Origin of the sequence: Acinetobacter pittii ATCC 19004 = CIP 70.29 (assembly GCF_000369045.1) — a bacterium.
Taxonomy (GTDB): Bacteria; Pseudomonadota; Gammaproteobacteria; order Pseudomonadales; family Moraxellaceae; genus Acinetobacter; species Acinetobacter pittii.
This window is the reverse complement of sequence record NZ_KB849797.1, coordinates 1-80,748: the sequence shown is the minus strand read 5'-3', so window position 1 is coordinate 80,748 and position 80,748 is coordinate 1. Positions and strand designations below refer to the sequence as shown.

Annotated in this window: 75 protein-coding genes and 2 pseudogenes; 46 read left to right on the top strand and 31 right to left on the bottom strand. The window is 38.8% G+C overall.

Features of this window, described 5'->3' with window-relative positions:
* The 7 genes from F928_RS22230 to F928_RS19025 all read left to right on the top strand — a co-directional run.
* Positions 1-618: multicopper oxidase domain-containing protein (locus tag F928_RS22230; RefSeq protein WP_005079051.1), on the top strand; the 618-nt coding region annotated here is incomplete at its 5' end.
* Positions 605-1,534, top strand: coding sequence for a copper resistance protein B (locus F928_RS19050; protein WP_005079045.1), 930 nt, complete (start codon positions 605-607; stop codon positions 1,532-1,534). The genes F928_RS22230 and F928_RS19050, both read left to right, overlap by 14 nt.
* Before the next feature lie 45 nt (positions 1,535-1,579).
* Complete coding sequence (locus F928_RS19045) at positions 1,580-2,041, top strand: hypothetical protein (RefSeq protein ID WP_000771473.1); 462 nt, start codon at positions 1,580-1,582, stop codon at positions 2,039-2,041.
* A 77-nt stretch (positions 2,042-2,118) separates the two neighbouring features.
* On the top strand, positions 2,119-3,423 hold the full coding sequence (locus F928_RS19040) for a TolC family protein (protein ID WP_005079043.1): 1,305 nt from the start codon (positions 2,119-2,121) through the stop codon (positions 3,421-3,423).
* Complete coding sequence (locus F928_RS19035) at positions 3,423-4,922, top strand: efflux RND transporter periplasmic adaptor subunit (protein ID WP_005079041.1); 1,500 nt, start codon at positions 3,423-3,425, stop codon at positions 4,920-4,922. The genes F928_RS19040 and F928_RS19035 overlap by 1 nt, the downstream gene beginning before the upstream one ends.
* A 14-nt stretch (positions 4,923-4,936) precedes the next feature.
* Positions 4,937-8,083, top strand: coding sequence for an efflux RND transporter permease subunit (locus F928_RS19030; protein ID WP_005079039.1), 3,147 nt, complete (start codon positions 4,937-4,939; stop codon positions 8,081-8,083).
* A 33-nt stretch (positions 8,084-8,116) separates the two neighbouring features.
* Positions 8,117-8,479: a copper-binding protein gene (locus tag F928_RS19025; protein WP_004738155.1), complete on the top strand. Its 363-nt coding sequence runs from the start codon at positions 8,117-8,119 to the stop codon at positions 8,477-8,479.
* A gap of 71 nt (positions 8,480-8,550) precedes the next feature.
* Here F928_RS19025 and feoB read toward each other — a convergent pair whose 3' ends face one another.
* The 3 genes from feoB to F928_RS19010 are packed head-to-tail and all read right to left on the bottom strand — an operon-like array spanning position 8,551 to position 11,949.
* Positions 8,551-10,380, bottom strand: coding sequence for a ferrous iron transporter B (gene feoB / locus F928_RS19020; protein WP_005079036.1), 1,830 nt, complete (start codon positions 10,378-10,380; stop codon positions 8,551-8,553).
* Complete coding sequence (locus tag F928_RS19015) at positions 10,370-10,630, bottom strand: FeoA family protein (RefSeq protein ID WP_001048216.1); 261 nt, start codon at positions 10,628-10,630, stop codon at positions 10,370-10,372. The genes feoB and F928_RS19015 overlap by 11 nt, the downstream gene beginning before the upstream one ends.
* An 11-nt stretch (positions 10,631-10,641) precedes the next feature.
* Positions 10,642-11,949 carry a cation efflux transmembrane domain-containing protein gene (locus F928_RS19010; protein WP_016805982.1) on the bottom strand — a complete coding sequence of 436 codons (1,308 nt, stop codon included), beginning with the start codon at positions 11,947-11,949 and terminating at the stop codon, positions 10,642-10,644.
* A 75-nt stretch (positions 11,950-12,024) separates the two neighbouring features.
* Between F928_RS19010 and cadR the strand changes: the two genes are divergently transcribed.
* Together cadR and F928_RS22225 are read left to right on the top strand one after the other, a co-directional pair.
* Positions 12,025-12,417, top strand: coding sequence for a Cd(II)/Pb(II)-responsive transcriptional regulator (cadR, locus tag F928_RS19005; RefSeq protein WP_000480875.1), 393 nt, complete (start codon positions 12,025-12,027; stop codon positions 12,415-12,417).
* A gap of 144 nt (positions 12,418-12,561) precedes the next feature.
* Positions 12,562-12,687: pseudogene (locus F928_RS22225) on the top strand (FAD-dependent pyridine nucleotide-disulfide oxidoreductase); the annotation flags it as partial.
* Between the two features lie 144 nt (positions 12,688-12,831).
* On the opposite strand, the gene F928_RS19000 reads toward F928_RS22225, so the two are convergent.
* The gene (locus tag F928_RS19000; protein ID WP_001019256.1) at positions 12,832-15,519 is read right to left on the bottom strand and encodes a restriction endonuclease; all 2,688 of its coding nucleotides are present in this window, start codon (positions 15,517-15,519) and stop codon (positions 12,832-12,834) included.
* Positions 15,520-16,241: 722 nt separating this feature from the next.
* Between F928_RS19000 and F928_RS18995 the strand changes: the two genes are divergently transcribed.
* Both F928_RS18995 and F928_RS18990 read left to right on the top strand, forming a co-directional pair.
* Positions 16,242-17,126, top strand: a complete 885-nt coding sequence (locus tag F928_RS18995; RefSeq protein WP_002117297.1) for a hypothetical protein — start codon at positions 16,242-16,244, stop codon at positions 17,124-17,126.
* On the top strand, positions 17,123-17,977 hold the full coding sequence (locus tag F928_RS18990; protein WP_002117160.1) for a DUF3037 domain-containing protein: 855 nt from the start codon (positions 17,123-17,125) through the stop codon (positions 17,975-17,977). The genes F928_RS18995 and F928_RS18990 overlap by 4 nt, the downstream gene beginning before the upstream one ends.
* 346 nt (positions 17,978-18,323) lie before the next feature.
* Here F928_RS18990 and F928_RS18985 read toward each other — a convergent pair whose 3' ends face one another.
* The 3 genes from F928_RS18985 to F928_RS18975 form a co-directional block, all read right to left on the bottom strand.
* The gene (locus F928_RS18985; RefSeq protein WP_002117295.1) at positions 18,324-19,499 is read right to left on the bottom strand and encodes an MFS transporter; all 1,176 of its coding nucleotides are present in this window, start codon (positions 19,497-19,499) and stop codon (positions 18,324-18,326) included.
* A gap of 15 nt (positions 19,500-19,514) precedes the next feature.
* Complete coding sequence (locus F928_RS18980) at positions 19,515-19,925, bottom strand: RidA family protein (protein WP_002117279.1); 411 nt, start codon at positions 19,923-19,925, stop codon at positions 19,515-19,517.
* A gap of 68 nt (positions 19,926-19,993) precedes the next feature.
* Positions 19,994-20,920, bottom strand: a complete 927-nt coding sequence (locus F928_RS18975) for a DMT family transporter (protein ID WP_005079031.1) — start codon at positions 20,918-20,920, stop codon at positions 19,994-19,996.
* A gap of 238 nt (positions 20,921-21,158) precedes the next feature.
* Here F928_RS18975 and F928_RS18970 point away from each other — a divergent pair, with 238 nt between their 5' ends.
* Genes F928_RS18970 through pntB form a run of 3 tightly spaced genes read left to right on the top strand, consistent with a single transcriptional unit; the run spans position 21,159 to position 24,079 of the window.
* The gene (locus tag F928_RS18970; protein WP_002117245.1) at positions 21,159-22,286 is read left to right on the top strand and encodes a Re/Si-specific NAD(P)(+) transhydrogenase subunit alpha; all 1,128 of its coding nucleotides are present in this window, start codon (positions 21,159-21,161) and stop codon (positions 22,284-22,286) included.
* A gap of 11 nt (positions 22,287-22,297) precedes the next feature.
* Complete coding sequence (locus tag F928_RS18965) at positions 22,298-22,612, top strand: proton-translocating transhydrogenase family protein (protein ID WP_000230434.1); 315 nt, start codon at positions 22,298-22,300, stop codon at positions 22,610-22,612.
* 12 nt (positions 22,613-22,624) lie between these two features.
* Complete coding sequence (gene pntB / locus F928_RS18960) at positions 22,625-24,079, top strand: NAD(P)(+) transhydrogenase (Re/Si-specific) subunit beta (protein WP_005079030.1); 1,455 nt, start codon at positions 22,625-22,627, stop codon at positions 24,077-24,079.
* Positions 24,080-24,134: 55 nt separating this feature from the next.
* Here pntB and F928_RS18955 read toward each other — a convergent pair whose 3' ends face one another.
* Positions 24,135-24,956 (bottom strand): SDR family NAD(P)-dependent oxidoreductase, encoded by an 822-nt coding sequence (locus tag F928_RS18955; protein WP_002117247.1) that lies wholly within the window; start codon positions 24,954-24,956, stop codon positions 24,135-24,137.
* 266 nt (positions 24,957-25,222) lie between these two features.
* On the opposite strand from F928_RS18955, the gene F928_RS0104015 reads away from it, so the two are divergent.
* On the top strand, positions 25,223-25,480 hold the full coding sequence (locus F928_RS0104015; RefSeq protein WP_005079015.1) for a hypothetical protein: 258 nt from the start codon (positions 25,223-25,225) through the stop codon (positions 25,478-25,480).
* 203 nt (positions 25,481-25,683) lie between these two features.
* On the opposite strand, the gene rsfS is transcribed toward F928_RS0104015, so the two are convergent.
* The 5 genes from rsfS to barA all read right to left on the bottom strand — a co-directional run bounded on the left by rsfS (position 25,684) and on the right by barA (position 31,546).
* Positions 25,684-26,085: a ribosome silencing factor gene (gene rsfS, locus F928_RS18950; protein ID WP_001047580.1), complete on the bottom strand. Its 402-nt coding sequence runs from the start codon at positions 26,083-26,085 to the stop codon at positions 25,684-25,686.
* 81 nt (positions 26,086-26,166) lie between these two features.
* The gene (gene hyi, locus F928_RS18945) at positions 26,167-26,961 is read right to left on the bottom strand and encodes a hydroxypyruvate isomerase family protein (RefSeq protein ID WP_002117284.1); all 795 of its coding nucleotides are present in this window, start codon (positions 26,959-26,961) and stop codon (positions 26,167-26,169) included.
* 13 nt (positions 26,962-26,974) lie between these two features.
* The gene (gene glxR / locus F928_RS18940) at positions 26,975-27,844 is read right to left on the bottom strand and encodes an NAD(P)-dependent oxidoreductase (protein ID WP_002117186.1); all 870 of its coding nucleotides are present in this window, start codon (positions 27,842-27,844) and stop codon (positions 26,975-26,977) included.
* A gap of 12 nt (positions 27,845-27,856) precedes the next feature.
* Positions 27,857-28,645: a crotonase/enoyl-CoA hydratase family protein gene (locus tag F928_RS18935; protein ID WP_002117154.1), complete on the bottom strand. Its 789-nt coding sequence runs from the start codon at positions 28,643-28,645 to the stop codon at positions 27,857-27,859.
* 93 nt (positions 28,646-28,738) lie between these two features.
* Positions 28,739-31,546, bottom strand: coding sequence for a GacS-like sensor histidine kinase (barA, locus tag F928_RS18930; protein ID WP_005079010.1), 2,808 nt, complete (start codon positions 31,544-31,546; stop codon positions 28,739-28,741).
* 172 nt (positions 31,547-31,718) lie between these two features.
* On the opposite strand from barA, the gene cysM reads away from it, so the two are divergent.
* The 4 genes from cysM to relA are packed head-to-tail and all read left to right on the top strand — an operon-like array spanning position 31,719 to position 37,220.
* On the top strand, positions 31,719-32,651 hold the full coding sequence (gene cysM, locus F928_RS18925) for a cysteine synthase CysM (protein ID WP_002117176.1): 933 nt from the start codon (positions 31,719-31,721) through the stop codon (positions 32,649-32,651).
* 12 nt (positions 32,652-32,663) lie between these two features.
* Positions 32,664-33,482 carry a 3'-5' exonuclease gene (locus F928_RS18920; protein ID WP_002117219.1) on the top strand — a complete coding sequence of 273 codons (819 nt, stop codon included), beginning with the start codon at positions 32,664-32,666 and terminating at the stop codon, positions 33,480-33,482.
* A 9-nt stretch (positions 33,483-33,491) separates the two neighbouring features.
* Positions 33,492-34,883, top strand: a complete 1,392-nt coding sequence (gene rlmD, locus F928_RS18915) for a 23S rRNA (uracil(1939)-C(5))-methyltransferase RlmD (RefSeq protein WP_005079006.1) — start codon at positions 33,492-33,494, stop codon at positions 34,881-34,883.
* 30 nt (positions 34,884-34,913) lie between these two features.
* Positions 34,914-37,220, top strand: coding sequence for a RelA/SpoT family protein (gene relA, locus F928_RS18910; protein WP_002117181.1), 2,307 nt, complete (start codon positions 34,914-34,916; stop codon positions 37,218-37,220).
* A 46-nt stretch (positions 37,221-37,266) separates the two neighbouring features.
* Here the strand turns inward: relA and F928_RS18905 are convergent, their stop codons facing one another.
* Positions 37,267-38,040, bottom strand: coding sequence for an SDR family oxidoreductase (locus tag F928_RS18905; protein ID WP_005079004.1), 774 nt, complete (start codon positions 38,038-38,040; stop codon positions 37,267-37,269).
* 112 nt (positions 38,041-38,152) lie between these two features.
* Between F928_RS18905 and mazG the strand changes: the two genes are divergently transcribed.
* The 9 genes from mazG (at position 38,153) to yjgA (ending at position 44,787) form a co-directional block, all read left to right on the top strand.
* A complete protein-coding gene (gene mazG / locus F928_RS18900) occupies positions 38,153-38,959 on the top strand; it encodes a nucleoside triphosphate pyrophosphohydrolase (protein WP_005079002.1) in 807 nt (268 codons plus the stop codon).
* The gene (locus F928_RS18895) at positions 38,928-39,332 is read left to right on the top strand and encodes a ComEA family DNA-binding protein (protein WP_005079001.1); all 405 of its coding nucleotides are present in this window, start codon (positions 38,928-38,930) and stop codon (positions 39,330-39,332) included. Before mazG ends, F928_RS18895 begins: the two co-directional genes overlap by 32 nt.
* 125 nt (positions 39,333-39,457) lie before the next feature.
* Positions 39,458-40,921 carry a polynucleotide adenylyltransferase PcnB gene (gene pcnB, locus F928_RS18890; protein WP_005079000.1) on the top strand — a complete coding sequence of 488 codons (1,464 nt, stop codon included), beginning with the start codon at positions 39,458-39,460 and terminating at the stop codon, positions 40,919-40,921.
* Positions 40,918-41,400 carry a 2-amino-4-hydroxy-6-hydroxymethyldihydropteridine diphosphokinase gene (folK, locus tag F928_RS18885; RefSeq protein ID WP_005078999.1) on the top strand — a complete coding sequence of 161 codons (483 nt, stop codon included), beginning with the start codon at positions 40,918-40,920 and terminating at the stop codon, positions 41,398-41,400. The genes pcnB and folK overlap by 4 nt, the downstream gene beginning before the upstream one ends.
* A gap of 45 nt (positions 41,401-41,445) precedes the next feature.
* A complete protein-coding gene (panB, locus tag F928_RS18880; protein WP_002117298.1) occupies positions 41,446-42,255 on the top strand; it encodes a 3-methyl-2-oxobutanoate hydroxymethyltransferase in 810 nt (269 codons plus the stop codon).
* Positions 42,256-42,258: 3 nt separating this feature from the next.
* The gene (gene panC, locus F928_RS18875; protein WP_002117191.1) at positions 42,259-43,107 is read left to right on the top strand and encodes a pantoate--beta-alanine ligase; all 849 of its coding nucleotides are present in this window, start codon (positions 42,259-42,261) and stop codon (positions 43,105-43,107) included.
* 23 nt (positions 43,108-43,130) lie between these two features.
* The gene (rapZ, locus tag F928_RS18870; RefSeq protein WP_002117179.1) at positions 43,131-43,982 is read left to right on the top strand and encodes an RNase adapter RapZ; all 852 of its coding nucleotides are present in this window, start codon (positions 43,131-43,133) and stop codon (positions 43,980-43,982) included.
* Positions 43,979-44,248, top strand: coding sequence for an HPr family phosphocarrier protein (locus tag F928_RS18865; RefSeq protein ID WP_000567533.1), 270 nt, complete (start codon positions 43,979-43,981; stop codon positions 44,246-44,248). The genes rapZ and F928_RS18865 overlap by 4 nt, the downstream gene beginning before the upstream one ends.
* Before the next feature lie 2 nt (positions 44,249-44,250).
* Positions 44,251-44,787, top strand: coding sequence for a ribosome biogenesis factor YjgA (gene yjgA, locus F928_RS18860; protein ID WP_002117241.1), 537 nt, complete (start codon positions 44,251-44,253; stop codon positions 44,785-44,787).
* A 46-nt stretch (positions 44,788-44,833) separates the two neighbouring features.
* Here yjgA and alkK read toward each other — a convergent pair whose 3' ends face one another.
* Complete coding sequence (alkK, locus tag F928_RS18855; protein WP_002117216.1) at positions 44,834-46,471, bottom strand: acyl-CoA synthetase; 1,638 nt, start codon at positions 46,469-46,471, stop codon at positions 44,834-44,836.
* Between the two features lie 391 nt (positions 46,472-46,862).
* On the opposite strand from alkK, the gene thrS reads away from it, so the two are divergent.
* The 4 genes from thrS to F928_RS18840 all read left to right on the top strand — a co-directional run bounded on the left by thrS (position 46,863) and on the right by F928_RS18840 (position 50,673).
* Complete coding sequence (gene thrS, locus F928_RS18850; RefSeq protein ID WP_002117224.1) at positions 46,863-48,785, top strand: threonine--tRNA ligase; 1,923 nt, start codon at positions 46,863-46,865, stop codon at positions 48,783-48,785.
* 5 nt (positions 48,786-48,790) lie between these two features.
* Positions 48,791-49,342 carry a translation initiation factor IF-3 gene (infC, locus tag F928_RS0104010; protein WP_075383312.1) on the top strand — a complete coding sequence of 184 codons (552 nt, stop codon included), beginning with the start codon at positions 48,791-48,793 and terminating at the stop codon, positions 49,340-49,342.
* A 228-nt stretch (positions 49,343-49,570) separates the two neighbouring features.
* Complete coding sequence (gene yfcG, locus F928_RS18845; protein WP_002117212.1) at positions 49,571-50,191, top strand: glutathione S-transferase N-terminal domain-containing protein; 621 nt, start codon at positions 49,571-49,573, stop codon at positions 50,189-50,191.
* Positions 50,192-50,244: 53 nt separating this feature from the next.
* The gene (locus tag F928_RS18840) at positions 50,245-50,673 is read left to right on the top strand and encodes a YqaA family protein (RefSeq protein WP_005078995.1); all 429 of its coding nucleotides are present in this window, start codon (positions 50,245-50,247) and stop codon (positions 50,671-50,673) included.
* A gap of 40 nt (positions 50,674-50,713) precedes the next feature.
* Here the strand turns inward: F928_RS18840 and nreB are convergent.
* Positions 50,714-51,964, bottom strand: a pseudogene (gene nreB, locus F928_RS0104000) (nickel resistance MFS transporter NreB).
* Between the two features lie 38 nt (positions 51,965-52,002).
* Between nreB and F928_RS18835 the strand changes: the two are divergent.
* From F928_RS18835 to rplT, 3 genes are read left to right on the top strand one after another with little or no spacing between them, the layout of a single operon-like run.
* A complete protein-coding gene (locus F928_RS18835; protein WP_002117227.1) occupies positions 52,003-52,191 on the top strand; it encodes a hypothetical protein in 189 nt (62 codons plus the stop codon).
* A gap of 11 nt (positions 52,192-52,202) precedes the next feature.
* Complete coding sequence (gene rpmI, locus F928_RS18830) at positions 52,203-52,397, top strand: 50S ribosomal protein L35 (protein ID WP_002054552.1); 195 nt, start codon at positions 52,203-52,205, stop codon at positions 52,395-52,397.
* 11 nt (positions 52,398-52,408) lie between these two features.
* On the top strand, positions 52,409-52,768 hold the full coding sequence (rplT, locus tag F928_RS18825) for a 50S ribosomal protein L20 (RefSeq protein ID WP_000124858.1): 360 nt from the start codon (positions 52,409-52,411) through the stop codon (positions 52,766-52,768).
* A gap of 28 nt (positions 52,769-52,796) precedes the next feature.
* Here rplT and F928_RS18820 read toward each other — a convergent pair whose 3' ends face one another.
* Together F928_RS18820 and F928_RS18815 are read right to left on the bottom strand one after the other, a co-directional pair.
* Positions 52,797-53,360: a hypothetical protein gene (locus tag F928_RS18820; protein WP_228131890.1), complete on the bottom strand. Its 564-nt coding sequence runs from the start codon at positions 53,358-53,360 to the stop codon at positions 52,797-52,799.
* A gap of 63 nt (positions 53,361-53,423) precedes the next feature.
* Complete coding sequence (locus F928_RS18815; protein ID WP_005078987.1) at positions 53,424-54,416, bottom strand: hypothetical protein; 993 nt, start codon at positions 54,414-54,416, stop codon at positions 53,424-53,426.
* Between the two features lie 158 nt (positions 54,417-54,574).
* On the opposite strand from F928_RS18815, the gene pheS reads away from it, so the two are divergent.
* Genes pheS through himA form a run of 3 tightly spaced genes read left to right on the top strand, consistent with a single transcriptional unit; the run spans position 54,575 to position 58,262 of the window.
* A complete protein-coding gene (pheS, locus tag F928_RS18810; protein ID WP_002117277.1) occupies positions 54,575-55,555 on the top strand; it encodes a phenylalanine--tRNA ligase subunit alpha in 981 nt (326 codons plus the stop codon).
* Positions 55,556-55,587: 32 nt separating this feature from the next.
* Positions 55,588-57,969 carry a phenylalanine--tRNA ligase subunit beta gene (pheT, locus tag F928_RS18805; protein ID WP_005078985.1) on the top strand — a complete coding sequence of 794 codons (2,382 nt, stop codon included), beginning with the start codon at positions 55,588-55,590 and terminating at the stop codon, positions 57,967-57,969.
* Positions 57,966-58,262, top strand: a complete 297-nt coding sequence (gene himA, locus F928_RS18800; RefSeq protein WP_000126166.1) for an integration host factor subunit alpha — start codon at positions 57,966-57,968, stop codon at positions 58,260-58,262. Before pheT ends, himA begins: the two co-directional genes overlap by 4 nt.
* Positions 58,263-58,401: 139 nt before the next feature.
* On the opposite strand, the gene F928_RS18795 is transcribed toward himA, so the two are convergent.
* The gene (locus F928_RS18795) at positions 58,402-58,644 is read right to left on the bottom strand and encodes a hypothetical protein (protein ID WP_002117215.1); all 243 of its coding nucleotides are present in this window, start codon (positions 58,642-58,644) and stop codon (positions 58,402-58,404) included.
* A gap of 94 nt (positions 58,645-58,738) precedes the next feature.
* Between F928_RS18795 and F928_RS22220 the strand changes: the two genes are divergently transcribed.
* On the top strand, positions 58,739-58,864 hold the full coding sequence (locus F928_RS22220; RefSeq protein ID WP_002117184.1) for a hypothetical protein: 126 nt from the start codon (positions 58,739-58,741) through the stop codon (positions 58,862-58,864).
* Between the two features lie 191 nt (positions 58,865-59,055).
* Here F928_RS22220 and rho read toward each other — a convergent pair whose 3' ends face one another.
* Complete coding sequence (rho, locus tag F928_RS18790) at positions 59,056-60,324, bottom strand: transcription termination factor Rho (protein ID WP_002117304.1); 1,269 nt, start codon at positions 60,322-60,324, stop codon at positions 59,056-59,058.
* Positions 60,325-60,645: 321 nt separating this feature from the next.
* Entirely contained in the window at positions 60,646-60,972 is a 327-nt protein-coding gene (gene trxA, locus F928_RS18785) for a thioredoxin (RefSeq protein WP_002054512.1), read from the bottom strand.
* A gap of 275 nt (positions 60,973-61,247) precedes the next feature.
* Between trxA and ppx the strand changes: the two genes are divergently transcribed.
* From ppx to F928_RS18760, 5 genes are read left to right on the top strand one after another with little or no spacing between them, the layout of a single operon-like run.
* Positions 61,248-62,768, top strand: a complete 1,521-nt coding sequence (gene ppx / locus F928_RS18780) for an exopolyphosphatase (protein WP_002117171.1) — start codon at positions 61,248-61,250, stop codon at positions 62,766-62,768.
* A gap of 18 nt (positions 62,769-62,786) precedes the next feature.
* The gene (gene accA / locus F928_RS18775) at positions 62,787-63,608 is read left to right on the top strand and encodes an acetyl-CoA carboxylase carboxyltransferase subunit alpha (protein WP_005066304.1); all 822 of its coding nucleotides are present in this window, start codon (positions 62,787-62,789) and stop codon (positions 63,606-63,608) included.
* Positions 63,545-64,945 (top strand): tRNA lysidine(34) synthetase TilS, encoded by a 1,401-nt coding sequence (gene tilS / locus F928_RS18770; protein WP_005804293.1) that lies wholly within the window; start codon positions 63,545-63,547, stop codon positions 64,943-64,945. Before accA ends, tilS begins: the two co-directional genes overlap by 64 nt.
* Entirely contained in the window at positions 64,920-65,756 is an 837-nt protein-coding gene (gene proC, locus F928_RS18765; RefSeq protein WP_005804294.1) for a pyrroline-5-carboxylate reductase, read from the top strand. The genes tilS and proC overlap by 26 nt, the downstream gene beginning before the upstream one ends.
* A 21-nt stretch (positions 65,757-65,777) precedes the next feature.
* The gene (locus tag F928_RS18760; RefSeq protein WP_000501183.1) at positions 65,778-66,347 is read left to right on the top strand and encodes a YggT family protein; all 570 of its coding nucleotides are present in this window, start codon (positions 65,778-65,780) and stop codon (positions 66,345-66,347) included.
* Positions 66,348-66,401: 54 nt separating this feature from the next.
* Here the strand turns inward: F928_RS18760 and polA are convergent, their stop codons facing one another.
* Positions 66,402-69,173: a DNA polymerase I gene (gene polA, locus F928_RS18755; protein ID WP_005078979.1), complete on the bottom strand. Its 2,772-nt coding sequence runs from the start codon at positions 69,171-69,173 to the stop codon at positions 66,402-66,404.
* A 154-nt stretch (positions 69,174-69,327) separates the two neighbouring features.
* On the opposite strand from polA, the gene F928_RS18750 reads away from it, so the two are divergent.
* Positions 69,328-72,132: a DUF2339 domain-containing protein gene (locus tag F928_RS18750; protein WP_005078977.1), complete on the top strand. Its 2,805-nt coding sequence runs from the start codon at positions 69,328-69,330 to the stop codon at positions 72,130-72,132.
* On the opposite strand, the gene F928_RS18745 is transcribed toward F928_RS18750, so the two are convergent.
* Both F928_RS18745 and F928_RS18740 read right to left on the bottom strand, forming a co-directional pair.
* Positions 72,122-73,039: a mechanosensitive ion channel family protein gene (locus F928_RS18745; RefSeq protein WP_002117188.1), complete on the bottom strand. Its 918-nt coding sequence runs from the start codon at positions 73,037-73,039 to the stop codon at positions 72,122-72,124. The genes F928_RS18750 and F928_RS18745 overlap by 11 nt on opposite strands.
* A 9-nt stretch (positions 73,040-73,048) precedes the next feature.
* On the bottom strand, positions 73,049-73,870 hold the full coding sequence (locus F928_RS18740) for a hypothetical protein (protein ID WP_002117309.1): 822 nt from the start codon (positions 73,868-73,870) through the stop codon (positions 73,049-73,051).
* Between the two features lie 96 nt (positions 73,871-73,966).
* On the opposite strand from F928_RS18740, the gene gspE reads away from it, so the two are divergent.
* On the top strand, positions 73,967-75,457 hold the full coding sequence (gene gspE, locus F928_RS18735; RefSeq protein ID WP_002117200.1) for a type II secretion system ATPase GspE: 1,491 nt from the start codon (positions 73,967-73,969) through the stop codon (positions 75,455-75,457).
* 56 nt (positions 75,458-75,513) lie between these two features.
* Here the strand turns inward: gspE and ohr are convergent, their stop codons facing one another.
* The 7 genes from ohr to F928_RS18700 form a co-directional block, all read right to left on the bottom strand.
* Positions 75,514-75,945: an organic hydroperoxide resistance protein gene (gene ohr, locus F928_RS18730; RefSeq protein ID WP_002117290.1), complete on the bottom strand. Its 432-nt coding sequence runs from the start codon at positions 75,943-75,945 to the stop codon at positions 75,514-75,516.
* Positions 75,946-76,033: 88 nt separating this feature from the next.
* Positions 76,034-76,471, bottom strand: a complete 438-nt coding sequence (ohrR, locus tag F928_RS18725; protein ID WP_002117261.1) for a MarR family winged helix-turn-helix transcriptional regulator — start codon at positions 76,469-76,471, stop codon at positions 76,034-76,036.
* Between the two features lie 166 nt (positions 76,472-76,637).
* Positions 76,638-77,012 carry a DUF4951 domain-containing protein gene (locus F928_RS18720; protein WP_002117255.1) on the bottom strand — a complete coding sequence of 125 codons (375 nt, stop codon included), beginning with the start codon at positions 77,010-77,012 and terminating at the stop codon, positions 76,638-76,640.
* 14 nt (positions 77,013-77,026) lie between these two features.
* Positions 77,027-77,851 (bottom strand): carbon-nitrogen hydrolase family protein, encoded by an 825-nt coding sequence (locus F928_RS18715; protein ID WP_002117300.1) that lies wholly within the window; start codon positions 77,849-77,851, stop codon positions 77,027-77,029.
* 29 nt (positions 77,852-77,880) lie between these two features.
* A complete protein-coding gene (gigB, locus tag F928_RS18710; protein ID WP_002117273.1) occupies positions 77,881-78,402 on the bottom strand; it encodes an anti-anti-sigma factor GigB in 522 nt (173 codons plus the stop codon).
* A 102-nt stretch (positions 78,403-78,504) separates the two neighbouring features.
* Positions 78,505-79,473: an RsbU family protein phosphatase GigA gene (gigA, locus tag F928_RS18705; RefSeq protein ID WP_002117221.1), complete on the bottom strand. Its 969-nt coding sequence runs from the start codon at positions 79,471-79,473 to the stop codon at positions 78,505-78,507.
* A gap of 111 nt (positions 79,474-79,584) precedes the next feature.
* The gene (locus F928_RS18700) at positions 79,585-80,463 is read right to left on the bottom strand and encodes an MlaA family lipoprotein (RefSeq protein WP_002117157.1); all 879 of its coding nucleotides are present in this window, start codon (positions 80,461-80,463) and stop codon (positions 79,585-79,587) included.
* Between the last annotated feature and the right edge of the window lie 285 nt (positions 80,464-80,748).

Below are 80,748 nucleotides of genomic sequence, written 5' to 3'. Positions count from 1 at the left end.
CATGATATGTCTTCAATGAAAGGTATGGACCATGATATGCCTTCAAAAACAGTAAGCTCTTCTGGATCTGATCAAGTGGTTTACGGATGGGCGAATGCATCAACACCAGCTGGTCTAAAAGCACTTCAATATAGTGATTTACAATCTTTAACCCCCCAAAAAGATACCCGTGCTCCAGAACGTGAAATTGAAATTCGTTTAGGTGGAAATATGGAGCGCTATATTTGGACAATTAATGGTAAGAAGTTTAATGAAACTGAACCATTTAAAGTGAAATATGGTGAGCGTATACGCTTGAAATTTGTTAACGATAGTATGATGGCTCATCCAATGCATTTACATGGCATGTTTATGCAACTGGAAAATGGCCAAGATCCTAGCAATATGCCGAATAAACATACAGTAATTGTTCCACCAGGTAAAACAGTTACAACTTTATTAACGGCTGATGAGTTAGGTGAATGGGCTATCCATTGCCATTTGCTCTATCACATGTCTGCTGGAATGATGAATAAACTTATTGTGGCAAATGTCGATAGTAATAGTACTGATTCGAAAGATGTTGTTGCTCAACCTAATACTAATGATAAGGTGGTAAATCAACATGCGCACCACTAAAAAAATATATTCTAAGACATTTTTATCTATAGCTTTAATTGGATTATCAGGTGTAGCTTTTGCAAATGATACTGCTGTTCAAAGCATGGATAGTAGTACTAAATCCTCTCAGTCCGAGAGTATGAAAATGCTGTTAAAAGAGCCTGGTGGATTAGGTTATGTTGATCGTAATACTTACCAAAATTCAACTTCTGGTAATGATGGAGATAATGGTATAGGCCTGGAAGCCGAAACTTCTAATAACCGAAATCATGATAAACATCTGAAAGAACATGGTGGACAAGTTTTCCAAATGACTAAGTTTGAGAATGAGTGGACTGTGGATGAAGATGGCAAAGGTGCTTTAGGATCGAAAATTGAAACATTGATAGGTACAGATGAAAATCGCCTATTTATTGAAGCAAATTTGGATAAAGCAGAAAGTCATGATCCAAAATATGATGTATCTGCGCTTTATAGCCGTAATGTAGCACCCTTTTGGGATGTACAGGCTGGGGTGAGATACAGTGAAGATAAAAATAACAGCAACAGCGATCGGGTTGATGGTGTTGTTGGCGTGTTGGGATTAGCTCCATATTTCTTTGAAACCCAAGCTTATTTGTACGGTGGTGAGAATAATTTTTGGGGGGCAAGCTTTGAAGTCGAGCGTGATTTCCTGTTAACCCAGAAATTGATCACACAACCTTATCTTGAAGTAGATGCTGTATTTAGCGATGATTCTAACTATGCTGCAAAATCAGGTTTGTCTGAACTAAAAACCGGTATTAAAACCCGATATGAAGTCACTAAAAGAGTCAGACCTTTTGTGGATGTTGCTTACCAATATGAAAAAGGACAAAAAGCAACTAACGTGCAAGAAGCAACTGAGTCCGAAAAAGGATGGAAATATGGTGCAGGCATCGAATTGGTATTTTAAAATACTATAACTTGAAATCATGAATAGTAGTTTCGGCTACTATTCATGAAATTGTTGCTATTACGATTCAATTCTGTAAAACTAAAAAAGCTTAAAATTTGGTCTATGTCTATGCAGTGGTTAAAAACATGCCTATCGCTGTTTTTATCGTTTGCTATCCTGTTAGTAGGATCGGCTGCTGTTGCCTCGTCTGTACATAAACGATGTTTAATGCCATCTGAACAGATGCAATCCATGCAAATGGAAGAGTCGAAAAATCAGAATATGATGCATACTGATTGTATGAAAGGAGAAGCAAAGTCCAAAAAAACTCTGCATGATCCATCCTGTCTGTCTGAACAAGATTGCATTATGTCTTTTACCAAGCTTGTATATGCTAATGACGTTCAGGGTATTTTGCACTCAATGGTTTCCTTTCCTATAGAGCGCTCAGCTTTTTACTCTTTAGATCAAAATCTTCCTTCTCCATACCCTTCGGGTTTATGGAAGCCTCCACGCTCTAACTAATTTGATAGTCCTCTATCATTCATAGAATTTTCTATGAATGTTCTGCGCGTGCGCGTAAACATTTTAGAGCAAAAAATATGAATATTTATAAAGAAAAGCAATCTCATCGTAAGAGATGGCCAATAGCTACTATCTGTTTCTGTCTGGTCTATGGTCAGGCTTATGCTGAGCCATTAACTTTGAATACAGCTATGAAGCTTGCTGAGCAATATGCACCTACCCTAAGAGCAAATAGTGCTCGAATTGAAGGGGCTGAGAATGTAGTTTCAGCTTCTGGCATTTTACCCAACCCTAAATTATTTTTCGGTTTGGAGAATTATCCTATATCTGGTGATGCGTCATGGTCAGTCACACAAGATGGCATGACCATGCAGAAAATTGGTGTTATGCAAGATTTTCCAAACCGCGCCAAAAGACAAGCCGAGGTCGAGTTAGCAAAAGCTGAATTGGGTTCAGCTACTGCTCAAACTGAGATTCTACGTATTGAGTTACGTCAGAAAGTCGCATCTGCTTGGCTTAAACGCTTTTATCTTGAGCGTAAATTGGCGCTATATGATGAACTGTTTTCAGAAAATCGATTACTTTCTCAAATCACACAGACACAGGTCACATCCGGTCGGACAATTGTTGCTGATGCACTTGATCCAAAACAAGAAGCCACTGTATTACTTGACCGGAAGGATGATTTACTTCGTGATTTAAATAAAGCCAAACTAGAATTACATCGGTTGGTAAGTGTAGAGCAAACTGGAAATCCCTCTCAAATTGAAACCTTACCTGACCAAGCTCCATCCATCCATCTTGATACATCAAAGCTGTATCATCACTTGCATCAGCATCCTGAATTAAAAGCTTTTCAGGCTGAAAAGCTAACTGCTGAAGCAAAACTGAAGCAAGCTCAGGCTTTACAGAAACCAGATTGGGGTATTGAACTTGCTTATCAGCATCGAGCACCCGAATTTGGCGATATGATCGGGGTGCAACTAACAACAGAGCTTCCTGTCTTTTCAAAAAGACGTAGTAGTCCACTCATTCAGGCAGCTTTAGCCGAACAAAACAGGATTACCGCCGATCAAGAAGTCCAATACCGTGACCATCTCACTATGCTAGATGATGGGTTATCCGATCTTGATGCACTTGATCAGCAAATTAGACGTGCGATGCAAACAAGTATTCCACTCGCTAAACAAAAAGTGGGTTTACAGTTAGCAAGTTACCAAGCAGGCAAAAGCAATTTGTCCAATGTCATTACCGCCCGGCAAGCTCTTTTAGAACAACAGCTGCGACTTATTGATCTTCAACAACAACAAGCAATTACAACAGCACAACTTTATTTTGCCTTTGAAGAGCCGACCTTAAACCATGCTGAGGAGCAGCCATAATGTTAAGAAATAAATTGGCAATGACTGTCATGGGAGTTGCCACAATTAGTCTTGTCGTAGGTGGCGGTGCCGGATATTGGTTTGCTCATCAGGAAGAGGGTTCTCAATCGGCATCGGTAAGCCAGAAGCAAGATGCTAAAGTACTTTATTGGTACGATCCAATGAAACCAGAACAGCATTTTGATAAGCCAGGCAAGTCTCCATTTATGGACATGCAACTGGTACCTAAATATGCAGACGAAAATACTACGATGACGGATGAAAGTCGTCCTACAGTCAAAATAGATCCAACTCTTCAACAAAATTTAGCCATCCGTTACGGCACAGTTGAACAGGCTGTAATTGGAAATGCCATGTTTACTAATGGCATATTACAAGCAAATGAACGGCAAACAGCTATTTTACAAACTAGAGCAAGTGGCTTTGTCCAGCGAGTGTACGGGCATGCTGTTGGAGATATGGTGACGCAAGGAAGCCCTATAGCTGATATTTCAATACCGGAATGGACTGGAGAGCAAACTGAATTTTTAGCTGTGCTCCGTACGGGAGATCGTTCCCTTATTCAAGCAAGCCGTCAACGTTTACAGCTTTTAGGAATACCACAAAATGTGATTCATCAAGTTGAGCGAACTCGTCGAGTGCAATCTAATATAACTTTGCAAGCTCCAACTAGTGGATTTATTGATTCACTAGAAGTCCGCAATGGTATGGCTTTGGCTATGGGGCAAACCTTGGCCACAATTAAAGGTATCAACCCGATTTGGCTAGAGGCAGCCGTTCCTGAAAAACAAATTGCTGGAATCAAACGAGGTATGAGTGTAGAAGCCAATTTTGCTGCTTTTTCTCAAAAAGTAGCTGGCAAAGTTATCGACATTTTGCCTACCTTAGATACAACATCAAGAACTATTAAAGTTCGGATTGAATTACCAAATCCTAGTGGTCAACTTAAGCCAGGGATGTTTGCTTCTGTCAATATAATAAATAATCCCCAAAGCAGTTTGGTTATACCAGAGCAAGCTGTTATACGGACAGGTACTCGGAATGTTGTCATTGTAGGGCATGAGCAAGGACGTTTTGAACCTGTTGTTGTACAGTTAGGTCAAAGTGATGGCAATAAAATTGCAGTCCTGCAAGGGTTGAAAGCTGGTCAGAAAGTAGTGATTTCAGGACAATTTCTGATTGATTCTGAAGCAAATTTGCAAGGCGTATTGGATAAGCTCAACACTGGGCAACCAATTGCATCATCTCAAACGATTAAGAGGTCAACATATCAAGGTCTTGGTAAAGTTGAAAAAGTCACAAATCAAGATATTACCATTTCACACCAAGCTATTCCTGAGTTGGGTTGGGGTGCTATGACTATGAGCTTTAAACAACCAGTTCAACCATTTACCCAAATTCAGCAAGGCGATCAGGTCCGTTTTGGGTTTACACATACTGGAGATGCTTACGTTATTTCTGACATTTCCAAGATGTCCATGACATCTATGAAGAACTAAACGGGAGAACCATTATGATTGCCCGTATTATTCGTTTTTCAATTGCGAATCGTGTATTTGTCCTGTTGGCAGCTTTAGTTTTGGCTGCTTGGGGAACTTGGGCTGTAAAGAATACACCGGTTGATGCTTTGCCAGATTTATCTGACGTACAAGTGATTGTCAGAACTAATTACCCAGGTCAGGCACCACAAATTGTTGAAAATCAGGTGACGTACCCTTTAACAACAACGATGTTATCAGTACCAGGTGTTAAAACTGTTCGAGGTTATTCTTTTTTTGGTGATTCTTATGTCTATGTCATTTTTGATGAGCATACCGATCTTTATTGGGCCCGTTCTCGTGTATTGGAATATCTAAATCAGATCCAGGGAAAAATGCCTGCGAATGCAAAATCGTCGTTAGGACCCGATGCTACTGGAGTTGGCTGGGTTTATGAATATGCATTAGTTGATCCAACAGGACAACATGACCTTGCACAACTGAGAAGCATACAAGACTGGTTTTTAAAGTATGAACTAAAGACATTACCTAATGTGGCTGAAGTTGCCACGATTGGGGGGATGGTTAAGCAATATCAAGTTGTCTTAGACCCAAGCAAAATGGCGGCTTTAGGTGTTACACAAAACAATGTCATTGAGGCGATTCAAAAGGCTAATCAGGAAACTGGTGGTTCAGTCCTTGAAATGGCTGAAACGGAATATATGGTACGAGCTTCTGGTTATTTAAAAACTTTAGATGATTTTCGCCAGATTCCACTACGAACAAATAGTTTGGGTGTTCCTGTTTCTTTAGGTGATGTTGCAACAATTCAACTCGGACCGGAAATGCGTCGTGGTATCACTGAGCTGAATGGACAAGGTGAAACTGTTGGTGGTGTTGTGATTTTACGGGCTGGTAAGAATGCACGTGAAACGATTACTGCTGTGAAAGCGAAACTGGCTGAATTGCAACAAAGTTTACCGAAAGGAGTGCAGGTTGTTCCTGTATATGATCGCAGTAAACTGATTGATCGGGCAGTCGAGAATCTCAGTCATAAATTAATTGAAGAATTTATTGTCGTGGCTTTAGTCTGTGGACTTTTCCTCTGGCATTTACGATCAGCAATGGTAGCTATTGTTTCTTTACCACTTGGGATTTTGTCGGCTTTCTTAGTCATGTACTATCAGGGCCTAAATGCCAATATCATGTCACTGGGGGGGATTGCCATTGCTATTGGCGCTATGGTTGATGCAGCGGTTGTGATGGTTGAAAATGCACATAAGCATATAGAGACTTGGCAGCATGAACATCCCAATCAAGTATTAGAAACTCAAGCACGCTGGAATATTATTGCCCGTTCCGCCAGTGAAGTTGGTCCTGCTTTATTTTTCTGCTTACTTATCATTACCTTATCTTTTATTCCTATTTTTACTTTACAGGCGCAAGAAGGACGTTTGTTCTCGCCTCTGGCGTTTACCAAAACCTATGCCATGGCAGCGGCAGCTGGTTTATCCATTACTCTGATTCCTGTTTTGATGGGTTATTGGATCCGCGGGAAATTACCCTCAGAACAGCGTAATCCATTGAACCGTTTCCTCATCAAAATATACCGACCTATGTTGGATCAGGTTTTAGCTCATCCAAAGACCACTTTATTTGGTGCATTGCTAATTTTCCTTATTAGTCTTTTTCCTTTAACGCGATTAGGTGGAGAATTTCTGCCGAATATGGATGAAGGTGATTTACTGTATATGCCTTCAGCTTTACCAGGATTGTCCGCAGCTAAGGCCTCAGAACTGTTACAGCAAACAGATCGAATGATTAAAACGGTTCCAGAAGTTGCGACAGTATTTGGTAAAGCAGGGAGAGCTGAGTCAGCAACAGATCCTGCGCCTTTAGAAATGTTTGAAACCACGATTCAGTTCAAACCACGGTCTGAATGGCGCTCAGGTATGACACCTGACAAATTAGTAAAAGAACTAGATAAGGCAGTCCAAGTACCGGGTTTAACGAATATATGGGTACCACCTATCCGTAACCGGATTGATATGTTGGCAACTGGGGTGAAAAGTCCAATCGGGATTAAGATTTCAGCAAATGATCTGCAAGATATTGATCGGGTAGCACAGCAAATTGAACAAGTTGCTAAACAGGTACCCGGTGTTAGCTCGGCTTTAGCTGAACGACTCACAGGTGGTCGATATGTTGATGTCGATATTAACCGTATGCAGGCTGCACGATATGGTCTCAATATCAACGATGTGCAGAAAATTGTATCATCCGCGATTGGTGGAGAAAATATTGGTGAAACTGTTGAGGGATTAGCAAGATATCCCATTAATGTACGTTATCCACGAGAGATTCGAGATTCACTGGAAGCTTTGAGAAATTTACCGATTGTAACTGAATCTGGACAACAAATTGTATTAAGTAGTGTTGCCAATATTCAAATTACAGATGGCCCTCCAATGCTAAAAAGTGAGAATGCCCGTCCAAGTGGTTGGGTTTATGTAGACGTACAAGGACGTGACTTAGCTTCAGTTGTGCAAGAGTTGAAGCAGTCTATTGACCAAAAAGTAAAACGCTCCTCTGCCATGAGCATTAGCTATTCAGGACAGTTTGAGTTCATGGAGCGTGCGAATGCTCGCTTAAAAGTCGTCATTCCAATTACATTGATGATTATTTTTCTACTGCTCTATTTGATTTTTAGACAAGTACAAGATGCAGTTCTGATTATGGCAACGCTACCTTTTGCTTTAATTGGTGGTATATGGGCCATGTATTTGAGCGGTTTTCACTTTTCAGTTGCGATTGCAGTTGGTTTTATCGCCCTTGCAGGTGTTGCTGCTGAGTTTGGTGTAGTCATGTTGTTCTACTTGAAGCAAGCAGTTGAACATGCACAGCAAAACCTATCTTCTTCAACGGCATCCTTAACAGAGCAACAACTCAATGATGCAATCCGAACAGGAGCTGTACTACGCGTTCGTCCTAAAGCCATGACGGTTGCCGTCATTTTGGCAGGCTTAATTCCTATACTTTTAGGGACTGGGACAGGTTCTGAATTGATGAGCCGTATTGCTTTACCTATGGTTGGGGGCATGATTTCAGCTCCTCTACTGTCAATGTTTGTTATCCCGGCTGCATATCAGCTTTTAATCAAAAGAAAACTATCAACACATTGATCGTTTTGTTATTTCGTCAAAAGAGGTTTTATTATGTTGAAATTTATGAAAATTGTGGCTCTTGTTGCAACTGTTGCTGCGTTAACTGCATGTAGCAAAAATGAGGCATCAGAGCAAAAGAAAGCGGAAGCACCGATGGAGCAGATGAGTAAAGAGTCATCTACAGTTGCAACAGCTCAAGCTGTTGGTGTGATTACTGCTATTGATACGAAAGAAAATATTCTAACACTCGACCATGAAGCAATTCCTGCAATTAAATGGCCTGCAATGACTATGGGCTTTAAAGTTGCAGATCCAGCATTATTAAATGGTTTAACTGTAGGGGAGAAGGTTGACTTCGAATTAAAAATAGAGGGTGAGAGTCAGATTATTATTGCTGTGAAAAAAAGCTCATAATCAGTTTAATACTTAAAAGAAAAATGGATGCAAAGGCATCCATTTTTCTTTATGAAACATTCTTATTTTGATTAAAGTCTACTAATAAGCTGATATGTAATGAAGGCAAAGAAATACGCAAGCCCAAATAAGTAAGTCGCCATAATAACAGGCTGTTTCCAGCTACCAGTTTCACGACGAATGGTCGCTAATGTTGCAAGACAATGTGGTGCGAAAATGTACCAAACTAATAATGACATCCCTGTAGCTAGCCCCCAGCCATCAGGACCAGAGATTTGACTCAACAATGTTTGAGTTACAGTATCTTCATCTCCAGACATAGCATAAATTACACCTAAAGCAGCAATGACAACTTCCCTTGCAGCCATAGCAGGAATTAATGCAATACAGATTTCCCAAGTAAAGCCGATAGGTGCAAATATAGGCTGAATAATGTGTCCAAGTTGTCCAGCTAAACTATAGTTGATAGCAGGCATTGTGGCATGCTCAGGTGGTTGAGGGAACGTAACCAACACCCAAAGCAATATAGATAATGCTACGATAATGCCACCAACCCTTTTTAAAAAGATCGTAGCTCGATCATAAAGTCCTAATGCAACGTTTCGAATATCTGGTAATCGGTAAGTAGGCAACTCAAAGATAAAAATACTTTCTGTCTTATCTTTTCTAACTAGTTTCAAAAATAAAGAAACACATAATGCTGAAACAATGCCAGCCATATATAGTCCAAAAAGAACTAAACCTTGTAGACTTAACCAACCATAAACTAATTTGTTTGGAATGAATGCCGCAATCAGCAAAGCATAAACAGGTAATCTTGCAGAACAAGTCATTAATGGTGCAATCATAATGGTTGCTAGGCGATCTCTTTCCGAACTAATGCTTCGTGTTGCCATGACACCAGGGATAGCACAGGCAAAACTAGACAATAGTGGAATAAAGGAACGTCCACTTAAACCAGCTTTGGACATTAATTTATCCAAAAGGAATGCTGCTCGTGGCAAATAACCTGATTCTTCTAGAATTAAAATAAAGAAGAATAAGATAAGGATCTGCGGCATATAAGCCAAAACACTACCCGATCCAGCGATTACCCCATCAACAATAAGACTTCTAAGTAATGGATGAGTAATAAGCGGGCCAATTGTATTACCTAACCAAGCAATTGCATTTTCAATTAATGAGATAAAAGGTTGTGCCCAGATAAAAACGGCTTGGAACATGACAAACATGGTAAGCGTTAGGATGACTAAACCAAGTACAGGATGTAAGAAAATTTTATCCAAGAAAGCTGTTCTTGCATCACCATTATCATTTTTTAAAATTACCTGTTTAGTAATATTTTTAATCTGATCAAAATGATTCAGATCAGAATGATAAGGAGTGACAAATAGATTTTTTTGATCTAATTGATTTAGTAGTTCTTGCACGCCTTTAGTTTTAACGGCAACAGCCTCAATAACAGGGATACCCAACAATTCTGATAGCTTATTAATATCTATCGAAATACCACGCTTTTTGACCTCATCCATCATATTTAAAACAAGAAGCATTGGTCGATTCAATGCCCTTATTTCAAGCACAAGACTTAAATGTAAATGTAAATTAGTGGCATCAACCACACATACATATATATTAGGTAGGACCTCACCCTCAAGCTCACCTAAGCATACAGCCCTTGTTACCTCTTCATCTAGACTCGTAGGCTTTAAGCTGTATGTGCCGGGCAAATCTAAAACCCGAACTGATTCACCAGAAGGTAGTTTAAAGAAACCTTCTTTCCGCTCAACAGTAACACCAGCATAATTAGCTACTTTTTGACGAGTACCTGTTAAAGTATTAAAGAGAGATGTTTTCCCACAATTTGGGTTACCAATAAGTGCAATATTTTTACTGTTCATTTGAAACAATCTCTACAAAAATTCGTTCAGCTTCATTCTTTCTTAACGCAAATCGAGAAGTTTCAATTTGAACCAATACTGGATCACCACCGAAAAGTCCCTTAGCTAGAACTTGTAAAGTTTCACCAATTCTGAAACCTAACAATTCAAGTCGTTCGAGAACTGGATCATTTTTATCTAAATATTGGTTACCTTTTTTTAGGTCAACAATTTTGACAAAGTCGTTTGGTTTAACTTGGAATAAATTCATTTTTAATACTCTTATTTCAATGCCAAAATTTTTCGAGCACCGTTAAGTACGAAAAGCGAAACAATTATTCCTATAACAAGATCTGGATATGCGGAACCTGTCAAAGCCACAAGGAAGCCAGCAATAATTACACCTAGATTCACAATCACATCATTAGCTGAGAAAATCCAACTTGCTTTCATATGTGCTCCACCATCTTTATGTCCAGAGATTAGATAAAGACAGGCAACATTCGCAATTAGTGCAAAAAAGCCGATTACAATCATTAATAAAGATTCAGGCTCACTACCTAATACAAAACGTCTAATTACATCGACAATTACAGTTATTGCGAGAAATAATTGAATCCAACCCGCAAAATGCGCGGCTTTAACTTGATACTTTGCAGCTTTACCTACAGCATAAAGTGCAATCCCATAAACAGCAGCATCTGCAAACATATCAAGAGAGTCTGCGATTAACCCTGTAGATGCAGCAATTAGTCCACTAATAAATTCAATAACGAAAAGTGCAGCATTAATAGCTAAAAGAATTTTTAAAACTTTTGCTTGTTCAGACGTATCTGCTTTTTCAGGCATTTCACCCACAGAGGTGGCGGTACTTTCAAGTTTGGCTCCAAAACCAAGTGCTTCAAGTTTGCTAGTAATTTCATTAAGACCATCATTATGAAAAACTTTCAATTTCCGATTAGGTAAATCAAATGTTAGTCCTTTGATCTCATTTACTGGAGACAATGCCATACGAACCATTTGCTCCTCAGCAGAGCAATCCATTTTCGGAATCAGAAACGTACTGATTTCTTTTGCATGCTCTTTATTTACATAGGCTTCAGTTTTATTTAATTTTGCTCCAAACCCAAGAGCTTCAAGTTTTGCAGTGATTTCATTACTTTTACCATTATGCATAACTTTTAGGTTTCGATTCGGCAAATCAAAAACTAGCCTCTTAACATTTACCAAAGAAGATAAAGTCATCCGAACCATTTGTTCCTCTGCGGAACAATCCATTTTAGGGATTTTATAGTCACTGATGAAAGTCGCTACATCCTCATTATCATTAACTGTCTCAGGTGAACTTATCGAATCTGGGGTACAACATGAGTTTGACTGCGTAGAACATGGCTGAGTACTAGCACAAGGATCTTTTTCATCTGGCTTAGATTGTTGTGGTAATTCATTACCACAACAAGAACTTTTACTTTCTTCAGCAGTTAAATCTTTACTGTTACCAGAATTTTTTTCTGATTCATTTTGATTTTGCTTAGTGTCTTCACAAGAATTTTCTTTATTACAACCGCAACCACTCATTGATGTGCCCATAGTCATATCTTTACTTATTGCATATTAAAATCTCTATAGCTACTATAGAGTCAAGTTGGATTTTGAGTATTTCTAATGTTTATGAAGATAGGAGAGCTCTCTGAAAAAACGTCGTGCTCAGTACTGACAATACGGTTTTATGAAAAAGAAGGTCTAATCCCGCAACCTGATCGAACTCAAGGTAACTATAGACTATATACTGAAGATTACATTGATCGGTTGAAATTCATTGTGAATTGTCGTTCTTTGAATATGAACTTAATTGAAATCAAAAAATTACTAAATTATAAGGATCTACCTAATCTAAATTGTTCTGATGTGAATGAGCTTATCGATTCACATATTAACGATGTAGAGGAAAATATTCGGAATCAGCAGAAACTCATACAGCAGCTATTAGAAATAAGAAAGACTTGTGATGGGTTATGTACAGTGGAAAAATGTGGTGTACTGAAGAAGTTAGCCTGAATAAAAAGTTAGTGATCACATTTGTCTCTCAAACTTACTGATACGTATATTGGCTTATTTAATATTATTGCTAAATTCTTAATCTAAAATGAACTGTTTACAGCAGTTTTTCAAATTTAACTAGCTTATTTAATGGATTGTATTTTGCAGACCATCTGGCTAGTTGGTTATGGTGAATGGACAGGCATGACATCGGCAACATTAATTGGGGTTTCTAGAACTGCCAGAGCAGTAGTCGATGAAATAGTTGTCTATTTAGCCATAGATTAAATAGTTGAAGGGGGAGATAAATTACTTACTCCCCAGAAAACATCTCATTTACTCATTGTTAAATACCTAATCGATGAAAACTAGATTATCAAAGGTTTGAGTTCTGTTAGGTGGGAGGGCTTGAAGGTAATTGGTATCCAAAATTTATAAATCGAAATTTTCATACCAGCTAGCCCAACTGTTTAGCTTTTTACCTGCATACTCCACAGTACCTTCAGCCCACTTAATATCATGCTTATCCCTCAGGAGCTGCCCAACGAATGATGCAGTTAATTTTTTAGTTCCTGAATACAGTTTCTTTATTAATATGGTTTCTTGGATACTTAACTCATTTGAAATCGCATCGTAAAGATAAGATTCGATATCTTCAACATCTCTAATTTTATTATCATCATCAACTAAATTATATCTCTTGAAAATTTCCACAGCTTTGGCATTACTACTACCATTTTTGTATTCAGAAATTTTCTTACCCTTAAGTTCATTATAAATATTTATAGTTAATTGAGGACTATTTCTTGGTATGAAAAAAGAAGATTGCTGGCGTCTAACGTTACTGACAGATGTTTTTACAGAACCTATATCTTTATAAAACCATGTGTATGTTTCAATTGACCGAGATAAAAAGCCCGTAATTTCTAGCCATTTACACATTCTGATAGCATAGTATCTCCATGTTTTATCTGCATAATCATTGTTAGAGTAAATACTTTTCATTAAGTCTATAAAGAAAGCCAAAGTAATATTTGTACCGTTAGGTAAGTCCTTTAAACTTAAAGTAATAATATGTTTTTTAAATTTTTCTCTCATTAATGAGAGAATACTTTCCATGGAATTCCCTGTAGCTAATATTTCCTCTGACAATGAATATTGGCTATTCTCCCTTACTGCAATGCCAAATGTCAGTAAGTCTGTACCAATATTTTGAATAGTACCATCAGATAAATTCGTTTTAATTTCCAATTCGGGAATGGAAATTGGAGTGCCTGTTAAATGTTGCGCTACATTCCAGATAGCAAGAAAATCATTTGATGGTAAATAGCGAAGAGAAATAATAGGAATACTCTCTGTTAATATATATTCTCTAAAAATATCCCAATAAATATTTAATCTAATACCACTTTTAATGATTAGTCGTTTATGAAGCAGGTTTGTGACTACATCTTCTCCACATGTATCGATTGTATCAACAAGATCAACAGGTGCTCTTTGAGCAATAAATTTTAAAGCTCTAACTTCATTAGGATTTAACTCTTCTAAATCACTAGCGAAAAGACTTGAGATATCTAATTTATTCTCTAAAAGCTCCTCTTGTTTTTGGCCTGACAATATTTTTTCATGTAAATGAATGCATAGTTTCTTTAACAACCATGGATAACCCTGACTACTTACAATTAAGTTATGTCTTAAGTCGCTATGAACTTTTTCTCCAATTGCTTCCTCAAACTTATTTATGACCGCATTAGATTCTCTAACAGAAAATGGATTTAATTTTCTTACAATTCGATAATCTGACAAACGATGCCAGAAGAAATAAGCAGGATGTTCCGAGTGGGTTGTACTATCAGTCTTCCATGCAAAACCTATGCATAAATTTGTTTTTAAACTAGCCGCATCTAATAGAATGTTCGTTGCATTATTAAATAGTTCGAATAACTCTGGTTTACTAAACAACTCTTCAAATTGGTCAAAAACTAATACTACTAATTGCTTTGACCTTTCAAGGCTATTCAAGTATTTAGCTATAGATTCAGACTCTAAAGGATGGTTTACGTTAGTTATTTGTAATTTAATAGTTGGATCACCAAAACCTTTTATTTGGGCCTCTTGTAAAGTTTTTAACAATGCGGAGTAAATATATTCTGGTGATTTAGCCGCACGAACATCAATAGCGTAAAGAAATAATTTTTGTTTTTGATGACGATTTTTAGCTTTTTCAGAAAGAGTAATAATCAAAGAACTCTTGCCTAATCCAGAATTACCAGTAATAGCAAAAATCCTAGTATTTATTTCATTTGTTCTAATCTTCTTAAAAAAATCAAAAATCTCTTGAATATCCTTAGTTCTTCCTACGAAATCCTGTGGACGTGCAGGTCGATAGTCATTCCAATCTTCGCCTCTTTGAACTTCTACAACTTCAATTTGAGAGTCAAATAAAGGTTTCATCTCTTTTTTTGTATTTATAATTTTAGAAAAATCTAACTTAGAAAGACTACTATCTGTAGAGGCAATGTTATCTAGTAGTTCTTGATCTTCAACTAAGACACCTGTTTTTGCATAATAACATACAGCATTTGTTGGAATGCCTGCACTTAATATTGTACTTACCCAAAAATTTCCAAAAGTTGTAATTAATAAAAACCATTCACCAATGCTGTTTATATCAAGGTGTTGTTCTAGATGTTCACGAGGTATTGAGCTAATAATTTTAGATGCTTGTAGTGATTCAACAATATCTGTTGATGAATAGACTACTATACGATCACCAAGTGGTCGACTAGGTAGCTCCTCACAAAATCCTTTCGCATCTTTACTAAATTCTGAAGTACCTATTAACCAGCCTTCACTATAGTTCTCAAATACAACTGTACCAAATAATTGTCTTATGATTGGCGCATCAATTTTTTTATCTCTATATGCTTTACACTCAACATAAATTTTTTTCCCAGAAACTTTGTGTTCACATAATAAATCTAATTCACTGCCAGTCTTTCGCACTTCCTCTGTCACTAGATAATTTTGTGCTTCAAGCATTTTTTTACACAGTTTTTCTAGTAAATCACCCTTATCTTTAGTTGTAGCGGAGTTAGGAGTACAAATTTCAATATTCATTAGAAATACTCAAGATTTAATTATTTTCTGCTGTCATAACCTTATCAAAACTTTTACTACTCTTAAATACTTTAAAATTAATAAATTTCTTTGTAGGTTATGGTTAGATTATGAGATATATAAAAAGTTTATTATCTAAGTAATTTTAATTAAATTTTTAAAAAAACAAAAGGTTGCATATATTTTTTTGCTTTTTTCACTGTGGCTACTTCGAGGTGTGTTGGTATCTAATATATTGTAGTAGGATTGCTTGGTCCTTAAATCTAATATTAGTCTTAAAGATTTATTCTTATATAGATATGCAATCACATAGGTTTAGCGAGTATTCGTAGGAATCTTCACTCATTTCTGAGATAGATAGTTATAATTGAATCAAATATTTTTTTAGTTAAGTTGAAATTTACACCTAATTTACACCATGGAATCCTAAAAATTATTTAAGATAATGATAATTTTAAAAATATTTTAATTGTGTGTCCAATCCATCATAGGTGCGACAGAAATTCTTTTAACCATTTGATTTAATTTATTTTTTTTATTTAAGGGCGAATTTTCTGTTACACTCATGACAAATTTACCTTAGAATTTCGGAATATTTCAGCATCTATTCGTATATTCTCGCATTTATTGCACCGTATTTGTACCGCGAGTTTCGAATAAAAAAGGGTGCAAATTTATATGAATATTATGGTTAAAGCAATTTGAAGTTTAGGGAGATAGGGGTGATTGAGGTAATAGAAGAAGATGGATTTTTAACTGAATTAAAAGTTATGAGTTCCACTAGTGGGGGATGTTCGGCAACAACTATTTTGGCGCAAGTTGAATGGTCTGATGGTGTAGTGCGTGATACATATATTAAAATTTTTGACCATCAAGATCGTGTAAAAGAAATATTGAATGAAAGCTTTGGTCATTTATGTGCTAACACAGTAGGGTTAGAACAACCTGAAAAAGTAGCACTTATAAAAATTTCAGTGGATGATTATGCTCCATCTGCATCCGATCAGTATGCATCAGATAATGGATTCTATTATGCTTGGGCGTCAACTACTATTGGCTCGGAAAATCTAAAGAAAATTTATTTTAAGAATCCTGATAATGGTGGACTTCCGGATGAGTGGAAGAACTATGCTGATTTCCTACAGAGTTGGGAAAAATTCCCATGCTTAATTTCACTTGATGATTGGATAGGAAATTCAGATAGAAATCCAGGAAATATAATATTTATTAATAAAAACAGACTTGGAATTATTGATCATGGGAGATTGTTTGGTGTCCATGATTGGAGATACGAACCTGTTGATCCAAATAATGATCTTTGGATGAATCAAGCTTTAGAATGTTTTAAAATATTTTATAAGCCGAGTTTCCCAAATCATATTGCTTGTCAACCAATCTTCAACGAAGCTATTGAGCATTCCAGTGTATTTCAAATACATAAAGATATGATTGAAAGCCAAATTGTAGATATTGTAAAAATCTTAGAGCCTCACCATACTAGTGCAGAAACTTTAGTATCTGCTTTCATCAACTATTGTTTAGAGCGTTTAAAAACAATAAATATAAGGTTAAGAACGCAACTAGGTCATTTAGGAGCAACAGTATGAATAATCTAACTAGTGCTACTGAAAAGAAAAAAAATATAAAAGGTAATTGGTCTATAGTTCAGTGGGTACCTGATATAGCGACAGAAGAAACTCATAATATTGGTATTGTTTTGGATGTTGAAAATGACTCATCTTTTCGGTTCTTAGATACATTTGACAGAGTGAAATGTCTTTACGATGAAAACACTGTTATGCATTTACAGGATGTAATCGAATTGACACACGATGCTCTTGGTGTTGGAAAGCATAATTTTTCAGACCAAATAAAGCTTATCAACAAGGGGATTACGAAGGGTAGAAGCCTTGATGAAATATTGGATAGATTATATTTGAGAGCTATTTCTTTGGCTAAACCTCATGTTCAAAGAGAAGTGAGAAGAGATAGTTTTTCAATAGTGCGAAATGATGATTTTGTAAAAAGGGTTCCTAAAAAAATCAGGGAACAATTTATTAAATCAAATGATCGTGATTTAGCAAATCTATTTCCTGTAGATCAATATATTGATGTTCTTAATAACCGTTTAAAAGTTCCAATTCGCTCAAATAGCCATTATGGAAGTATTACCTCTGTAGTAACGACTAGTACTAATACGATCAATACGAATTATTTAATGGCTGCAACAGATCTTTTAGCTGCTGCAAAAGGTGATGGGAAAATTCCTACTTTCTTCGTTTTAACTCCGGCTGAGGATGAACTTGCTAAATTAGATAAAAGTAAAGTTGATCAAATTGATCTAACTATAGATCGGCTTAATTTCAAAATGGAGCAGCAAGACGTTAAATTGATCTGTGAATCTAGCGAAGATTTGTTGGTTGATAAAATGAAATTTTGGGCGAAAGAAGTAGCTTAACTCTATTGTAGTAAATTAAATAAAAAACCTCATTTTTGAGGTTTTTTATTTAATTTTTTGTACCTTATTTGTGCCTTGTTATATTTGTAATTAAATAAGATGTTGAAAGTTATAGTTTAATTTTAAATACCATCCAATCTATCATGGGTGCGACAGAAATACGAGGTTGTAACGATTGAGGTGATTGCATAACCAATAGCCCAAAAGTCGCTAAATTAATGAAAGGGCAGCATTATACGAGGTTTATGCTTGAATCGACAGGAGCATTTAACCGAGTAATTTATAACCACCCTTGTATTGAATATAGAAAGATGATTTTTAACAAATTACTTTATAGCTAAGCCATTTACTTTTTTTGTAAGAAAGCATCAATCACGCTAAATAAAATACAAAACACAACGAGCCCCACACCTGCAAAGCAAGTCATAGTCCATCCACCACGATTCCATGCAAAAATCCCTAATGCCGAACCACCAGCACCACCAATAAAGTAAGTAGTCATATAGATGGCATTAATACGAGATTTAGCATCTGGACGTAAACGGAAGATAATACTTTGGTTGCTGGTGTGAACAAGGGCAAGTGCCAATTGAATTAGAGCAAAACCAATAACATAAGCTGAAAGTAGAGTTTGTCCGAAATAGAAGCAAATCCAACTTACCAAAAACAGCCCACAGCCCATCCAAGTGAGGAGGCGTGTATACCCTTGGTCGGCATATTTACCAATATAGCGTGTTGATAATGCCCCAAAGATACCGACTAGTGGGACTAGTCCGATAAATAGATCGGGCAAATGGTGTGCCGAAGTCAAAAGTAAGGCGATGGTGGAATACAAAATACTTACTGCGGCAAAGGCGAAAGCACCTGTAAGCGCTCTTAATAATAGTCGCTTTTCCTCTTTTAAGAGTTGAGCCATGGAAACAAATATTTGTCCATAGTTCATTTTCATGCGTAAGACATAAGGCAGACGGCTTTTTAAAGTAAATGCCAACAGAAGCATTAATACGCCGCTGACGACATAGACTACTTTCCAGTGGAAAAGGTTGGAAAATAAGCCAGCTAAACTGGTAGAGAGTAAAATTCCGACCAATAAGCCACTCATTAAAAAACCAATGATCTCGCCAGTTTTTTCGGGCTTTACGGTCATTGTGGCAAGTGGGATGAGGACTTGGGCAGCAACAGAAAACAATCCCGCTAAAATTGTACCAATCCACAACATGGGTAAGTTCACCGCAAAAGCAGATGTAAATAGACCAACAGCGCAAAGCACCATCAAAAACGGAATAGCTTTGGCTTTATTGACAATATCACCCAATGGGACAATAAAGAGTAAACCGAGGGCATAAGACACCTGTGCAAATGTCACTGTTAAAGCGGCTTGTGCTTGAGTTACAGCAAACTCTTGCTGGATAGAGTGAATTAGAGGCTGACAATAATAATTCACACCTGCACATAAACCGCATGCTGCTGCCATCAACCAAAGCAAAGGTTTATTTTGACTGATATCTTCAGGGGTAGACATGACGTTCTCTCAGTTTTATTGGGTGTATGCCGTTGCTTCAACTTCAATAAGCATGTGTTCTAGTGCAAGGCGCGGCACAGGAATAAGTGTACAGGCAGGAAAAGAATGATTTTTCCATAAATTTTGCATAATTTTAATCAGAATTTGATGTTTTTCGACCGAGTGGTCAACAACTAAAACTCTCAATACAGCAATATTGCTAAGCTCTGCATTGGCCGCTTTTAAAGCATGTTGAATATTATCAAAAACTTGGTTCGCTTGTTCTTCAAAACTTGGGCTTAATTCACCTTGGGAATTTTCGCCTCCTTGACCTGCTAAATGAATAATATTCTTAAAGCTCTCCACTACAGCAACATGACTATAAGCGTTTGGCGTTGGGTTATATAAAGTTGATGGATTTATGATTTTAAAAGTTTCTTGACTCATTGGAGCTCAACCATTCATTAAAATTTAGATGAGTATCCAACCTCAACTTAAGTTGAGGTCAAGAGAATTTAATGTTTTAGTCTTTTCTTTCTGAGTGTAATCATCATGACACCGACAATATTAAGAAGGCAGCCGATCCATTGCCACATATTGAGATGTTCATTTAAAAAAGCAACGGCAAGCAAAATCGTTAAAACTGGTCCAATTGAAGCAATCATTGCAGATTGAGAGGCACCTAATCTTTCAATGCTTTGCATGAGCATAACGGTGGGTAAAACGGTAACTAAAAAGCCTAAGCCAATGCCATACCAAATTACACTAGAGGGGAGTTGTAATAGAAGTTGAATAGGTTGAGGTGTGCTTAGTGCGTAATGAGTTAATGTACCGATACAAGCCACAGTTAAGGCTAACCCTCTGAAATTCCAAGAGCCAAATTTCTTAATGAGAGGTGGCGTCAGCAACAAATAGCCAGCGAAAGCCACGGCACTTGCAAATACGAAACTTGTCCCTAACCAGAAGTTGCCCTGAATTGGTGCGTTGTTGTGCTCCTGAAGCATAACCAGCACGGTTCCACCATAACTAAGAAAAATGGCAAAGAAACTTTTTACATCTAATTTTTGTTTGTAGAGTAAGCTTGATACGATGACTGTAAGCGTGGGATATAAAAATAGAATAATTCGTTCTAAAGAGGCACTAATAAACATAAGGCCCATGAAATCGAGCCAACTTGCAAAGTAGTAGCCTAATAGACCAGCAAAAATTAAAATTAGCCAATCCTTCTTTTTTATGCCCTGATTATGATGCCTGTTAAACCAGCAAATTAATAGAAAGAACGGTAAAGCGCTTAACATACGTAAAGCCATCAGGACCGTACCGTCTACTAATGGAGAAAGGGCATAAGTCTGTTTAATAAAGATTGCTTTTGTACTGAATAGAAACGCAGAGCAAAGAGCAAAAAAAGACCCGATTTGAAACGAAGATAAAGAAATTTTCATATACAGGACTGTATAAGAGAGACTATTGTCTGCAAAAAAAGAAAAACCTTCCCATATTACACCTCTAAACAAATATCGTGAATCATCAGTTCAAAATATGGGTATTTATTAAATAAATAGTGGGTGGTATTTTAAAAAAGTTCAATTAGAATCCAAATTCTGTACAAAGAATACACATGGGGGAAACATTGCAGCTTGCAATGTTTTTGACAATGAGAAATTAGCTTGAGGAACGCTCATGCAGATCGGAATCCCAACCGAAACTGTCGTCGGTGAAAATCGTGTAGCTGCTACGCCAGAGACAGTAAAGAAGTTGATTAGCGCTGGTCATAGCGTTGTGATTGAACGTGGTGCTGGTGTAAAGGCTGCGTACATTGACAGTGCTTATGAACAGGTCGGTGCAACCATTACGGATGATGCCTATACGGGTAGTCAAATTATTTTGAAAGTTCGCGCACCACAGGGCGGGGAAATTCAGAAACTTGCAGCAAATACCGCTGTTGTAGCAATGTTTGATCCTTATCGTAATACCGAGCTAGATCAGTTTGCGAATCAACAAGTGTCTGCTTTTGCTTTAGAACTGCTTCCTCGTACGCTTTCTCGTGCACAAAACATGGATGTGTTGTCTTCTCAAGCAAACTTAGCTGGTTATAAGTCAGTTTTACTTGCTGCTGCTGAATATCAACGCATGTTCCCAATGCTTATGACTGCTGCGGGTACTGTAAAGCCTGCGCGTGTTGTGATCATGGGTGTTGGGGTTGCTGGTCTTCAAGCGATTGCAACTGCAAAACGTTTAGGTGCAATTGTTGAAGCGACAGACTTACGTCCTACAGCTAAAGATCAAGTTGAGTCTTTAGGTGGCAAGTGGTTAGACGTCCCAATGTCTGAAGAAGAGCAACAACGTGCAGCAGATGCCGCTAAAAATGGTTATGGATGGATGCCGGGTGAGCAATACATCAAAGACCAAGCTGCGATTGTAGATAAAGCTGTTTCTAATGCTGACATCGTGATTACTACTGCATTGTTACCAGGTCGTGATGCACCACGTTTAATTAAAGCTGAAACTGTTGCCAAGATGAAACCGGGTTCTGTCATTTTAGATATGGCTGTTGAAACTGGTGGTAACGTTGAAGGCTCTAAAGTTGGTGAGACTGTGTTTACAGAAAATGGCGTGAAAATTTTGGGTGTCCCAAATATTCCGGCAACTGTAGCAACAGAAGCTTCTGCATTGTATGCGCGTAACGTTTTTAATTTCGTAGAAACCTTATTCGACAAAGAGAAAAACTTTGCGATTAATCAGGAAGACGAAATCCAAAAAGCCCTATTGGTCACTCATGGCGGTCAAGTACTGCTTAAGCGTGGTTAAGGAGATTTCTCATGGTTGAAACTATTACAATTTTCGTCCTTGCCATCTTCGTAGGTTATTACGTGGTTTGGGGTGTTACGCCAGCTTTGCATACACCACTTATGGCAGTAACTAATGCGTTGTCATCTATTATTGTGGTAGGTGCGATGTTGCAAACTGTAGGTCTGCCAGTTTTAGGTGTAGATGCTAACGTTGCATTTCAAAGTGTGAATGTGGTGAGCGTACTCGGTGCGATTGCAGTATTTTTGGCAAGCATTAATATTTTCGGTGGCTTTGCAGTAACTGCACGCATGCTGGAAATGTTCAAGCCTAAGCAAAAGAAATAAGAGGGCTTTGACATGGAATTTATTCAAGCAAATGCAAACTGGTTGTACCTTGTTGGCGCAATCCTCTTTATCTTGACGCTTCGTGGCTTATCTGGTCCTAAAACAGCAATTCAAGGTAACCGTTACGGTATGATCGCAATGGCGATAGCAGTTGTAACAACCTTCTTTGTTGCGAATAACCCAGTTATTTGGATGATCGTTGGGGCAATGGTGTTAGGTGCAATCGTGGGTATTGCGCGTGCACGTACAGTGCCAATGACTCAAATGCCGGAAACTGTTGCGCTTATGCACTCATTGGTGGGTTTGGCTGCGGTATTAATTGCGATTGCTGCAATTTTACATAACAACCAACTTACTGAACTATTCGCTCAAAATGAGGCGGCTTTAACAGCAGCTGGCGTGCAGCATGCACACATGAGTAAGGTTCATTTATTTGAATTGTTTGTTGGTTGTTTCGTTGGTGCGATTACCTTTACTGCATCTGTGTTTGCGTATGGTAAATTGGCTGCGAAAAAATGGGCTAAAACAATTTCTGGTGCATGGGTTAAACCTGTTCAAGCACTTATCTTTGTTGCGATGTTGGCTTGTGGTTTCTACTTCTTTACAACTGGCAACATGACTGCTTTCTGGGCAATGACAGCACTTGCACTTGCATTTGGTTGGGTTTGGATTGCACCGGTCGGTGGTGGTGATATGCCTGTAGTGGTATCGCTTCTTAACTCATTCTCTGGTTGGGCAGCGGCAGGTATTGGTTTTACTCTTGAAAACAACATGTTGATCGTTGCAGGTTCGCTTGTAGGTTCATCTGGTGCGATTCTGTCGTACATCATGTGTAAAGCAATGAACCGTTCGATCATCAATGTATTGTTTGGTGGAGCAATGGGTGGTGCAGCAGTTGCATCTGCAGATAAAGGTGAACAAGTTCAACGTAACTACCGTTCAGGTTCTGCTGATGATGCTGGCTTCTTGATGTCAAATGCGGACAGCGTTGTGATTGTACCGGGTTATGGTATGGCGCAAGGTCGTGCTCAAAATGCGGTAAAAGAGTTGTGTGAACTTTTGAAAGAACAGGGTGTAACGGTTCGCTTTGCAATCCATCCGGTTGCAGGTCGTATGCCTGGTCATATGAACGTACTACTTGCTGAAGCGGACGTAGCATATGAAGACATTTTGGAAATGGATGAGATCAACTCAGACTTCCCTGCAACTGACGTAGTACTTGTAATTGGTGCAAACGACGTTGTAAACCCAGCTGCAAAAGATGATCCAAGCTCACCAATTTATGGTATGCCGATTCTTGAAGCTCATAAAGCGCGTACAATCATGGTGATTAAGCGTTCTATGGCAACTGGTTATGCTGGTCTAGACAACGATTTGTTCTATAACGAAAAAACAATGATGATCTTTGGTGATGCCAAGAAAGTTGTTGAAGATATGACAAAAGCAATTAACGGTACAGGCCACTAATTTGCTTTGAAATAAAAAAACCACCTTCGGGTGGTTTTTTATTTGAGCTGGTTTTTTAAAGAAATTTTTCTACAAGATCCATAGATTGTTGATACAGGTCACGTGCCAGTTGCTGATTTTTAGCGTGTGATGATTTCCAGTCTGGCATATGTGCACTCACATATTCACCATTACGGTTCTGCCATGCATCTCCAGTTGCCATTTCTGTAATGAGTTTTGCTGGAACTGAGGTTGGGACTAAGCCTAATTTCATCGCCGCATAGACAGGTTTGGGTAAGTCGCGATAAATATCAGAAGCGACACCGCCCGGATGTAATGCATTATTGGTAATTGAACTTCCGGCTAACTGTTCTGCTAATGCATTGCTGAATAGCAAATTCGCAAGCTTTGATTGACCATAATAGAACAGGGGATTGTAAAAGCCTTCTGCGCGAAATTTATTGGGTTTAATTGAACCAACCCAGTGAGCAATAGATGCAAGATGGATAATGCGCGCTTTAGGAGATTGTTGTAAAACTGGGAGTAGTTTTTGAGTTAATAAAAAATGACCTAAATAATTAACCCCAAATTGTTGCTCAAAGCCTTCACTGGTCAACTGTTTGGTTTTGGCAAATAAGCCTGCATTATTAATGAGTACGTCAAGGTTGCCATAGCGATCAGCAATTTCATAGGCAGCTTTTCTGGTTAATTCAAGACTATTTAAGTCGAGAGAAACGATATCGACTTGTCCTTGGTTGAGTGAGCGTAGTTTGTTTTGTGCCTCTTGTGCTTTTTGAGGATTTCGACACGCCAAAATCACATGTTGCCCTTGTTTTACAAGTTGTTCTGCTGTGGCGAAACCTATGCCCGTATTAGCGCCTGTAATTAATATCTTCACTTTCTGTACTCCAGTTATGCTATTTATTGGTGGGGACTTCAAGAATTTGTATAGTGCTGCAAATTTGACAATTTGTCATGTCAAATTTAAAAATGGGTGATGACTGACAGCTTTTGGACTTTCACTTAATCTCTATAATCAAAAATGGAGGTATTTATTTTTATTTAATGTGATGGGGGGGGCTATATTGGCTATTTTTTTACTTTAACTGGATGCTAAGAATGATAATATTTGATTGATGTATAGTAATTATTTAAGGAATTTAAGTGGTTAAAAAAATAATATTCTTTTTAATCTCATTTATCAGTTTTTCCTTTTCATCGGTAACTTTGGCGGAGCCTCTTGAGGAGGTAAGTGAAAAATATGCAAATTGTTTGATGGGGCAAGTTGGGCCTCAAATAAAAATGAATAAAGATGAAAATGATATTGTTGAAGCTGCTTTCTATAAATGTAGACAAGAGGAAAAGGAATGGATGGGGGTAACTGATATAAAAAATTGGCGGGTGATGATTATAAAAATATAAGTGAGGAGCAATTCAAACTATTTTCTGAGCTACAAAGTGATATGGTAAAGAAAATGAAGATAAATATGACTGAGGAAATGCTTAAAGTTATTCGAGAAGAAAGAAAAGTTAGTACACAATAAACTGTAGGTGGTAATGAAAAATATCCCCTTTAACAACTAAAAAAGCGGCTCAAAAGAGCCGCTTTTTTTAAAAGCAAAATTTTAAGCAACCGACTCTGGAGCGGTACGCCATAAGCTTTCTAAATCATAGAATTTACGAGCTGTTGGTAGCATTACGTGTACTACAACAAAGCCGAGATCAATTAAGATCCATTCTGCATCTCGTTCACCTTCAACGCCAATCGGGCGGAAACCGGCTTTTCGAGCTTCTTCTGCAACATTGTCAGCAAGTGCTTTGACGTGGCGAGTAGAAGTACCACTTGCAATTACAATAGCATCAGCGACATTGCTAATTGAGCTAACATCTAACTGGAGAATATCTTTTGCTTTTACATCAACTAAAGCGTCGTGGACGACTTTGAGACAAGCTTGTACGTCTTTATTTGAGGTGTTCATTGCGAAATCGTGAGAATTAGACACGCTGGGCGATGGTTCTAAATTCATATAGGGTATATTTTCCTGACAATTACTCACTATCTAATATAGTGGTTTTTGCGCTAAATTTCAAACAGAAGTCGTAACAGTTTATATATTTACATCATCAGAAAAGTATTTTTTCTTCCATGTAAACGACTGATTTGAACCATTTTCAGGTTTATATTCCGCTGCAATATAGTTCTGATATGAACTTTGCTTTAACCAAGAAAAAATTTGTTCATAAGGAATTTGAGCTGTATCAGGCTCATGGCGGCCCGGACAGTCTGCAAATTGAATATGTCCAATTAAGTTAATATTCTCTTGCAAACCCTCAAGTACATCTTCACCCATCATGGCCATGTGATAGCAGTCATATTGCATTTTGAGGGCAGGGTGATTGACTGCTTCTAGCATTTCTTGGCCCTGCGCAATGTTCTGCACCAAAAAGCGAGGCATATCCGTGCCATTAATCATTTCAAAAACGGGTTCTATATCATGTTCACTGAGTAAGTTGCAGGCAAGTTTTAAATTGGCTGCTAGTGTTTTTAAACAAGGAAGTAAGTCAGCATCTAGTGGTTGCTTACCCGCCAAAATATTAACACGAGGAACGTTTAAAGCCGTGGCATAGCTAATAGCCAATTCTAATGCCTCATGGAAAGCTGTTTCTTGGCCGGGAATGCCTGCTAAACCGTTTCCGCCTTGCATAAGATCACCTGCAGGCACATTAATTAAACAAAGGCTGAGGTTGTAGCGTTCGAGTTGAGTTTGAATATCTGCAATAGACAATTCATAAGGGAATTGAATTTCGACATATTCAAAACCCTGTGCATGGGCTAGAGCAAAACGTTCGATTAAAGGAACTTCGGTAAAAATCATGGATAAATTGACTGCAAGACGACCCATACTCAAACTCCGTTTATTTTTGCTCTATTAATTGAATCATAGTAGCTAAATCTTTCTCGGCAAAGCCATTTTTTTGGTGAGTTTGTAGCTGTAATAGAGCTTTTTGTGCAACTGGGATATCTAAATTAACATTGTTAGCCAATGTTACTGCGTTGTTAAGATCCTTTGATAATGTTTGAACTTTCCACTGAACAGGTTCAAAGGTATGAGTTGCCATACGTGGGGTGAGAATTTGAAAAGGTTTTGAATCTGCAAATCCACCCGCTAAAGCTGGAGCGAGCAAAGTCGTATCTACACCTGCTCGATCTGCAAGAGCAACAGCTTCTGCAATAAGCGCACTGTTGGCTGCAACAATGAGTTGATTGCAGATTTTGGTGGCTTGGCCAGTTCCTGTATCTCCCATCCGTGTTACACGTTGAGATAAAACATTATAAACAGGCGTTAATTCTGTAATGGTTTGAGCATCACCACCTGCAAAAATAACAAGCGTGCCTTGTTCTGCTCCAGCTGTTCCACCTGATACAGGTGAATCAATCCAAATAACGTCATGTGTGGCAGCAGTTTGAGCAAGCGTTTTTGTTGCAGCAACAGATAAGCTCGAGAAATCAACAATTACCTGTTTAGCTTTTAAGTTCGGCTGAATTTGTTCAAATACTGCCTCTACGGCTTTGTCATCTGCTAGACAGATTAAAATAACAGGATATTCGCCAATATTTATAAGATCTAGAGGCTGTGCGCCGATATCAATCAGTTCTTCACATGCAGAAGGGGTTCGATTCCAAACCGCAACTTGAAAGCCAGCTTGAATAAGGCGGGTTGCCATGCGGCTCCCCATAAGCCCTATACCTAAAAAAGCAATAGGGGTGTTGCGATCAAAATTCATAATCTAAGCTCTTTATTTATATTGGCGTGGTAAAAAATTAACTTCCGGATGTTTGTCTTTTTTACGAGCAAGTTTGCTATTTTTACCAAGTAATAATTTAAGTTGCCAGATTTTTTCTAGACGTAATGATTTTTCTGGTTGGTGTTCCATTGCATCAAGTACACGTTTTGCAGCAGTGAGAGCATCGGGTGAGCGTTGTAACATTTCAGTGGCAATTTCATTTGCTTTTTCTAGCGGAGAGTCGCTTAAATGAGTTACAAGACCAATTTCTTTTGCATAATCTCCATCAAAAACGCGGGCCGTTAAGGTGAGTTCTTTTGCAAGATCAACGCCAATTAAGCCTTTTAATGAACGAGTAAGTCCCATATCTGGAACTAAGCCCCAACGGCTTTCCATAATCGACATTTTTGTGTCTGGATGAGAAATTCGAATATCAGCTGCTAAGGCAAGTTGCATTCCGGCACCAAAACAATATCCTTCAAGTGCCGCAATTACAGGTACAGGTAAATTTTGCCAAATAAGAAATGCTTTCTGGAAGAGACTTTGGCCAGGTTTCACAAGCTCCCAAATGGCAAAGGCAGAATTTTTCGGATTATTCAGATCAGATAAATCAATTCCGGCACTAAAAACTTGTGCTTCACCTGTCAAAATCACACAGCGGATCTCTCGATCTTTTTTAATGGCTTTTGCTGTTGAAACGAGTTCTTTGAGGAGGGCAAAACTCATGGCGTTACGTTTATCAGGACGGTTTAGATAAACTGTTGCAATGCCATTATTCTTTTCAATACGTAAAAGTGCCATGAAATTCCCGCTTATTTTTTTATCGACAAGCGGAGCATAACATGGCTGTAATTTGGAAACATGACAGCTCAGTCATACCATTTGATAGATACGCTAGTCAGGGATCACCAAGATTTGATGAGCAGCACTTTCTACTTCTTTCACTACAAGGCCTAGCTCATCAAAGCGTCTCATAACTTCTTCAATAAAACCTTCATCTGCTATACGGCGTTCTTTGCGTAGTGTTGAAATAAATTGCTCAAAGTCACCTGTCACTTGTTGTAGTTTTGGAGTCCCTACATAGCGAGTAGCGCCATAAAGACGATGTAAAACATGCTCAAGTTGAGGGAAGTCTTCAAGCTCAATGAGCTGCTGCATTTCGTCTAGCTCAGTTGGGAAACTATCAACTAACATTTTAAGTAAATCTTGAGCTAAGTCTTCTTTATTGGCTGCAAGCTGCAAGCTTTGTTGCCAGTTTAGAATTTCTGGATCTAATGCTTCTGCAACGACATGATGGTCTTTATCTGGAGCTTTTGCTGTAAAGTTGTTTTTAGTCCATTGCGTTAGAATCTGGATAATTTGTTCCATTTGAATTGGCTTGGTGACATAGTCATTCATGCCGACTTTGAGAAGTTTTTGTTTTTCATCGGCAAGGGCATGGGCGGTTAATGCAATAATTGGAAGCTGCATTTCTCCATCTAAAGTCGACTCTAATGAACGAATAGCACGCGTGGTATCAATACCTGACATGACAGGCATTTGAATATCCATGAATACTAGATCAAATGGTTTGAGTTTCTGATCGATTCGCTCTTGAATCAGATTAAGCGCTTCTTGACCACTGATTGCTTTAGTTGTTCTAACGTTGAGTTCACCCAGTAGGGCTTCTAAAACAATTAAGTTAGGTAAATGGTCATCCACTGCCAGAATGTGTAAACCCTGACCATTAAAGTCTTGTTGTTCTTCTTCAAATACAGGTTGATCGCTCAACAGTTGAATAAGACCACTTCGGCTGAGTGGTTGATAGAGAGGACGAGCACGATATTCAGTGAGCATATTTGGCTCAAGCGTCATTTGATAGCCATAAACTGCCAAATTACCTTGATAACGACTACGAATTTCTTTTAATAACGCTTCAGTATCACCACTATGGTCAACAATGAGCCAGGTATTATCTTTCTGATCAAGATGTTTTAAACGACTAAATAAGTCCAGAATCGATTGTGTCTCGATGTGCGGAACATGATAGTTTTCAAGGTAATAACGTAAAACACTTGCTGTAGCAGGGTGGGCAAGATAAGACACCACTTGTAAATGTTCAAAGTGCGGGTGTTCAATCTCGTAATCTTCATCTACCACAAATTGTGCAGTAAACCAGAAGGTCGAGCCTTTTTCTGTTGGAGCACGTTCTTGGTTATCCTCAAAACCAATTTGGCCATGCATGAGATGGACAAGCTGTTTAGAAATAGCTAGACCTAAACCTGTACCGCCAAATTGGCGTGTAACGGATGCATCACCTTGCGAGAAAGATTCAAATAATTTTTTACGATCTGTGCCGCTTAAACCAATACCACTGTCTTGTACACTAAAATGAAGCAAGCATTGCCCAATATCATCATGTTCCATACGAACACGAACAATAATTTCACCGTCTGGAGTGAACTTAATCGCATTTGAAATCAAGTTGGTCAGAATTTGTTTGAAGCGTAAAGCATCACCAATCACTTGCTGTGGGATGTTATCTGCATAATAAAACGCCATTGCGATATGCTTTTGAGCAGCCAGTGGAGACAGCATATCCATGACATCAAAAACAGCTTCTTCTAAATCAAACGGTGCTGTTTCGAGCTCTAACTTACCCGCATCAATTTTTGAGAAATCTAATACATCATTAATTAATGCCAATAAATGGGCAGATGATTTGCGAATGGTTTGTAGGTAAAGATTTTGTTCGTTATTTAGATTTTGTTGGCGGAGTAATAAATGAATAAAGCCATCAATACTGTTTAAAGGCGTTCGAAGCTCATGACTAATATTGGCAAGGAAAACTGATTTGGCTTGGTTCGATGAAATTGCTTGGTCACGTGCTTGACGATAGGTAATGTTTTGAACTTCTAAGGTATCTAGCGTTCTGCGTAAGTCTTCTTCGGTTTGTTCGGTGTGTTCTTTTAACTCTAAAAAGCTAAAGTGCAATCGTTTAACAACGTTTGCAATATCACGCTGTAATAAGCGCAATTCACCCGTACTGTTAATGACCATATGCTGGTCCAACGTGTCTGCATTTAAACGTTGCAACTGCATGCGAATTTCGTACATCGGCGCAATCCAGCGACGCGAATAAAAATTCAAGCAAAGTAAAAGTAACAGTAAGGTCATTAAGCCAGTAATGACGAGGGCGATTAGAATACGGTAACGAGCCAATTCTAGTGGCTGATTATCCATTTCAATCACAAGCCAGACAGGTGCTTTTCCGGGTGTGTCGCTAATCCGCTGTCCATAAATATTGTTGTGGTTATAAGAGATTGGACCAAAAAAATTATTTTTTTCAGTAAAGTTTGGCCAGTAACGATTGTCTCGATAACCGATACTTAAATAAGTCTGACCATTACTATCAATTAAAGCAGCACGCTTTAGATTTTTTTCATTAAACATGCTTTGCATGATGTGCTGAGCATGGTCATATTCATCGGGCTGTAGTTCAACTAGGTGGTATAAATCTAGTGCGATTTGATTATAGCGAGCTAAAATTGCTGAGGCATGATGTAGCTGTTGTTGTTTTACTGAATGCGAGGTTTCAGTTAAAACCAGAAAAGCACCAACACACGTTAAAATCATAATGGGCACAAAAATAAGAGCAATCAATTGCCCATATGCATGATTCAGACGTAAGCGTTTCGATAAGGTTTTATTGAAATTAGACATGGCTACATCAGATTTATCTCTCTGTACGGCATCTTATCACGCTTTATTTTAAAACAGACGGCATTTTATAAATGACCGAGCTTTAATCGCTTTCATGAAAAAGCATATTGAAATGGGTGCAGTACCGAGCATTTTTTCATACAATAGGCCCACCTCGATATAGGTGTTGATCATGAGTAATACACAACCTGATTTTTTAGCTGACGAATTTTTGTTAGATCACTATGTAGGTAAGACACCTCTAGTTCGTTTGCAGCGATTAGCTTCTCATACGCAAGCGATAGTTTTAGCAAAATTGGAAGGTAATAATCCGGCAGGTTCTGTAAAAGACCGTCCTGCATATAACATGATTATGCAGGCAGAAAAACGTGGTCAAATTAAACCGGGTGATACATTAATTGAAGCAACCAGCGGTAATACAGGTATTGCGTTGGCTATGGTTGCGGCAATGCGCGGCTATAAAATGAAACTTATTATGCCGAACAATATGAGCCAAGAGCGTAAAGACGCAATGTTGGCTTATGGCGCAGAGCTGATTGAAGTAACGCCACAGCAAGGTATGGAAGGTGCACGTGATTTAGCCTTGCAAATGGAAAAAGAAGGCAAAGGTCACGTTTTAAATCAGTTTGGTAATCCTGATAATGTTGAAGCTCATTATCTAACGACTGGTCCTGAAATCTGGAAGCAAACAGGTGGGAAAATTACCCATTTTGTAAGCTCAATGGGCACAACCGGTACTATTATGGGTGTTTCTAAATATTTAAAAGAACAAAACCCAGATATTCAAATTGTTGGTTTACAACCTGCTGATGGCTCAAGTATCGCTGGTATTCGCCGTTGGCCAAAAGAATATTTGCCTACTATTTTTGATAGTAGCCGTGTGGATCGTATTATTGATATTCCACAAATTGAAGCTGAAAAAACTATGCGTAAATTAGCACGTATGGAAGGTGTTAGTGCTGGTACATCTTCAGGCGGTGCAGTTTGGGCATCAATCAAAATTGCAGAAGAAAATCCAGATGCTGTTATTGTTTGCATTATCTGTGACCGTGGCGATCGCTACTTGTCTACAGGTCTGTTTTCAGTACAGGACGATAACTCATAATTGAGAGAAATAATGCGTTTCCCTACCTTAGTTTTTGATATTGAAACTTTAACTGATTTAAAAGCGGGTGCGCATTTATATCATCTTGATTTACCTGAGGCCGATGTAGAGCAAGCATTGACGAAAATCCGTCGCCAAGAATCTGGTATGGATTTTCAGCGTTTGCCTTTACATGAAATTGTTTGTATTTCTGGCTTATGGGTGGATGAGTCTGGTTTTAGATTATTTTCTTTTAGTCGAGAACAATATTCTGAAGCCGAAATTTTACAGAAATTTCTATCTATTTTTGATAAGCGCCATCCGACTCTAGTAAGTTGGAATGGTTCGCAATTTGATTTACCAGTTATCCTATTTCGCGCTATGTATCATGGGCTCTCTGCACCTGGTCTGTTTGATCAAGGTGAGATTGATAGCCAAAAGCGTTTTAATAATTACCAAAACCGTTATCACCATCGCCATATAGATTTAATGGATGTGATGGCAATGTTTAATGGTCGTAATTTTCAAAAGCTTGATGATATTGCCTGTATTTTAGGTTTGCCGGGTAAGCGTGGCGAATCGGGTTATCATGTGCCTGAATATGTTCGTAATCAACAGTGGTTAAAATTGACGAGCTATTGTGAAGGGGATGTGCTCAATACATGGTTTATTTATTTGCGTTGGTTAGTACTAAAAGGCCAATTAAATGCAGATGAGCATAACCATTGGATCAGTTCGAGTATTGAATATTTACAGACTATACCACAGCAAGCCGATTTCCTTGAAGTATGGGAACGTACTTCGAAACATACTGAATTTACTTCTCACTATTTTAATTCTTCAGATTTTTAGGTTCATTCTTTGAAACAACAAGCCAAATCTCGCAACCTTCAACAACCTGAATATATTTTTCAGGTTGAAACACTTTCTCATGAGGGGCGTGGAATTGCGCATTATGGTTCTCATCCTGAGCACCCTGCAGATAAGCATGGCAAAAAAGTTTTTATTCGTTATGCATTGCCAGGAGAAACTGTAAAAGCTCGGATTACCCATCAAGCGAAGCGTCTTGAAGAAGCTGAAATGTTGCAGTTGTTAGGAGAACCTTCAGCACATCGTATAGAGGCAATTTGTCCTCATTATGGTATCTGTGGGGGTTGTAGCATGCAGCATATTCACCCTAATGAACAAATCCGTTTAAAACAAAATGTACTCCAGTCACATTTACAGCATTTTGCAGGTATTCAACCTGAACAGTGGCTAGAACCGATTCGATCTTTACAAAGTGATTATCGTCGTCGTGCTCGAATAGGCGTGCGCTATTTGCCAAAACCAGATCGCTTAATCATGGGTTTTCGCGAACATCATAGTAATCGTTTAACTTCGATCCATAGCTGTAGTGTTTTGGATAAAAACTTATCAAATAGTCTGCCTGAGTTACGCACTTTACTCCAAAGTCTAAAAGGCAAAGCGCACATTGGTCATGTAGAATTAGCAAAAGGTGATAATGAAATTTCTTTATTGGTTCGTCATGTAGAAAAATTAAACAATTCTGATGTCAACCAATTAAAGCAATTTGCGTTACACAAAGGGTGGCATTTGTATTTGCAACCTAAAGGTCCTGAAAGCATTCATCGTATTGATGATGAACAAGGTGCTTTACGTTTACATTATGCCTTAGAAAGGTTTAATGTAAATTTTGCTTTTTCGCCATTGGATTTTACTCAGGTCAATGCCACAGTAAATGAACAGATGGTTCAATTGGCATGTGAATTGCTTCAATTGCAACCAGGTGAAAAGGTACTTGATCTATTTTGCGGTTTGGGCAATTTCTCACTCCCGTTAGCACGATGTGTTGGTGAGAGTGGTCAGGTTGTCGGTGTTGAAGGGAGTGAAGAAATGGTGCAGCGAGCAACAGCTAATGCGGAATGCAATAGTTTGGTGCAAGCAACCTTCTTTTCACAAGATTTAACAAAAGATTTTTCGCATCATTCTTGGGCAAATCAAGAATTTGATGCATTATTGATTGATCCTCCTCGTGCTGGTGCATATGAAATTATGCAGTATGTATCAAATTTTGGAGCAAAAAGAATCGTTTATGTATCATGTAATCCAGCTACACTGGCAAGGGATGCGGGTGTTTTGGTCCAATATGGTTACCAGTTAAAAAAAGCAGCAGTGATGGACATGTTTACGCATACCGAACATGTTGAATCCATTGCACTATTTGAAAAAATTCAAGAGATAAACGATTAAAAACATGAGTTACATATTGAGGAGAATGGTATGGTCACAGTACGTGAACAGTTACCTGAACAACTAACCGAGTTGTCAGAGGAAACGACTGTAGAGCATGCCGCCGAAACGCAAATCGGTTTAGCCTCATGGTTGGATCGGGTGCGTGAAATATTAGATGGGGCGGAGCTTGAACAACTTGAAAAAGTCGCTCATTTAACCCTGCAAAAAGAGTTAGATTCAACGGTTAATCATCGTTCCAATACTTTTGCTACAGGCGTTGGAATGGCCGACATTCTGGCACATCTCCATGTAGATGAAGATACTTTATCAGCAGCAATGCTTTATCGTAGTGTACGTGAAGGCATTACCGATATAGAAGAAGTAAAACAGAAATTCGGGGAGCAAGTTTACAACCTTGTCAAAGGTACTTTGGCAATGGGTAAACTCTCAGAACTTATTGAGAAAAATAAACGGTTAGAAGATCACTTTAATAATAATCAACGAGAACATCTAAGCGGCATTTATAAAATGCTGATTTCGGTGACAGAAGATGTTCGTGTTGTTTTAATTAAACTTGCTGAACGTACTTATTCTTTGCGAGAGCTTGCAAATTCCTCTCGTGAACGCCAAGAACGTGTAGCGCGTGAAATTCTTACTATTTATTCGCCGTTGGCACATCGACTTGGTATTGCTCAGCTTAAATGGGAGCTCGAAGATCTAGCATTTCGCTATTTGGCTCCAGATCGCTATAAAGAGATTGCTTCATTACTCAACGAAAAGCGTTTAGAGCGTGAGCATTATATTCAGTTCGTCATTGACCGTTTGAAAAATGAGTTAGCGTCTTACGGTATTGAAGCTGAAATTACAGGTCGTGCAAAACACATTTATTCGATTTATCGAAAAATGAAGAGCAAAAACCTGAGCTTCGACCAACTTTATGACATTCGTGCTTTGCGTGTGTTGGTCAATAGTGTGCCAGAATGCTATCACTCTTTAGGTATCGTACATCAAATCTGGCGTCATATTCCGCATCAGTTTGATGACTATATTACAAACCCGAAAGCCAATGGTTATCGTTCTTTGCATACGGCTGTAATTGCTGAAAACAAATCTCTTGAAGTGCAAATTCGTACTCACGAGATGCATGATGAAGCAGAGTTAGGCGTATGTTCACACTTTAACTATAAAGAAGGTTCAAAGAATACCGACCATTCTTTTAACCATCGTTTGCATTCATTACGTGCCGTTTTAGAACATTATCAAGAGCGTAATGAAACGACGGTACATCAAAACGAAGATGAAACAGAAGGCTTTGAACAGTTACAAGACTTTGAAGGCTTTGAGAAGATTTATGTTTTCAGTCGTGATGGTGATATTAAGGAATTGCCGCGTGGCTCAACAGTTTTAGATTTTGCCTATCATGTGCATACAGAAGTAGGGAATAAGTGTTATGCAGCGCGGGTCAACCAGCGTTATGTGCCACTGACCTATACTTTAAAAACGGGTGAGCAGGTTGAAATTTTAACTAAAAAAGATCGTGAACCAAACCGTGACTGGTTGGTGAACTCTCTGGGTTATATCAAAACCTCTCGTGCACGTGACAAGTTGCGTCATTGGTTTAGACAACAAGACCGTAGTAAGAATCTTGAAGTAGGCCGAGAACTGCTTAATAAAGAGTTGGCTCGTCTTGCGATTCACCCAAAAAGTATCGACCTAAACGATTATTCATCACATTTTAATGTGAAGACCGGCGACGACATTTTGGTGAATTTGGTCAGTGGCGATATTAGCTTACATGCCCTGATTAATCAGGTGAACCGCCAAATGCATCTAGATCAGGATGAGCCTGAACTAGTACTTAAACCAACGTTAAATCCGCGTGCTAGCCATACGCTATCAGCACATGGCATTTTAATTGATGGTTTAGATAATGTAGAGCTGCACATCGCTCAGTGCTGTCAGCCGGTACATGGTGAATCAATCGCTGGATATATTACTTTGAACCGTGGTGTCAGCATCCATAAAGTCATTTGTTCTGACTATCAGCGGATGATTAAGCAAGAGCCAGAGCGTGCTGTTGAAGCTGATTGGGAAATGCAGCCAACACGGGGTCAAAGCGTTCAGATTGTGGTGGAAGCTTATGATCGTCGTGGTCTTCTTAAAGACTTAACTCAAGTGATTTTCTCTGACCAAATCAATATTCGTCAGGTTAATACAATTTCTGAGGCAGATGGTATTGCTAATATGAAGTTGCTCATTGAGGTTAAAGGTTTAGCGCAGCTTTCTCGTTTATTGGCTCGCCTAGAGCAGCAACCTGGAATCATTAGTGCGCGACGCATGATTCAAGGCGTTTAATAAATTAAGTAAAAAGGCTGTCAAATGACAGCCTTTTTATTGCAAATTACTTTCTAGATAAATAAATATTGGTGAGTCGATTTAGAAACTGAGGGCTCAACGTTGATAGTTGATAAAGTAGTTTGGTTTTTATACCCACTGGAGTGTGAGTAGGCGTCCAAAAATGAGCCTTTTTCTCTACAAGCGTAAGCACCTGCTGAGCAATATCATTTGGGGTTAAATCTATCCCCATATTTTGAATTGTACCTGCATCCATATTGTTAACCATTGCAGTTTGCACAAATAGCGGCATCACATCTAAGACACGAATACCATATTTTTTCCATTCCACATCTAAACCCTCAGTAATTCCGCGAACTGCAAATTTACTAGCAGAATAAGAAATCAAATCAGCTTGACCATAAATTGCAGAAGCTGAAGAGAGGTTGATAACACGTGCAAAAGACGCTTGCTTTAAATAGGATAGAGCAGCGTGACAGCCATTGATTACACCGTTTACATTAATATTTATTGTTCTTTGGTGAGCTTTAATATCAGTCGTTTCAAACGCGCCAGAATATAAAATACCTGCATTATTTACCAAAATATTAAGTTCACCAGCCCATTCGGTAAATTCTTTTAATATGTGTTGCCACTGGCTGTAATCACTTACATCTAGATAGCCGGCACGGGCATTTGGCCCTAAGTCATTTGCTAGTTCCTGAGCAAGCGATTCATTAATATCATAAATGCCTACTTTATATCCTTGTTTGTAGAATACGCGTGCAATTTCAGCCCCAATACCTTGAGCGGCACCACTAATCAGAATACTGTATCTCATCTTTTTTCTCTTTGTCAGTACAATAGTGCGACTGATTTAATCGCTTTGATTTTGATCATAACAAATTAAAATCTTAGTTTGACTGACCGACTTTTTAAACTTGAGGGTTACCATGGATAAATTGCTTAAAATCATGCAAGAGTTACGTGAAAAATGTCCGTGGGATCAACAACAAACCCCAATGTCACTGACTAAATATGCGATTGAAGAAGCATATGAAGTCGAGGCGGCCATCCGCCATGGCGATATTAATGAAATTAGAAATGAACTAGGCGATTTGTTATTACAAGTTGTGTTTCAATCACAAATGTTTAGTGAGCAAGGCGCTTTTAACTTTCAAGATGTTGTTGAGGCAATAAGTGAAAAGTTAATACGCCGCCATCCACATGTTTTTCAGGCAGATCAATTTAATAATTTAAGCCCAGAACAAGTAAGTGAGCTTTGGAAACAAATTAAACAACAAGAAAAACAAGGCAAGCCGCAATCAAGATTAGATGAAATAAAGCATGGGCCAGCCCTGTTGCAAGCACAAGAAATTCAAGCAAATGTAGCTAAGGTTGGGTTTGATTTCGAAACGGTAGAAGATGCTTATGAAAAACTAGAAGAAGAGTTGGATGAGTTTAAGCAAGCCCTAAAAAATCAAAATATTGATGAAATTCAAGACGAATTTGGAGATTGCCTGTTTTCATTAGTCAATGTTGGACGTAAACTTGCGGTTTCAAGTGAAACATCACTTTTATCGACAATACATAAATTTAGAAGCCGTTTTGCTTTTATTGAAGATCAAGCGCAAAAACAGCAAAGAACATTAGAGGACATGACCTTGTCTGAAATGGATGAATTGTGGAATCAGGCAAAGCGGCAGTTAAAGTTAGGGGAAAAAACACATGCAGCTCAGCATGAATCTTTGGAAGAATAAGCACAATATTTTCATTATTTTATTTTGGAGCCTGATCTCATCAACGTCAGTTCAGGCTCAATCTTTTGATCAAAATTTTAAGGAGTGGAAGGCTAAACAGCAGAGGTATGATCAGAAGTTGAGCATGCAGCACTCCTCTCATTCTAACAGTCCAAAAAGTTCAGTTATGACTGATTTGTCAGGGCAAATACACTTGAATCAAGCCAATATTGATGAGCTCCAAAAGCTAAAAGGTATTGGTGAGAAAAAGGCTCAGGCAATTGTGGAATACCGTCAAAAGAATGGTGGCTTTAAAAATATTGATGAATTTAAAAACGTAAAGGGCATTGGTCCAGCCATTTTTGAAAAGAATAAAATGCGTTTGACTTTATAAATCATCTGTCTGTCAATTATCATTTCATGTGCAAACTACAGAGAATCAAATTGCCCTTTGTGTGCGTTAGAGCTATGATTAGCGACAACTTGTTATTTACGTCCTGACGTAGGAGACAGCGTCTTTTGCAAACCTTGCGAGCGTCAAAATGTGGTTTGTCCACAGCCCAACTTCCTTCTTCGATTTTAGATGTGATCGATAGCCTGACTAAAGCTGGCTATGAAGCTTATATTGTTGGGGGTGGTGTCCGTGATTTAATGCTAGGGCTTAATCCTAAAGATTTCGATGCAGTCACTAATGCAACACCTTCCCAGATTAAAGAAGTTTTTGGTCGACGTTGTCGAATCATTGGCCGTCGATTTGAATTAGCACATGTCTATTCAGGGCGTGAGCTTATTGAAGTTGCAACTTTCCGTGCTCCTCCAAAAAAAGCAGTCACTAGTGCTTCAGGCATGATTTTACGTGACAATAACTGGGGAACCATCGAACAAGACTTTGCTCGCCGTGACTTTTCAATCAATACGCTATATTACCAACCGCGTAAGAGTATTGTGCTTGATTTCTGCAAAGCAATTGACGATGTAAAAAATAAAGCTCTACGTTTATTGGGCGATCCGGCACAGCGCTTCGAAGAAGACCCTGTGCGTATGCTGCGGACTTTACGTTTTGCAGCGAAGTTAAATTTTAAAATTGATTCAGATATTCTCGATATATTTGATGCAGAGATGACGCAACTATTGCGTGACGTCTCTCCGCATCGTTTATATGATGAATCGCAGAAGCTTTTTACAATGGGACATTTGGCGCGTGTTTTGCCAATGTTGATTGAGTTTGGTGTTTGGAAACAACTCTTTGCCGATATTCAGCCTAACCTCACTCCATTTATTTTAAGAGCAGCAAAGAATACAGATCAGCGTATTCAAGTGGGTAAAACAATTAACCCTGCATTTTTCTATGCAGTCTTATTGTGGCAACCATTTTTAGAGCGTTGTGAATTTTATTTATCTAAAGGTGTGGTACCAGCTGAAGCACGTGCACAAGCTGGTTTAGATGTCTTAAAACGTCAGGCAACCCGCACTGTGATTCCTCGTTTTGCAGAAACTTTTATTCGTGAAGTTTGGGAAATGCAGACCCGTTTGCTTAATCCGAAACCACAGCAAATTGAAGCATTGGCTGGACATGCGCGTTTCCGTGCAGGTTTTGACTTCTTGTTACTTCGTGAAAAGTCAGGTGATGACACAACACAGGGAATGGGAAGCTGGTGGGAAGCGTACCAAGAAATGTCGAATGACGAAAAAGAAGCTGCAATTAGCCAGTACAATCGTCTGAAAGCTAGAAACCGTCGTAAAGCCGTTGCTGAACCTGTTGAAAACAATAAAGTTGAGACGGAAATCGAACCTTTGGTTGATATTCCTGAACCACGCAGCCGTCGTGGGAAAAAAGAACGTGCTCGACAAGAACAATCGATGGGTCGTTTCGTTGAAAAAGCCTCTGCTTCAGAAGCTGGAGTGATGAGCGACCATCCGATTTTGAAGCGTAAGCGTGTACAACGCGATTTAAGCCAAGTTATTTTTGGGCCAACGCAATGACAACGAAGACGTATATTGGTTTAGGAAGTAATTTGGGTGATTCACGCCAAATCTTATCTGAAGCCATTGCTAAGCTTAAAACTTTAGGTGGAGTGAAAGTTTCTAAACTTTATCAAAGTCCACCTATGGGGCCTCAAGATCAACCAAATTATTTAAATGCAGTTGCAGAGCTAAATACCGATCTCACGCCTTTAGATTTGTTAGACCAGTTACAACGATTTGAGCAAGAAGCTGGTCGTGTACGCCTTCGTCGTTGGGGAGAGCGTACCTTAGATCTGGATTTGCTTATATATGGTGATAAAAAAATTCAAAATGAGCGCTTAACTGTGCCACACATTGGAATTCTAGAGCGAGATTTCGTTGTAATTCCTTTATTAGATTTAGACGCTGATTTACATATTAACGATCAGCCACTTAAAAATTTAGAACTCATACAGCAGCCCACGCTGACTGTACTTGCTGATGAGTCTTGGGCTTAGAGCCTGACTTATTACGTTCTGCAAACTCCTGTAGAGGATACCATCATGATTAGTCTAAGTGACTTAAGAAAATTTAAAGCCGAAGGACGTAAGTTCTCTTGTCTAACTTGTTACGATGCGAGTATGGCAAAAGCAATGGAACTTGCTGAAATTGATACAATCTTAATTGGTGATTCTCTTGGAATGGCAATTCAAGGTCGTGACTCAACTTTACCTGTAACTGTTGAGGACATGGCTTATCATACGGCGGCGGTGCGTCGCGGTAACCAGCATGCTTTGATTATGACTGACTTACCATTTATGAGTTATGCCACCTTAAATGATGCTTTGCAAAACGCAAGAACAGTTATGCAAGCTGGTGCTCAGATGATCAAAATCGAAGGTGGCGCGTGGCTAAGTGAAACTGTACAAGTGTTAACACGTAATGGTGTACCTGTATGTGTACATTTAGGTTTAACTCCTCAATCTGTACACGTATTTGGTGGTTACAAATTACAAGCTAAAACACGTGAAGCAGCTGATCAACTTATTGCTGACTGTACGGCAGTGGTTGAAGCAGGTGCGGCAGTTCTATTGCTTGAATGTGTTCCTGCTCAGTTGGGACAAGAAATTGCTGAACTATTTCCAAATACACCTGTGATTGGTATTGGTGCGGGTAATGCGACTGATGGTCAGGTACTTGTAGTACAGGACATGCTTGGTTTAACTTTTGGTCGAGTTGCGCGTTTTGTCCGTAACTTTATGAAAGAACAATCTGGAGAAACAGCAATCCTAGACGCTTTTAAAGCTTTTCATGCTGCCGTGCAGGATCAGTCATTTCCAGCCAAAGAACATACTTTCCACGTTGAGCTGTAATTCATGAAAACAGAAACCACCATACAAGGTCTTGCAGCTTCTTTAAATCCTGCTAGAGCTGCGCGTAAAATTATTGGTTTTGTCCCAACCATGGGAAATCTACATGAAGGACATCTCACACTTGTTCGTGAAGCGAAAAAGTTATGTGATGTTGTGGTTGTTAGTATCTTCGTAAATCCAACTCAATTTGGACCGGGTGAAGATTTTGATAACTATCCTCGTACTTTAGAACAAGATAGTCGTCTATTAGCCGATGTTGGTTGTGACATTATTTTTGCACCATCAGTTGAGCAAATGTACGGTACTCAGCCACGTTTAACCAATATAAGTGTTAGCCAAATTACTGATGCTTTATGTGGTAGCTCGCGTCCAGGTCATTTTGATGGCGTAGCTTTGGTGGTCACCAAACTCTTTAATATTGTGCAACCTAACTATGCTTTCTTTGGTCAAAAAGATTACCAACAGTTAGCAGTGATTCGCCAGTTTGTACAAGATTTAAATATCCCGCTAGAAGTAATTGGTGTGCCAATTGTTCGTGCAGCAGATGGCTTAGCTCTTAGTTCAAGAAATGGTTATTTAAGTCCAGAGCAACGTCAGGTCGCTCCGGTTATTTATCAAAGTTTAAAGCAAGCTGAGCAGCAGTTACATCAAGGCAAAGATCTACAACAAGTTTTAGAAGATATCAAAACTCAGTTGACAGATAATGGGTTTGTTGTGGATTATGTCGAAGCTCGTCAGTCAAATCTGTTACCTGCTACTCAGTTTGATCGTGATATTGTGTTGTTCATCGCGGCAAAATTGGGTGCAACTCGTTTGATTGATAACTTAGAAGTTGCCTTTACACCCCAATAAACAGATCAAAGGACAGCCATGCCATGAAGCGTATACTTATCGTGACAGGACAGTCTGGTTCAGGAAAATCTTCGGCTCTCCAAGTGTTAGAAGATTTGGGCTATTACTGTATTGATAATTTGCCTTTGGCATTGCTGCCCGAAATTGTGGCAAAGCTAGATCATGAAAATAATCTAGAGCAGTTGGCATTAGGTGTGGATGTTCGAAGCACTCGTGCAGATATGCAAGAGTTCGATCATGTTTTTGAGCAACTACAAAAACATGGCACAGTTGATGTGATTTATCTGACTACGCAAGATCAGGATTTGATCGCACGTTTTAGTGCATCACGTCGTCCGCATCCATTAGCCAATCGTTTTAAAAGTCTGTTGCAATGTATTCATGAAGAAAAGCAGTTACTGCTGCCAATTCAGTTCCGCGCTACGGTTCATATTGATACAACGGATAAAAGTGTTCATGATTTAAAGCATATTTTACTGTCTAAATTGGGGCAGTCAGATAAGCTCATCGTGATATTGCAGTCATTTGGATATAAACATGGCATTCCTTTAGATGCTGATTATGTTTTTGATGTACGGCATTTACCAAATCCGCATTGGGATTTAGAATTGAGACGTTTTTCTGGTTTGGATGAGCCAGTAAGACTATTTTTAGAAGCAAGTCCGCAAGCAAACGAAATGTTTGATGATATCCTTCACTTCTTAAAAAAATGGCTTCCAGCATTTGCTGAAGGACATCGTCACTATATGACGATTTCTATTGGTTGTACGGGTGGTCAACATCGTTCCGTTTATATCGTAGATAGACTAAAACAAGCACTTGAGGCAGAATGGTCTGTTCAGGTCTTACACAGAGAAATGAAGCACTGGTCATGATAGACACAACTGTTGATGTAATTAATAAACTCGGTTTACATGCTCGTGCATCAGGAAAACTGATAGAGGTCACTACAAAATTTCGTTCGTCGATCCAAATTGGAAAAGGCGATCATTTAGTAGATGCAAAAAATATTATGTCTTTGCTGATGTTAGGTGCAGGTAAAGGGACTACTTTACGATTGGTCATTGATGGTACCGACGAAGAGCAGGCATTAAATGAAGTACAGGCGTTATTCGCCGCAAAATTTTATGAGGCAGATTAATCGTGGCACGTCGTCCCCAACGTTATACTGAAGAAGATTTTGGCTCTTTAGAAGGACGTGCAAGTAAAACAGAACAGAAAAAAGCAGTTCAACGTATGGCTGCTTTAGGTGAGCAATTAGCACAACTTTCTGTTAAACAGATTCAAAAACTCCCAGTTGATGAACGTTTAATTGATGCGTTAATGGAAGTACAGAACATTAGTTCTTTTGAAGCTCGTCGTCGTCAGTTTCAACGTATTGGTAAATTATTGCGTAATGAAGATGAGACCGTTATTTTGTCTTATTTAACTCCGCAGCAAGGCGCAAAAAAACAGGCTCAATTGATGCGTTGGGTTGATCGTATGATCGAACAAGGTGACCCTGCAATTAATGAATTTAGTAAAATTTATAATGCTTCGGAACGGCACACCTTGCGTCAGCATGTGTTGAGAATCAACCGTGATAAGAGTCAACAAGTGAGTGAGGCAGAGCTTGAGGCATCAAAAGGTAAATTTGTAAACTATGTACAGCAAATTGCTTTATTGTCTGATCAAGGCTAAATGCTTTTCCATAAAAAAGCGACGCTCAAGGCGTCGCTTTTTTTATTTATACATTTTCAGCCCGTTCTCTTGCCCATTCACGCAAGATAAATTTCTGTAATTTACCTGTCGATGTTTTCGGAATTTCTGTAATAACCACATCTTTAGGCACTTTAAAGCGCGCTAATTCTTTTTGGCAGTGTGCAATAATTTCTTCAGGTGTTGCTGTAGCGCCCATCTTTAATTCAATAAACGCGCATGGTACTTCTTGCCAACGTGCATCGGGTTTAGCGACTACAGCAGCGGTTAATACAGCAGGGTGTTTATACAAAACATCTTCTACTTCTAAAGATGAAATGTTTTCTCCACCTGAAATAATGATGTCCTTCGAACGATCAGTAATTTTTGCATAACCATCTGGGTGGCAAACGGCTAGGTCGCCCGTGTGAAACCATCCGCCAGCAAAGGCTTCTTGAGTTGCTTTAGGGTTCTTTAAATAGCCTTTCATGACAATATTGCCACGGAACATGATTTCTCCCATGGTTTGACCATCATTAGGCACAGGTTCCATAGTCTCGGGGTCTAACACACGCATACTGTCTTGTAACGGGTAGGGTACGCCTTGACGGGAATGAAGTTGGGCTTGTTCAGCAATTGATAGTTCATTCCATCCAGATTGCGAAGCACATAGGGCAGAAGGCCCATAAGTTTCTGTTAAGCCATATACATGGTTTACGTTAATCCCCATGTTTCGCATCCCTTCAATAATGGCAACAGGGGGAGCTGCCCCAGCAACCATGACTTCAACATGGTGAGCAAAGCTGGTTTGTTTTTCTTTAGGTAAGTTAAGAATCATTGAAAGAACAATAGGCGCACCACAGAAATAATCAACTTTATGGGCTGCAATCAATTGCATGACTAATTCGGGATCGACTTTGCGTAAACAGATATTGGTTCCACCACTTGCTGCTATGCTCCATGCAAAACACCAGCCATTACAATGAAAGAGGGGGAGTGTCCATAAATACACAGCACGCGGTTTCATTCCACAAGCCAAGATATTGCTTGCAGCATTAAGATAAGCCCCGCGATGATGATAGACCACACCTTTAGGATTACCTGTAGTTCCAGATGTGTAATTTAAGCTAATCGCATCCCATTCATCTTCTGGTAAATGCCAAGAGAAGTTAATGTCGCCTTGAGCGATCCATTCTTCATATTCAAAGGAACCCAAAAACTGATTTTCACCTTCGTATTCCGTATCAGCTACATCAATCACAACAATGTGCTGATTCGGAATAAGTGAGAGGGCTTCTCTTGCCAAATTCACAAATTCAGGATCAACCAACAGCACTTTACTTTCTGCATGTTCCAACATGAAAGCGATTGTTTTTGCATCTAAACGTGTATTGAGGGTATTAAGTACCGCACCCGCCATAGGAACTGCAAAATGTGCTTCAATCATGGCTGGAATATTTGGCAATAAGACAGATACCGTATCATTTTTCTCAATTCCCAGTTGCTTGAGCTGAGATGCAAATTGGCAACAACGTTGGTAAGTTTCTTTCCATGAAATTTGGCGCTTACCATGAATAATTGAAGCTTGATCTGGGTAAATATAAGCCGCACGCTCTAGGTAGCGTAGAGGTGATAACGCAACAAAGTTTGCGGGTGTGCGTGGTAACTCATCATAAGCACTAACCATGTGAAACAACTCCGTGTTCTATTTTTAATTCATTCTTTGAACATATGATGTAATATCAATCAAAGCATCTATGCTTTAGTCTTAAAGGCGATACCCTCCAGTCAAAAAATGAGCAGAAATGCTATTTTCTTCATCTTAAACCACTTGTGTTAAACATGTTTAAAAATCATCTCAATATATTTTTAAGTCATTTATTGCTGTTTACGCGATAAGCAAAATGTATTTATGATTTTATGGACTCAAAGGTTTTCACATTGCTTGAACAAGTGTAAAATCTTTCAGGTTTTTTAACTTTGATTTACACCGTTTTTATATTTTGAGGTTCGCCTCGATCATAATCTCGCGGTGAAATGCTCCTTCGTATAGGGCATCACTCCTTAAGGATTTTTTTATGCCAATTATCACATTGCCAAATGGCGATCAAAAGAGTTTTGATCACGCTGTATCTGTTATGGAAGTTGCCCAAAGTATTGGGCCTGGTCTAGCAAAAAATACTGTTGCTGGCCGTGTAAATGATCGCTTAGTTGATGCATGTGACTTAATTACCGAAGATTCGACCTTACAAATTATCACTCCAAAAGATGAGGAAGGTCTTGAAATTATTCGCCATTCTTGTGCACACCTTGTAGGGCATGCTGTTAAACAGCTTTTCCCGGAAGCCAAGATGGTGATTGGTCCAGTCATTGAAGAAGGTTTTTACTACGACATCTGGATGCCACGTCCTTTTACCTTGGATGATATGGCAGCTATCGAAGAGCGTATGAAAAAGCTCATCGATCAAGATTACGATGTCGTTAAAAAAATGACACCGCGTGATGAAGTTATTGCTGAATTTACTGCGCGTGGCGAAGAATATAAATTACGCTTGATTGCAGACATGCCTGAAGAAACACAAATGGGCTTGTACTACCATCAAGATTATTTGGATATGTGTCGTGGTCCACACGTACCGAATACCAAATTCTTAAAATCGTTCAAGCTCACTAAAATCTCTGGTGCATACTGGCGTGGTGATGCGAAGAACGAACAGCTTCAACGTATTTATGGTACAGCTTGGGCAGACAAAAAACAGCTCGCTGCATACATCAAACGTATCGAAGAAGCTGAAAAGCGTGACCATCGTAAAATTGGTAAAGCTTTAGACTTGTTCCATATGCAAGAAGAAGCACCGGGTATGGTGTTCTGGCATCCAAATGGCTGGACTATTTACCAAGTACTTGAACAATACATGCGTAAAGTTCAGCAAGACAACGGTTACCTTGAGATTAAAACACCACAAATTGTAGATTTTACACTGTGGGAAAAATCAGGTCATGCGGCGAACTATGCTGACAACATGTTTACGACTCATTCTGAAAATCGTAACTATGCCGTTAAGCCAATGAACTGCCCATGTCACGTGCAAGTGTTCAACCAAGGTTTGAAGTCTTACCGTGATTTACCGATTCGTTTAGCAGAGTTTGGTTCTTGTCATCGTAACGAACCATCAGGTTCTTTACACGGCATTATGCGTGTACGTGGCTTTACACAAGATGACGCGCACATCTTCTGTACTAAAGAACAGATCGGTCAAGAAGTTGCTGACTTTATTAAGCTGACTTTAGAAGTTTATAAAGATTTTGGTTTTGAAGAAGTGCAAATGAAACTTTCTACACGTCCAGAAAAACGTGTGGGTGATGATGCACTTTGGGATATGGCTGAAAAATCTTTAGCAGATGCTTTAGATGCAGCGGGTCTTGAATGGGAATTACAACCTGGTGAAGGCGCGTTCTACGGTCCGAAAATTGAATTCTCATTGAAAGACTGTCTCGGACGTGTATGGCAGTGTGGTACTATTCAGTGTGACTTCAACTTGCCAGAACGCTTAGATGCGTCTTATGTGACTGAAGACAATGATCGTGATCAGCCTGTGATGTTGCATCGTGCAATTCTTGGCAGTTTTGAGCGTTTTATTGGTATACTAATTGAACACTACGCTGGTTTCATGCCACCTTGGTTGTCGCCGTTACAAGCATGTGTCATGAATATTACGGACTCTCAAGCTGAAGCTTGTGAGAAAGTCGTAGCAAAACTCAAAGAAAATGGCCTTCGTGCTATTTCTGACTTGAGAAATGAAAAAATCGGATTTAAGATTCGTGAGCGTACTCTAGAGCGTATTCCTTACCTATTAGTTCTTGGTGATCGAGAAGTTGAAGAAGGTACAGTGAATGTGCGTACCCGCTCAGGAAAAAATTTAGGTACTATGTCAGTAGATGCATTCATTGACTTAGTGAAGTCTGCCGTCGCCGAACGTGGCCGGTATATTGTGGAGTAAGAAAGATTAAACAGCCTGACCGTAACCAACAACAAGGTGCAAAAAGCAACCGTCCAGCAATTAACGACGAGATCCGTGCAAAAGAAGTACGCCTCGTTGGTGCTGACGGTGAGCAAAAAGGAATTGTTTCATTAAATGAAGCACTGCGCGCTGCTGAAGAGGCAGATCTTGACCTAGTTGAGATCGTTGCAAACGCCGAGCCGCCTGTTTGTAAAATTATGGATTACAACAAGCACTTGTTTGACCTTAAGCAGAAGCAAAAAGATGCGAAGAAAAAACAGCATCAAGTGCAAGTGAAGGAAATCAAACTGCGCCCTGCAACTGATGTTGGTGATTATCAAGTTAAGCTTCGTGCTATTTTGAAATTCCTTGAAGAAGGAAACAAAGTGAAAATCACTTTACGTTTCCGTGGTCGTGAAATGGCTCACCAACAACTTGGCTTAGCTCAATTACAAAAAATTGAAGCTGATGTTGCTGAGTTTGGGGTTGTGGAACAAGCACCTAAAATGGAAGGCCGTCAAATGGGTATGTTACTTGGACCTAAAAAGAAAAAGTAATACTCAAAAAAAGCACTGCAAAAGCAGTGCTTTTTTATATCCTTATCATAATGAAAAAGATGATTTAATTTTCTCTGTTCAGTTTTATTTAAGACAATTGCTATATCTTTTAAAAGAAATTCAATTCTTGAATTTTATGTATTTTTTAGTGTTGGAAATCTCATCGCCTCTCTTAAAACATGCTATAACGCAAGACGCAGTCATGATAACGATGAATAGGAAAATAGAATGATTGATCTATATTATTGGGGAACTCCCAATGGACATAAAATCACAATTGCCTTAGAAGAAATGGGACTGGACTACACTCTTTACCCAATCAATATTTTAGAAAATGATCAATTTCAACCAGACTTTCTGAGAATTTCTCCAAATAATAAAATTCCGGCAATTGTTGACCAAGATGGACCTCGTGGTGAGCCAATTTCAATATTTGAATCAGGCGCGATCTTGCAATATCTAGGTCGAAAAACTGGATTATTTTATCCAACTGATGAGCAAGAGCGAGTTGAAGTTGAACAATGGCTCATGTGGCAAATGGGTGGGCTAGGGCCTATGCTAGGGCAGAACCATCATTTTAACCGTTTTGCACCAGAAAAAATTCCATACGCTATAGACCGCTATGTAAATGAGACTAAGCGCTTATATGGTGTGCTGAATAAGCAGCTCATTGGCCAGAAGTTTGTTGCAGGTGAATACTCGATTGCTGATATGGCAATTTTACCTTGGATTTTGCGCTATGAATGGCAAGGTATTCAGTTAGAGGATTATCCTTATGTACAAGAATATATTGTTCGCTTGACGGCACGTCCTGCGGTACAAAAAGCACTATCAATTAAAGTCATCTAACTTTTATTGGTCGCGTAATGAATAAAGTGAAAGGTGATTTGGTCTAATTTAATATGCTAAGTTACTTTTTACTTTTTTTGAGCGCGTTTGGGGCGGCTACATTATTACCGTTACAATCAGAAGCTGTACTCGCCACCTTATTATTAAAAAAAGAATATTCTGCTTTTCTTCTAATTTCTTTCGCCACTTTCGGAAACGTACTGGGCTCGTGTGTGAACTGGTGGCTTGGTTTAAAAATAGAGCACTTTAAACACAAAAAGTGGTTTCCTATTTCTGAAAAGCGTTTAGAGCAAGCTCAAAGCTTTTATCATAAGTATGGGTTTTATTCGCTGTTGCTAAGTTGGACACCTGTGATTGGTGACCCAATTACTTTAGTTGCAGGTTTATTCAAAGAAAATTTTTGGCGCTTTTTAATTATCGTTTTGATTGCTAAAGCAGGGCGTTATATTTTTATTTATTGGGTAATTACAGGTTTTATTTAAAATAAAAGCATCCGAAGATGCTTTTAATAAAATGGTCTAACTAGTCTTCTGAGCTTTTGGTAATATCGACTTTAAATAGATCATTGGTTTTTAGCCAACAGAAGGTGACCACTGCAAGTGTCATACAACCCCCAAAAATAGTGGCTGCAATTGTTCCTAAATATTTGGCTGCTAAACCTGACTCAAATGCACCAAGCTCATTACTTGATGAAACGAACATTCCGTTTACAGCAGCAACGCGACCACGCATATTTTCTGGTGGAAAAATTTGCAAAATGGTTTGTCTAACCACAACTGAAATACTGTCACAAGCGCCTGTCATAGCCAACGCAAATAGTGATAACCACATGTTATTTGAGAACGCGAAAAGAATCGTGAAAACACCAAATCCTGCAACAGCAAGTAGCATGTTACGCCATGCATGTTGAGTTGGTGGAAAGCGAGTCAAAGCAATCATAGTGACGAGCGCTCCAATAGATGGCGCCGCACGTAAATATCCCAGTCCTTCTGGACCGACTTTTAAGATATCTTCTGCAAAAATTGGTAATAATGCGATGACTCCACCAAATAAAACAGAAGCTAAATCAAGAGAAATTGCCCAAAGAACAATTTTAGTTTTCCAGATAAAACGGAAACCATCTCCTAAACTTTCTAAAACATTAGCAGTTTCAATTTTAGGAAAAGTACGCTTATGCAATAGGTTAATTAAGATGAAACAAATACCAAGTAAAACCGCAACACTAAATAGACTTGTTTCTCGGCCTAAATAGGCAAGCATGAAACCACCAAGCATTGGCCCGATAATTACACCACTTTGCCAACCGATTGTCGTCCATGTTGCACCATTTGCATACAGTTCACGAGGAATCAAAAATGGTTTTAAAGACGTTGCAGAGGGATTATAAAACCCACGTATAGTACCTAAGCCAAAAATAACAGCATAAATACCCCAAGAAAGGAAATTTACACTGATATGACCTAACCCATGCAGATGGAACAGCTACCACAGCACTAAAGGAAGAGGAACCGAGAAAAACAAACAGATTTTCATAATAATCTGTTTATTAAATCTATCTGCAAAATAGCCACCCCAAAGCGATAGGGCAATAAATGGAATGGCTTCTGCTAATCCAATTAAGCCTAAAGTTAGAGGATCTTTGGTAATTTGATAAAGTGAATAAGCAACAATAATTTCTTGAATCAAAATTGCTAACGTTAAGCAAAATTGATTAATCGTAACAATTGAGAAATCTCTGTAGCGTAAGGCTGCAAATGCATCATGTTTCTGCATTAGAAATATCGTATGTTGATAATTTGATCGTATTATAAATGGAAAAAAGCACAGGCGCTTTATTTATTATTGATATGGCTGCCACAGTTAAAATCGAAAAACCTTTCTTTGCACTCATAAAAACAGTAACTAATAGTTTTAATTTTAGTCAGCATGCTATAAAATACGCGCTTCCTTACCTGCAGGTCGATTTTGCAATGGTGCAATCGCGCCGAACAGGTGCCTAAAAGAGGTTACTATGGCTAAGTTAAAAACTCGCCGTGGTGCAGCTAAACGCTTCAAAGCGACTGCAAACGGTTTTAAGCGTAAACAAGCGTTCAAGCGCCACATCTTGACCAAAAAATCTGCTAAACGTATCCGTCAATTACGCGGCTGTGTAATGGTTCATGTTTCTGACATGAATTCAGTTCGTCGTATGTGCCCATACATCTAAGGAGATTATAAATGGCTCGTGTAAAACGTGGTGTAGTGGCTCATCGTCGTCACAAAAAAATTCTTGCTCGCGCTAAAGGTTACTACGGTGCTCGTTCACGCGTTTACCGCGTAGCGTTCCAAGCGGTAATCAAAGCTGGTCAATACGCTTACCGTGACCGCCGTCAAAAGAAACGTCAATTCCGTGCTCTATGGATTGCGCGTATCAATGCTGGTGCTCGTCAAAACGGTTTGTCTTACAGCCGTATGATCGATGGCTTGAAAAAAGCTCAAGTGATCATCGACCGTCGCGTATTAGCTGACATCGCTATGCATGATGCAGTAGCATTTGCTGCTTTAGCTGAAAAAGCTAAAGGTGCATTAGCTGCATAAGCTTAGAGATTCAAAGAAAGACCGCTTTTTAGCGGTCTTTTTTATTATCAGGAATATTATATTTTTCAGATAGTGTCGTAGACAGCTCTTGTACTCTAGAATTAGCTTGTGTGAATTGTTGTTTTAAGTCCATATTTATGGCATTTAAAGCGGTATTTGTTAATTCGTTCTGAAAATATTGCATACATATTTGATTGCGTTCTAAATAAAGTTTCTTTAAAGATAGGCCTTGTTCTGTTTTAATGTCTAACTGCGCTAGATTTATATTATCTTCTTTTAATAAACTAATTCTCATTTCATTAAGTTCTTGTTTAAGTTTTTTTGTTTTATCCAATTGCTTTTGTAATAATTCAAAATTTTCTTTTATTAATTGTGTTTTATTATTAAGCGGTGAAAATATAAAATCGTTAATCCTGGAGTTATTTTCAGACCATTGTTGAGCTAAGGCTGAATACTTGGGATGCTCTTGATTTTCAATGGACTGTAATTGTTTTAATTCTTGTTGAATCTGACTGAGTGTAAATTCTATTACAGGGAAATTAACGGAACTTTTTTCTTGGTTTGAAATATCTTGTTGTGCATATGTGGCCATGGAATATAATGCAATAAATATTAGTAGTAATCTTTTATATATCATTTTCATATATTCCAATGGTTAAAGTCCAAAATAATAAGCCAAAGCACAAATAATAATGGTTAAAATAATGAGCTTAATCACGCCTGAACCAGTGCCTTTATGGTGCTGAGACTTGAGATGCTGTGGATTTTCATTTGATTGCTCAAATGGAGATGCTTTAACTACAGGCACCATCTGAGCTGTCTGATAATGGTTGGCAACTTTCACAATAAGCTTGGCAAACAAATCATCAGTTTTTTGTGTAAAGTTTCTTAAATTAATGAGTTGCTCTTGGTCTAGTTCTTCTCCCAAAGGATCATTTGCAAGGCGTTTCTTCTGTTCTAAATAATCAGCTAATGCTTGAGTACGAGATAAAAGTTGATGGGCATAATCTGCGGGATAATTCTCTGGAATTAATGCAAGTTTTGGCTCTAAGCTTTTAATATTTGTACCATCAAAAAGAGCATTTTGAAGTTCTGGTTCCTCAAAGCCTGCTGCATATTTACTACGAAATAATTCACTATCCATAAAGTCAGCTATTTCTTGCCATGGCGGATTTTTTAAATCAGCTTCAATTTTTTTTGATAATTTTTCATTGAGTTCAAAACGCCAGAAAGTTTCTAAACGAAGCTCACAGGTTTGTGAGGCAGGGGCTTCAAACTCATTATCATTGTTATACCATTCGGCAAGCTCATGGCCAAAAATCCAAGCAAACTTCTTATCATTCTGATGGCTCACGATAAAATGAGTATAAGGTAAGAGCTCGATATTACCGTTTGGATTTTGCTCTTCATTGAGAAGGCTTGATAAATGTAAGCTGAGTTTTGAGGTGCCTTGTTTTTTTAATGCTTCTAGCCAGACTTGAAAGTGTTGGGCCAACAAATGTTGAGAAGTTAAGTCACGAAACTGAAAACTATGATGGTCGAAAATATGATGTTGTCGCCATTGGTTAAAGCTTAAATTCTGACGGAGGTATTCATTACCATATGTCACAAGCGTAAGTTGTTGTTTCCAAATCTGATTAAGCGCCATAATAGTTGATCTCATTGACGATACTACTATCTTATACGTTTTATCTTTTTGTTGCCTAATACATTTTTCATGATGGATAAACTTCATCAATTCGATGAAAAACTGTTAGAATGCAGTGTTTTATTATATTTTTTAAATTTGTTGCTTTGAGAGTTAATATGTCACTGGAAGCCCTGACCACAGAAGCGCTTGCTGCCATTGCAGCAGCTCAAGACCTTGTTGCACTTGATCAGGTGCGTGTGCAATTTACAGGGAAAAAAAGCCAGCTTGCAGAACAATCGAAAGCATTAGGGAAAATGGACCCTGAAGAACGCAAAGTACAAGGTGCTGCGATTCATGCTGTTCGAGAAACAATTAATACTGCATTAACAGAGCGTCAAGCGGCACTACAACAGGCAGCACTTGCACAAAAGCTAGCAAGTGAAACGATTGATATTACATTGCCGGGCCGTGGTCAACGGATTGGTACAGTTCATCCTGTTACTCAAGTACAAGAACGAATTTGTCAGTTCTTCACTAAAGCTGGTTTTACAGTTGCAACCGGTCCAGAAGTTGAAGATGACTATCACAATTTCGAAGCATTAAATATTCCTGGTCACCATCCAGCACGTGCTATGCACGATACTTTTTACTTTGATGCCACTCACTTATTACGTACGCATACCTCTGGGGTACAGATCCGTACAATGGAGACGAGTGAGCCGCCAATTCGTATCGTGTGCCCTGGCCGTGTTTACCGTTGTGATTCGGATCAAACGCATTCGCCAATGTTCCATCAGATCGAAGGCTTATACGTTGCTGAGAACACCAGCTTTGCTGAATTAAAAGGTTTATTGATTAACCTACTGAATGAATTTTTTGAGAAAGATTTAAAAGTACGTTTCCGTCCTTCATATTTCCCATTTACAGAGCCTAGTGCAGAAGTAGATATCATGGATGAGCGTGGACGTTGGTTAGAAGTATTAGGCTGTGGCATGGTACATCCAAATGTATTACGTGCTGCGGGTATTGATCCTGATAAATACAAAGGCTTTGCTTTTGGTTTAGGGGTAGAGCGTTTTGCAATGTTGCGTTATGGCATTAATGATTTGCGTATGTTCTATCAAAATGATGTGCGTTTCTTACGCCAATTTGCCTAACAATTTTTCAGGATTAAAAAAGGTTTATAAAGATGAAGATTAGCGAAAATTGGCTACGCACATGGGTTAACCCAGCAATTGATAGTGAGACATTGTCTGATCAGTTAACTATGCTTGGTCTTGAAGTTGACGAACTTGCACCTGTTGCCAAGCCATTTACTGGCGTCGTGGTCGGCGAAGTTTTAACAGTTGAGCAGCATCCAGATGCAGATCGTTTGCGTGTAACGACAGTTAATATTGGTTCGGGCGAGCCTTTACAAATTGTTTGTGGGGCACCGAATGTTCGTGCTGGCATGAAAGCTCCAGTTGCAACGATTGGTGCTGTATTACCGGGTGATTTCAAAATCAAAAAAGGTAAACTTCGTGGAGTTGAGTCACAAGGCATGCTTTGTGGTGCTTCTGAAATTGATCTTGAAGATAAAATCGATGGTTTGCTTGAGTTACCTACCGATGCTCCAGTAGGGGTAAACATCCGTGAATACTTAAAACTCGATGATAATGTCATCGATATCAGTATTACACCAAACCGTGGTGACTGTTTCAGTATCCGTGGTATCGCTCGTGAGATTGCAGTAATTAACCAACTGCAAATGAATGAAGCTGATATTAAGTCAGTTGATGCGACAATTGCTGATGAGAAGAAAGTAGTGATCAGCACTGAAGGTGCTCCACGCTACTTAGGACGTGTAATTAAAAACGTTAATGTAAAAGCTGCTACACCTGAGTGGATGGAACAGGCTTTAGCTCGTTCAGGAATTCGCACGCACAGTATTTTGGTTGATGTGACGAACTATGTCCTTATGGAACTGGGGCAGCCAATGCATGCTTTCGATTTAGCTAAAATCGAAGGGACTGTACATGTGCGTCAAGCTCAGCCACAAGAAAAATTACAGCTCCTTAATGATCAAGAAGTTGAATTGCAAGAAGATATTATGGTGATTGCTGATGACCAGAAAGCTTTAGCAATCGCAGGTATCATGGGTGGTTTAGCATCAAGCGTAACTGATGACACAACTGACATTTTCCTAGAAAGTGCATTCTTCGCGCCACTTGCTATTGCTGGACGTGCTCGTCGTTTTGGCTTGCATACTGATTCTTCGCAGCGTTATGAACGTGGTGTAGATTTTGAGTTGCCGTTAATTGCCATGAACCGTGCTTCGCAGCTTATTCAAGAGTTAGCAGGTGGTGAGTTTGGTCCAATTACTGTAGCTGAAAAAACTGAAATTTTACCAAAACGTGAAGCAATTGAACTGAAACAAGCTCAGGTAGACCAATTGTTGGGATATCAATTGACGGCTGATTTCATTGCAGATGCTTTAAATCGACTAGGATGTGAAGTAACTGTTAAAGCTGAAGGTGAGTGGAGCGTAGTGCCTCCATCACATCGCTATGATATGGCTATTTATCAAGACTTAATTGAAGAAGTGGCACGTATTGATGGTTATGACAATATCCAAATTAGCTTACCAAGCATGGATGTTCAATTAGCTAAATATCAAGACCGATTTGAAATTGCAGAGTTGCGTCAAACTATCGTGACTTTAGGCTATCAAGAAGCAATTAGTTTTAGCTTTGCTGATGCAAAACTTGAAAAGCAATTGAACCCGCAAGTAAATCCGTTAATGCTAGCAAATCCAATTTCAAGTGATTTGGCTGCGATGCGTAGTACTTTGCTTTCAAGTTTAATTCCTTGCGTACAATATAATCTTAACCGTCAGCAAAGCCGTGTTCGTTTCTTTGAATTAGGACTGCGTTTTGATTATCAAGATGCTAAGAGTATTGAAGATCTAAAACAGATTCCAACTTTAGCTCTAGTGGCAGTTGGCTCCCAACAACCAGAATCTTGGCATGTGAAGCCTCAACCAATGGATTTCTTTGACTTCAAAGGAGAGATAGAAGAGATTTTGGCTGCTGGTCGTGTCAAAGTTGAATATGTACGTTCTGAGCTTGCATGGTTGCATCCGGGGCAGTCTGCTGAAATTTTAGTTGATGGACAATCAATTGGTTATTTAGGACGTTTGCATCCATCTCTAGAAAATGAGCTTGATTTAACAACAACGTGGGTTGCTGAACTCGATCAAACAGCCGTTTTGCAATCTTATGTATCTAATTTTACAGAATTATCACGTTTTCCTTCGATCAGACGTGATATTGCGCTTTTAATCTCTGATAATATAAATGTTAGAGATATTCAGCAGTTAATCGAAAAAACTGGTGGAGAGCTTTTAGACTCTACATGGTTATTCGATGTGTATACGGGGCAGGGTGTCGAAGAAGGTAAGCGCTCATTGGCGTTTGCATTATTATGGCAACATCCTTCACGTACGCTTGAAGATGCTGAAATTAAATCTGGTATGGACAATATAATCCAAGTGTTGGAAAACACTTATCAAGCGACATTGAGGGCCTCATGACAGCATTAACTAAAGCAGACATGGCTGATCATTTAAGTGAGTTAACCAGCTTAAATCGCCGTGAAGCAAAACAAATGGTCGAGTTGTTCTTTGACGAGATTAGCCAAGCACTTATTGCAGGGGAGCAGGTTAAGCTTTCTGGTTTTGGTAATTTCGAGTTAAGAGATAAACGCGAACGTCCAGGACGTAACCCTAAGACAGGTGAAGAAATTCCAATTTCAGCACGTAGGGTAGTGACCTTCAGAGCGGGTCAGAAGTTTAGACAACGCGTTGGAAATGAGCAGATCGATTGATCTGCTTTTTTTATATTTTAAATAGCTTTATATAGTTTATTGGGCAGCAATATAGGACCGCTTAATCTTAGAAAATCAAAATTTAGATATAAAAAAAGAGGACAAAATGTCCTCTTTTTTATCTAATCTAGAATATAGATTAGTGTGCAGCAGAAGCAGCAGCAACGTCAGAAGCAGCAGCAGCAACGTCAGAAGCAGCGGCAGCAGTTTCAGAAGCAGCAGCGTCAACAGCTACAGCAGCTTCAGAAGCAGCTTCAGTAGCTTCAGAAGCAGCAGCTACAGCTTCAGAAGCAGCAGCAGGAGCTTCTTCTTTCTTAGAACAACCAACGAAAGCTAAAGTAGCAGCAACAGCAGCAGCAACAGCGAATTTTTTGAATAACATGGCATCACTCTCACAAAAAAGATTTGAGATTAAAAAAACCTAAGTTGGACTGTTTTGCTTTTATTATTCCTAAAACGTAGCTAGGTAACAACGCATGGAGCAGTCTAACTGGTCTGCCGCTATGCTATCACTGCAAATGCTGAAATACTACTGTCGTCTGTCAAAAAAACGTATGAAAAAGAGAAAAACAGACTGTTTTTTAACAGAAAAAAACAATTAATCAGCTCGTGTATATTGGAAAAGGTAGAGGTAAGCTACTAAAAAAACTAAGCTTTTTTATGCAAAAATATTTATTATCAAAAGCTTATAAATAATTTTACATAAAAATAAGCAAAATGTATTTTTGTGTAAAGCTTGTCAACCAAATAAAAAGCCACTCAAAAGAGTGGCTTTTTTTGAAGGCTTAATTACTTAAGTTGAAGCTTTACGTTTCATTTGATCAAAGAAATCATCATTTGTTTTGGTTTCTTTCATGCGGTCAAGTAAGAATTCCATTGCTGCCAACTCATCCATAGGGTGAAGTAGCTTACGGAGGATCCATACTTTGCGTAATTTATCTTCATCCATTAAACGCTCTTCACGACGTGTGCCAGATTTTTTGATATTCATAGCAGGGAAGACACGTTTTTCAGCAATACGGCGATCAAGAGTGATCTCTTGGTTACCTGTACCTTTGAATTCTTCATAAATTACATCATCCATTTTACTGCCTGTTTCAATCAAAGCAGTAGAGATGATCGTAAGTGAGCCACCTTCTTCGATATTACGTGCTGCACCGAAGAAACGCTTAGGGCGCTCTAATGCATGAGCGTCTACACCACCAGTTAATACTTTGCCTGATGACGGAATAACAGTGTTGTAAGCACGTGCAAGGCGGGTAATAGAGTCAAGAAGAATCACAACATCTTTTTTGTGCTCAACAAGACGTTTAGCTTTTTCAATTACCATTTCTGCAACTTGTACATGGCGAGCTGGTGCTTCATCAAATGTTGACGCAATAACTTCACCGCGAACAGTACGCTCCATTTCGGTTACTTCTTCTGGACGTTCGTCAATTAATAGAACAATCAAGAATACTTCTGGATTGTTTCTAACAATCGATTGAGCAATATTTTGAAGTAACATTGTTTTACCCGCTTTCGGCGGTGCAACAATAATAGAACGTTGGCCTTTACCAATTGGCGCAACTAAATCAACGACACGAGCAGTTAAGTCTTCTGTCGTACCATTACCTAATTCCATAACCAATTGTTCGGTCGGGAAAAGGGGAGTTAAGTTTTCAAATAAAATTTTATTTCGAGAATTTTCTGGCGTGTCATAGTTAATCTGGTTAACTTTGAGCAACGCAAAATAACGCTCACCTTCTTTTGGAGGGCGAATAGTACCTGTGATGGTATCACCTGTACGCAAGTTAAAGCGTCGGATCTGTGAAGGACTCACATAAATATCATCCGGACCTGCTAAATACGAACCTGCGGCAGAACGCAAAAAACCAAAACCATCAGAGAGAATTTCGAGAACGCCGTCACCAAAAATTTCTTCGCCATTCATCGCATGGCGTTTCAAAATGGCAAAAATAATATCTTGCTTTCTGTTACGAGCCATACCTTCCAGGCCCATAAATTCAGCAATTTTAATTAGTTCGCCGATTGGTTTTTTCTTGAGTTCAGTTAAATTCATAAGGGTCAGAATTAGGAAAGAGTAGAGTGTGGTTTAAAAAGGAGAAAAATCGCTCGCATACAAAAAAGATTATCGCAATTGTATTTACACAATAACAATTCAGAAGTCTGATTAATTGTTTCGAAGAGAAATGTGAAAAAACAATTTCTGTTGCCGAGTGGCGATCTTTATGTTTGTGTCTTGTAAGAAGCCGGACGAAGATGATTCCCTTCAGTGCCTCTTGAGCATGCAATATAAGCCAGCCTAGCAAATTTGTCAATTTATAGGCGAAAAAAATACGCTATAAAAAAGTATAGCGTATTTCTTTTTTAGCATTTTGACTTAAACGTTTTCATCAATAAAGCTAACAAGTTTAGAGCGAGGTACAGCACCAATTTGTTGAGCTACAACTTCACCATTTTTGAAAAGTAGTAAAGCAGGAATGTTACGGATGTTGTATTTCACTGCTGTATCTTCGCAAGAAGTCACATCAACTTTAACAATTTTTACTTTACCAGCATATTCACTTGATAGGTCTTCAAGAACAGGTGCGATCGCTTTACAAGGTGCACACCATCCTGCCCAGAAGTCAACAAGTACAGGGGTTTCAGCATCTAAAACATCTGCTTGGAAGTTATCATCAGTTGTATTTACAATAGTCGCAGACATGGTACGGCTCCAATTTTTAAAAAAAAGTGCTATTACAGGAGAAATTATCTCTATCAGTATTACATAGCTACTTAGTTCAATGTAAGGGTTTGATGCTATTATTCAAGGCTTAACTAAATTTGTCTAATGGATGCTCACGATATTCATCATCGACTTGTACAATCGACTTATAAATAGAAAAATTTAAATGACAGCTAATTGTTGATGAAAATGGCTTTTCAATTGCATTCTTGTGAATTACTCTAAGCGTGAATTGTTATGGGTTTAGTTCAATAATGTCTGATTTTCTGATTGATGAAGAATTACTTGCTGCCATAGATATGGGGTCGAACAGTTTTCACCTTGCAATTGCACGGGTAGATCATGGTGAAGTTAAAAAAGTTGCTTCGATGTCAGAAAAAGTACAGCTTGCAGCTGGTTTAGATGAGAATAAAAACCTAACAGAAGCCGCTCAGCAACGAGGCTTAGCCTGCTTGGCTCGTTTTGTTGGAAGATTAAGCTCTGTTCAACCAAATCGTTTAAGAATTGTGGCGACCAATGCCTTGCGTCAGGCAAAAAATGGTCATGAATTTATCCAAAAAGCAGCAGAAATTTTGCCTAAACCTATTGAAATTATTGCTGGGCGAGAAGAAGCGCGTCTGATTTATCTTGGCGTATCGCATACCATGGCAAATGGTGGTCGACGTTTAGTTGTAGATATTGGTGGTGGTTCTACTGAGTTCATTATTGGTGAAGAGTTTGAGCCTATTTATACAGAGTCATTGCAAATGGGATGTGTGGCTTATACAAAAGCCTACTTTGCCGATGGCGAAATCACACAAAAAGCCTTTGATAAAGCAGTAGTTGCTGCCCGTAAAGAACTTTCAGCTATTGCAACAACGTATAAAATGGAAGGTTGGGATACTGTCGTTGGTTCTAGTGGAACGATTAAAGCTTGCCGCCAAATTATGGTGAATATGGGCTTGAGTGATGAGCAAGAAAACGTCACTCGAGAAGGGTTATACAAACTCAAAGATAAATTACTTAAGTTTAAAAATATTTCTGAAATTGATTTTGAAGGGTTAAGAGAAGACCGACGAGCAGTTTTGCCAGCCGGATTGGCAATTTTGTACGCAGTTTTTGAGGTTTTAGAAATTGATCGTTTGGCATATTCTGATGGTGCATTACGTGAAGGAGTCATGTATGACCTATTAGGTCGTTTTAAACATGAAGATATCCGTGATCGTAGTGTACAAGCTTTAATGGGACGTTATAACGCTGATCCAAAACAAGCAGAAAGAGTCGTAAATACAGCACAACAATTATTTGATGGTGTTGCAGAACCTCTCAATTTAACGAGTGAAGACAGTGACTTACTGCGCCGAGCTGCCTATTTGCACGAAATTGGTTTGGCGATTAGTCATGGTGGGTATCACCGTCATGGTGCTTATTTATTGCAGCATTCTGATATTCCGGGCTTCTCACAAATTGACCAAAATCACCTTTCACATTTGGTCGCTCACCACCGTCGTAAATTGCGAAATGATGTAAAAAATGAAATTTTGAAGGCTGGTGGTCATAAATTACTTTATCTATGTTTATTACTTCGCCTAGCAGTTTTACTCAACCATAGTCGAAGTGATCAGATGCTTCCTGCCATTGAACTGACCATCATAAATGATCAACAATGGCAACTTAGTGTTTCTGGTGATGCCAAACAATGGCCATTGTTAGTTGCCGACTTGCATGATGAGCAAGAGCAGTTTAAGCATTGGGACATTGAATTGAATATTCAGTCGGAAAAATTTATCGATTAAAGGGATAATATTCGACCTATGAAAAAAGCTACTCAGTCCAAAGCGTGGACAACGGTTCAAATTGCACGTCATCCTGATCGTCCGCAGTTTCTAGATTATGTCGGTGAAATCTTTACAGAGTTTGATGCCTTGCATGGTGATCGTTTGTTTGGTGACGATGGTGCGATGGTAGGTGGTCTTGCTCGTTTTGATGGTCAACCTGTGATGGTTATTGGCCAACACCGTGGTCGTAGTACCCGTGAAAAATTAAAGCACAACTTCGGTATGGCTAACCCAGAAGGTTACCGTAAATCTCAACGCCTATTAGATATGGCAGAGCGCTTTAATCTTCCGGTCTTCACATTTATTGATACTATGGGTGCTTATCCAGGTGTTGGTGCTGAAGAGCGTGGACAAGCTGAAGCAATTGCAACTAGCCTTGCTCAACTTTCAAGTTTGAAAGTTCCTGTTGTCGCAACAGTACTTGGTGAAGGCGGTTCTGGTGGTGCTTTAGGTATTGGTGTTGCTGACCGAGTAATTATGTTGTCGCATAGTATTTATTCTGTGATTTCACCAGAAGGCTGTGCATCTATTTTATGGAAAACTGCTGAAAAAGCGGCTCAAGCAAGTGAAGCTTTAGGTTTGACAGCAGATAAATTACAATCTCTAGGTATTGTTGAATATGTAGTAGATGAAGGCGAAGGGGCTCATTTAGACCCTGAGCAAGTCATGCAAAACCTAAAAGTAGTTTTGAAGCAAGCTTTGGATGAGTTGCTACCAATGGATGCAAATGAACGATGCGAAGCACGTTATCAACGTTTAATGAAGTTTGGCAGCGAAAATTTAGGCATTGCGTCTTAAAACAGGCTCAAGAGTTTTCAGAAAATAGTACTTTTCTTATTGGATGTAGTGGTGGCATGGATTCAATGCTGCTACTACATTTGATGTCTCAAATTTTCCCTCATAAGATCCGAATAATTTACATAGATCATCAACTGCAATCAAAAAGTGCAGAGTGGGGCGAACTCGTTGCTAAACAAGCGACTCGTTTAAATATTCCTTATACCATTCAAAAAGTTCAAGTTACTGACGGTAATTTGGAAGCTCAAGCACGTCAGGCACGTTATTACGCTTATCTACAACATTTACAAGCCAACGAAATTTTAGTGCTTGCTCATCACCAGCAAGATCAGGCTGAAACAGTAATATTGCGTTTATTATCGGGTGCGGGTGTTGATGGGCTTGCTGCTATGCAGTGTATTGATCATCGTGTTGATATGACAATTTGGCGCCCTTTTTTGGATTTAACCCGTGAGCAGATTGCCGAGTGGACTACTCAACTTGAGATTGAGTATGTAGATGATCCTACAAATTACGATATCCATTATGATCGGGCGTGGTCGCGTGAAGAACTTTGGCCCTTCTTACAAAACCGATTTCCAAAAATGCAGCAAGCACTTAGCCGTACTAGCTATTTGATGCAAGATGCTTCTGAAATTTTAGAAGAAGTTTTAAAAGCTGATTTGCAAAATTGTGGTACGGACGAATGTTTGGATTTAACTTGGCTATTAAAACTATCTTCTGCTCGACAGCGCCAATTGCTTTCAGTTTGGATGAAAGGTGATGGACAATATCGGCCTGCATTTGAAATGGTTGAGCGGTTAAAAAATGAAGTAATTGCTTCTAAGTCTGATGCACAAGCGGCATTACATTGGAACCAGTTTTATTATGTCCGTTATCAACATTATCTTTATCGGTTGAGTAGACAAGTTTTTCTTGCTGAAAAATTAAACCCAGTTGAAACCGAGACGGAGCATCATTTTCAACTAGGGGAAATAGTGGATTGCGCTTCAGGATATTTTCAAATAACTCAAAAAAATATGGGGTTGTCTGCATCTTTATTAAATAAAAAATTAAAAATAATTCGACGCCAAGGTGGTGAAAAGGTCCATTTATATGGTCGTGTTGGGCAATGGCCATTAAAAAAAGCAATTCAAGAAGCACATATTTTGCCTTGGCTTCGTCATACAATTCAAATATTAGTCATAGATAATGTTATGCTTGGGGTTTTTACACCGAAAGGATTTTGGTTAGCTCAGTCTCCGTATTGTGAGCAAGGAGGATGGCAACCAGATTTAATTTCTTATTCTTGTAATCTGGTAAATGGCGAAGATGGTTATGACAAGTGCAGTAAATAGTAATATCTGTTTTATTGGTGGTGGTAATATGGCCCAAGCTTTGATTGGTGGGCTCATTTCAAGAGGTTTACCGCCAACACGTATTACCGTTTCAGATCCTGTTGAGCAAATACGTCAATTATTGCAAGAAAAAGAAGTCCATGTGACACAAGATAATGTAGCTGCAATTAAAAATGCTGATGTCGTTGTACTGGCAGTAAAACCACAAGTTTTGGCGACTGTTTTACGTCCTTTAAAAGGACTGTTATCAGATAAATTGGTTATTTCAATTATTGCTGGTGCTGAAATTCAAACGATATCAAACTTAATTGATAGCAATCGAATTGTTCGAGTTATGCCAAATACGCCAGCTCTAGTTCAGACGGGTGCACATGGTATCTATGCAAATGATGTAGTAGGTACTTCGGATCGTGAATTAACAAGTCAGATTTTAGCAGCCACAGGCTTAACAATTTGGGTAAACTCCGAAGCTCAAATTGATGCGGTAACAGCGGTTTCTGGCTCAGGTCCTGCATATTTCTTCTATCTCATGGAAAGTATGATCCGTGCGGGTAAAAATTTAGGACTTGATGAAAAAGTTGCAACTGCGTTGACTCTTCAAACGGCATTAGGTGCAGCTCAAATGGCAATTACGAGTTCAAATACTCCTTCTGAACTTCGTAAGAATGTGACATCGCCAAATGGCACAACTCAAGCTGCACTTGAAGTTTTTGACCGTGCACAAATCTCCCAAAATATTCAATCTGCATTGGCTGCTGCACAGAAGCGTAGTCAAGAATTGGCTCAAGAATTGAGTGACAGTGCGAAATAGCTTAAATAGGATAAGACAACTATGGGTGCAAATTCTGCGCTAATTTTTGGAATTTTAATTAATGTCGCGATTTTATTGGTCTTTTTCCGTTTTTTAATGCAATTGGCGGCAGTAAGTCCTTATAATCCTGTGGTTTTATCGACCGTAAAGGCGACTAAAATTGTTGATATTTTTGGCCGAATTTTTCCGACGGTCGCAAAAGGCCGATTTAATTTGGCTGCGTTGGTTCTTTTAATTATTTTATATTTGCTGAAAATTTTTGGCGTGATGTATCTTTCTGGTTCTATGCCAAATAGTCCGGTTCACTTAGTGATTCTGACATTTGTGACGATGATTCAGGACCTGATCCGTTTCTGCCGTTATTTAATTTTCGCGACAATTATTTTGAGTTGGGTGGTTATGTTCACTCAATCGCGTTCACCTTATATTGAAGTGATTCAAGATTTAGCTGAACCATTACTCGCACCATTCCGTCGTTTATTGCCTAATATGGGAATGATTGACTTATCTCCAATTTTGGCCTTTTTAGCGCTTTATATTGCCGAGATCTTAATGAATGAAGTTGCAAAAGTTCTTTTAACAGGACTTTAACTTAACGCAATAAAAAAAGGGCTGTTAATACAGCCCTTTTTTTATTTCTATTAATTAATGGGCATCATCCCAGTTTTGCCCTTGCCCAACTTCAACAACTAAAGGCACAGAAATTTTTACTACAGATTCCATGACAGTCGCGATTTGCTTAGAGAGCTCTTCGGCAATGTTTTGATCTGCTTCAAATACTAATTCATCGTGTACTTGAAGTAGTAGTTTGGCTTGATCTTTTGGCAAGATTTTATCGACTTCAATCATTGCGAGTTTAATGATATCAGCAGCACTACCTTGTAAAGGCGCATTAATTGCAGCACGTTCGGCAGCCTTACGTACCATTACATTTCGTGCATCAATATCTGGTGTATAAAGACGACGACCTAAAATAGTTTCAACAAAACCTTGCTCTGATGCAACTTGACGTGTGCGTTGCATATATTCATAGATGCCAGGATAGCGTTGGAAATATTGCTTAATATAGTTTTGCGATTCTTGACGTGTAAAGCCTAATTGACGAATCAAACCAAACTCAGACATACCATACAGTAGTCCAAAGTTAACTGCTTTCGCTTGACGGCGTTGATCATTGGTCACATCTTCAATTGCAATGCCCAATACTTCTGCAGCAGTACGGCGGTGAACATCTTGTCCATGCTGGAATGCATGTACTAAAGCATCATCTTGAGAAAAATGAGCCATTAAACGTAATTCAATTTGCGAGTAATCGGCAGCCAATAATACTCGGCCTTCTGGCGCAATGAATGCTTTACGAATTTGGCGCCCAATTTGTCTACGAATTGGAATATTTTGTAAGTTAGGATCTGAAGAGGAGAGGCGACCTGTTGCTGTAAGTGCTTGGTGATAACTTGTATGTACACGATGCGTGTCGTTATGAGATTGCTCAACTAGACGATCAGTATAGGTACTTTTTAGCTTTGCTAAACCGCGATGCTCTAGAATAATTTCCGCTAAAGGATGTTCAATTTTTTCTAAAACACTTTCACTGGTGCTGTATTGTCCAGTTGCAGTTTTTTTACCGCCTTTGATTCCTAATTTATCAAATAGGATTTCACCTACTTGTTTAGGAGATGCAATATTAAAAGTTTCATCTGCAATTTCCATCGCTTGATTTTCAAGCCCTTCCATCGTTTTTGCAAATTCAACGCTTAATTTATCTAAGAAGGCATGATCTAAACGAATTCCATCTTCTTCCATACCCGATAAAATACGGGCAACTGGCATTTCGATGTTATATAAAATATTTTCTAGCTCAGGAAATGGCTTAAGTTTGTTTGAAAGCACTTCATACAAACGATAGGTCACATGAGCATCTTCTGCAGCATAGTGAGCAGCAACTTCAATCTCAATTTGATTGAAAGTCTTTTGTTTAGCACCCTTACCAGCAATTTGTTCAAAAGTGGTGGTTAAGTGGCTTAAGTAGACACGAGCTACGTCATCCATGCCGTGACGAGTGGCCGCTGCATTCAATACATAAGATGCAAGCATGCTATCGAAATACCAGCCTTTAAGTTCTATGCCATGATTGGCAAAGATATGGGCATCATATTTAAGGTGATGCCCAATTTTTTTAACTGCTTCATTTTCTAGCACAGGCTTAATTTGAACCAGAATTTGATCACGATCTAGTTGCTGCGGCGCATTTTCATAATTATGCGCTAATGGAACATAGTAGGCATCTTTCGCATCAAATGCGATTGAAAAACCAACCATCTCTGCAATACGGTAATCAAGGCTTGTAGTTTCTGTATCAATAGCAAAATGATCGGCATTTTGCATGCGTTGCCAGAGCTGATCCCATGCTTCTTGGGTTAAAACAGTGTGATAATTTGCAGTTCCAAGCTGGTCATCTTGACTGGTTAAGCTTGCTTGATCTTCAGTTTCTATAGATTCAGCAGGTTTAACTTCATTTTGAACAATAGTCTGTGAAGCTTGTTGTTTATAGCTTGAGCTATTTGGATTGTTTGGATGATCAAGCGACTGTAATTGGTTTCTAAACTCAAGCTCAGTATAAAGATTACGTAGAGCTTCTACGTTTGGATCGGTAAGCTTTAACTCATGCCAATCGAGTTCTAAAGGAAGATCACAGACGATACTAGCTAACTGGTGGTCAAGCTTAATATTGTCTAAGTTATCTTTAATATTTTGGCTAAGTTTGCCTTTAAGTTGGTCTGCATTGGCAATAATATTGTCTAAAGTGCCATATTCAGTTAGTAACTTAGCTGCTGTTTTTGCACCTACGCCAGGTACACCCATGATGCCATCAGACGCATCGCCCATAAGGGTTAAGTAATCGATAATTTGATTTGGCCAAACACCAAATTTTTCAAATACCCCGTCGGTATCCATGACACGATCTTTAAAGCTATCTTCAAGTTTTACATGATCATTGACGAGCTGAGCCATGTCTTTATCGCCGGTTGAGATAAGTACATGGTGGCCTTCGAGTACGGCACGTTTAGCGAGTGTACCGATAATGTCATCTGCCTCTGCACCCGGAAGACTATATAAAGGAATCCCCTGAGCTTTAATCAATGCATGCAAATATGGAATCTGTTGAGATAACTCTTCCGGCATGGTAGGGCGATCACCTTTATAAATAGGTGAAAGCTTGTGGCGGAAAGTTGGCTCAGGCGTATCAAAAATGACAGCCATATGTGTCGGCTGCATACGGCGCATTAATTTTTGAATGGCAGAAATTGCCCCACGTATTGCATTGGTATGTAACCCTGTAGAGGTCGTCAATGGTGGTAATGCATGATATGCACGAAATAAAAAATAGGACCCATCAACCAAGACAAATGGTGGCATTGAACAATTCCTTAATCTGAATTACAGGTATTTTACGTGAAAACGGCTATGAATGCAGGTTTATGATTTTTGCAGTATTTTGTATGTATAAATATACGCTTGTATTGGCTTGAAGTAAGATGACCTGTAATGAAGGTGTCATATTGCTAAGCCCATGTATAAAAAAGACAAACAGGGAATGATCATTGTTTTGATCGCTTTGACTTTGTTTTTAGCCATTTCAATTGGTTTTAAATTTCAGAGTGTCGTGATTGCTTTATCTATTGCGCTTACTGTCATTCTAGTTCAATTACTGTCAAATCTACATGAGCGTTTAACTCATTTAGAACAGCAGTTTTCTCGGCAGAAAACGCCACTTTATTCTATTCACATGCAAAGAACAGTGATTTATGCAGCAGCCTTGGTTGCATTAGTTGCTTATATCAATCATTGGATGTGGATGGCTGGTGGGGCTTTACTGGTTTTATTGCTATGTTTGATTCAAACCATCAGTGCATTTCATACTCGACTATTATACCTCGAGTCAGCAAAACAAACTGTTCATGTAAATGAGACCATACAAACAGAAGTTATAAATCCTGTAATAGAACAAGTTAGTGCCAGCAATACGGACACGCTAGTCCCAGCAGAAACGGCACCTTTAAATCAAACAGAACAATCAGCCCATGTACAGACTGCATGGTGGCAACCAGCCGTGGATTGGATGATTCATGGCAATCCAATCTTAAGAGTTGCTGTTGCTGTGCTTATGGTTGGGGTAGTGTTGCTATTACGTTTTGCAAGCGAGCATTGGCAACTTAGTTTAGGTGTGAAACTTGGATTTATTGCGATTGCTGGAGGTGTGTTAACGGCATTTGGGTATACATTGCAAAAGAAAAATCAGCTTTTTGCTGTGGCATTGCAAGGTGTCGGGCTGGCTGTTGTATTCCTGACACTTGTGTTCTCACATCATTTTAGTGTAATTGCCAACCTAACTACAGCGAGTATTCTGTTTACTATTTTATTAGCTATTACGGTATTCCTGAGCTTAAAACAACAAGCTATTTATTTGGCAATATTAGCACTTGGTATGGCTTATGCGGCTCCTTTAGTTATTCCGCAATATCGCCCTGATGTAACCTTCCTATTTAGCTACTACTTAGTAATTAACTTAGCAGTTGCTGCGGTTAATTTTATTCAGCCTTGGAAAATCTTAAATCAAATTGCTTTCTTTGCCACAATGTTTATTGGTGGTAGTGCAATCGCATTTTATGCAGAACCCGAAAAATTTAATACATTAGACTGGATTTTGTGGTGCCATATAGCGCTGTTTATTTGGCTTAGTGTTCGTTATAGCCAAAATATATCTCGGACGTCAGCAAGTGAAAAACAAGAAGGCATTCGTTTACCTCCGCTCTTGGATGTTGGTCTTATTTTTAGTGTGCCAGTACTGGGCTTTACCCTTCATGCCTACTTAGTACATGAGTCTACACAAGCATTGACGATTGGTGCAGCCGTCTTGGCAGGTACCTATGCAGTATTAACTTTCTGGATTAAAAAAACTCATCCACAGCTTTCGGTCCTTGCAAAAAGCTTTTTCATTCTCGCGGTTGCGTTTTTTGCCTTAATTTTCCCGCTTGCAAAAGGAGCACATTGGACAGCAATTGGTTGGGTTGCTCAAGGTACGGCTTTAATTGTTTGGGGAGTAACTGAGCGCTACCGTTTAAGCCGATATATTGGTGTAGTTTTAGTTTTACTTAGCTCTATTGCACTGTTTTATCAGGTGTGGGCAAATGAAGAGTTCCCAACGCTAAGCACAAGCATCTATGCAATTGCCCAATTTATTTCTGCCTTTTATTTATTGCAATACAACAGTAAAGAGCAACGCTATTTTAGCGCAAGCATGTTTAGTGGCATTTTCTTGTGTTTAGGGATGGATGCGGGTGCTGTAGCTGGTGTAGAAATCATGGCATGGCATCATCATGCTTTGAGTCCATATTTGATGTTCGCCGTAGTTCTAATCGCAATATTTAGCGCAGTTGTTCACTATAAACTTCGTGTGCACTGGCAAAGTTTGCAGTTAATTTTAATTAGCCTGTTACTGTTGTTAGTTTTGGGTGAAGCCTTTGTGAGTCAAGTGTTTACGTTGTTTAAATGGGTAGACTCATTACAACAAACTACTTTCTTAGTCGCTACCATTATTCTTGGCAGCTTATTTATTATGGCTCAACCGGAGTCGGATGAGTCGGTATACTTAAACGTCTGGGCTGGTTTAAGCTGGTTGGCGTTAGCAATAGTTGGTTTGGCGATCTTTCCACAAATGCCAGTTGTTGCTCTGGCTTTTATCCCTGTGGTTTATTCGCTTTGGGCGTATAAGGCTCATAAAACTGCATTGTTACATCAAATTCCGGTTTGGTGTTTAAGCTTAATTTGGTTGCTAGTTGTGAGCGTTGATCGCCGCTCTGCTGAGTACCTTTATTTTGTTCCTTTATTTAACTTAACTGATTTTCTTTCTATTGTAGTATTTGCAGGTCTGCTCTTTATTATTTATCAACATGCTTTTGAGCAAGATAAATCACTAGAGTGGACTTTTAAAATTACAACAATTTTAGCTGGGTTATTGGTATTCAGTAGTGTGGTCGTTAGGGGCTTACATCATTACTGGGGGACACCACTATGGAGCTTAGCAATTTGGACGAATGGTGAAGTGCAGTTAAGTTTGACATTGCTTTGGGTCATTTTGGCATTTGTATTAACTACATTCTCAAGCCGTAAAATGATTCGTCAACTCTGGTTTGTAGGCGCTGCACTTTTAGGTATTGTGGTATTAAAGTTGATTTTACTTGATCTATCACAAAGTGCGACATTAACTCGAGTCATTTCGTTTATTGGGGCAGGTGGAGTAATGTTAATTATTGCTTATCTTGCGCCATTACCCCCGTCATCTACCGTACAGAAGAATCAAGAGCCTAAGCTTTAGGCTCTCGTTTTAATTCTTTTTGATTGCTATATTGATCGATATCGTCTTCAGCAAAACCAGTAGACTGTCGATCAATCAAGCCCATTTTAGGAACAGGAATTTCAATTCGGTTATCTAAAAATCCATTTCTGATTCGTTCTTGCATTTCATCACGAACTTTTAAAGAGTTCTCTTGTCGACACCACATCGTGAATAAAAGCTCAATTGATGATTCCCTGAATGCGGTAACCGTAACTGCAGGTTTGGGATCATCTAGTACAAGGGGATAATGAGCTGCTACATTTAGTAGAACCTCACGGACTTTAATAATATCTTCGTGAAAGTTGATTGCGAGCGTAATTGGGATACGTCGTATCGGATATTTAGACAAGTTGTGTACAGGCGCACGAATAAGCTGTTCATTCGGCAAACGAATATAGACATTGTCGAGTGTAAGTAATTTTACCGAAAGCAAATCAATTGAAATGACTTCGCCTTCAATTGTATTACCACGAATGAGAGTAATCTGGATCGTATCACCGACTTCAAATGAACCTTCACCAATCAAAAATAAACCACTAATCAAGTTACTGGCAGATGTTTGCGATGCAAAACCGAGTGCTACAGTTAAAATCCCTGCTGCACCAAGGAATACACTAAGTTTGAACCCAGCTTCTTTCAAACTTGTCATGATGAAGAGTAAGAAAATGAAATAAAAAATACCACGGCGCCATACAAGGCGTTGGTGAGCATTAAAACGTGAGCCAATGGTTCTAATAAATGTATTCGAAATAATACGAGCAAGAACAAAGCCAATGAAACACAGTACAACAGCGACTAAAATTTCACTAATACGTTCGGTATTGATATTGGTAAATATACTTTTGAGGCTATCAGCGATATCTTTTGGAATATTTGAATCGGCCATATAAACCTCTTAAAAGAATGAATCAAACATATTGAATAATGCTCCACCAGGTGAGCGTGGTGGGTGAACATAGGTCACTTCACCAGCAAGAGGTGGCGTACGGTTTTCAATACGAATACGTGCCGGACGATCAGAACCCTCATAATAAACTTTAATTTGAGAAGTCCACAAACGACCTGTACTTTCACTATAAAAAAGAGGAAGGGCGGTAACTGGCACATTCATACGATCAAAGCGTAATTGATGATTACTTGTGTTGTGAAAGTCGATTGGAGTAACAGCACGGAAAGCGCGTGGTGTTAATAGATTCAAATCAGTACGGCCATCCACGGAAGTGGCATAACAGATTTCTCCTTGCTGCGCATTAGGACCAAACCACGTATCTTTAGGCTGAATCACAGGAATCTCAAACAAAGGTTCATGCTGACTTTCAACTAAGCCTGCAATCCATAATGGTGTGCTGATATATAGAGTCCCACGTTGACCTGCTGGAATGTAAATAGGATCAACAGGTTTTATGACCACAGAACGATCTGCCAGACGTGGCATCAGTAAAAATTCTGGATTAGTCTTTCGAAACATGTAACGTTCTACTTGAACCGTATGCGGAAAGGCAAAATGTGGATCGGCAATTGGGTGCCAATCTTGTTCATTATCATCTTGGAGAGATGGACGATAATATTCGATGCGCCATTCTTTTATGCCACGTGTTAAACGAAAGAGCATTGAACCGAATTGCCATGCTTTGGACTGGTTAATTTCAAAGTGCTGTTCACCCCACCATTTTAAAGAATTCTGGGGGCGAGGCTGATATTCATTATTTTCAAACAAGACGCAAAATTCCTCTACCGAGTTGTTAAACAGACTTCACGCTGTAATCTGCTTAGAGTACACTCAAAATCATCTTACTCATCATTATAAATTGTGATGCAAATATTGAAACAAATACAAGTTCCATATAGTTTTGCCAAGCGTCATGGTGTTTTATTTCGTTATGACGGTGATCAGGTATTTATTATTAGACGTCAAAACACTGAAAAAATTGCATTACAGGAAGCAAGACGCATCTTGGGTAAGCCAGCTCATTATCAATTATGTACTGAACAAGAATTTAATACGCTCTTAAGTACGAGTTATGCAGGTGATACAGGGGAGTCACAACAAGTTGCAGCTGGTTTAGAAGATCATCCGGACTTATTGAGTTTGGCCGACCAGGTTCCCGAAACAGAAGATTTGATGGACCAAGAAGATGACGCACCTATTGTTCGTCTGATCAATGCATTACTCTCTGAGGCAATTCGAGTAGGGGCTTCTGATATTCATATTGAAGCTTTTGAAAAGAAATTATCTGTACGATTGCGGGTAGATGGACAATTACGTGAGATTGTACAACCACGCCGTGAGTTGGCGCCTTTACTAGTCTCGCGTATTAAAGTTATGGCGAAGCTCGATATTGCTGAAAAACGTGTACCACAAGATGGACGTATTTCTTTACGTCTGGCTGGCCGTGAGGTGGATGTGCGTGTTTCAACTTTGCCATCGTCACATGGTGAAAGGGTCGTTATGCGTTTGCTTGATAAACAAGCGGGCCGACTCAACATGACTCACTTGGGTTTAATGGCTAATGACTATGAGCGTTTAACTCAGTTAGTGCATCGTCCCCATGGTATTATTTTGGTCACAGGGCCTACCGGTTCGGGGAAAACGACCACCCTATATGCAGCCTTGTCTGATTTAAATGACAATACTCGTAATATCTTAACTGCTGAAGATCCAATCGAATATCAACTCGAAGGCATTGGTCAAACTCAAGTAAATACCAAAGTGGATATGACATTTGCTCGTGCTTTAAAAGCAATGTTACGTCAAGATCCTGATGTGGTAATGGTGGGGGAGATCCGTGATCTGGAAACTGCTGAAATTGCGGTTCAAGCATCTTTAACAGGCCATTTGGTTTTATCAACACTACATACCAATACAGCTATTGGTGCAGTTACTCGTCTTAAAGATATGGGGATTGAGCCCTTCTTATTATCAAGCTCTTTAATTGGGGTGATTGCTCAACGTTTGGTTCGTACTTTATGTCCACATTGTATGACATGGCGTGAAGCCGATACTTTTGAGAAACAGGTTTTTCAGCATATTCATAATGAACCGTTGTTGCAGTTACCTGAAGCCAAAGGGTGCGATCATTGCTCACATTTAGGTTTTAATGGACGTACAGCGATTTATGAAATCGTACCAGTTGATGAACCCATGCGCCGTCTGATTCATGGTAATGCAGCTGAATATGAATTAGAAAATCATGCTCGTGAGTATTCAGGTTCTATTCGTGATGATGGTTTGCGCAAAGTACTGGCGGGTAAAACTACACTCGAAGAAGTGCTTCGTGTAACTAATGAGGCAAGTGAAGCATAATATTTAAGTTGTAAAAAATGCCCGATTTGATTCGGGCATTTTTTTAATATCAAAACTTATTCAGTCACGATATTAAAGGTTACATCAATATTGTTGCGAGTTGCATTTGAATATGGGCAAACAATATGAGCTGCTGCAACTAACTTTTCAGCTTCTTCACGGTCCATACCCACTAAGTAAACATTTAAAGTTACTTCGATGCTAAAACCTGTAGGAATTGGACCAATACCTACTTCACCTTCTACATAAGCGTCTTTACTAATATTAAATTTATCGCGGTTTGCAACAAATTTTAAAGCACCTAAAAAGCATGCTGAATAACCAGCTGCGAATAGTTGCTCTGGATTTGTTACAGCACCACCTGCGCCACCCATTTCTTTAGGCACACCAAGCTGTACATCTAATACGCCGTCTGATGAAGTAGCACGGCCATCACGACCACCGGTTGCTTTAGCTTTTGCACGATAAACAACTTTTTCTAATGACATCGTTTTTATTCCTAAATTAAATTGAATACAAATATATCGTACACGACTTAATTATTTTGACAAGTATATTTTTTGAAAAAATTGCTGTTTATTTGACTAAGTTTGTACGGAGTTTAGTAAGTTGATCTTTAAGGCCGAGTAGTGTTGTCATATCACATGAACTTGCTTCTAATACGTCTGATGGAATATGGATTGCTTGATCTTTTAATTTTTTTCCTTCATCACTCAGTGTAATAATCACTTGTCTCTCATCTTGAGTTGAACGGGTACGACGAAGTAAATGCAGAGCTTCTAACTTTTTCAAGATAGGTGTGAGGGTGGATGATTCTAAAAAAAGTTTAGCTCCAATTTCTGAAACAGTTACTTCATCCTGCTCCCACAACACTAACATCACTAAATATTGGGGATAGGTGATACCCAGAGGCGCTAGTAGTTTTCTGTAGAGCTGATTAAGCGCTAAATTTGTTGAATAAATGAGGAAACATAATTGATTCTCAAGCTTTAAGTTTTGACAGTCTTGGTCCATATCTTCCTCAAAGAAACTAATATTGCTTTTGTAGTATATCGCGTTCTATTCAGTTTCTTAAATGTTCATAAGAATAGGTTATGAATAAAATAAATTAAGGGATATAAAAAATGGAATAATTACGTCAATTATTCCATAAGATAAAAATATTCTAGGTGAAAGTGTTTCACCACAAATCTGCAATCTTTTTCATTAAACGCGCACGATACTTCGCAGTAGGATTATTTGCATTGCGTTGTTGCTCTTGTTCATAAAAATCTTGCCATGCAGTAATCATTTCAAGCGTGGTTCCTTGTTTTTTAATCACAGAAACATCTGCTGGCTGAATATTTTCTAAACGTTGTCTTGCACCTTCTGCGCCCGTACCCCAGCCAATAATTCTTTGGCCAAAAGCGGGCAAGGGGATATTTTTAGGAGTTGCTGGAAGAATATCTGAGTTGAGCTGTGCAGTAGGCGAAACAAAATGGTTTGTTGTACCAAACTCTGCATAACAATGAATATTTGCCCCCAAGCAAAAAATGCTAAATAAGTATTTCCACATGAATAATTAAACTTTTAATAATGAATCAATTTACGGTGAGTCATCAGAGGCATTGAAGAGCGGACGAGTTCTTGTGCTGTTAAATCAAAGGGTACAGTGATTAAACCACTCCCTTCATATCCAATCATACTTAAAATTTGGCCACGACTATCTGTTGCCCCAGAGTGCCCCCAGGTTTGTCGTTTTTCACCATGCCAGCCCTGTTGTGCTGCGCCTAAAACATAACATTGGCTATCCATTGCCCGAGCTTGTAGCAAAAGCTGCCAGTGCATTTGTCCAGTTGTATAAGTAAATGCAGCAGGAGCAGTAAGAAGATGAGCGCCTTGTTGTCTCAGAGTTAGAGCAAGCTCTGGAAAACGTAAGTCATAACATACCATTAAGCCAATATTACCAAAAGGGGTAGATGTGACTACTACGTCTGTTCCAGGTTCAAAAAAACGAGACTCTTGATAACCACCGACCGCATCGCCCACTTGTACATCAAATAAATGGATCTTGTCATAACGTGCTTCTGTACGCTCAGGGCTAATACAAAGACTAACCGTCCGGACTCGACCATCTTGAATAGTAGATCCATCTGGACGAAATGGGCATGGTAAGGTACCGGCCACAATCCAGATTTGATATTGATGTGCTAGTTTCTCAAGCCGTTGTTGAATAGACTCAAATTGCTCAGCTGTTTCGCGTTGTTTTCCAGCAGCAAAACATACAAAGTTTTCGGGGAAAACAATCAGGCTAGCATTTTGCGCCTTACTTTGTTGAATCAACGACTCAATGACTTGAAAATTATTTTCAATATCATCTTGAGAGTTCATTTGAGCAACAGAAATAAGGGGCATATTCTAATAATCCGGCTTAATGATTAAAGTCAGGCATTTTGCTTATCTGATACCTGTTCAAGCGTATCTTGTTCTTTCTGTAACTGCTTCACAAGTGGCTCAAACATATTCTGATTGTTTGCATTGAGTTTCATCAATGTCTTATGTGCATCCAGAACTGTTCTTAGCATTGCATTATGAGTGATCTGTTCATCAGTTAACGTTAATGTGCAAACGTTGGGATCGCCACAGTAATTCAAAATGACAAAAACCTGCCCTAGCCCCATACTGTTGGCTAAGGTTGTGATATCTGGATTGGTAGATAGCATCACAGCTTGAATATGATGAGTTTGTTTAAGCTTTAAACCTAGCTTAGCTAGGATGCCTAACACCGTACTATCAATAAATGTTGTTTGGGTTAAATCAACGATTGCACCAACAACATTCTCTTGCTGTTCAATTCTGTTTAAAAGTTTGTCTAGACTTATACAAGAATGGGCTCGCACTTCACCAATAAGTTTGAAAATATGCGTTCCATTTAAACTTGCATATTCAACATGACCTGTTGACATATAAATGCCATTTTCAGAGAAGGATAGAAAAATTATCACATAGTGCCATCGCAGACTCAAGAGTCCTTAAGTCGTATATTATGTAATTAATTGATTCGTAAATTAATTCATTCGACAAAGACTGAAAATGGCAATGTCATCAGCCACATGATCGGGTGCTTGGAATGATTGATTTTGCAAATGATGAACCAATTGTTGGAACTGATCATTTAACCCACCATCAAAAGGTTCAAGTGCTCCATCTGAACAAACAATGAAGCGTGCTTGATGATTTAATGTACAAACATGCTCTTCAACTTCGAGTTCATCAGTCAAGCCTAATGGGAAACTACTTGTTGTTAAAATTTTTGGAGCTTGATTTGGTTCAAAAATGATAGGAGGAGGGTAGTGCCCAGCACTTGACCAGCGAAGTGTATGTGTTTCAAGGTTTAAAATACCCACCACAATCGTAATGTGCTTTTCAATATTCTCTTGAACCAACATTCCATTTAATTTTTTTATTAATTGTCTTGGGGTTTTAGAGCGGCCATGGAAAGCTGCCATCCAAGAAGTTAATAAACTACTGGTCACACCATGTCCTGAAACATCGGCAAGATAAAATAAAACTTCCTTATCGTTTAATTTCCAGTAGTCATACCAATCACCAGAAAGATAAGCTGAAGGCTGAAAGAAAGTTTCGACTTGATAATTTAATAAATCAATTGGATTAGGTAATAGTCTTTTTTGTAGTTCAGCAGCTGAAGGTAAATCACGACTATCTTGATTACGTTTATATTGAGCATCGATTCTTGATAATGCTTTATTTAAATCGTTAGGTAGTTGATTCCATACCCAACCTGCAAGAGCACCCGCTTCCCAAGCTTGAGCTAAAGCACTACCTTCATGTTCAAAAGCAATGACAATCGTTGGTAAATTCCATTTATATGTCAGGAAATCTTGTACATCTGCTATTGCAATGATGGTTGGATCATATAAATCTAAATCATCTATGTTAATGACTTGTAAGCCTGGCAATTTATCCAAAGCTTGCTCTAAATAAGGGATAGAGCGTGTCGGTTTAATAAAATACATAGAAGAGATGGTAGTCCTTTTATATGATCACTTTATTCATCATAGAGTATGTATGATCAAAATCAAGGTATTGCCCAACTCTTAATCCAAGCAATACCTCGATTTCATCTTTTAAGGGTTTTGATTCTCATCTGGTGTATCTTCTGAGTCATCATCAATGAAAGATACATCAGCTGAGTCGCCCTTTTTCTCTGCAATTTGGAATGCTTTACGTTGCAGATATAAATCTCGAATCATGGCATATTGATCACCTTGTAAGGTCTGATCTAGGTCTAGATATTGAGCGCGTGTATCAACCGCTTGTAACATATTACTTGACCAATAAAGACCCTCTTGATCATCCATAACATATTTCTGTGGACGTGCTTGGGCGTCTACTGCTAAACCAAAACCATCACGTAAGGTACTTGGCCCGAAAAAAGGCAACATCAGGAATGGGCCAGAAGGAACACCATAGTAACCAAGAGTTACACCAAAATTCTCTTCTTCAGTCGGTAAACCTAAACGGCTGGCAGGGTCAGCTAAACCAAGAGTCGTTAATGTATTAATTGTAAAGCGACCTATGGTTTTTGCTGCACGACCAGGGCGACCTTGAATAAGCTGGTTAACAGCATTCCAAGGTTCTCCAAGATTTTTACGGAACTGACGATAAGAACCACGGACATCTTCTGGAGTCTTTTCTCTATATTGCACAGCAACTGGGCGTAAAAAATTTCGATCCAACATGTCGTTAAATGAGTAAATTGGACGATTTAATGATTGTAATGGGTCTTTTACAGGATCTGGTTGTGCTGCATTCGCATTAATTTTTAAATCTTTAACTTTAATATTTTTTAAATCTTTAATAATTTGTGAGCGCGTATGAGTCGGTGCTGTTTCTTCTAGTGAGCTAGCATCAGAAGATTCACTTATAGTATTTTCTTGAGCATATAGAGAGGTACAAACACCTACAGATAATACGCTTAGTAAAATTAAATTAGAATAATTCATATAATTCCTTAACCGCCAGCCAGGCTAATACTTAAATGTGCAGTTGGGTGGAGATATGTTTTAATACAAAATTGATAACCTATTATCAATGTAAAATTGATCAAATAATATAGATAAAATGCTAAAAAGCTTAAAAAGTATCCAGTTGGTGATATTGATTTAAAAAAAGGGTTGCAAAGGGAATGAGATGATCTATAATGCACATCCATCGGCGGTGATGCAGATAGAAACTTGTTGAAAAACAGTTACTTGTGATTAAGTTGATTGCTTTAAGTGATGAATTTG

Bases quoted from the DNA above. Each gene is read 5' to 3' on its own strand.
- F928_RS19050 (WP_005079045.1), top strand. From the start codon at position 605: ATGCGCACCACTAAAAAAATATATTCTAAGACATTTTTATCTATAGCT.
- F928_RS19045 (WP_000771473.1), top strand. From the start codon at position 1,580: ATGAAATTGTTGCTATTACGATTCAATTCTGTAAAACTAAAAAAGCTT.
- F928_RS19040 (WP_005079043.1), top strand. From the start codon at position 2,119: ATGAATATTTATAAAGAAAAGCAATCTCATCGTAAGAGATGGCCAATA.
- F928_RS19035 (WP_005079041.1), top strand. From the start codon at position 3,423: ATGTTAAGAAATAAATTGGCAATGACTGTCATGGGAGTTGCCACAATT.
- F928_RS19030 (WP_005079039.1), top strand. From the start codon at position 4,937: ATGATTGCCCGTATTATTCGTTTTTCAATTGCGAATCGTGTATTTGTC.
- F928_RS19025 (WP_004738155.1), top strand. From the start codon at position 8,117: ATGTTGAAATTTATGAAAATTGTGGCTCTTGTTGCAACTGTTGCTGCG.
- feoB (WP_005079036.1), bottom strand. From the start codon at position 10,380: ATGAACAGTAAAAATATTGCACTTATTGGTAACCCAAATTGTGGGAAA.
- F928_RS19015 (WP_001048216.1), bottom strand. From the start codon at position 10,630: ATGAATTTATTCCAAGTTAAACCAAACGACTTTGTCAAAATTGTTGAC.
- F928_RS19010 (WP_016805982.1), bottom strand. From the start codon at position 11,949: ATGGGCACATCAATGAGTGGTTGCGGTTGTAATAAAGAAAATTCTTGT.
- cadR (WP_000480875.1), top strand. From the start codon at position 12,025: ATGTTTATGAAGATAGGAGAGCTCTCTGAAAAAACGTCGTGCTCAGTA.
- F928_RS19000 (WP_001019256.1), bottom strand. From the start codon at position 15,519: ATGAATATTGAAATTTGTACTCCTAACTCCGCTACAACTAAAGATAAG.
- F928_RS18990 (WP_002117160.1), top strand. From the start codon at position 17,123: ATGAATAATCTAACTAGTGCTACTGAAAAGAAAAAAAATATAAAAGGT.
- F928_RS18985 (WP_002117295.1), bottom strand. From the start codon at position 19,499: ATGTCTACCCCTGAAGATATCAGTCAAAATAAACCTTTGCTTTGGTTG.
- F928_RS18980 (WP_002117279.1), bottom strand. From the start codon at position 19,925: ATGAGTCAAGAAACTTTTAAAATCATAAATCCATCAACTTTATATAAC.
- F928_RS18975 (WP_005079031.1), bottom strand. From the start codon at position 20,920: ATGAAAATTTCTTTATCTTCGTTTCAAATCGGGTCTTTTTTTGCTCTT.
- F928_RS18970 (WP_002117245.1), top strand. From the start codon at position 21,159: ATGCAGATCGGAATCCCAACCGAAACTGTCGTCGGTGAAAATCGTGTA.
- F928_RS18965 (WP_000230434.1), top strand. From the start codon at position 22,298: ATGGTTGAAACTATTACAATTTTCGTCCTTGCCATCTTCGTAGGTTAT.
- pntB (WP_005079030.1), top strand. From the start codon at position 22,625: ATGGAATTTATTCAAGCAAATGCAAACTGGTTGTACCTTGTTGGCGCA.
- rsfS (WP_001047580.1), bottom strand. From the start codon at position 26,085: ATGAATTTAGAACCATCGCCCAGCGTGTCTAATTCTCACGATTTCGCA.
- hyi (WP_002117284.1), bottom strand. From the start codon at position 26,961: ATGGGTCGTCTTGCAGTCAATTTATCCATGATTTTTACCGAAGTTCCT.
- glxR (WP_002117186.1), bottom strand. From the start codon at position 27,844: ATGAATTTTGATCGCAACACCCCTATTGCTTTTTTAGGTATAGGGCTT.
- F928_RS18935 (WP_002117154.1), bottom strand. From the start codon at position 28,645: ATGGCACTTTTACGTATTGAAAAGAATAATGGCATTGCAACAGTTTAT.
- barA (WP_005079010.1), bottom strand. From the start codon at position 31,546: ATGTCTAATTTCAATAAAACCTTATCGAAACGCTTACGTCTGAATCAT.
- cysM (WP_002117176.1), top strand. From the start codon at position 31,719: ATGAGTAATACACAACCTGATTTTTTAGCTGACGAATTTTTGTTAGAT.
- F928_RS18920 (WP_002117219.1), top strand. From the start codon at position 32,664: ATGCGTTTCCCTACCTTAGTTTTTGATATTGAAACTTTAACTGATTTA.
- relA (WP_002117181.1), top strand. From the start codon at position 34,914: ATGGTCACAGTACGTGAACAGTTACCTGAACAACTAACCGAGTTGTCA.
- F928_RS18905 (WP_005079004.1), bottom strand. From the start codon at position 38,040: ATGAGATACAGTATTCTGATTAGTGGTGCCGCTCAAGGTATTGGGGCT.
- mazG (WP_005079002.1), top strand. From the start codon at position 38,153: ATGGATAAATTGCTTAAAATCATGCAAGAGTTACGTGAAAAATGTCCG.
- F928_RS18895 (WP_005079001.1), top strand. From the start codon at position 38,928: ATGCAGCTCAGCATGAATCTTTGGAAGAATAAGCACAATATTTTCATT.
- folK (WP_005078999.1), top strand. From the start codon at position 40,918: ATGACAACGAAGACGTATATTGGTTTAGGAAGTAATTTGGGTGATTCA.
- panB (WP_002117298.1), top strand. From the start codon at position 41,446: ATGATTAGTCTAAGTGACTTAAGAAAATTTAAAGCCGAAGGACGTAAG.
- panC (WP_002117191.1), top strand. From the start codon at position 42,259: ATGAAAACAGAAACCACCATACAAGGTCTTGCAGCTTCTTTAAATCCT.
- rapZ (WP_002117179.1), top strand. From the start codon at position 43,131: ATGAAGCGTATACTTATCGTGACAGGACAGTCTGGTTCAGGAAAATCT.
- F928_RS18865 (WP_000567533.1), top strand. From the start codon at position 43,979: ATGATAGACACAACTGTTGATGTAATTAATAAACTCGGTTTACATGCT.
- alkK (WP_002117216.1), bottom strand. From the start codon at position 46,471: ATGGTTAGTGCTTATGATGAGTTACCACGCACACCCGCAAACTTTGTT.
- thrS (WP_002117224.1), top strand. From the start codon at position 46,863: ATGCCAATTATCACATTGCCAAATGGCGATCAAAAGAGTTTTGATCAC.
- yfcG (WP_002117212.1), top strand. From the start codon at position 49,571: ATGATTGATCTATATTATTGGGGAACTCCCAATGGACATAAAATCACA.
- F928_RS18840 (WP_005078995.1), top strand. From the start codon at position 50,245: ATGCTAAGTTACTTTTTACTTTTTTTGAGCGCGTTTGGGGCGGCTACA.
- F928_RS18835 (WP_002117227.1), top strand. From the start codon at position 52,003: ATGGAAAAAAGCACAGGCGCTTTATTTATTATTGATATGGCTGCCACA.
- rpmI (WP_002054552.1), top strand. From the start codon at position 52,203: ATGGCTAAGTTAAAAACTCGCCGTGGTGCAGCTAAACGCTTCAAAGCG.
- rplT (WP_000124858.1), top strand. From the start codon at position 52,409: ATGGCTCGTGTAAAACGTGGTGTAGTGGCTCATCGTCGTCACAAAAAA.
- F928_RS18820 (WP_228131890.1), bottom strand. From the start codon at position 53,360: ATGGCCACATATGCACAACAAGATATTTCAAACCAAGAAAAAAGTTCC.
- F928_RS18815 (WP_005078987.1), bottom strand. From the start codon at position 54,416: ATGGCGCTTAATCAGATTTGGAAACAACAACTTACGCTTGTGACATAT.
- pheS (WP_002117277.1), top strand. From the start codon at position 54,575: ATGTCACTGGAAGCCCTGACCACAGAAGCGCTTGCTGCCATTGCAGCA.
- pheT (WP_005078985.1), top strand. From the start codon at position 55,588: ATGAAGATTAGCGAAAATTGGCTACGCACATGGGTTAACCCAGCAATT.
- himA (WP_000126166.1), top strand. From the start codon at position 57,966: ATGACAGCATTAACTAAAGCAGACATGGCTGATCATTTAAGTGAGTTA.
- F928_RS18795 (WP_002117215.1), bottom strand. From the start codon at position 58,644: ATGTTATTCAAAAAATTCGCTGTTGCTGCTGCTGTTGCTGCTACTTTA.
- F928_RS22220 (WP_002117184.1), top strand. From the start codon at position 58,739: ATGGAGCAGTCTAACTGGTCTGCCGCTATGCTATCACTGCAAATGCTG.
- rho (WP_002117304.1), bottom strand. From the start codon at position 60,324: ATGAATTTAACTGAACTCAAGAAAAAACCAATCGGCGAACTAATTAAA.
- trxA (WP_002054512.1), bottom strand. From the start codon at position 60,972: ATGTCTGCGACTATTGTAAATACAACTGATGATAACTTCCAAGCAGAT.
- ppx (WP_002117171.1), top strand. From the start codon at position 61,248: ATGTCTGATTTTCTGATTGATGAAGAATTACTTGCTGCCATAGATATG.
- accA (WP_005066304.1), top strand. From the start codon at position 62,787: ATGAAAAAAGCTACTCAGTCCAAAGCGTGGACAACGGTTCAAATTGCA.
- tilS (WP_005804293.1), top strand. From the start codon at position 63,545: ATGCGAAGCACGTTATCAACGTTTAATGAAGTTTGGCAGCGAAAATTT.
- proC (WP_005804294.1), top strand. From the start codon at position 64,920: ATGGTTATGACAAGTGCAGTAAATAGTAATATCTGTTTTATTGGTGGT.
- F928_RS18760 (WP_000501183.1), top strand. From the start codon at position 65,778: ATGGGTGCAAATTCTGCGCTAATTTTTGGAATTTTAATTAATGTCGCG.
- polA (WP_005078979.1), bottom strand. From the start codon at position 69,173: ATGCCACCATTTGTCTTGGTTGATGGGTCCTATTTTTTATTTCGTGCA.
- F928_RS18750 (WP_005078977.1), top strand. From the start codon at position 69,328: ATGTATAAAAAAGACAAACAGGGAATGATCATTGTTTTGATCGCTTTG.
- F928_RS18745 (WP_002117188.1), bottom strand. From the start codon at position 73,039: ATGGCCGATTCAAATATTCCAAAAGATATCGCTGATAGCCTCAAAAGT.
- gspE (WP_002117200.1), top strand. From the start codon at position 73,967: ATGCAAATATTGAAACAAATACAAGTTCCATATAGTTTTGCCAAGCGT.
- ohr (WP_002117290.1), bottom strand. From the start codon at position 75,945: ATGTCATTAGAAAAAGTTGTTTATCGTGCAAAAGCTAAAGCAACCGGT.
- ohrR (WP_002117261.1), bottom strand. From the start codon at position 76,471: ATGGACCAAGACTGTCAAAACTTAAAGCTTGAGAATCAATTATGTTTC.
- F928_RS18720 (WP_002117255.1), bottom strand. From the start codon at position 77,012: ATGTGGAAATACTTATTTAGCATTTTTTGCTTGGGGGCAAATATTCAT.
- F928_RS18715 (WP_002117300.1), bottom strand. From the start codon at position 77,851: ATGCCCCTTATTTCTGTTGCTCAAATGAACTCTCAAGATGATATTGAA.
- gigB (WP_002117273.1), bottom strand. From the start codon at position 78,402: ATGTCAACAGGTCATGTTGAATATGCAAGTTTAAATGGAACGCATATT.
- gigA (WP_002117221.1), bottom strand. From the start codon at position 79,473: ATGTATTTTATTAAACCGACACGCTCTATCCCTTATTTAGAGCAAGCT.
- F928_RS18700 (WP_002117157.1), bottom strand. From the start codon at position 80,463: ATGAATTATTCTAATTTAATTTTACTAAGCGTATTATCTGTAGGTGTT.